Genomic DNA, 114995 nt, shown 5'->3' with positions numbered 1-114995 from the left:
GGAGCGGACTGTCGCCTTTTGGCAGTCTCCGATGCGGACTTACCCGCGGCCGATCTATTGGTCGTTCTCCGAACGCGTTGCCGAAATCTGAAAAATGTCAAAAAAGTAGCTTACCGGCCCAGCCAGTAAGGTGCGCAAGCCAGATGCAGCATCTGCGAAGCAGCTTTCGCGCTCTGTTTGTGAACTTGGTCACTGCTGCGACGAAAATATTCAAGTTATCGAACGAAATGTCTTGGTTGGCACTGCCTCATCGCTCTGTAACCATAGATTCAGATCGGAAAGGAGTTGCCATGAAGCGCTGGGTTTCCCTTCCTTACAAGCCGCGCAAATGATGTCGTCAGCGAGGAAGATCATCCATACTCGGGGGGCAAGTCGTGAACCAGTGCTACAAGCGCCCAGCATGGGGAGCCGGCCGTACCTGTACCGCGGCGCTGGCCGTGCTTGCACTCGGAGCGGGACCGAAGCCCGCACTCGCGGACGAAAGCGGCGTGAGCTTCTGGCTGCCAGGGCAATTTGGCAGCCTTGCGGCGGTGCCGACGGCACCGGGCTGGTCGCTGGGCGCCGTGTATTACCACCCCTCCGCGAGTGAAGGCGGGAGCAAGACTTTCCAACGCGGTGGCCGCATCACGGGCGGGGTGGATGCCCGGGCCGACCTGATATTCGTCGCGCCGACCTATACGTTCAAGGAACCGCTCCTTGGCGGGCAAGCATCGGCGTCCGTCGTTGGCGCATTCGGGCGTAGCCGGGTGGGCGTCAATACGACGCTCTCGGGGCCGGGCGGCGGGGTCATATCGGGCGCGCAAAGCGATTCGCGCACCGGCGTCAGTGACCTGTACCCGCTGGGCACACTGAAATGGAACCACGGCGTACATAACTTCATGGCGTACACCATGATGGGTATACCGGTCGGCGCCTACGACGCGAACCGGCTCGCCAACATTGGACTCGGGCACTGGTCGGTGGACGCGGGCGGCGGCTACACCTATTTCGACAAGAAGAACGAATTCTCCGCAGTGCTCGGCTTTACCTACAACTTCGAAAACCCTGACACTGACTACAAGAACGGGGTGGACTCTCACCTGGACTGGGCAGCGTCGCACTTCTTCTCCGAACATGTCCATGCCGGCGTCGTCGGCTATTTCTACAACCAGCTAGGCGGCGACAGCGGCACGGGTGCCCGGCTCGGCGACTTCAAGTCGCGTGTCGCCGGAGTCGGTCCTCAGGTCGGCTACTTCTTCAAAGTCGGCTCACAGGAATGGTATGTCACTCAAGGCGTACTGGGAATTCGCGGCCAGGAACCGGCCGGAGGGGTGGAATCTCTGGCTAAGCGTCGCCATTCCCCTTGGCCCTTCGAAGAAGTGAGGCGCGCGCAGCCGGCGCTGCCCCGGGCGGCGCGGCATTCCCCGATGGGTTGGCGCAGTGCGCGAGCAATCGGGCTATGCGGTCGTACGCAATGGCCACTTCATGGCGCCGCGCTGTTTGCTGCGCTGGGCGGCGCCGGGAAGTTCTTCTCCGCCTTTGCCGCCGGCAACCTTGAAGGCATCGTCGCCTGCTTCGATGACGACTTCGTATGGACGCTGCCCGCCGGCAGCCCGCCCCTGCCGAAATCAGCATGGCAGATCGTCAGCGAAGCCCATATGCAGCCCGGCGATATGCTGATCGAGAAGCGCCAGTACGGCGCCTTCTACGGCACTGGCCTGGACCAGCAGTTGCGCAGGCGGAACATCCGCACCATCGTGCTGGGCGGCATCGCGACCAATATCGGCGTGGAGTCGACGGCACGGGCGGCGCTGGACCGGGGCTACGCGCTGGTGTTTGCCGAGGACGGCATGACCGGCCTGACCGAGGCGTCGCACCGCTTTGCATGCGATACGATCTTCCAGATCCTTGGGCGGGTGCGGTCGTCTGACGAGATTGGGCGCGCGATCGAAGCGGGCGCGCGCGCATAGCGCAGCAAAGGCGGCCGCTCGCACTCACCCTGACTGGGAATTCGTTTCCAGCGTCACGCTGCCGCTCTCCAGCAGCGCTTCCGTCAGCATCGCCACCAGTGGCTCGATGACCGGCTGCATCGCCGGGCTCTCGCCAATTACGGAGACCTCGGCCATGGGCAGCGCGGGCCATTGCGCCGACGGCGACAGGATGCGCATGCCATGCTGCGCGAACGACTTGCCCAGCACGGTCACGCCAAGCCCGCCGAGCACGGCTGCCTGCACGCCGCTGAGGCTGCTCGCGGTGCAGGCGACCACCCACTCGCGCCGCGCGTCATTGAGGACGTCCGTCATGATCTCGCGGTAGGCGCACGGTGGCCGCATCATGACCAGCCGGGCCGGCCGGCGCGAATCGGGCCGATAGCCGGTGGCCGCGAGCCAGACCAGCGGCTCGCGCCAGATCACGCGGCCGCGCACTGCGGGGCCGCCTTTCCTTGCCTTGGCGATCACCACGTCGAGCGCGCCTGCCTCGTAGTCCGCCAGCAGATCCTGGCTGGCGCTTGTGGCCAGTTCGATCTGCACATCGGGATACTGCTCGCTGAAGCGGGACAGCAGGCGCGGCAGCTGCGTCTGCACCAGGTTCTCCGAAATGCCCAGCCGCATCAGTGCGGGCTTTGGCGGCTCCCGCAGCTCCCGCAGGAACGCGTCGTAGTGGCCCAGCAAACGCTTGGCCGCCGCCAGGGCCCGTTCGCCATCCCGCGTCAAGGTCAGGGAGCGGCTCGATCGCTCGAACACGCGCAGGTCAAGCACGTCCTCCAGCCGCAACACCTTCTGGCTGACCGCGGATTGCGAGCGGCCGATCAGGCCCGCCGCCGCGGTGAAGCTGCCGGATTCGGCGACTGCCACGAAGGCTCTGAGCAAATCGGGTTCGACGTCCTGCATGGCATGGCCCATCAATCAGGCAAACGAATAGATGCAAGAAAGATTATTCGTTTGTCTTCTCGGTTTCAACTGCCAATAATCGGTTCACCAATTCTTTTCTCAAGGAGCGTGATGTGATGTGCCGCACAGATTCCATTGCCATCGTCGAGAACTTCTGGCGCCAGGTCTGGCAAGGCAGGAACCCCGATGCGATCGACAGCCTTGTCGCCGAAGACTTCGCCATTACGTCCGGCGGTGTCGAGATCCGCTCGCGCCCGCAGTTCAAGCAATGGGTGGCGGCCTTCCTTGCGAGCATCGACGACTTCCGCTTCGAGGTGGTCGAGACCTTCCAGAATGCAAGCGGCGACCGGGTGGTGTCGCGCTGGATCGTGACCGGCAGGAACAACGGCTTCATGGGCTCGTCGCCGTGCCAGTCGCCGATCCGCATGACCGGCACCGCGGTGCTGCATGTGCGCGAGGATGGCCTGCTGCAGCACAACTGGGTCGAGCGCAGCGCGCTGGAAGTCCAGCGCAGCCTGGCCGGCGCGGCGCGTTGAGCAGCATGTCCCGCATCCCACGGCGCTACGGGCATTTCGTGTTCGGCGCGATCCAGTCGGGCATGAGCTGCGCCGTCGCCGCTGCCATCGCCAGCGCGCCCTTCTACGGGCGCGGCAGTTTCCTGTCGCACTGGCTGCATGCCTACGCCGTGTCGTGGGCCATCATGCTGCCCATCGTGCTGCTGGCCGCGCCTGCGATACGGCGCGCCGTCGATGCGCTGACGCACTAGTACAACATCCCGTAAATAGCTTTAATAATTATCGGGCTGAAAATACGGCTGCAGGAGCGTGACAACCAACTCGGCCATCTCGTCGAGCGAGCCTGCGCCTGGCAACGGTTCCCAACGCCCACTATGGCTGCGAAAGGCGGCACCATAGCGATTGCGGCCGAGCTCGGTCAGCCGAGCCACCACGGTCGGCTCCTCGTCGTCCAGACGTTTGATCAGCAGGTGACGCCCGTAGGCTTGTGTGATGATCTGCTCGTGGCCGAGCAGGCTGCGCAGTTGCTGCTGCAATTTGGCAGCGTAATGTTTGGTGGGTAAGGCTGGCATTTGGATCCTCGATTATGATGCGCCGGTTTGCAACGGATAGCCCCGGAAACTCCATTTGAACGGGTGGGCCACCTGATTGTGCGCGCGGACGAACTGCTCGGTGCGTTCGCGCAGGTGCGCGATGCTGGTGTGGCTCGCTTGGCGCAGCACCCGGCGCGTGTAGCAGGCAAACCAGAGCTCGATCTGATTGACCCAACTCGCGTGCAATGGCGTGAAGTGGAAGTGAAACCGCCCATCGTGCCGCGCGTTGAATGCCTGCCAGACGGCTTCGGCGCGATGCGTGTTCAGGTTATCCCAGACGACGTGCACCTGTTTGCCCGGGTACGCGCTTGCCACGCGCTCCATGAAGGCGACCAGATCGTCCTGGGTGCGCCGGTCGCGGCATTCTGCCAGCACCTGTCCGGTATGCACGTCTAGCGCAGCAATCAATGCCTGGGTGCCGTGACGAATATATTCAAACTCACGCCGACGCAGTCGTCCCGGCGCGGGTGCACGTCCCGGGTACTTACGCTCGATGGCCTGAATGCCGGTCTTCTCGTCGATACTGAGCACCACCGCGTTTCGAGGTGCCTTGCGATACAGCTTACAAATCCCGTTGACCTTCTCGCGAAAGGCCGGGTCGGGGCTGTGTAGCCATTGCTGGACCCGGTGCGGACGTACGTCGCCGGCCTGCAGAATGCGCTGCACCTGGCTGCGGCTGATCTGCCCGACGACGCCGCGCTCCACGGCGCGCGCCACAATCTCGTCCAGCGTGGGCGTGACCCGCCCCTCAGGTTCCTGCATTTCGCAAGCCAGCGAGATCAACTGTAGTCGCGCTTCATGGGTGATGCGTGGGGGACGGCCACTGCGCTCGCCCTCGCGAATGCCTTGGGCACCTCGCTGGGCAATGCGCTTGCGCCACAGGCAAACCGTTTGCACCGATACACCCAGTTCCCGCGCAATGACCGTATTGGAGTGGCCCTCGTGGGCCCACAACGCGATTCGCGCGCGCATCACGTCTCGCTGCGCAGCCGTCTTGCGCTCGATCAGCGATAGCAGTTCCTGTCTTTCTTTCTTCGCCAGCTTCACTGGCGTTGCATGGCGGCCTCGGCTCATCCCGTCATGATATCCGAGGCAATTAATTATTCAACCTATTTACGGGATGTTGTACTAGGCCGCGGCCGGCACGGGCATTCCGAAGGAATCCGCGCCCGGCCGGCCGCATCGTTCGCCCTTCCCTTCAGGCCAGGAAGAAATCACGCAACGCCGCCGCTACCGCGCCCGGGTCGTTTTCCGCGGGGAAATGACTGGCGCGCGGGATGCGCACCAGCCGGGTGTGCGGAATCTCGCGCGCAAAGCGTTCGGCATGCTCGATGCGCTGGAAGGGATCGTCCTCGCCCCAGACCAGCAGCTTGGGGATTGCCGACGCGCGCAAGGCCGGCACCAGTGCCTGTGTATGGCGATTGTCCGCCGCTCCGGCCAGCGCCATCCACGAGCGCGCCACGCGCGCATCCAGCCATGGCGCCAGGTACGCCTCCACCAGTTCAAGGGTTGCCGCACGATCCAGGCATCGCGTGATCGCCGTTCGCCGCGCCGAGAGGATTTCCTCGTGGGTGGTGGCGGCGACCACCGCCGGGTCGCGGAAGCGCGCCACGGCCGGCACCGGCCATGAGTCGTACATCACGGCATTGACCAGCGCCAGATGGCTGACTTCGATGCCACCGTGTACGAGCAGGTGCTGCGCGATCCCGCCGCCGATGTCGTGCGCGGCCAGCCTGACGGGGCCGGTGATCCCGGCCGCATGCGCAAACCGTTCCACCCAGGCCGCAAGTGCCGGGATCGATGCCGTATCGATGGTCAGCTCGCCGCCGGAGCGGCCGAGCCCGGGCAGGTCCACCGCCACGCAGTGCAGCCCGGCCGCCGCCAGTTCATCCAGCACCGGCTGCCACACGCGGCTCCAGAACGTGCCGTGCAGCAGCAGCACGGTGGGATGCGCAGGATCGCCGGCGTTCAGGTAACTGGTGGCCACGCCATCCACATCAATGGTCAGTCTTAGCATGTCATTGCCTCAAAGCCATAGGGTTGAAAGATATTGTGCTGTGCTTCTGCTATGGAAGACAGTCGGCCAGCCTCACGGCTGGCCTTGAGGTTGCATACGCTGCCGCACAGTTACCGCAGCGGCATGCCGCGCGTCTCGGGCGTCTTGCAGAACGTCAGCAGGGTGATGAAGGCGCCGCAGCCCACGTAGAGGAAGAACCAGCCCTCCTGCCCGCGCGACGACAGCCAGGTCAGCAGGTAAGGGGTCGTGCCACCGAGCAGCGCCACCACCAGGTTGTAGCCGGCGCCGATGCCCACCCCGCGCACTTGCGTATCGAACCACTCGGCCATGATCGATGGCGCGATCGACGCATAGAGCGCAAACGCCATCAGCCCGAAGCATTCGATCAGCAGCAGCGTCCAGAAGTCCGCGTTGAGCATCGACACGACCGGATACAGGAACAGCAGGTTGAGCAGCGCATAGACGAGCAACTGCGGGCGTCGGCCAAAGCGGTCCGACAGCGCACCGCACAGCGGCAGCGCCAGCATGAACAGCGCAATGCTGATGGTGCTCGCCTGGAATGCAACGTCGGGCGTGGCGCCGCCCTTGCGCATTGCGTAGACCGGCATGTAGCTGACAAAGAGATAGAAGCTGAACGCCGGCAGCACCGTGCTTCCCATCAGGCGCAGCATTGCGCCGCGGTGGTGCTGCCAGACCCAGCCCAGCGAGCGCCGGCGGATCTCTCCTGCGGCCTTCATCTTCGAGAACGCCTGCGTCTCGTTGACCCCGTGGCGAATCCAGAAGCCGAACACCGAGCCGCAGCCGCCGAGGAAGAACGGGATGCGCCAGCCGTAGTCGTGCAGGGCCTCGGGCGTCATGAACCGCGTCATCACCCAGGCCAGGCCCGAGGCCAGCAGCAGGCCCGCGGCAATGCTGCAGAACAGGAAGCTGCCGTAGAAGCCGCGCCTGGCCGCCGGCGCCGATTCCGTCAGGTAGGTGGTGGCCGCACCGTACTCGCCGCCGACCGACAGTCCCTGCACCATGCGCGCGACGGTCATCAGCACCGGCGCCCAGATGCCGATCTGCGCGTACGTCGGCAGGATCGAGATCGCGAACGACGAACCCGCCATCATCATGATGCACAACGTCAGCGCGCTGCGCCGGCCATAGCGGTCGGAAAACCCGCCGATCAGCCAGCCACCCAGCGGGCGCATGAAAAAGCCGATGGCGAACACCGCGAAGGTCGACAGCAGGGCGGCATTGCTGTCGTCGCCCGGAAAGAACTGCTTGCTGAAGTAGATGGCGAATACCGTGTAGATCGACCAGTCGAACCACTCGACCGTATTGCCGATGCTGCCGGCAAAGATGGTGCGCACCGCGCCGCTGCGCGCGGGCGCGGGATGGGCTTGCGCCAGGTCCTGCACCTGGCTGGTCTGGATTTCCATATTGTCTCCCCGGGCCCTGCTCGGTGGCGGCAGGGTCCTCTGTCTTTCGCGCGGCGGTTGCCGCGGGCTTTGTCGATGGCGCGCTTCGCGTGCAGTGGATCAGCGGATCAGCTTGTCGAGGTCGCGCTGGTCCAGGCCGTTCTCTTCGTAGTGGCGGCGTGCGGCGGCGACCTTGGTGAAGACGTCCTCATGGCCGATGATGTTGTCGCCGTCGAGGTAGATGTAACCCGCCACCGCGTGGAACCAGGTGATCATTTCCGGCACGTCGTCCGGCACCACCAGGGTATGGGTCTCGCCCGGGGGTTCCATGATGAACGAGCCTTCGGTGTACATCTCTTCGTGCTCGAGATAGAACCAGCGGCCCTTGAGCACCACCGCATGCACCGCGCCGAAATGCTTGTGGCACGACAGCACGCCGGACTTACGGACGCGCAGCAGATTGACGTAATATCCCTGCGTCACGCCGAAGCACAACGGCAGGAAGGCGACGCCATCGGCCTGGGGGATCCAGCGGATGTCATCGATGTCGCTGAGGTTGCCGAAGAAGATATCCGGGCGCGCGTCAGGCGGCAGCGGATTTACCGCCGCCTGCACGCCGCGGGGATTATGGAATTTGCGCGAATACACTTGCACAACGAGCTCCTTTGAGTGGGTACTGACCCTGGTCAGGCAGGGTTGAGCGCATTGTGTTGCGTGAAGAATCCGCGAACCAGCACCGCGGCGGAATAGCCGCTGTGCCAGGCAGGCACAGGTCGCCTTGCCGCCGGGCGCGGACAATGCCAATGATCGGAGGCCGGCGCGCCCGCGCACGGCCACCAGGGGCAACAAGACCGTGGACAAATATTCAGAGCTCGTCGCTTTCCTGCATTCGGCCCGCAGCCGCAGCTTCTCAGCGGCCGCGCGCAATCTCGACATCACGCCGTCAGCGGTCAGCAAGCTGGTCGCGCGGCTGGAGACGCGCCTAGGCGTGCGCCTGTTCGTGCGGCAGGGACGCACCGTCGCCCTGACCGAAGAAGGCCAGAGCTACCTGCCCAGCGCGGAGATGGTGGTGGAAGCGATGGCCAATGCGGATGCGCACGGCGAAGCGCTCGGCGAGGCGCTGAACGGCAAGGTGCGCGTGCACACCATGCTGACGTTCGCGCGGCACCAGATCGTGCCTTGGCTGCCCGCGTTCCTGAAGTCTTATCCGGGGCTGTCGGTGGAGTTCCATATCGCGCCACAGTATGAAGACGCCTTCGACAAGGGCGTGGACGTCGCCATCCACAGCGGCGCGCTGCCCAGTTCCTCACGCGTGGCCCGCAAGATCGCCGCGAGCCGCTGGATCGTGTGCGCGTCACCGGAATACCTGGCGCGGCATGGCAGGCCCCGGACGCCAGCCGACCTGCAGCAGCACACCTGCGTGGGCTTCAGTTTTGTCAGTGAGTGGAATGTGTGGCCGTTCCGCGCCGCGGACGGCACTACCTACGGCGTGCGGCCGGCCAGCGTGGTCGACACCACGCAAGGCGAGATCGCGCGCGACCTGGCGCTCGACGGTTTCGGGATCGTGCGGCTGGCCGAGTTCCATATCGGCGAGGACCTGCGCGCAGGCCGGCTGATGCCGGTGCTGGAGGCCTATCAGGACCCGGCCAAGGAACCGCTCTACCTGGTCTACCCCAACCGCAAGCATCTCAGCCCGCGCGTGAAGGTGTTCTGCGACTACCTCACCGAACGGCTGGCGACGCAGTCCTGGGCGCAGTAGCGCGCGGCGTCAGTCCGCGCGCGGCACCGGCCTCGCGTGCGGCGCCGCCACCGGCGACTGCAGGTCGAGCTTGGCGGACTGGTAGCCGCGCCGGAAATCCTGCACGTGCTTGTCCATCCAGGCCTGCGCGCCGTCCTCGTCGCCCGCGCGGATCGCGGCGACGATCGCCTTGTGTGCCTCCAGCAGCCGCTTGCCTGCCACCGGCACGCGCGTCATCACGGCGGCGAATGCGGGATAGAACAGCCGGCTGAGCGGTTCACGGGCCAATACCAGCGCGCGGTTGCCGCTCATCGCGGCGACGATGCCGTGGAACTCGATGTCGAGCTCCACCAGGCTCTCGCCGGCCTTCAGCGCCTGCTCGGTCCTGCGCAGGTTATCGTCGAGCCGCTCCAGCGCCTCGGGCGTCGCACGCGCGGCGGCCAGCCGCGCCATTGGCGGCTCCAGCACCGACATGGCCTGCCATAGCTCGTCGAAGACGATCTCGTGCAGCACCAGCGCGCGCTCCAGCTGCTTGCCGACCTCTGCGTCGGAGGGGCGCGTCACCACCATCTTCTTGGCGTGCTCGCGGCGCACCAGGTTGGCTTCCTCGAGCACGCGGATGCCCTCGCGCACCGTGGAGCGGTTCACGCCGAACATCTCGCACAGCCTGGCCTCGGTCGGCAGCGGGTCGCCTTCACGCAGCCGGCCGTCCAGGATGCGCTCGATCATGGCCTCGGCCAGCACCCGGTATGCCGGGATGGTGCGGATCTTCTCGAATTGGGCTTCCAACGCTATTCCTCGCTTGTGCCGGCGCAGGCACCGGCCTACGTCGCATTGTCTGACCATCAGACTATTCAATCACACCCACGGTGTCAAACCCTCTCGGGCGCTTGACAAGCAAAAAGTGGCTGCTATTCTGATTGTCAGACAAACCGACACACGTTCGGTTCACACCGCCCGCCGGCAATGCCGGCAAGGAGAGGAGACACAATGCAACGCAAACCACTCACCACGGCCGTGGCGTGGGCGCTGGCGCTCGCCCTGCCGCCTGCGCTGGCGCAAAAGCCCGCCAGTTCGCCGGGCACCTCGCCCGGCATCTCGGACAGCGAAGTCCGCATCGGCGTGCTGACCGACCTGTCCGGCATCTACTCCGACCTATCCGGCTCGGGTTCGGTGCTGGCCGCGAAGATGGCGATCGATGACTTCAAGGCCACCGGCAAGCCTGCCTTCGCGATACGGCTGGTCTCGGCCGACCACCAGAACAAGCCCGACGTCGCCTCGACCAAGGCGCGCTCGTGGTTCGACGAAGACAAGGTCGACATGATCGTCGACCTGCCCGCCTCGTCGGCGTCGCTGGCCGCGGTCAAGCTGGCGAAGGAGAAGCAGCGCCTGGTGATCGTGTCCAGCGGCGCCTCGACGCGCATCACCAACGAAGACTGCACCCCCACGGCCTTGCACTGGACCTACGACACCTACGCCCTGGCTACCGGGACCGCGAGCGCCGTGCTCAAGCGCGGCGGCGACAGCTGGTACTTCATCACCGCCGACTACGCCGGCGGGCGCGCGCTGGAGAAGGACGCGGCCGACGTGGTCACCGCCGGCGGCGGCAAGATTGTCGGGCGTTCGACGCACCCGTTCCCAGGCTCGGACTTCTCTTCCTACCTGCTGGCGGCGCAGGCCTCCAAGGCCAAGGTGATCGCGCTGGCCAATGCCGGCAACGACACCACCAACACCATCAAGCAGGCGGCGGACTTCGGCATCACCCGCAAGCAGACCATGGCAGCGACCCTGATGTTCATTACCGACGTGCACAGCCTGGGCCTGGACAAGGCCCAGGACATGTACCTGACCGAAGGCTTCTACTGGGACCTGGACGAGCAGACGCGGGCCTGGTCCAAGCGCTTCCATGCAGTGCAGAAGCGCATGCCGACGATGGCGCAGGCCGGGGTCTACTCCGCCGTGCTGCACTACCTGAAGTCGGTGCAGGCCGCGGGCAGCGACGACTCGATGACCGCGGTGAAGAAGATGCGCGAGCTGCCGGTCTCGGACATGTTCGCGCGCAACGGCAAACTGCGCGAGGACGGGCGCATGGTGCACGACATGTACCTGTTGCAGGTGAAGAAGCCCGCCGAGTCCAAATACCCGTGGGACTACTACCACGTCCGGCAGGTGATCCCGGGCGACCAGGCCTTCCTGCCGCTCGCCAAATCGACCTGCGCCAGCGTGCGCAAGGGGTAACGCCGTGGTAACGATCCTGCCAGCCTCGCCGCGCGCCGCCGCCCATGCGGACCCGGACATGCCTGGGTTCCGCCCGCGCAGCCAGACCGTGCCGCTCGACTGGGCGCGGCTGCGCCGCTACCTCGCCGGGCTCGGCCATGAACTGGACCTGGCGGAGATGCCCAGGCAGTTCGCCGGCGGCCTGGCCAACCTGAACTACCTGATCCGCCTCGACGGGCGCCAGTGCGTGCTGCGCCGCCCGCCGCCCGGTCCGCTGCCGCCCGGCGCCAACGACATGGCGCGCGAGCACCGCGTGCTCGGCAGCCGTCTCTGGCAGCGCTACCCGCAGGCGCCGCGCAGCCTGTTGTATTGCGTCGACCCGGACGTGCTGGGCGCGCACTTCCTGGTGATGGAGTACCGCCCCGGCCTGACCATCGGCGCCGAACTGCCGCCCTGGCTGGACAGCAGCGTCGCCGGCCCGCGCATCGCCCATACGCTGGTCGACCTGCTGGTACAACTGCACACCACCGACGCCGCCGAGGTCGGCCTGGACGATCTCGGCAAGCCCGACGGTTTCCTGTCCCGCGCGATCGAGGGCTGGACGCGCCGCGCCGAAGCCCTCAACGGCGCAGCCCCGCACCCCGCCGTGCGCGAACTGGCGCAGTGGCTGCGCGCGCATTGCCCGCCCGACGGCAAGCCCACGCTGCTGCACTGCGACTTCAAGCTCGACAACGTCGTGCTCGATCCCGAGACCCTGCGCCCGCGCGCCGTGCTGGACTGGGACATGGCCACCCGTGGCCACCCGCTGTTCGACCTGGCCACGCTGCTCAGCTACTGGACCGAGCCGGGCGACCCCGAGGCCGTGCGCGAACTGCGCCAGATGCCGACCACGTCGCCCGGGTTCCCGTCCCGCGCGCAGGTCGCCGAAGCCTATCGCCAGCGCACCGGCTGTGACCTGTCGGACCTGCCGTTCCATCGCGTGCTGGCGCTGTTCAAGCTCGGCGTGGTGTTCCTGCAACTGCATGCGCGCTATCTGGCAGGCGCCACCACCGAGTCCAGGTTCGCCAGCTTTGGCCGTATCGGCCGGTCGATCCTGGACTTCACGCATGACATCGCGCACGGACGCGCAAGCTAGGCGGACGACAGATCCGCAACCATGGAGACAAGCCAGATGGACTTCACCTTACCCGATTCGCTGCAAGCGCTGCGCGCGCGCACCGCGGCGTTTATCCGCGACGAAATCATCCCGCTCGAGGCCGATCCCGGACGCGGCGCGCACGGCCCCACCGAAGCGCTGCGCGTGGAACTCAATCACCGCGCACGGCGCGCCGGGTTGCTGGCGCCGCATGTGGCCGAGGAATGGGGCGGCCTGGGGCTGTCGCATCTCGGGCGCGCAGTAGTGTTCGAGGAAGCCGGCTATTCCTTGCTAGGCCCGCTGGCGCTGCATTGCGCGGCGCCGGACGAGGGCAACATGCACCTGCTGGAAGTGGTGGCCACCCCTGCACAGAAGGCGCGATGGCTGCGGCCGCTTGCCGCCGCGGAGATCCGCTCCTGCTTCTGCATGACCGAACCCCACCCCGGCGCCGGCTCCGATCCCGGGCTGCTGCAGACCACGGCCGAGCGCGACGGCGAAGGCTACGTGATCCGCGGCCACAAATGGCTGATCACCGGCGCGGACGGTGCCGGCTTCGCCATCGTGATGGCGACCGTGCCGGGAGAAGGCGGCGGGCCGACCATGTTCCTGACCGACATGCAGGTGCCCGGCATCCGCATCGGGCGCATCATCGACAGCATCGACCAGAGCTTCGCGGGCGGCCATGCCGAGGTGTTCTTCGAAGGCTGCCGCGTCGGCCCGGACCAGGTGCTCGGTGAAGTCGGCCAGGGATTGCGCTATGCGCAGGTGCGGCTCGCGCCCGCGCGGCTCACCCATTGCATGCGCTGGTTGGGCGCCGCGCGCCGCGCGCACGACATCGCCACCGCCCATGCGCGCGAGCGCCACGCGTTCGGCAAGCCGATCGGCGAGCACGAAGGCGTTGGTTTCATGCTGGCCGACAACGAGATCGACATCCACATGTGCCGGCTTTCGATCTGGCACACGGCCTGGCTGCTCGACCAGGGCCAGCACGGCAGGCATGAATCCAGCATGGCCAAGGTGTTCTGCTCGGAGGCAATCTTCCGCATCGCGGACCGCTGCGTGCAGGTGCTGGGCGGCCTGGGCGTGACGCGCGATACCGTGGTGGAGCAGATCTTCCGCGAGGCGCGCGCGTTCCGCATCTACGACGGTCCTTCCGAGGTCCATCGCTGGGCCATTGCACGGCGCGCGCTGCGCACGGAGACCGCACGATGAACGACTACGCAAACCTGTTCGACCTGCGCGACCAGGTCGCCGTGGTGACCGGCGGCGGGCGCGGCATCGGGCGCGCGATTGCCGAGGCGCTGGCGGCCCACGGCGCCCGCGTGGTGGTGTGCGGACGCACCGCGGGCACGCTGGATGCCGTGGCCGAGGCCATCCGCGGCCGCGGCGGCGAAGCCATGGCGGTGAGCGCCGACGTCGGTAGCGACGACGATATCCAGCGCCTGCGCGACACCGTGCTCGACCGCCACGGGCAGATCGACATCCTCGTCAACAACGCCGGCATCGATCCGCACTATGCCTCGATGGAGCACACCACCGACGAGGCATGGCGGCAGATCCTGGAGATCAACCTCACCGGCGTCTATCGCTGCTGCCGCCTGCTGGGCGAAGCGATGCTGCCGCGCCGCCAGGGCACCATCGTCAACATCAGCTCCATCGCCGGCCATATCGGCCTGAAGCGGCAGGTGCCCTACGCAGCCTCCAAGGGCGGTGTCGAGCAACTGACCAAGGCGCTGGCGCACGACTGGGCCGAGCATGGCATCCGCGTCAACGCTATCGCCTATGGCTTTGTGCAGACCGACCTGACCGCCGGCGTGGTGGCGCATCCGCATATCGGCGCGAAGCTGTTGTCGCGGATCCCGCTGGGCCGCTTCGGCAAGCTGGCGGACGTGCCCGGCGCCGCGGTGTTCCTGGCCTCGCCGGCCGCGGCCTACGTCACCGGCCACAGCCTGCTGGTGGACGGCGGCTGGACCGCCACCTGAACCAAACCACTGACAGCCATGACCACCGCCCTTGAAGGACTCAAGATCCTGGACCTGACCCGCCTGCTGCCCGGTGCCTTCTGCACGCAGCTGCTCGCCGACTACGGCGCCGACGTGCTCAAGATCGAGCAGCCGGGCCAGGGCGACTACAACCGGCAGTTCGCGCCGATCCACAAGCAGGAGTCGGGCTCGTTCCTGCTGCTCAACCGCAACAAGCGCAGCCTGACGCTGGACCTGAAATCGCCCGAGGGCAAGGAGGTGTTTCTGCGGCTGGCGAGCGAGGCCGACGTCGTGGTGGAAGGCTTCCGCCCTGGCGTGATGGAGCGCCTCGGCCTGCACTATGACGTGCTGGCGGCGGCCAACCCGCGCCTGATCTATTGCGCGATCTCCGGCTACGGCCAGGACGGTCCGCGCGCGCAGGCGTCCGGCCACGACCTCAACTACATGGCGCTGACCGGTGCCTTGCAGCTCTTCGGCACGCCGGCCACGGGGCCGATCGTGCCCGGGCTGTCGATCGCCGACGTCGGCGGCGGCTCGCTGATGGCGGCGGTCGGCATCCTGACCGCGCTGGCGGCGCGCGGTGCCAGCGGCCGCGGCCAGTTCGTCGATATCTCGATGGCCGACGGACTGGTGAGCTGGCTGTGCTACCACGCCGCCGACTACCTGTTCGGCGGCGTCGAGCCGCGCGGCGGCGAGCGGCCGTTCATCGGCCAGGCGCCCTGCTACAACGTGTACCGCTGCGCCGACGGCCGCCATTTGTCGCTGGGCATCATCGAGGCGCATTTCTGGCACCGCTTCTGCGACCTGATCGGGCGGCCGGACTTCAAGTCCATGCAGTGGCCGACGGGCGAGGACGCCCTGCTCCAGCAGGCGATCCTGACCGCGGTGTTCGGCGCCGAGCCATGCGATACATGGGTCGAGCGGCTGGCGCAGGCCGATATCCCGGCCAGCCCCGTCAATACGATGGCCGGGGCCTTTGACGATCCTCAGCTGCGGCACCGCGGCATGCTGCAGCACCTGGACCATCCGGTCGAGGGACGCATTCCGCAACTCGGCTTCCCGATCAAGTTCTCGGCCTCGCCCGGCACGTTCCGGCTGCCACCGCCGCTACTGGGCGAGCACAGCGAGTCGGTGCTCACCGGGCTTGGCTATTCTGCCGGCGAGATCGCGCGCCTACGCGATCTCGCCGTGATCTAGCGCCGTACCTGATAACAATTGCCGTGGCGCCATCGCAGCGCCCAGGAGACAGACATGCCCGACCCGATGAAGGCGTACGCCGACGCCTATCGCCGCTTCCGCTGGTGCCTGCCGGCGACATTCAACTTTGGCCGCGACGTCGTGGATGCGCACGCGCAGCGGCAGCCCGACAAGCTCGCCTTGCTGTGGTGCGACGACAGCGGCGCCGAGCGCCGCCTTACCTTCGGCGACATGCGCACCCTGTCCAACCGCTTCGCCAACCTGCTGGCCGGCGCGGGCGTGCGCCGCGGCGACCGCGTCATCGTGATGCTGCCGCGCATCCCGCATTGGCAGGTGGCGATGGTGGGATGCCTGAAGCTCGGCGCGGTGCCAATCCCTTGCATTGAGATGCTGACCGCCAAGGACGTCGGCTACCGCATCAGCCACGCCGGCGCCACGGCGGTGGTGGCGCACCGCGACAGCGTCGGCAAGTTCGATAGCATTGCCGGCATCGACACCCGCATTGCCGTGGGCGGCGCGCCCGGATGGCTGGACTTTGACGAAGCGCTGGCCGCCTGCGACGCCGATTTCGCTTGCGCCGACATGGCGCCGGACGAGCCGGCCATCCTCTACTACACCTCCGGCTCCACCGGCAATCCAAAGGGCGTGCTGCACGCATCGCGCGCGCTCTATAGCTGGCGCGTGGCCGCCAGCGACTGGCAGGGCCTGCGCGAAGACGACCTGATGTGGTGCACCGCCGATACCGGCTGGAGCAAGGCCGGCACCAGCATCCTGTTCGGGCCATGGTCGGCGGGCACTGCCGTGCTGTTCTACAACGGCCCGTTCGATCCCGCCACGCGGCTGGCGCTGATCGCGCGCCATGGCGTCACCGTGTTCTGCGGCGCCGCAACGGAGTTCCGCCACCTCGTCAATGCGCGCTTTGCGGACTACGACCTGGGCCGGCTGCGCCTGGCGGTCTCCGCGGGCGAGGCGGTCAACCCGGACGTGGTGCGCCGCTGGCGCGAGGGCACCGGCGTCGAACTGCGCGAGGGCTACGGCCAGACCGAGACGCTGATGACTGTGGTGAACCCGCCCGGCGCACCCGTGCGGCCGGGCGCGATGGGACTGCCGCTGCCGGGCTCGACGCTGGCGATACTGGACGAGCAAGGGCATCCCCTGCCGCCCGGCACCAGCGGCCAGCTGGCGCTGCGCCTGCCCAATCCGCAGGTGATGCTCGGCTACTGGAACGACCCGGACCTGACCGCGTCGACCCGCGTGCAGCACGAGGGCACCGAATACTTGCTGACCGGCGACCTGGCCCACGCCGATGCCGACGGCTACCTGTACTACGACGGCCGCAGCGACGACATCATCAGCTCGGCCGGCTACCGCATCGGCCCGATGGAAGTGGAAAACGCGCTGATCGAGCATCCCGCGGTGCTGGAATGCGCGGTGGTGGGCAGCCCCGACGTGGAGCGCGGCGAGATCGTCAAGGCCTTCGTCACGCTGCGGCCCGGCTTCGAGCCAGGCGATGCGCTGGTGCGCGCGCTGCAGGACCATGTCAAGCAGGTCACCGCGCCCTACAAGTACCCACGCGCCATTGCATTCGTCGAAGCGTTGCCGAAGACCGCCAGCGGCAAGCTGATGCGGCGCCTGCTGCGCGAGCGCGAATACGCCGCGCATGCCCCCGATGCATCGCCTCGCCAGCCAGCCTGAGCACCGGCGCCGCCACTCATTGACGCTTTATCGCTTCGGAATACTGATGCCAGCCGGAACCTATCGTTACCTGCCCCTCGAACGGGTGCACTTTGGGCGCCCCACCGCGCAAGTGCTGGCCGAAGAGGCCGACCAGCGCCGCGCCGCACGCATCTTCGTGGTGACCAGCCGCACCCTGAACCGCACCACCGATGCGGTCGGCCGCGCCATCGCCAGCGTGCGCGACAAGGTGGTCGGGCGCTTCGATGCATGCGTCGAGCATGTGCCACGCGACTCGGTGATCGCGCTGGCCAGTGCCATGCGCGAGGCCCGGCCCGACCTGGTCGTCACCATCGGCGGCGGCACCGCGATCGATTCGGTCAAGGTCGCGCTGGTGTGCTTGGCCGAGGACGTGAGGACGGCCGCGGCGCTGGATGCGCATCGCGTACGCGTCGATGCCGCCGGGCAGCGGATCGTGCCGCGCATCGCGCCGCCGCCCTGCCGGCAGATCGCCGTGCCGACCACGCTGTCGGCGGCCGAGTTCAGCGACCTGGCCGGGTGTACCGATACGGCCAGCGGCAGCAAGCACCACGTGACCGCGGAAGGCATCGGCCCCGCCAGCGTGATCCTGGATCCGGCCATGACGGTGCATACGCCGTCGCAGCTATGGCTGTCCACCGGTATCCGCGCGGTCGACCATGCCGTGGAATCGCTCTGTTCGATCGATGCGCAGCCGATGACGAACGCCACCTGCCTGCACGGGCTGGCCATGCTCGCCGGGGCCCTGCGCCGGCACCAGGCCGACCCGGCGGACCACGCCGCGCGGCTGGACTGCCAGCTTGGCGTGTGGCTGTGCGCGAGCGGCGTCAACCGCGTGCGCTATGGCGCCAGCCATGGCATCGGCCATGTGCTGGGCGGCGCGCTCGGCGTGCCGCACGGCATCACCTCTTGCCTGCTGCTGCCGGCGGTGATGCGCTACAACCTCGCGGTGACCGCGCCCGCGCAGCGGGCGATGGCGCGCGCGCTGGGGCAGGACGGCGCCGATGCGGCCGGGCTGATCGCCGCGCTGATCCGCGATCTCGGCTTGCCCACGCGGCTGCGTGAGCTGGAGATTTCGCCGTCGAGCTTCGAGGCGCTGGCGCACAAGGCGCTGGAGAACCAGTGGGTCCGCGCCAATCCGCGCCGCATCGACCGCGCGCAGCAGGTGATCGACATCCTGCAGGACGCCTGGTAACGCCTGCCCCGCCGCAGCCCCCTCAGCGCGAATGCACCTTGAACGCCTCGCCCCGCATCCCCGCGCGATCCACCGCGGCGATGCGGTTACGGCCGTTGTCCTTGGCGTGGTACAGCTGCGCGTCCGTGAGATTGATGAAGGCCGACGCCTCGTCGTGCTCGCCCGGCACGATGGTGCCGATGCCAAAGCTCGCCGTCACGCACTGGTTGTACGGCGAGCGCACGTGCGCGATCGCCTGGCCGGCGATCAGCGCGCGGCAGCGCTCGGCCGTGCGCACCGCGGTCTCGGCGTCGGTGTCGGGCAGCACCATGACGAATTCCTCGCCGCCGAAGCGGGCCAGGAACACCTCCGGCCCGGCGGCCTCCTGCAGCAGGCCGGCGATGCGCTTCAAGCATTCATCGCCTTGCAGGTGGCCGTAATAATCGTTGTAGGACTTGAAGAAGTCGATATCGACCAGGATCAGCGACAGCGGCTTGCCCGAAGCCTGGCCGGCCACCCACTCGCGCTCCATCGCGCGGTCGAACAGGCGGCGGTTGCCGATGCCGGTCAGGCTGTCGCGGAACGACAGGTCCTCCAGCTCCTTCTGCAGCCGCGCCAGTTCCTGCTCGGTGCGCTTGCGTTCGCTGATGTCGAACATAAAACCGATCAGCGAATCGACGCCGCCCTGCGCGTTGCGCACCACGTGCACCACGTCGCGCAGCCAGACGTAGCCGCCGTCGCGGGTCAGCGCGCGGTAGTCGGCCTCATGGTCGGTGCCGGCCTGCGACTGCGCCACGCAGAAATTGACCACCGCGTCGCGGTCGTCGGGGTGCATGCGCTCGGCCCAGTCGTTGACCGTCTTCCAGCTTGACGGCGCCCAGCCCAGCAACGCTTCGATCTGCGGGCCGATATAGGCGAACTCCATCGTGGCCCAGTCGATCTTCCAGGGGATGGCCTTGGTCGATTCCAGCAGCGTCCGGTACACGGCGCTGTCATCGTCGCCGAAGACGCGGTTGGGCGGGGCAAGGGATTCCGCGTGCCGCAGGAAGGCGGCCGGGAGGGTGATCTGCGACTGGTCGGGATGGGTCATGTGGCCTGCCTCGCGGTGGCTGGGTTGGCGCTTGCCTGTACAACGGCAGGTCGTGCCGAATCCTGAAGGGCCCAGGGTCGGACGGGGACGCATTGTAGCCCGCGGACCACACGGCTTTTGCCGCGGTGGCCTATTCAGTCGTCATGGTCTTCATGCCAGCGGCGCCATTCCCGCCGCTGTTCGCGCCATTCACGCTCGCGCCATTTCCGCTCGCGCCACTGTTGCTCGCGCCAGGCGCGACGCTCCCGCCAGTCGTCGTAGTAGCCGGGCGCCACTACCACGGGCTGGGGCGGTGCCACATAGACGGGCGCGGGTTCGTAGTAGACCGGCGGCGGCGCCACGGCATAGCCTGGCACGCCGATGCCGATGTCCACGTTCACACGGGCCTGGGCCGTGCCAGGGCCGATTGTTGCAACGCCTGCAAGGATGCAGGCGGCCAGGATCTTCTGCATGGTGATGTCCTCCTGGCGCGAATGTAGCGAGGCAGTGGCGCAGGAGGTGTTTGCAGAACGTTAGCCGGGTACCGGCTTGTAACAGGCGAGAGAGAGACTGCCAGAAGCCAACAGTTTCACTATTCCTTACAGTTCACGACACCAGAACGATTTATCCTCGCGGGGCAAAAGAACTTTCCCCACAACAAGGAGAATGCAATGAAATCCGCTCTGGCCCTACTGGTTGCCTGCAGCGCGCTGCTCGGCGGCTGCGTGGTCGCCCCCTATGACACCTATGGCGGCGGCCCGGGCTGTCCGCCGGGGCAGGCCAAGAAAGGCAACTGCCGCGTCGACGCCTACGGCAACGAATCCTTCTGCCCGCCGGGCCAGGCGAAGAAGGGACGCTGCTGATCGCGCCGGGCCGGCTGACGCTATTGCGCGGCCGGCCATAGCGGCCGGAAAATGGCATGCGGGCATGCCGCCCGCGGGAGAGTGCCATGCAGCTTCGGTCAATCGGCGGCCTGTGCGCGGCCGCGTTCGTGCTTGGCTCGCTCGGGGCCTGCGCAACCCTGCAACCCGAGCAGACTGCCCAGAAACTGATCGGCAGCCCCGAAAGTGCGGTGCGCGACACGTTCGGCAAACCCACCGAGACCTATCGCCTTGCCGACGGCACCACCCGCTGGATCTGGTCGCGACAGCCCTTCGGCCACGAGGTCTACGCCGCGGATTTCGACGCCAGCGGCAAGCTCACCCGCTATCGCCAGATGCTGACCGAAACCGAGATCTACCGCGCGCAGGTCAATGTCTGGACCAAGAAAGACATCCAGGAACGCTTCGGCCTGCCGCGAGAGCCGGTCCAGTACTACCCCCTGATGAAGCGCGAAGCATGGTCCTACCGGATGTACAAGGACGCTTACCAGACCGCGCACTTCAGCTGCTATTTCGATGACGCGGGCGTGCTGCGCCAGACCATGATCATCGTCGATCCGCTCGGCGGCGACGGGCGCAAAGCGCGCTGAGCGCGCGGTCCGCGCTCGCGCACAGCAGGAAGGCCGGTGCCATTGCCGGCAGCAGGGGCTCCACCGCCCCCGCGCCGTTTTGCGCGCAAAATGTTGGGGATGCGGCAAGCGCCGCCCACCCCTCCATGCGGAAAACGAACGTGACCACTGCGATCCTGCTCGAGAACATCCACCAGAGCGCCACCGCCCGACTCACCGAAGCCGGCCTGCAGGTCGAGCGCCGTACCGGCGCCCTGGCCGGCAGCGAGCTGCGCCAGGTGCTGGCCAGCCATGACCTGGTCGGCATCCGCTCGGCCACCCATCTGCGTGCCGACGATATCCGCAGCGCGCCCGAGCTGCTGTCGATCGGCTGCTTCTGCATCGGCACCTCGCAGGTCGACCTGGAAGCGGCCACCGCCGCCGGCATCCCCGTGTTCAATGCGCCCTTCTCCAACACCCGCTCGGTGGCCGAGCTGGTGGTGTCTGAAGCCGTGATGCTGCTGCGCCGGATCCCGGAGAAGAACACGCTTGCCCACGCCGGCAAATGGGCAAAGGGCGCCACCGGCGCGTTCGAGGCGCGCGGCAAGACCATCGCCATCATCGGCTACGGCAATATCGGCTCGCAGGTCGGCGTGCTGGCTGAATCAATGGGCATGCGCGTGGTCTACTACGACGTGCTGGCACGGCTGTCGCACGGTTCGGCGCGCGCGGCCGGTTCGCTGGAAGAAGCCGTGTCGCAGGCCGAGGTGGTCACGTTGCACGTGCCGGCCACCCCGCGCACGCGCAACATGATCGATGCGCACGTGCTGTCGGCATTCAAGCCGGGCGCGATCCTGATCAACGCCTCGCGCGGCACCGTGGTCGACATTGCCGCGCTCGCGGCCGCGCTGCGCGACAAGCGCCTGGGTGGCGCGGCCATCGATGTGTTCCCGGAAGAGCCCAAGACCAACAATGATCCCTTTGTCAGCGAGTTGCAGGACATGCCCAACGTCCTGCTGACCCCGCACGTGGGCGGCAGTACCGAAGAAGCGCAGGAGAATATCGGCACCGAGGTGGCGGCGAAGCTGGCGCACTTCCTGGCTACCGGCGGCACCATCGGCGCGGTGAACTTCCCCGAGGTCGATCCCGGCCCGCTGCACGCGCCGGCGCGGCTGCTCAACGTGCACGGCAACGCGCCGGGCGCGCTGGCGGCACTGAACACGCTGCTGGCGCAGGAAGGCGTCAATATTACCGGCCAGCACCTGCAGACGCGCGGCCACACCGGCTACGTGGTGACCGACCTGGACCGCGTGCCGTCCGACCAGCTGATGCATGCGCTGCGCACCCATGCGGGTTTTGCCCGTTCGCGGCTGATCCTGCGCCAGGGCGGCGCGGCATAAGGCGACAAGGACAGGGCTGGCAATCCGGGAATTCCGCGCTGCCGGGCCCGCGCCGGCCCCGTCAAACGCAATAGTCACAGAAGTGTCACAACCCTTCAGAAAGTTCTGATTGCGCCGCTATCATGAATGTGGCCCATGCCACCCGCCCCGGTCTCAGTCCAGGCGGATGTTGGAAGCGCGGATGGCCTCGGCCCAGTAGGCCTGCTCCACCTTGACCACATCGGCGAACGCCGCCGGCGAACTGCCCTTGAGCACAATGCCGAGGTCGACCATGCGCGCGCGCAGGTCGGCGTTGGTCAGCACCCGGTTGACATCGGCCGAGACCTTGTCGACGATGGCGCGCGGCGTTGCCGCCGGCGCGAACAGCCCGATCCAGCCCTGGCGCTCCAAACCCGTCACGCCCGCCTCCTGGAAGGTCGGCACGTCGGGCAGCAGCGGCGAGCGCCCCTGCCCCGCCACCGCAATCACCTTGAACTTGCCGCTGCGCGCATGCTGCCGCGCGGACACCGCGGCGACCATGCCGGCAGGCAGTTGCCCGCCGAGCAGGTCATTGAGCAGCGGGCCCTCGCCCTTGTAGGGCACGTGGGTCAGCGGCACCCTGGCGTTGCGGCCGAAGATTTCCATCTGCAGGTGGCCGCTGGAGCCCAGCCCGTAGGTGCCATAAGGCAGCGGCTTGCCCAGCTTCTGGATGTAGTCGGCCAGCTGCCTGGCGTTGGCGACGGGCAGGTCGGGCTGGACCACCAGCGCCAGGTGCGCGGTCGCCAGCTCAGAGATCGGCGCGAAGTCGCGCACCGCGTTGTAGCTGGCCTTGCTGTAAAGGATCGGTGCCTGCACCAGGCCGGTCAGCGCGAACAGCAGCGTGTAGCCGTCCGGCTCGGCCCTGGCCACCATGTCGGCGCCGATCATGCCGCCGGCGCCGGGCCGGTTGTCGACCACTACCGCCTTGCCCCAGGCCTTGGCCAGCCCGTCGGCGATGGTGCGCGCGACCACGTCGCCGGTACCGCCCGCGGCATACGGCATCACGATGCGCACCGTGCGAGTCGGGAACTCGCCGCCCTGTGCCCATGCCACCAGCCCGGTTCCCGCCAGCGCCGCGCCCGCGACGCCCAGACTCATTTGCTGCAGAACCCTGCGCCTGCCTTGCTCCATATCCTGTCTCCTGGTTTCCTAATACCCGGCAACGGCGGCGCTTCGCCGCCGCCCTGCCATGCGCCCCGGCCCCGGCGGCCTCTGCGTGCCTTGTCCGGGAGCGGGCCCGCGCCATGCCCGCGCGTGCGGGCCACTTTAGAAGCGGACGGCGCCAGTGTCGTCGGTCGAAGGGAGGAAAATCCGGCGCGCGCACGAATCGTCCAAACGAACTAGGACGCAACCCTGAGGCCAATGGAAGAATGCTTTGCACCCGATGCCGTTGCACCGGGATATGCCGGATACCGCACAGCACGGTACAACCAGCGCAGGAGACAGCCTTGCATCGATTTGCCCACCACCCCGGCGCCAGGCCGCAGCAGCGTGCCCCGGCGGTGCTCGCGTCCAAGCTCGCGCCGCCAGTGGCCCACCCCGTCATGCTGGATCGCCCTCACCTGGTGGCGCTTATGGCCGAAGCGCCGGCCGCGCGCGTGATCCTGCTGCGGGCCGCAGCGGGCTTTGGCAAGACCACGCTGATGCAGCAACACGCGGCCCATTGCGCGGCGCAGCATCGCGCCACGGTGTGGCTGCGGCTGGACGCGGCCGACAACGACCTGGAACGGCTGCTGGTCCACCTCGATGCCGGCCTGGCCGCGCTGCGTGGGAAACGCCGCGGCCGCGCCAACGGCGCTGACCCGGACGGCGCCAGCGGCCCGCGCCTGGCGCAGCGCATCCTCGAGCAGGTGGCCGGCGCGTCGCAGCCCTTCGCGATCCTGCTGGACGACCTCGAGACCATCCAGAGCGCGCCCGCGCTCGACTTCGTGCAGCAGCTGGTCGAGGTCATGCCGCCCGACGGCACGCTGGTTATCGGTTCGCGCGCGGCGGCGGAAATCGGGCTGGGCCGCCTGCGGGCCCGCGGCCACTTGCTGGAGATCCCGCCCGCCGCGCTGCGCTTTTCCGTCGACGAGGCCACCGTGCTGCTGCGCGGGCGCTGCGGCCTGCCGCTGCGCGACTGCGACATCGCCACGCTGCACCGCTGCACCGAGGGCTGGGCCACCGCTATCTACCTGGCCGCGCTGTCGCTGCAGCAGCGCAGCGACCACGCCGCCTTTATCGCGGCGTTCTCGGGCACGCACCTGGAACTGGCCGAGTTCCTGGCGGAGGACATTCTCGCGCGACAATCGGACGCGTGCCGCGCCTTCCTGCTGGAAACCAGCGTGCTGGGCCAGCTCAGCGCGCCGCTGTGCGATGCGCTGACCGGCCGCGGCGACGCGCGCGAGATGCTGGAGCAGCTCGAGCGCGCCAACCTGCTGCTGTTTCCCCTCTACGCCGAGCGCACCTGGTACCGCTACCACCGGCTCTTTGCCAGCTTCCTGCAGCACCGGCTGGCGCTGCAGGCGCCCGAACGCGCGCCGCAGTTGCACCAGGCTGCAGCGCGGTGGTACCTGGCACACGGCTATCCGATCCCGGCGGTGGACCACCTGCTGCAGGCCGGCCGCCACGACGAAGCGCTCACCGCCATCGCCAGCCAGTCGGTCACGCTGCTCGGCACCGGCCGCGTGCGCCTGCTGCTGCGCTGGTTCGACCAGGTACCGATAGCGGCGCTGGCCCGGCAGCCCGCGCTGGCGCTGACGCGGGCGTGGGCGCTGCTGCTGAACCGCCGCCACGCGGAGGCGATGGAGGCGATCGGGCCTTTCCTCGGGGAGGACCTGGATACCACGGGCCACCATGACGACGAGCGCGCACACCTGGCGGTGGAGGCCGAGACCATCCGCTGCGTACTGCTGGCCATGACCGACCAGGTAGAAGCCTGTCGCGATACCGCCGGCGCCCACCTGCACCGGCTCGCGCCGGAACAGCGCTTCCAGTACGGCATCCTCGCCAATTCGCTGGCCTACACGCTGATCTGCACGCACCGCTACGACGAAGCGCGCAGCGTGTTGTCCCGCGCGATGCAGCGCGTGCAGCAGCCGCTGCCGATGCGCTGCATCACCGACTGCCTGGAAGGCGTGATCGACCTGGTGCAAGGGCGCCTGGGCAATGCGCTGGCTCGCTTCCGTGCGGCGTCGGATGTAGGCTGGGCCGGCTGGAACGCATCGCCGGGGGAATTGGCCGGCGGCAAGCCCTCCAGCGATATCTTCTGGGCGCTGGCGCTGTACGAATGCGATGCCCTCGACGAAGCCGGCCGGCTGCTGGCCAATGCGCTGCCCTACGGCAAGTGCAACGGCCCGCCCGACTCCGTCATTGCCTGCCACGTGCTGACCGCTCGGCTGGCGCTGGCGCGCGGCGACCGCGGCCAGTGGTTGCAGCGTCTGGCCGAACTTGAGCAGCTTGGCCAGCAGGCCGATGCGGCGCGCGCGGTGTGCTCGGCGTGGCTTGAACGCGCGCGCGTGGCCACGCTCGACGGCCAGCTCGACGCCGCAGCGCAGGCGCTGCGCGCGGCGGACCTGTACGGCGACTGGGAAGCGCTCGACGCGGCTGGCCATGCCAACGATGTCGACCGGCCGTCGATCGCGCACTGCCGGCTGCAGATCGCGCGCGGCGACTGCGCGCAGGCGCTGGACGCGCTCGATGCCGCCATCGCCACCGCCCTCGCGCGCCAGCGCTGCTGGCGCCTGATCCGGCTGCGCATCCTGCGCGCCGCCGCGCTCGACGGCCTGGCGCGCCGCGACGCTGCACTGCAAGAAATCACCGAAGCCCTGCGACTGGCCAGCCACGAGGGCTTCCTGCGCACATTCCTGGATGAAGGCGAGCGCGTAGCCGGGCTGCTGCGCGCGTGGGCCGCGGCGCATCTGGCGCAGGCCGCCGCACTGGGCGTGGCCGCGCCCTTCGTCGCCACCCTGCTCGAGCGGGTGCCGGCAACACATCTGCCGGCGCAGCCTGCAGCGACGCCGGCGGCCTCCGCAGGCCAGCCCGACCCGCTGACCGGGCGCGAACTCGAAGTCCTGCACATGCTTTCGGCCGGCTACCGCAATCGGGTAATTGCACAGAAACTGTTCCTGTCCGAGCTGACCGTCAAGTCTCACCTGCGGCGCATCCACGCCAAGCTGGGCGCCCAGAGCCGCACTGAGGCCGTCGCCCTGGCACGCACACGCGGCCTGATACCGTAAGCGCCCCACGCCGCCTTCGCGAGTGCAGTCTTGACACCTTGATTCCCGCTACCTTTAATTGGGTAACACATCAGGTGCCTTGCCTGACCACGCTCGCCGATTACTTCAAGCCATGATGGAAACCGGGGAAGTCCACGATCCGCAGCGCAAGAAGGAAGAACTGCGCAGCTTCCTGTTCCTGACCGCCGTGATGGTGCCGGTGCTGTCGGTCATCATCGTGGCCGGCTATGGGTTCATTGTCTGGATGACCCAGCTGGTCAGCGGCCCGCCATCGCATTGAGCGCATTGATTCATTGAGCATTACCCGCCCGCGCGGGATTGCCAGATAAAAAAAAGCTGCAGCACAGACTGAAACGGCATAGAACCGGAGCTTGCACATGCCCGCTGCAAGACGTGCTATCCCCATCCAGCCCATCCAGCCGGTAGCGGCCGGCGACGAGTGGCATATTGCCGGCATCGTCGTGCATGCACTGCCCGCCAGCCTGGCGCGGGTGCGCACCGCGATCGAGGCCATCACCGGCGCCGAAGTCCACGCCGCCAGCGATACCGGCAAGCTGGTCGTGACCATCGAAGCCCCCACCTCCCGTGCCATCGCGGCACACCTGACCTACCTGCACCAGCTCGAGGGCGTGCTGTCCGCCGCGCTCGTCTATCAGCACAACGAAGACGCCGAGGCGATGAACGAGGAAATAAGCGATGAAACTCTCTCGTCGTGATTTCATCAAGCAGACCGCCGTGGCCGCGACCGCGTCGGTGGCCGGCGTGACGCTGCCGGCCGGAGCCGCCAATTTCGTCACCGACAGCGACATGACCAGGCTCAAGTGGTCCAAGGCCCCCTGCCGCTTCTGCGGCACCGGCTGCGGCGTCACGGTGGCGGTCAGGGACAACAAGGTTGTCGCCACCCAGGGCGATCCGCAGGCCGAGGTCAACAAGGGCCTGAACTGCGTCAAGGGCTACTTCCTGTCGAAGATCATGTACGGGCAGGACCGGCTGACCAAGCCGCTGCTGCGCATGAAGAACGGCAAGTACGACAAGAACGGCGAATTCGCCCCGGTTACGTGGGAGCGCGCCTTCGACGAGATGGAGCGCCAGTTCAAGCGCGTGCTGAAGGAAAAGGGCCCGACCGCGGTGGGCATGTTCGGCTCCGGCCAATGGACGGTGTGGGAAGGCTATGCCGCCTCCAAGCTCTACAAGGCGGGCTTCCGCTCCAACAACATCGATCCCAACGCGCGCCACTGCATGGCATCGGCGGTGGCGGGCTTCATGCGCACTTTCGGCATGGACGAGCCCATGGGCTGCTATGACGACTTCGAAGCCGCGGACGCCTTCGTGCTGTGGGGCGCCAACATGGCGGAGATGCACCCGATCCTGTGGACCCGCATCACCGACCGGCGCCTGAGCCACCCCAAGACGCGCGTGGCGGTGCTGTCCACCTTCACGCACCGCTCCTTCGACCTGGCCGACATCCCGGTCATCTTCACGCCGCAGACCGACCTGGCGATGATGAACTACATCGCCCACTACATCATCAAGAACAATAAGGTCAACAAGGACTTCGTCAACAAGCACACCGTGTTCAAGGAAGGCGTGACCGAGATCGGCTACGGCCTGCGCCCCGAGCACCCGCTGCAGAAGGCTGCCAAGAACGCTGCCGACCCGGGCGCAGCGAAGCCGATCACCTTCGACGACTTTGCGCGCTTTGTCGCCAAGTACGACGCCGACTACGTCAGCAAGCTGTCGGGCGTGCCCAAGGCCAAGCTCGACCAGCTGGCCGAGCTCTATGCCGACCCCAACGTCAAGGTGATGTCGCTGTGGACCATGGGCTTCAACCAGCATACGCGCGGCAGCTGGGCCAACAACATGGTCTACAACCTGCACCTGCTGACCGGCAAGATCGCCACGCCGGGCAACAGCCCGTTCTCGCTGACGGGGCAGCCGTCGGCATGCGGCACCGCACGAGAGGTGGGCACTTTCTCGCACCGGTTGCCGGCGGACATGGTGGTGACCAATCCCAAGCACCGCGCGGAGGCCGAGCGCATCTGGAAGCTGCCCGAGGGCACCATCCCCGACAAGCCGGGCTACCACGCCGTGCTGCAGAACCGCATGCTCAAGGACGGCAAGCTCAATGCCTACTGGGTGCAGGTCAACAACAACATGCAGGCCGCCGCCAACCTGATGGAAGAAGGCCTGCCGGGCTACCGCAATCCCCAGAACTTCGTGGTGGTGTCAGACGTTTATCCCACCGTGACCGCGCTGGCCGCCGACCTGATACTGCCCAGCGCGATGTGGGTCGAGAAGGAAGGCGCCTACGGCAACGCCGAGCGCCGCACCCAGTTCTGGCACCAGCTGGTCGATGCGCCGGGCGACGCGCGCTCCGACCTGTGGCAGCTGATGGAATTCTCCAAGCGCTTCAAGATCGAGGACGTCTGGCCCGCGGACCTGATCGCCAAGAAGCCCGAGTACCGCGGCAAGACCCTGTTCGACGTGCTCTACCGCAACGGCCAGGTCGACAAGTTCCCGCTCAAGGAAGTCAACGCCGAGTACCACAACGCCGAAGCCAAGGCCTTTGGCTTCTACGTGCAGAAGGGTCTCTTCGAAGAGTATGCGAGCTTCGGCCGCGGCCACGGCCATGACCTGGCGCCGTTCGACGCCTACCATGAGGCGCGCGGGCTGCGCTGGCCGGTGGTCAACGGCAAGGAAACCCGCTGGCGCTACCGCGAAGGCAGCGACCCCTACGTCAAGGCCGGCACCGGCTTCCAGTTCTACGGCAATCCCGACGGCAAGGCGGTGATCTTTGCCCTGCCCTACGAGCCGGCCGCCGAATCGCCGGACAAGGAATACCCATTCTGGCTGGCCACCGGCCGCGTGCTGGAGCACTGGCATTCCGGCTCGATGACGCGGCGCGTGCCCGAGCTGTACCGCGCCTTCCCCAACGCCGTGGTGTTCATGCATCCGGAGGACGCCAAGGCGATGGGACTGCGCCGCGGCGTGGAAGTGGAAGTGGTGTCGCGGCGCGGCCGCATGCGTTCGCGCGTGGAAACCCGCGGGCGCGACGCACCGCCGCGCGGGCTGGTGTTCGTGCCGTGGTTCGATGCCAGCCAGCTGATCAACAAGGTGACGCTGGACGCGACCTGCCCGATCTCGCTGCAAACCGACTTCAAGAAGTGCGCGGTCAAGATCGTCAAGGTCTAGCGCCGCCAATCCAGAGGGAGACGCCATGAAGCCGAGCCGATCCTGGACCCGCCTGCTGGCCCTGTGCACGCTGCTGCTGGCGGTGCTGGCGCTGCCGTCGGGCACGCCCGCACGCGCGCAGGGCCTGGTCGACGCGATGCGCGGCCCCACCGCCATCGGCAACGAGCCCAAGCCGCCGCTGCTCTACCCGACCGAGAACAAGGACATCCGCCGCACCCGCAACTACACCATGCAGCCGCCCACGATCCCGCACAAGATCGACGGCTACCAGGTGGACAAGGACTTCAACCGCTGCATGTTCTGCCACGCGCGCACACGCACCGAGGAGACCCAGGCGATCCCGGTCAGCATCACCCACTACATGGACCGCGACAACAATGTGCTGGCCGACGTGTCGCCGCGCCGCTACTTCTGCACGCAGTGCCACGTGCCGCAGGCCGAGGCCAAGCCGCTGGTGGGCAACTCCTTCGTCGACGTCGAGGAGTTGCTCAAGCGCAAGCCCGGCAAGCCCGGCGCGACGGGCGCGAAGGGCACGGCCAACTAGCCGCACCGGGGCCTGGCCAGGCACGTCAACAACCATAACAGCGGATGCGCGCCATGCTCGACCTGATCAAGCGCTACTGGCGAACCATCAACCGGCCCAGCGCCTATTTCAGCCTGGGCTTCCTGACGCTGGGCGGCTTTATCGCGGGCGTGGTGTTCTGGGGCGCGTTCAATACCGCGCTGGAGCTGACCAACACCGAGCAGTTCTGCACCGGCTGCCACGAGATGCGCGACAACGTCTACCAGGAACTGCAGGGCACCATCCACTTCACCAACCGCAGCGGCGTGCGCGCCAAGTGCTCGGACTGCCATGTGCCGCACAACTGGACCACCAAGATGGCACGCAAGATGCAGGCGTCCAAGGAGGTCTGGGCCAAGATCTTCGGCACCATCGACACCCGCGAGAAGTTCCAGGCGCACCGGCTGGAGCTGGCCCAGCACGAGTGGGCGCGCTTCAAGGCCAACGACTCGCTGGAATGCCGCAACTGCCACGACTACCAGTCGATGGACTTCACGCGACAGAGCCCGCGCGCGCAGGAGATGCACTCCACCTACCTGGCCAACAAGGAGAAGACATGCATCGACTGCCACAAGGGCATCGCGCACCGGCTTCCCGACATCTCGCAGGCCCAGGAGAAATGACGCGTGCCTGTCCGCTCGTCTGCCCTGCCATCCGAACTGCTGCCTGAATCCCCACTTTGCGCCACCGCCGGCGGCGACGTCGTACCGGTGCTGCATGGCAGCGGGCTGGGCCTGTCGCGCGCCGGGCGGCCGGTGCTGCGCGGCATCGACCTCGCACTCGGTCCCGGCGACCTGCTGCAGGTGCTGGGTCCCAACGGCAGCGGCAAGACCAGCCTGCTGCGCGTGCTGTGCGGGCTGGCCATGCCTGACGACGGCGCGCTGCACTGGCGCGGCCGCCCGGTGCGCGCCGGCGATCCGGCCTACCAGCAGGCATTGGCCTACGTGGGCCACACCAACGGTATCGACCCTGACCTGAGCCCGGCGGAGAACCTGCGCTTTGCCGCGCGGCTGGCGGGGGATGACGGGGCCGGTGCGGTCGCGCCCGCGCTGGCGGCACAGGGACTGGAGCGGGTCGCACACACCCCCGTGCGCGCGCTGTCGCAAGGGCAGCGCCGGCGGGTCGCGCTGGCGCGGCTGTCGCTGGCCCGGCGCGCGCTGTGGCTGCTCGACGAGCCCGTGGCCGCGCTCGACGCCGACGCCTGCGCGCATTTCGATGCCCAGCTCGATGCCCACCTGGCCGCCGGCGGCATCGCCGTGATCGCCACGCACCAGCTGCTGCCCGCGGGCGGCGCGGTGCTGCACCTCGGGGCGCCGGCATGATGCGCACGCTGGCCGCGATCGTCGCGCACGATGTCTCGCTGTCCTGGCGGCGGCGCGCCAGCCTGCTCGGCAGCGTGGTGTTCTACGTCATCGCCGCCAGCCTGTTCCCGCTGGCGATCGGACCCGAGCCGCAGCAGTTGCGGGCGCTGGCGCCGGGCATCCTGTGGGTGACGGCACTGCTGGCGTCGATGCTGTCGCTGTCGCGGCTGTTCGCGCAGGAGCATGCGGATGGCAGCCTGGACCAGTTGCTGCTGTCGCCGCACCCGCTGGCGCTGCTGGTGCTGGCCAAGATCGCCGCGCACTGGCTTGCCAGCGGCCTGCCGCTGCTGCTGCTGACGCCGTTGCTGGCGCAGCAGTACGGGCTGCCCGCAAGCGCCTCGCTGCTGCTGGCGGCCTCGCTGCTGGTCGGCACCCCAGCGCTGAGCCTGATCGGCGCGGTGGGCGCGGCGCTGACGCTGGGCGTGCGCGGCGGCGCGGTGCTGCTGTGCATCCTGGTGCTGCCGCTGTGCGTGCCGGTGCTGGTGTTCGGCGCCAGCGCGGCCGCCGCTGCCGACGCCGGGCTCGATGTGCTGCCGCAGTTTTCGCTGCTGGGCGCGTGCCTGGCGTTGTCCTTGTTCCTGTGCCCGCTGGCGACCGCCGCCGGGCTGCGCATTGCCATGGAGACGCCGGCATGAGCCAGCCGTTGCCATCCGTCCATCCCGCTGCCACGCCAGGGCCGCGCACGCGCGGCGGCTGGCTGGCCTATGCGGCGCCGGTCCGCTTCTATCCGCTCGCGGGTCGCATGGCGCCCTGGTTCTTTGCCGCGGCCGCGTTGTTTGCGGTGGCCGGGCTTTGGATCGGCTTTGCCGTTGCACCCACCGACGCGCAGCAGGGCGAGGTCTACCGGATCATCTTCATCCACGTGCCGGCAGCCTGGATGTCGATGTTCATCTACCTGGTGATGGCGGCGTATTGCGCGCTGGCGCTGGTGCTGCGCACGCGGCTGTCGTCGATGATGGCCTCGGCGCTGGCGCCCACCGGCGCGCTCTTCACCGCGCTGGCGCTATGGACCGGCGCGCTGTGGGGCCAGCCGACCTGGGGCACGTGGTGGGTCTGGGATGCGCGGCTCACGTCCGAGCTGATCCTGCTGTTCCTGTACCTGGGCTTTATCGCGCTGGAAGCGGCCATCGACGAGCCGCGCCGCGCCGAATGCGCCTGCGCGGTGCTGGCGCTGGTGGGCGTGGTCAATATCCCCGTGATCTATTTCTCGGTGCAGTGGTGGAACACGCTGCACCAGGGCGCCTCGGTCAGCCTGACCGCGGCGCCATCGATGGCGGCCACCATGCTGGCCGGCATGCTGCTGATGACGCTGGCCTGCTGGATGTACACCATCGCCGTGGCGCTGGTGCGCGTGCGCTGCATCCTGCGCGAGCGCGGCGAAGTGCTCCAGGCCGCGCCGGGGGCTTCGGGGGAGACATCATGACACTTTCATCGCTGCTGCCCTATGGGCACCACGGCATCTACATCGTCGGGGCCTTCGGCGTCAGTGCGCTGATGCTGGCACTCGAACTGGTGCTGCTGGCACGCCGCAGCCGCGCCGCACGCGCGCAAGCCCGCCGATGACGCCGCGCCAGCGCCGCTTCGGAATGCTTGCCGCGGCGCTCGCCTGCGGCGGCATCGCGGCCGCGCTGGTGCTCAACGCCTTTCGCTCCAACCTGGTGTTCTTCTTCAGCCCGAGCCAGGTCGCCGCGCACGAGGCGCCGGTGGCGCGCAGCTTCCGCCTGGGCGGGCTGGTGGCGCCCGGCTCAATCCGGCGCGAAGGCGACGGCATGACGGTGCGCTTCGTCGTCACCGACACCGCACGCCAGGTGCCGGTGCGCTACCGCGGCCTGCTGCCCGACCTGTTCCGCGAGGGCAAGGGCGTGGTGGCGCGTGGCAAGCTGGAGCCGGACGGCACCTTTGTCGCCAGCGAGGTGCTGGCCAAGCACGACGAGAACTACATGCCGCCGGAAGCGGCCGACGCGCTGAAGCAGGCTGAGCAGGTCAACCGCCGCATGGCGGAAGCCGCGCCGGCGCAGGGAGTCCGGCAATGATCGCCGAGCTCGGCCATTTCGCGCTGATCGTGGCCCTGCTGGTGGCGCTGGTGCAAGCGGCGGTGCCGCTGGCCGGCGCGGCGCGCGGCAACCTGGCTTGGATGGCGCTCGCGCGCCCCGCCGCACGCGTGCAATGCCTGCTGGTGGCGCTGGCCTTCGGCGCGCTGACCTGGGCCTTTGTCGGCAACGACTTCAGCGTGCGCTACGTGGCCGCCAATGCCAACAGTGCGCTGCCGCTGGCCTACCGGGTCGCCGCGGTCTGGGGCGGTCATGAAGGCTCGATGCTGCTGTGGACGCTGATGCTGGCGCTGTGGTCGCTGGCCGTGTCGCGGTTCAGCCGGCAGTTGCCGCTGGCCGTGGTGGCGCGCGTGCTGGCCGTGATGGGCGCGATCAGCGCGGGCTTCCTGCTGTTCCTGCTGTTCGCGTCCAATCCTTTCGTGCGGCTGCTGCCGCCCGCGATGGAGGGCCGCGACCTCAATCCGCTGCTGCAGGACCCGGGCATGGTGTTCCACCCGCCGCTGCTCTACATGGGCTACGTGGGCTTCTCGGTGACCTTCGCCTTTGCCGTGGCGGCGCTGCTGGCCGGGCGTGTCGATGCCGCGTGGGCGCGCTGGTCGCGCCCCTGGACCACGGTGGCGTGGGCCTTCCTGACGCTCGGCATCATGCTGGGCAGCGCCTGGGCCTACTACGAACTGGGTTGGGGCGGCTGGTGGTTCTGGGATCCGGTGGAGAACGCCTCGTTCATGCCATGGCTGGCCGGCACCGCGCTGATGCATTCGCTGGCGGTCACCGAGAAACGCGGCGCCTTCCGCGCCTGGACCGTGCTGCTCGCGATCTTCACCTTCTCGCTGAGCCTGCTCGGCACCTTCCTGGTCCGCTCCGGCGTGCTGACCTCGGTCCATGCGTTCGCGGTCGACCCGAAGCGCGGCGTGTTTATCCTCGCGCTGCTGGGGCTGGTCACCGGGCTGGCGCTGGCGCTGTATGCCTGGCGCGCGCCGAAGCTGGCCAGGCGGGCCGCGTTTGCCGCGGTCTCGCGCGAGTCGCTGCTGCTCGCCAACAACGTGCTGCTGGCGGTGGCCGCGGCCACGGTGCTGCTCGGCACGCTTTACCCGCTGCTGGTCGATGTGCTGGGGCTGGGCAAGATCTCGGTCGGCCCGGCCTACTTCGAGCAGGTGTTCGTGCCGCTGATGGCGCCCGCGGTTCTGCTGATGGGCGCGGCGCCGCTGGCGCGCTGGCGCCACGGCAGCCTGCCCGACATGGGGCGGCGCTTGCGCTGGGCGGCCGTGGCAAGCCTGGCAATCGGCCTGGGCCTGCTGCTGATGCTGCGCGATGCCTCGGCACTGACAGGGCTGGGACTGCTGCTGGCCGCGTGGAGCGTGCTCAGCGCCGTGGCCAGCCTGGCGGCGCGGCTGCGGCACCAGCAAGGACGGCGGCTGGCCGCGCTGCGGCAGCTGCCGCCGGGCTATGTCGGCATGCTGCTGGCGCATGCCGGCGTAGGCGTCTTTATCGCAGGGGTGACGCTGGTATCCGGCCAGGAAAGCCTGCGCGAGCTGCCGATGCGCGCAGGCGACAGCGTCAGCGTGGGCGGCTACGACTTCCGCTTCGCCGGCGTGAAGCAGGCCAGCGGCCCCAACTACGACGCCTTGCGCGGCGTGGTGGAGGCTTTGCGCGACGGCAGGCGGGTGGCGGTGCTCACGCCGGAGCGCCGCATCTACCGCAGCCAGGACATGCCCACCACCGAGGCCGCGATCGACAGCGGCCTGACGCGCGATCTCTATGTGGCGCTGGGCGAGAACGTCGACGGCACGGCGTGGGCCGTGCGCATCCACGTCAAGCCTTTTGTCGACTGGATCTGGGCCGGCTGCGTGCTGATGGCGCTGGGCGGCGTGCTGGCCGCGTGCGACAAGCGCTACCGGCTGCGCCGCCGCGCGGCCGCGGAACCGGCTGCCGCGCCCGATGCAGCGGCAGTGCCCGCGCTGGCCTCCGCACACGAGGAGACCCCTGCATGACGCGCTTCCTGCTGCCGCTCGCCGCGTTCCTGGCACTCGCCGTCGCACTGGCCGCCGGCCTGCGCCACGACCCGCGCGAGCTGCCGTCGCCGCTGGTCGGCAAGGCCGCGCCGACGTTCCAGCTGCCGCTGCTGGAACCCGAGGGCCGCACCCTGGCCTCCGCCGACATGCGTGGCAAGGTCTGGCTGCTGAATGTGTGGGCGTCGTGGTGCGCCGCCTGCCGCACCGAGCATCCGCTGCTGGTGGACTTTGCCGCGCGCTCGCCGGTGCCGCTCTACGGCCTGAACTACAAGGACCAATCCGCCGCGGCGCGCGACTGGCTGCAGCGCCTGGGCAATCCTTATACGGCATCGCTGGTCGATGCCGATGGCCGCGTGGGCATCGACTACGGCGTCTATGGCGTGCCCGAGACCTTCGTCATCGACCAGCAGGGCGTGGTGCGCTACCGCCAGGTCGGCCCGGTCACGCGCGAGGTGCTGGAGCGCAAGCTGATCCCGCTGATCGAACAGCTTGAGAAGCAGGGAGGCAACCATGCGTAGCGGCGCGCATGCATGGCTGGCCGTGCCGTTATGCTGCCTGTCGATGCTGGCAGCCGCGGCCACGCTGTCTGAAGCCGAACTCGATGCGCGCGTCCATGCGCTGTCAGCACAGCTGCGCTGCCTGGTGTGCCAGAACCAGACGCTGGCCGATTCCAACGCCGACCTGGCCGTCGACCTGCGCCGCCAGATCCGCGAGCAACTGCGCGCCGGCGCCAGCGACGCCGCGGTCAGGGACTACCTGGCGCAGCGTTATGGCGACTTCGTGCTGTACAAGCCGCCGCTGCGGCCAGTGACGTGGCTGCTGTGGTTCGGCCCGCTGCTGCTGCTGGCCGGCGTGGCCGTTGCCATCCTGCGCGCGCGTTCGCGCAGCCGCGCCCCGGACGACGCGCTCGACACCGGTGCGCGGCAACGGCTTGCGGACCTGTTGGGCGAGACCGCCGACCCGCCCGCCCGGAGCGGACCGCCATGACGACCTTCTGGCTGCTCGCCGCCGCCCTGATCGCCGCCACCATGGCCTGCCTGCTGTGGCCGCTGCTGCGCCGCCGCGCCGCGCCGGACCCCGGCCTGCCCGAGCGCGCGCTGCTGGTAGCGCTGTATCGCGACCAGTTGCGCGAACTGGATGCCGACCTGCGCAGCGGCACCCTCACCACCGCCCGGCACACCGAAGCGCGCGACGAACTGGGCCGCCGGCTGCTCGATGACACCGCCGGAACCGCCGCCGGCACGGCACGGGCCGCCGGCTCGCCGCTGCTCGCCGCCTTGCTGCTGGCATTGCTGCCCAGCGCCGCCATCCTGCTCTACCTGCACCTGGGCAACCCGGTCGCGCTCTGGCGCGCCGACGACCTCCCCGCCGCCGGCGGCAGCCAGCACCAGCTCAGCGGCGCGCAGGTCGAGGGCATGGTCACCCAGCTCGCGCAGCGCCTGCGCGAAGCGCCCGACGACGCCCAGGGCTGGGCCATGCTGGCACGCTCCTACAGCGTGCTGGAACGCCACGCCGACGCCGCCGCGGCCTACGCCCGTGCGATCGAACTGGCGCCGGAGGCCGCGCCGCTGCGCTCCGACTACGCCGACGTGCTGGCCAGCCTGAACGGCGGCTCGCTGGAAGGCCCGCCGATGGCGCAGATACGGCAGGCGCTGAAGCTGGATCCGGACGATCCCAAGGGGCTCGCGCTGGCAGCAAGCGCAGCGGTCGAACGTGGCGACAAGCAGGCGGCGATCGGCTACTGGGAGCACCTGCAGCGGCTGCTGCCGGCGGATTCGCAGACGGCGGCCAGGGTCGTGGCCAACCTCGCGGCCGTGCGCGGGGCGCCTGCACAAGCGGAGCCGGCAGCAAGGATCACTGGCCTGGTCACGCTGAGCGAAAAGGCCGGGCGCATGCCGCAACCCGGCGACACGCTGTTCGTCTATGCGCTGCCGGCCGACGGCTCGCGCATGCCGCTGGCGGTGATGCGCCGCCAGGCGCGCGACCTGCCGCTGTCGTTCACGCTCGACGACGCGATGGCAATGCGGCCGGACCACAGGTTGTCAGGGCAGCAGCAGGTCATGCTGGAAGCACGGATTTCCGCGACCGGCAGTGCCTTGCCGAAGGCAGGCGACCTGGTCGGGCGTACCGGACCGGTGGCGGTCGGCAGCGAGGGGATCAGGATTGCCATCGACGGTGCGATCGCACCGTAGCGGCTCAGGCGGGCAGCGAAGCCTTCAGGTTAGCCAGCATATCCGCCACCATCTCCTTCAACCCATACTCCGCTTTCCATCCCCAGTCCGCGCGCGCGACCGAATCGTCGATCGAATCCGGCCAGCCCTGCGCGATCGCCTGGCGATAGTCCGGTTCATAGCGGATCTCGAACCCCGGCACCTGCTCGCGGATGGCCGCGGCAATCTGCGCCGGCGTGAAGCTCATGCCGGCGATGTTGTAGCTGCCGCGCTCGCTCAGCTTGTCCGCCGGCGCCTCCATCAGTTCGATGGTGGCGCGGATGGCGTCGGGCATATACATCATCGGCAGCGCCTCGTCTTCCTTCAGGAAGCAGGTGTAAGGCTCGCCCTTCACCGCTGCATGGAAGATATCGACGGCATAATCGGTGGTGCCGCCGCCCGGCGGGGTCTTGTGCGAGATCAGGCCGGGATAGCGCACGCTGCGCACGTCCACGCCGTGGTTGGCGTGGTACCAGCGGCACCAGCCCTCGCCCGCCTGCTTGGAGATGCCGTAGACGGTGGTGGGCTCCATCACGGTCTTCTGCGGCGTGGCGTCGCGCGGCGTGGTCGGGCCGAAGGCGGCGATCGAGCTGGGCCAGAACACGCGCTCCAGGCCGGTCTGGCGCGCCAGCTCCAGCACGTTGAGCAGGCTGGTCATGTTGAGATTCCACGCCCACTGCGGCGCCTTCTCGCCGGTGGCGGACAAGGCCGCGGCGAGCAGGTAGACCTGCGTGATGCCATGGCGCTCGACCACGGAGGCCAGTTCACCGCGGTCCGTGGCGTTGATCATCTCGTGCGTCAGGTGCACGTGGCGGCCGGTGGGCACCACGTCGGAGGTGATGACGTTGGTGCGCCCGTAGCGCTCGGCCAGTGCCAGTGCCAGTTCCGATCCGATCTGCCCGTTCGCGCCGACGATCAGGATCTTCGGTTTGCCCTCGCTCATCGAATCAGCCCCAGTTCGCGGCCAGCCTGGCCGAAGGCGTCGAGCGCGGCTTGCAGCGCGGCTTCGTCATGCAGCGCGCTCATCTGCACGCGGATGCGGGCCTGGCCTTTTGGCACCACAGGATAGAAGAAGCCCACCACGTACACGCCGAGTTCCAGCAGACGTTGCGCGAGCTGCTGCGCCTTGTCGGCGTCGTAGACCATGATCGGGATGATGGGATGGTCGCCCGCCTTGACGTCGAAGCCCAGCTTGCCGAGCCCGGCGCGGAAGAACGCCGTGTTGCGCTCGAGCCGGTCGCGCAGCTCGGTGCTGCCTTCCAGGATATCGAGCACCGCGATCGATGCGCCCACGATGGCCGGCGCCACCGTATTGGAGAACAGGTAGGGCCGCGAGCGCTGGCGCAGCAGCGCCACCACTTCCGTGCGCGCGCTGGTGAAGCCGCCGGAGGCGCCGCCGAGCGCCTTGCCCAACGTGCCGGTGATGATGTCGATCTTGCCGAACACGCCACGCAGCTCATGCGTGCCGCGCCCGCGCGCGCCGAGGAAGCCCGTCGCATGGCATTCGTCGATGCCGAGCAGCGCGCCGTATTCATCGCAGATCGCGCGCATCTCGTCGAGCCGGGCAATGGTGCCGTCCATCGAGAACGCGCCGTCGGTAAAGACCAGCGTGAAGCGTGCGCCGTCCGCCTGCGCCTGCGCCAGCTGCACGCGCAGGTCGTCCAGGTCGTTATGCTGGTAGCGGTAGCGTCGTGCCTTGCTCAGGCGAATGCCGTCGATGATCGAGGCATGGTTGAGTGCGTCGCTGATGATCGCGTCGTCCGCGCCCAGCAGCGTCTCGAACAAACCGCCGTTGGCATCGAAGGCCGAGCCGTAGAGGATGGTGTCCTCGGTGCCGAGGAAGGCCGACAGCCGCCGCTCCAGCGTCTTGTGCAGGTCCTGCGTGCCGCAGATAAAGCGCACCGAGCTCAGGCCGTAGCCATGCGTGCGCAGCGCCTCGTGCGCGGCCTCGATCACCTGCGGGTGGGACGACAGGCCCAGGTAGTTGTTGGCGCACAAGTTGATGACCTCGCGGCCGTCGGCAGTGCGCACCCGGGCGCCCTGCGGCGTGGCGATCACGCGCTCCTGCTTGAACAGTCCCGCCTCGCGGATGGCGTCGAGTTCGGTGCGGATGGATGCATAGAATGCCTCGGCATTCGACATGGCTTGGCTCCCGTTGGTGGGCAATGGCGTGCAGGCGATATGCTACGATTCGATCGATAAATCGAACACGTTCTGTATATCGAACGTTTTGCGCAATATAACGAACATCCAACCATGACGCAAGCCCTTGTCCAGAGCTCGCCACCCCAGCAGCCCGAAGGCCCTCCCGCCGTCGGCCTGGCGCTGCAGGCACTGCGGCAGCAGCAGCGCCTGTCGCTCGACGAACTGTCGCGCCGCGCCGGGGTGTCCAAGTCGATGCTGTCGCAGATCGAACGCAACCTCGCCAACCCGACCGTGGCCGTGCTGTGGCGCCTGGCCAATGCGCTGGGCGTGAGCCTGACGGATTTCCTCGCGGGCGGCGCGGCCGAGCGGCCCGGCGGCGGCATCACCGTGGTCCAGCCCCACGCCACGCCCTCGCTGAAAAGTCCCGATACCCGCTGCGACCTGCGCATCCTCGGCCCGATCGACCTGGCCGGGCGCTTCGAGTGGTATGAGCTGACCATCCAGGCCGGCGGCGTGCTGGCCTCCGAGCCCCATGAGGCCGGCACGCAGGAACACCTGTCGGTGCTGAGCGGGTCGGTAACGGTGCGCGCCGGCGCCAACGAGAAGAAGCTGCGGCACGGCGAGACGGCGCGCTATGCGGCCGATGTCGCACATGCGATCTCCAATGGCGGCAAGACCACTGCCACCGCACTACTGGTTGTAGTGCATCCGGGCTGACGCGGGCAAGGGTTGCGACAGCCCGGCGGGCGTGTTCAGCGGGCGCCGAACCACCGTTTGACCCGCTCCCACAGCACGCCGAAGAACATCGCCACGGGATTGAGGCGTACCGCCTGGTTGCGCTCGGCATCGCTCAGCGTCGGGTCCATCCGGCGCGCCACCGACTTGCCGAAATCGGCAATCATGCGCCGCACGAAATCGCGCACCAGCCCCGATCGCGAGAACTGCGCCAGCGGCCCTTGCAGCGAATACTGCAGGTCGACCGCGACTTCGGTCTCGTGCGCGGAGAGCGCCTTCAGCTGGTAGGCGATATCGCCCGCGGCCTTGGAATTGCTGAGCGAGTCCTGGCCCGCGCCCTTCAGCACGCCGCGCTTGAGTGCGTCATCGCGCTGCAGGCGTGCGGCGCCCTCGAACTTCGCCGACATGGGGCCGAACTTGATGGCGATATGACCCTTGACCTTTTCCCCCGCCACTTCGGTCAGTACCGCGCCCGGCAGGCAGCCCGCCACGGCCGGCAGGTCGGCCATGAAGGCCCATACAGCGTCGAGCGCGTAGGGGACGGTGAAGCTGCCTTCGATGCGCGACCAGCCTTTGCGGTCGGCTGACCGTTCCGCCTCTGCGCCGGTGCTTGCGGTCAGGTGCGGCAGCGTGCCGAGCGCTTCGTCGGCAACGGCAAAACTGGTGAACGGCGCTTCGGCCGGCGCCGCGCCCGCGGCGTGCCGCGCAATCACGCCTGCTGCGTCGCGGCGCGCGTCCAGTACCGCGCGGATGGCAGCGACGATCCCCATATAGCCGGTGCAGCGGCACAGGTTGCCTGACAGCTCGTGGCGGATGGTGGCGTCATCGGCGTCAGGCAGGCGCAGCACGATATCGCGCGCGGTCGCCAGCATGCCCGGCGTGCAGAAGCCGCACTGCAGCGCGTGGTGCTGGTTGAACGCCGCGCGCAGGTCGGCCATCACGCCATCGTCCTGGTAGCCTTCGACGGTGACGATGTCGGCGCCCTGGCAGGCCGCCGCGAAGGTGATGCACGAGCGCACCGGCTTGTCGTCGAGCAGCACGGTGCAGGCGCCGCACACGCCATGCTCGCAGCCGAGGTGGGTGCCGGTCAGGCGGTGCGTGTCGCGCAGGAAGTCGCCCAGGTGCGTGCGGTCCGCGCACGCGCCGGAAACCTGGCGGCCGTTGACGGTGAATTCGATGGTCTGCACGGGCGCTCCTCAGTTCAGCATTTGCGTGACGCAGCGCATCACGACGGTACGGTAAAGCTTGCGGTCGATGGCGTCCTTGCCCGGCGCCGCCTGCGCCACGGCCTCGTCCACGGCGCTGGCCGTGAGCGCCGCGGCACCTTGCCCCGCGACCGCGCGCGTGAGCGCGGGCAGCACCACCGGCGCGCCGTCCAGCGCGCCGAGCACGATCCGTGCAAAGCGGCGGCTGGCGTCGAAGTACGCGGCGCAGCTGGCTTCGGCAAACTCGCCAGTCTTGCGGCATAGCTTCTGGTAGCCCCATCGGCTGTGCGCCGTGGCCGGCGGCACGTGCACCGCCGCAATCAGTTCGCCGTCCGCCAGCACGGTGGTGTAGGCACCGACCATAAAGGCTTCCATGGGCGCCTGGCGGGCACCGGAGGACGAAGCGATCTCGATGCGCGCACCCAGCGCCGTCATCACCACCACCCAGTCCGCGGCAGGGTCCGCATGGGCGAGGCTGCCGCCGACAGTGCCGCGGTTGCGGATCGCGCGATAGGCGATGCCGCCGGCCACGGCCTGCAGCATCGTGCCGCGCAGCGGCGCGAACACACCATCCTCGATCTGTGCATGGGTGACGCAGGCGCCGATGCGAATGCCGTCGGGCGTTGCGCTGACTTCGCGCAGCGCGGCCAGCCCGGACACATCAACCACCGTGTCGGGACGGGTCAGCCGCAGGTTCAGCATCGGGCCGAGCGACTGGCCTCCGCCCATGGTCTTGGCGACATCGGTGCCCGCGCCCAGGCGGGCCAGCGCCTCCGGCAGCGAGCCGGGCGCATGATAGGAAAAGGCGACGGCTTTCATCGGTCAGGCTGCCTTCATGTTTTGCGCGCCGGCTTCTGCCGCATCCAGCGCTTCAAGGATCTTTCTTGGCGTCAGCGGCGTTTCCTTCAGTTCGACGCCGAAGCCGCGCAAGGCGTCGTTCACCGCGTTGAAGATGGCCGCGGGCGGCGCGATGGCCCCACCCTCGCCCATGCCCTTGGCGCCGAACTCGGTATGCGGCGACGGCGTCTCGAAATGATGGATGCGAATCGCCGGGATCTCGGTCGGCCCGGGCAGCATGTAGTCCGCCAGCGTCGACGCCAGCGGCTGGCCGTTGCCGTCGTAGCGCATCTCTTCGAACATCGCGGTGCCGATGCCCTGCGCGACCCCGCCGTAGGTCTGGCCTTCGACCACCATCGGGTTGATCATGGTGCCGCAGTCCTCGACCACCACGTAGTCGAGGATCTCGACATGGCCCGAGTCGACATCGACCTCCACCGCGACGGCATGCGTGGCGTAGGTAAAGCTGCCGGTATCGACCGCCGGCTTGAAGCCCATGGTGACCTCCAGACCCTGCGCGTCGACGTCAGGCGGCAGCAGGTGTGGATTGATGTACCACGCGTTGGCAATGCGGACGATATCGACGCCGCCGGCATCGCCGGCCCGGACAGTGCCCGCTGCGAAGGCGACCGCCTCCACCGGCTGCCCCAGCATATGCGCGCCGATCTTCTGCAGGCGCGGCAGCAGTGCCTTGCAGGCGCGCGACACCGCGCCGCCCGACATCACCAGCGAGCGCGAGGCATAGGTGCCGGTCGAGAACGGCGTCAGCCCGGTATCGCCATGCACCAGCTTGATCCGCCCGATATCGATGCCCAGGATCTCGTGCGCAATCTGCGCGAACGTGGTCTCCATGCCCTGCCCGTGCGAATGCACGCCGACACGCACCTCCAGCCCGCCATCCGGCGTGATGCGCACCGTGGCCGAATCGTAGCCCGGGATCACCGGCGTGCCCCAGGCCGCGAACACCGAGGTGCCGTGCGCCGACTGCTCCGTGTAGGTGCCAAAGCCCACGCCGACATAGCGGCTGCCCTGCGGCCCCGCCCGCTGGCGCGCGCGGATTTCGGGCAGGCCGATCATTTCCATGGCCTTGCGCACGCTGGCCGGATAGTCGCCACCGTCGAAGTGCTTGTTGCTGACGTTGACGTAGGGCATGGCCTCGGGCGGCACCAGGTTCTCGCAGCGCACTTCCCATGGCTCGCGCTGCACCTCGCGCGCGATGGCGTCGATCATCAGTTCCATCGCAAAGCAGACGCCGGTGCGCGCCACGCCGCGATACGGTACGAAGCCCGGCTTGTTGGTGGCTACGCACGTGGTCTCGCAGCGATAGCCGTCAAAGGCATAGGGCCCGGGCAGGTTGCCGATCGCCTGCCCCGGCTCCAGCCCGATGGTGAACGGCCATACCGAATAGGCGCCACCGTCGATCACGATCTTTGCGTCCAGCGCCAGCAGGCGGCCGCGGGCATCGGCGTAGGCGGTCAGGTCGTAGTGGTGCTCGCGCGAATTGGCGCCGGCGGTCAGGTGCTCGCGCCGGTCCTCGATAAAGCGGAACGGCCGCTTGTAGGTCATGGCGAGCCAGGCGATGCACAGCTCTTCCTGCTGCAGCACGCACTTGTAGCCGAAAGCGCCGCCCACGTCGGGCGAGATCACGCGCACGCGCTCCTGCTCTAGCCCCAGGCAGTGGCCCAGGATGGTGCGGATCATATGCGGCACCTGCGTGGCGCTGTACACCACCAGCTGGTCGAACTGGTGGTCCCAGTAGGCGAGCACCGCCTTGCCTTCCATCGGCACCATGCACTGGCGGGCCAGGTCGATGCTGCGCCGGACCACGACCGAGGCCTCGTGCCGGCGCGCCTCGAAATTCTTGTCGGCGTTCAGCGTCAGGAAGGTGTTGTCGCGCCAGTGATCGTGCACACGCACCTCCTCCGACAGCTGGCGCGCCTGCGTCACGTCGGTCAGTGCGGTGAGCTCGTCGAACTCGACCGCGACCTGCTCGGCGATGTCTTCCGCCTCGGCGCGGGTCGGGGCGAACGCCATCGCCACCGGCTCGCCGACGAAGCGCACCTTGCCGCTGGCCAGCGGCGGCTGTGCGGATGGCTGATAGGAGGGGAACGCCGAGTCGGCGACGATATCGCTGGCGGCCGCCATGTCTTCGCGCACGATCACCGCCGCCGCGTGGCGTGCGGGCTTGGTCACCGACAACAGCCGGGCATGCGCCACCGGGCTGCGCAGGAACGCCACCTCCTGCAGGTCCGGCATGGCGATATCCGCCACGAAGCGTCCCTTGCCATGCAGGTGCCTGGCGTCCTCCTTGCGTGCCACGCGAGCGCCTACGCCCTGGCCGCGCACTGCGTCCGGATGATCCGGTTCCGTCGACGATGTCATTGTCCTGTCCGTCCCGATGATTCCGCCTGGTTACTCAGCATACTGACCAAAATGCTATGAAACTGCGCAAGAGGTTGTCAATTGTGGCTTTACCGCATCCTTGCTGGCCACGGTGGCCGGCGCTCATGCGCCCACCCCGATGGCAGCCAGCCCTTCAGCACGCGTGGTGACCGTTGCGTACTTCTGCGCCATGTCGAACAGGTTCGCTTCATGCGGGCCGATTGCGCGGTCGCCCACGCAATCGGACAACACCAGCGGCCGGAAGCCGTACTGCATGGCATCGACCACGCTGGCGCGCACGCAGCCGCTGGTCACGGCACCGGCCACCGCCAGCGTGCGCACGCCGCGCTGCGTGAGCCACGCCGCCAGCGACGTGCCAAAGAACGCCGACGGCACGGTCTTGCGCACCATCAGTTCGCCCGCCTGCGGCGCCAGTTCTTCGACGATGACGCTGTTATGCGCGCGCTCCTTCAGCGACAGCATCTTCGGCACCTTCATGGAGAAGATGTTGTGATCCGACCCATCGTCCGCAAAGACGATGCGGCTGTGCGCGATGGCCCAGCCCTCGCGCCGCGCCACCGCCAGCAGCGGCACGGTATTGGCGATGGCCTCGCGGATATTGCCGCCGCCGAACACGTCCGGGTCGGCAAAGCCGTTGACGAAATCCACCACCAGCAGCCCGAACGGGCCGTCCAGCTCCAGCTCGCTGCCGAAGCCCTGGCGCTGGTATGCGCCGATCTCCTTGTGCATGGCTACTTTTCCTCCGGGTAACAGAAGCCGTCGGTGACTTTGCCGCGGGTCACCACGTCCACGCCGTCAAGGCGCACAGTGCAGTGGCGCACGGGAATATCGATATGGCAGGCCGTGGTGCGGCTGCCGCCCGCTTCGTTGTTGGGACCCAGCGAGAACAGGAAGTTGCCTTCGAAGGCGCGCGCATCCATGCCGATGGTGGCTTCGCGGTCGTACAGCCCGAGCGTCGACCAGTGCGCGCGCGGCTGCAATCCCCAGCCGATATGCGAGATGGCATAGGCTTCGGGATCGTTGAACGAGGCCATGTACTCGCTCAGCAGCTCGGCATGCAGGCCGCCTTCGATGCGCGTGGCAAAGCCCTCCTCCACCGTCAGCCTGACCGGCTCGGTGACGTAGGTCTTCTGCGGCAGCAGGATGTCGCCGCGGTCCAGCACGATGGTGCCGCTGGCCGCGCCTTCGTTCGGCCAGGTCAGCGCGAAGCCGCTCGGCCAGTGGTCCCAGCGGCCGGGCTCGTCGACAAAGCCGTACTCGCTGATAGCGGGGAACTCGCCCAGCGGGCAGCGCAGGTCGGTGCCGGCCGGCGACACCACGTGCATTTCCTTCGCGGCCGCCAGCCGCCCGGCGGCGGCCTTGACGCGCTCGCGGTCGGCCTCGCACGGCACCATGCGCGCCAGCACCTCGGGTGGCTCGACGGCGAGCAGGATCTTCGTGCCGCCCTTCAGGATGCCGTGCTGCTCCGGTGAGAACAGCAGCGTCATCAGGTCAAGCACCAGGTCGCTTTCCCTGAGCGCGGCAATCGCTGCACGGTTGCCCGTGAGCGGAGTCGTGCCCAGGTAGGCCAGCGCGTCGCGGCTCAGCGCCTTCTCGCCATTGACCGGCGGCAGGTCGAGCCGGTTGACGATGGCGCCCATCGCCTGGGTCGCGATCAGCGCGGTGGACAGCGTCTGCGGGTGGGTGGCGGCGCTGGTCAGGATGGTGACGGTCTGTCCTGGCTCGAGCCGTGACAGCTTCAGCACCTTGCGCCAGGCCTCGATCATCTGGTGGTCACTTACCGGCATTTCGGCTCCTGGTTCGTTATCGCGTCAGCGTCGCGCCGAGGAAGTCCCCCAGCGCCGCGTAGAAGCCCGCTTCGTCATCCCACGGGATCATGTGGCCGGCGCCGGCCACGTGGCTGACCAGCACGCCGGGCAGCAGCGTGCGGATCTCTGCCACGTCTTCCGCGCGCACCACATCGCCACGCCCGGCGGTCATCAGCAGCGCCGGCACCGTGACCTTTGGCAGGTCCGCATGGATGTCGTCGCGATGGAAGTCCTCGAAACTGCGCACGACAGCATCCTCATTGCAGGTATGCAGCCATTCGGCGCGCAGGCGCAGTTGCTCGTCGGTCCAGGTCGGGCAGAAGCGGCGCATGCCTTCCAGGTCCGTGCCGTGCTGCGACAAGCGGATGGAATCGACGTACCAGGGCAATTGCGCGGGATACGGACGGCGCCCGGGTCCGGACACCGGAGGATCGACCATCACCAGCCGCGCCAGGCCTTCGGGCTGCCCCGCCGCGGCGCGCACGCCGATGCGGGCGCCCATCGAATGGCCGACCACACTGTAGCGGCGCAGGCCCAGCGCCTCGGCAAAGGCCACCACGTCGCGGGCCTGGGCATCGAGGCCGTAGTCCAGCTCCGCCCCGGCGGACGACAGGCCGCGGCCGCGTACGTCCAGGATGTAGGTATCGAACGAGGCGCCGAAGCGCTCGCCGACAAAGCCCCAGGTGATAGCCGGGCTGGTGATGCCCGGGACGATGATGACGGGATCGCGCCCGGCCCGTTCGCCGTCGCTGCGGCCATAGCGCAGGTAGTGCTGGCGAATGCCATTGGCATGGACATTGGCGCCATAGAGGAAGGTCGTCATCGCATGCTCTCAGTAAGCGCCCGACAGCAGTGCGCCGGCACCGGGCACCACCGGCTCCAGGTCCAGCGCCTTCAGCATCGCGTAGGTGGTGGCGATGGCCGCGGTGATGACCGGCTTGCCCGTCATCGCCTCGACCTTCGCCACCGCCGGCAGCGACGGCATCTGCACGCACGCCGACAGCACGATGGCATCGACCTCGGCAAGGTTCATCTGCGACACGATGCCAGGCAGCCGCGCCGGATCGTGTCGGCCGACGTCCAGGTTGTCCGGGATCTCGAGCGCGCGGTAATCCACCACTTCATAGCCCTCGTTGCGGATGTAGTCCACCACCAGCTCCGTCAACGGCTTCATGTACGGCGCGACCACGGCGATACGGCGGGCGCCGATCACGCGCAGCGCATCGACCAGCGCACCGGCACTGGTGATGACCGGCGCATCGCCGCCGTTCTCGACGGTATGGGCCTTGAGCCGCTGCTCCGACTTGCGGTGATAGCCGTGCCCCATCGCCATGATGGCCACCAGGCAGGCATAGCCGAGCACGTCGACGCGGGCGTCGCTCAGCTCCACCGCGCACCGGTCGGATTCGGCATCCATGGCGGCGAGCTCTTCCTTGACCACCTTCTTCATCCGCATGCGGCTGGAGTGGAAGGTGAAGCGCTCGGGACGGATCTGCTGGCGTGCGGTCAGCATGGCGGGGATTTCGGTTTCCATCGTCGTGTTCGAGCTGGGAACGATCTGGCCGATGCGAAAGACTTTTTGCATGAGGGTTCTCTGTTGTATGCGTTGCGCTGTTTACAGCTTGAGCAGGCGCCGCGCGTTGCCGTGGCAGACCAGCGCGCGCGTCGTGTCGTCCAGCGGCGCCTCTTCGATAAACTTCGCCGCCACTTCGGTGGATTCGTAGGGATAGTCGACCGAGAACATCACGGCCTCCGGTCCGAGTTCGGCAATGGCGCCGGCCAGCGTGCCGTGCGAGCAAACGCCCGAGGTGGTGATGACGATATTGGTGCCGATGTACTCGGAAGGCGCGCGCGCCAGCCGCACGCCGTGCGAATAGACCGCAAAGCGGCTGTCGAAGCGCCAGCGCTGGAACGGCAGCCCCTCGCCCATATGGCCGAGGATGAGCTTCAGGCGCGGGAAGCGGTCGAACACGCCGCCGAAGAGCAGCCGCAGCGCATGCGACGCGGTCTCCACGCCCCAGCCCCACGCCGCCCCCGTCAGCTCCGGGTGCCCGCCCAGCACCTGCGGCGGCACGAAGGCATCGGTAGGATGCAGGTACATGGGCACGTCCAGCGCCTGCATGCGTTCCCAGAAGACGTCGTAAGCAGGATCGTCGTAATAGCGCCCCTGGGTATGGCCGTTTACCAGCGAGCCCTTGAAACCCAGCTCGCGCACGGCGCGCTCCAGTTCACGCGCGGCCTGTTCCGGGTCATGCATCGGCAGCGCCGCGAAGCCGGCGTAGCGCGTGGGGTGGCGCGCAATCTGCGCGGCCAGGAAGTCATTGCTCTCGCGCGCCCGCGCCACGGCGCGCTGCGCGTCGGGCTCGCCCTGCACGCCCGGCCCGGTTTGCGACAGCACCGTGATGTCGATGCCGAAGCGGTCCATCTCGGCGAGGCGGCATTCGTCGAAGTCGGCCAGGCGGCGGCCCAGCTCGGCGAACACCGCCGGATCGAGATGCTGGGTGAATGCCCTGGAATAGGCCTGGAAACCCGGCGTCATGAAATGCTCTTCCAGTGCGATCTTCTTTACGTTGCTCATGCTGGTGGGGGCTCCTGATGGTGAAATCGCAAATGCTCAGTACACTGATTAGTTTCCGGATTCTAGTCATCAGCTTTTGAAAAGTCCAGACGCCGCGCGGAGGGTTAACACCTATAACGATGGCATTGGCTGCTCAGTACACTGCGCCCAGATGTTCAGTATGCTGACGATATTAAAAAGCCGTTTAAACAAGTGTTTGGGCCTGTCCGGAGTCTCCGCGACTGGCCCGCATTTTACTCAGCATACTGCGCTTCTCATCAGCATACTGACTGGTGCATCGGAAGCATGCGGTGCTGCACTCCGCGAGGGCTCGACAGGCCCTGGGGCGCGCCGCCGGCACCGCCGGGAAGAACAGACATACAGAGACAACAGCTTCACCAAAAGGACCCCCGCCATGACGATCAGCCTGACTCGCGCCGAGACAAGCGCCCCCGCCTCCGGCATGACTACCGAGGAGCGCAAGGTCATACTTGCCTCTTCCTTCGGTGCCCTGATGGAGTGGTACGACTTTTATATCTATGCCGCGCTGGCAGTGTATTTCGGCGCACTCTTCTTCCCCAAGGGCAACGAAACCGCCGCGTTCCTCGCCAGCCTGGCTACCTTCGGCGCCGGCTTCCTGATACGCCCGGTGGGCGCGTTGCTGTTCGGCCGCCTGGGCGACCTGATCGGGCGCAAGTACACCTTCCTGGTCACCATCCTGCTGATGGGGGTTGCCACCGTGGGCGTCGGCGTCTTGCCCACGTACGAGCAGATCGGCATCACGGCCACGGTACTGCTGGTATTGCTGCGGCTGCTGCAGGGCCTGGCGCTCGGCGGCGAGGTCGGCGGTGCGGTCACCTACGTGGCCGAGCACTCGCCGATGCACAAGCGCGGCCTGTATACCAGCTCGCTGCAGACCACCGCCACGCTGGGCCTGCTCGCCTCGCTGTTCGTGGTCTACCTGCTCAAGACCTTCCTGACCGAGGCTGAATTCCGGGACTGGGGCTGGCGCATTCCCTTCATCGTGTCGCTGGTGATGCTGGTGATTTCGGTCTACATCCGCGGCAAGCTGCACGAGTCGCCGGTCTTTGCCCGCATGAAGGCCAGCAATACCACCTCGAAGGCGCCGATCCGCGAGAGCTTCACCAACTGGACCAACCTCAAGTCAGTGCTGCTGCTGTTCGTGGTGGCGGCCGGCCTGGGCGCGATCTTCGGCACCGGCCACTTCTACACGATGTTCTTCCTCAACAAGACGCTGCATGTGCCGCTTGAAACCGTCCACATGCTGATCGCGATCGCGCTGGTGGTGGCCACGCCCTGCTACCTGCTGTTCGGCTGGCTGTCCGACCGCATCGGCCGCAAGTACATCATGATGGCCGCGTGCCTGCTGGCGGCGGTGTGCATCCAGCCGGTGTTCAAGGGCCTCACGCACTATGCCAATCCAGCGTTGGAGCAGTTCCAATCGCAAGGCGCCGTGCAGGTGACCGCCGGCGACTGCAAGGCGCGCCTGTTCGGCGAACCGGTGTCGGCCTGCGACAAGATCCGCGGCTACCTGACCGACCTGGGCGTGGGCTACACCTTCGCGCCGGCCAGCAATCCGGCGCAGGCGGAAGTGCGCATCGGCAACCGCACGCTGCAGGGTTTCGACCGCGCCGCCATCAAGAGCGCGCTGGTGGCGGCCGGCTGGCCGGAGCGGGCCGACCCCGCAAAGATGAACACGCCGATGGTGTTCGTGCTGCTGCTGGTGCCGATCCTGTTCCTGGCCATGGTGTACGGGCCAATGGCGGCCTTCATGGTGGAACTGTTCCCGGCCCGCGTGCGCTACACCTCGCTGTCGCTGCCCTTCCACCTCGGGGCGGGCTGGGTCGGCGGCATGCTGTCCTTCGTGGTCACGGCCATGAACGTGTCCAGCGGCGACGTGTACTTCGGCCTGTGGTACCCGGTGGTCATCGCCGGACTCGCCTTTGTCATCGGCATGCTGTTCGTGCCGGAGACGCGCGGCCGCGACCTGGCGACCTGAGCGGCGCCACCGGTGAACCTGGAGGGCGGAGCGATCCGCCCTTTTTCCCGGCCATCTATTCAGCATACTGAGTTTCTCAGCGAAACCGCGGTGCGGCGATGGCACCGCGGTACGCCGAACGCAACCATCGCAACCCATCCCTTTAGCGCAGACAACCTGGAGCTACCATGCCCACCTCTCGCATCCTCCGCACCCTCGCCGCGTCCTCCGCCCTGCTGGGCCTGGCCGCCGCCACGCCCGCGCTGGCCGACGCCAATGGCGTGAAGATCGGCGTCATTACCGATATGTCCGGCTCCTATGCCGACCTCTCCGGCAAGGGCTCGGTGCTAGCCGCGCAGATGGCGGTGGAAGAATTCGGCGGCAAGGCCCTCGGCAAACCCGTGACGGTCCTGTCCGCCGACCACCAGAACAAGGCGGATATCGCCTCGTCGCTGGCGCGCCGCTGGTTCGATACCGACGGTGTCGACATGGTGATCGACTTCCCCAACTCGTCGACCGCGCTGGCGGTGCAGGAGGTCGCGCGGCAGAAGCAAAAGATCGACATCGTCTCGACCGGCGGCGCCATGGCGCTGACCAACCAGAACTGCTCGCCCACCGGCTTCCACTGGGCATGGGACACCTACTCAGTGTCTTATCCGCTGGTACGGCGCCTGATCGAACAGGGGCGCAACAGCTGGTACTACATCACCGTCGACTACGCCTTCGGCCAGTCGCTGGAAGCGGACTTCCGCAAGGCCGTGGACGCCGGCGGCGGCAAGAACGTCGGCAGCACCCGGCATCCGCTCAATGCCAGCGACTTCAGCAGCCCGGTGGTCGCTGCGTCGGCTTCCAAGGCCAAGGTGGTGGTGCTGGCCAACGCGGGCAACGACATGATCAACGGTGTCAAGGCGGCCGGCGAGTTCGGCCTGATCAAGGCGGGCCAGACCGTGATCACGCCCTCCACCTTCATCACCGATCTCAAGAGCCTGGGCCTGACCGCTGCGCAGGGGCTGACCTATGTCGACCCGTTCCGGCTCGACCTCGATGGCAAGTCGAAGGACTTCGTCGAGCGCTACTACAAGCGCCACAAGGCCTATCCCACGCATGGCCAGATCGGCGTCTATTCCGGCGTGCTGCATTACCTGAAGGCGGTGGAAGCCGCAAAGACCGTAGAGGGCCCGGCCGTGGCGGAAAAGATGCGCGCGCTGCCCGTGTCCGATGCCTTCGTGCGCAACGGCAAGGTGCGCGCCGACGGCCGCATGGTGCACGACATGTACCTGGCCCAGGCCAAGACGCCGGCCGAGTCGAAGGGACCGTGGGACCTGGTCAGGTACATCGGCACGATCCCGGGCGACGAGGCCTTCCGTCCGCTGTCGGCCAGCGAATGCCCGCTGGTGAAGAAGTGAGCGCGCCATGCCTGACACCGACGTAATCCTGCAGACGCACGGCCTGACCAAGGCGTTCAAGGGCTTTACCGCCGTGAGCGATGTCAGCCTGTCCGTGCGGCGAGGCTCGATCCATGCGCTGATCGGCCCCAACGGCGCCGGCAAGACCACCTGCTTCAACCTGCTGACCAAGTTCCATGCGCCTTCGTCCGGCTCGATCCATTTCAACGGCACCGATATCACCGCGCTGCGGCCGGCCCAGATCGCCCGCATGGGGGTGATTCGCTCGTTCCAGATCTCGGCGGTATTTCCGCAGCTGACAGTGCTGGAGAACGTGCGCATCGCGCTGCAGCGCAGTCTCGGCACCGCCTGGCATTTCTGGCGCGGCAAGCGCTCCCTGTCGCGGCTGGACGCGCGGGCGATGGAGCTGCTGGATGCGGTCGGCCTGGCCGGCTTCGCGCACCTGGGCACGGCGGAGCTGGCCTACGGCCGCAAGCGCGCGCTGGAGCTTGCCACCACGCTGGCGACCGATCCGGAGCTGATGCTGCTGGACGAGCCCACGCAAGGGATGGGCCACGAAGACGTGGAGACCGTCACCGCCCTGATCAAGCGCGTTTCCGCCGGACGTACCGTGCTGATGGTGGAGCACAACATGAGCGTGGTGTCGTCCATCGTCGACCGCATCACCGTGCTGCAGCGCGGCGCGGTGCTGGCCGAGGGGACATATGACGAGATCTCGCGCAATCCGCAGGTAAGGGAAGCCTATATGGGAACCACCGAAGAACCGGAAGACCGCCCCGCAGCTGCGGCGGCGACAAGCATGGAGGCATCATGAGCGTGAGTACCTCCCCTGCCCTCGAACTGCGCGGCCTGCACGCCTGGTATGGCGAATCGCACATCCTTCATGGCGTAGACCTGACCGTCAACCCCGGTGAGGTGGTGACGCTGCTCGGCCGCAACGGCTCCGGCCGCACCACCACGCTGCGCGCCATCATGGGCCTGGTCGGCGCGCGCAAGGGGTCGGTGCGCGTGCATGACCAGGAAACCATCGGCATGAAGACGCACCGCATTGCGCCGCTCGGGCTGGGCTACTGCCCGGAAGAACGCGCCATCTTCGCCAGCCTGTCCTGCGAGGAGAACCTGCTGCTGCCGCCGCAGTTCGCCCGCACCCCGGGCGCCATGGGACTGCGCGAGCCGATGACGCTGGGCGAGATCTACGAGATGTTCCCCAACCTGCAGGAGCGGCGCAAGAGCCAGGGCACGCGCATGTCGGGCGGGGAGCAGCAGATGCTGGCGGTTGCGCGCATCCTGCGCACCGGCGCGAGCGTGCTGCTGCTCGACGAGATCTCGGAAGGCCTCGCGCCCGTGATCGTGCAGAAGCTGGCCAGGATGATCGCCATGCTGCGCGGCCGCGGCTACACCATCGTCATGGTGGAGCAGAACTTCCGCTTTGCCGCGCCGCTGGCGGACCGCTTCTTCGTGATGGAGCACGGCCGCATCGTGGAGGCATTTCCGGCCGCCGAGCTTGAACGCAAGATGCCAACGCTCAGCGCCTTGCTGGGCGTGTAAGGAGACATTGTCATGGAATTGTTTGGAGTGCCCCTGCCCGCGCTGCTGAGCCAGTTGCTGCTGGGGCTGGTCAACGGATCGTTCTACGCGATCCTGAGCCTGGGGCTGGCGGTGATCTTCGGGCTGCTCAACGTGATCAACTTCTCCCACGGCGCGCTGTTCATGCTCGGCGCGGTGCTGGCGTGGATGGGCCTGAACTACCTGGGGCTGAATTACTGGCTGATGCTGGTGCTGGCACCGGTGGTGGCCGGCGCGCTCGGCGTGGTGCTGGAGCGCACCATGCTGCGCCACCTCTACCGCTTCGACCACCTGTACGGGCTGCTGCTGACGCTGGGCATCTGCCTGCTGATCGAGGGCTTGCTGCGCTCCGTCTATGGCGTCTCCGGCCTGCCCTACCCGACGCCGGAAGCCTTGTCCGGCGTCAGCCAACTGGGCTTCATGGTGCTGCCCAACTATCGCGCCTGGGTCGTAGTGGCTTCGCTGTCGGTGTGCTTTGCCACCTGGTTCATGATCGAGAAGACCCGGCTGGGCGCCTACCTGCGCGCCGGCACGGAGAACCCGCGCATCGTCGAGGCCTTCGGCGTCAACGTGCCGCTGCTGGTGACGCTGACCTACGCCTTTGGCGTGGGCCTGGCGGCGCTGGCCGGCGTGCTGGCCGCGCCGGTGATGCAGGTGTCGCCGCTGATGGGACAGAACCTCATCATCACCGTGTTCGCCGTGGTGGTGATCGGCGGCATGGGATCGATCCTGGGCTCGATCTTCACCGGCCTGGGGCTGGGTGTCTTCGAGGGCATCACCAAGGTCTACTACCCCGAAGCCTCCGCGACGGTGGTCTTCGTTGCCATGGTGTGCGTGCTGCTGGTGCGCCCCGCCGGGCTCTTTGGAAAGGAGAAATGATGGCTAGCGGAAATATGGTAACCGGAAAGCGCGCAACGTACGCCTACGGGCTGCTGCTGGCAGCCCTGTTGCTGGCGCCCTGGCTGGGCGCTTACCCGGTGCTGGTGATGAAGCTGCTGTGCTTCGCGCTCTTTGCCTGCGCCTTCAACCTGCTGCTGGGCTATACCGGGCTGGTGTCGTTCGGCCATGCGGCCTTCTTCGGCGGCGCCGCCTATGCCTGCGGCTATGCGATGAAGTTCCTCCGGTTGACGCCGGAACTCGGCCTGCTGGCCGGCACGGCATTCGGCGCCCTGCTCGGCCTGGTCTTCGGCGCCCTGGCAATACGGCGGCAGGGCATCTACTTCGCCATGATCACGCTGGCGCTGGCGCAGATGTTCTACTTCTTCTGCCTGCAGTCACCAGCGACGGGCGGCGAAGACGGCCTGCAGGCAGTGCCGCGGGGCGACCTGTTCGGCATGCTGCCGCTGGGGTCGGACCACACCATGTACTACGTGGTGCTGGGGATCACTGCCGCGGCCTTCCTCGGCATCATGCGCATCGTCAATTCGCCCTTCGGGCAGATCCTGCGCGCGATCAAGGAGAACGAGCCGCGAGCGGTCTCGCTGGGCTATGACGCCGACCGCTTCAAGCTGCTGGCGTTCGTGCTGTCGTCAGCGCTGGCGGGGCTGGCGGGCGCGCTCAAGACCCTGGTGCTGGGCTTCGCCACGCTCACCGATGTGCACTGGATGATGTCCGGCACGGTCATCCTGATGACCCTGGTCGGTGGCATGGGCACGCTTTCGGGACCGATCGTCGGCGCGCTGGTCATCGTGGCGCTGGAAAACAAGCTGGGGGATGCGGGCAACGCGCTCGCGGCCATGACCGGGGTCGGCTGGTTCGATGCGCTCGGCGAGTCGGTCAGCATGGTGACCGGGCTGATTTTCGTGGTGTGCGTGCTGACCTTCCGCCGCGGCATCATGGGCGAGATCTTGGCGCGCTGGCAGGCGCGCCCCGCGCCGCAGACCGGAGGGCCGGCAGCCGGACGGGCACAACCGGGTGCCGCCAGTCCCGGACAGGGTTAACCAGAATACTTCCGCTCAAAAACATCAGTACACTGATCTTATATACTCAGCATACTGACAAATCCAATTCACGGAGACTGCCATGGCATGGATTGAAATCGATGCGGCGCAACAGTTGCAGAACGACGAGGTAATGCCGCTGACGCTCGGCGACCGCCAGCTCGCCGTCTATCGCAGCGACGACGAGTACTTCGTCACCGATAACGTCTGCACGCACCAGTACGCGCTGCTGTCCGACGGCTACCTGGAGGACGGCTGCATCGAATGCCCGCTGCACCAGGCGCGCTTCGACATCCGCTCCGGCAAGGCCATGTGCGCGCCGGCCACCAGCGACATCCGCACCTACCCGGTCAAGTTTGAAGACCGCCGGGTCTGGGTCGAGCTTTGAAGGAGCCGAGCATGTCACAGGACGCGCCCATCCTGATCGTCGGCGCCGGCCAGGCCGGTGCGATGGCCGCCGCCGAACTGCGCAGGCTGGGCCATGGCGGCCGCATCGTCATGGCCGGCGGCGAAGCCCATGCGCCGTACGAACGCCCGCCGCTGTCCAAGTCCGTGCTTGCGGACGGCGCGCAGGACGGCAAGATCGGCGTGCATCCGGCCGGTTTCTATGCCGGGCAGGACATCGAGCTGCGGCTCGGCACCACGGTCACCGCACTGGATCCCGCGCGCAGCGTGGCGCACTGCGCCGGCGGCGATGCGATCCGCTACGCCACCTGCCTGCTCGCGACCGGCGGCAACGCGCGCGTGCTGCCGGCGCTGCCGCCGGGCACGACGCACGTGCACTACCTGCGCACCCTCGACGATGCCACGCGCCTGCGCGACGCCATGCAACGGGCGGGCGAGGTCGTGGTGATCGGCGGCGGCTTCCTCGGCCTGGAGACGGCATCCACCGCGGCCGGGCTGGGTCTCAAGGTCACCCTGATCGAAAGCGCTGACCGGCTGCTCGGCCGCGCCGTTCCGCCCGAACTTGGCACCTGGCTGGCGCAGCGCGTGCATGCGCAAGGCGTCGGGCTGCGGCTCGACTGTGGCATCGCGGCCTTCATGCCGCAGGCCGATGGCGTGCTGCTGCGGCTGGCGGACGGCACGGCCCTGCACGCGCCGCTGGTGGTGGTCGCGATCGGCCTGACGCCGGAGGTGGCGCTTGGCGCCGCTGCCGGCCTGGCGCTGCACCCGGACAACGGCGGCATCCAGGTCGACGAACAGGGGCGCACCAGCGCGGCGGGCATCTTTGCCGCCGGCGACTGCTGCAGCCAGTATCAGCCGCAGTTCGGCAACCATATGCGGCTGGAATCCTGGCAAAGCGCCAACGAGCAGGCCCGCATCGCCGCTGCTGCCATGCTGGGCATGCCGGCCGAGCCCGCCGCCCTGCCCTGGTTCTGGACCGACCAGTTCGGCTGCAATGTGCAGATGCTCGGCGCGGCCCACGCTGCCACCCGCTACGCCTGGCGCGGCAGCGCCGGCAGCGATGCGCCCTCGCCCAAGTTCATGCTCCTCGGCACCCGGCACGGCCGGCTCTGCCACGCCATTGCCGTCAATGCCGGCGCCGACCTGCGCCCGTTGCGCGCGCTCTTCGGCCATGCCGTCGAAGGCCTGCTGCCGCGGCTGTGCGACGACACCCTGCCGCTGCGGCAGCTGGTGCGCGACATCGCGGCGCAGGCGGCCAGCCCCACCACACTCTGATAAGGACTTCCCCATGTACCAGACACAAGCGGTGATCCAGCACACGCTGGGCAAGAAGGACGCCGGCCTGGCCGAGTGCCGCTGGCCCGAAGACAGCCTGCACTACATCCCCGACTGGGTCTACACCAGCAAGGACGTGTATGACCTGGAGCTGCAGAAGATCTTCCGCGGACGCTCGTGGAACTATGTCGCGCTGGAGGCGGAGATCCCCAACGCCGGCGACTACAAGCGCTCCTATGTCGGCGCGACGCCGGTGGTGGTGTCGCGCGCCGAAGACGGCTCGGTCAACGTCTTCGAGAACCGCTGCGCGCATCGCGGCGCCGAGTTCTGTCGCCACAGCCAGGGCAATGCGAAGGAATTCGTCTGCCCGTATCACCAATGGTCCTATGACCTCAAGGGCAACCTGCAGGGCGTGCCGTTCAAGCGCGGCGTCAACCGCGCGGGCGGCATGCCCAAGGACTTTCGCAACGAGGACCATGGGCTGGTGAAGCTGAACGTGGCCACGCGCAACGGCGTGGTCTTCGCCTCGTACGCGGCGGATATGGAAAGCCTGGAAGACTACATGACGCGGGAGATCCTGAAGGACTTCGATATCGTCTTCAACGGCAAGCCGCTCAAGGTGCTCGGCTATTACAAGAACGAGCTGCCGTGCAACTGGAAGATGTACCACGAGAACCTCAAGGACCCGTACCACGCCACGCTGCTGCATTCCTTCCTGGTGGTGTTCGGGCTGCTGGTGGCCGGCAACGAGTCGGCCATGATCGCCGATCCCGTGCACGGGCGGCACGGCACCATGGCGTCGGCCAAGAAGGAAGACAAGTATGCGGCCGTCAGCGACGAGAACAAGAAGGAGATGCGCTCGTATCACGAAGGCATACGCCTGGAAGACGAACGCTTCCTCGAGTATGTGCGGGAGTTCGACTCGCCCTGGTCGGTGACGATGCAGACCATCTGGCCGAACCTGATCGTGCAGCGCGAGATGAATACGCTGGGCGTGCGCCAGATCGTGCCCAACGGCCCCGACAGCATGCTGATGCTGTGGACCATGTTCGGCTACGAGGACGATACCGAGGAGATGACGCAGCACCGCCTGCGCCAGGGCAACCTGATGGGCCCGGCCGGCTTCCTGGGGCTGGAGGACAACGAGGCGATGAAGTTCGTGCAGGAAGGCGTGCGGCGCTCCAGCAGCGACCGCAACGTGCTCAAGCTCGATCCCGGCCAGATCGGCACCTCCAGCTCCCTGATCTCCGAATCCGCCATCCGCGCGATGTACCAGTACTACCGCGGCGTGATGGGGCTCTGACGGAACAATAACGGGATTCCCGCAACATGAAACCGATGAACTACTCCCTCTATCGCGAGAGCGCCCTCGGCACCGCGCGCGCCATCGAACTGCGACTGGAGATCGACGCCTTCCACGCGGATTACTGCGCCGTGCTCGACGCCGGGCTGGTCGAGCAATGGCCGCGCTTCTTCACCGAGGATGCGCTCTACCGCATCACCGCGCGCGAGAACGCCGAACGCAACCTGCCGGTGGGGCTGGTCTACGCCGAAGGCATCGGCATGATGCGCGACCGCGCCTCGGCCATTGCCAATACCCAGATGTTCGCACCGCGCTACAACCTGCACCTGGTCACCAACACGCGTGTGAGTGAGGAAACGGCGGACGGCGATATCGTGGCGCAGGCCAACTTCATGCTGCTGCAGACGCTGGTGGAGGGCCCCACCACGATCCACCTGGCCGGCACCTACCACGACCGCTTCCGCCGCCAGGGTGGCAGGTTGCTGCTGCGCGAGCGGCAGGTGGTGTACGACACCACCATCATCGCCAACGACCTGGTCTACCCGGTCTGAGGGCATCGCCACGGCGGGCTTTGCGCCCGCCGCTGCCGGCTACACGCTGCGCAGCACGGTCCGGCTGTACTGGTTGTTGGCTTCCACCAGCGTCGCCAGCAGGTCCATGAAGACTTCGCGCTGGGCGGGTTTCAGCGGGGCCAGCATGCGCTCCTGGGCGCGCGCCATATCGGCACGCAGCGCGACGACCACGCTCTTGCCCTCCTTCGTCAGGTAGACATGGCGGGTGCGCCGGTCAGCCGGGTTCTCGCGGCGTTCCACCAGCCCGCGCTCCTCGATCCGGCGCACGACGTCGGCCGTCGTTGTCCGGTCCAGCCCGACCTCCTGCCCCAGCGAGGTCTGGTCCAGCCCCGGCAGCACCGACAGCACCGTCAGGATTGCGTACTGCACCGGCGTGATATTCGGAGACTTGCACTCCTCGAAGAACATCGCGACGTGGATCTGATGCAAGCGCCGCACAAGAAACCCGGGACGTGCCCACAGCAATTCTTTTGCGGGATCCGGTTCCGACACGGCATCCGCCGCACCCACACTGCCACTCGCATTGCGCTTTGCTCTCGCAGACATCGCTCTCACCATTTTGTATGCACACTGACAGTATATATGAGGGATGGGGAAGCGAGCCTGCTGCGGCGACGCCATTGCCGTGGATCTGAAACCGTTCAGCGTGCGCCCGCGGCGGTGAGAACCCGCTCGATTTCCGCATAGCCGCGCCGCCGTGCATGCTGCAACGGCGTCACGCCCTCGCCGTCGGTAAGGTTGACGTCGGCGCGGGCCTGGACGAGCAGGCGCACGATCTCGGTATGCGCCGGTCCGCCGTTGCCAAGGATGATGGCCTCGAGCAACGCCGTCCACCTGAGTCGGTTGACGTGATCCACATCCACGCCGGCCGCGATCAGCGTGCGCACGGTTTCGACATGGCCGCGCTCGGCGGCAGGGATCAGCGCGGTGCCGCCGTAGCGGTTGGTGCTGCGCAGGTCGGCGCCGCGCGCCAGCGTCAGGCGCAGGATCTCGTTATAGCCGCGCGCGCCGGCATAGAGGTAGGGGCTGTCGTGGATCGCATCCCTGGCGTTGACGTCGGCCCCGGCGCCGATCAGCACCTTTGCCGCCTCAACGTGATTGCCATGCGTGGCGAGCAACAATGGCGTGCGGCCCTGCTCGTCGCGCGCCTCGAGACTGGCACCGTTGCCGAGCAGGGCCGTAACGGCTGCGGCGTCGCCGCGCGCCGCGGCTTGGCGCAGTTGGGCATCGAACGGCACGCCGGCGGCTGCGCCGAGGGAAATCAGCAAGGTCATGACAAAGGCAAGACAGGTCGAGAGTTGCGCCGCGGGCATCGTCGGGGCTCCTTTGGGTTACGGTGGAGGTGCTGTGCGCGAGGCGTCAGCGCCCGCATTCTGGCAGCGCGCACGCGCCGACGGAAGTTAAGGATCCGAATGGCGGGCAGTGCAAAAGCAACTGGTCGCCCGGTACAAGCCCCCACACGAGCCATGGCCATGACGTTGTCATCTGGTTGGCCAATAATGCAGGTAGCGGCCATGGCGAGTCCTGCCAGATGTAACGGCCGCCGCCGCAAGGAACCGTGCGCCGCTGCTGCCGTCAAACCAGCTAGTCGTCGGACACCCGTGCTGCACTGCGGCAAGTTCTGCCGCAGTGCGCAACGGCACGCGTGGCATGTGCCACATGGTCGCCCCGGCCGGCTTCGCGCGCAGGCGCAGCAGGACTGCGGCGCCGCGCAATTTCCCCAGCAAACGCCCCCCCTCTAGCCAAGGAGACGAACGTGCTGAGCCCGCATGAACTTGCCACGCTGCTATTGTTGAGCGATGGCCCTGATTCCCTCGATTCCAGCGATTCCCGCCAGATCGATCCCGTCGACCTCAAGGCACTGGTCGAGAAGCAACTCGTACAACTGGAAGTCCTGCACGGCTGCCGACAGGAACCGCGCATTACCAGCCACGGCTACTCTATGCTGAAGGCGATGGGCCGCTGACACCGGCGCCCACAAGCCAGGCGGCAAAGCGCCGGCTGGCCGCAGCACCACGCGCCGCAAGGCGCACCCGCAATACCACGGAGCCAACGATGAAGGCGCGCCCAGCAGCTGGCGTTGACGGCACGGCGCACACCGACGCGGCGCGCCGCCGCTTCCTGTATGAGCTGGGCGGTGCGTTTGCCGCCGCCGGCATCGGGCCTGCCGTGGCCGCGCCGGTGGCGTGCCTGCTGACGCCCTCCGCCACCGAAGGCCCCTTCTATCTGGACGACGCCCTGGTACGCGCAGACATCCGCGACGGCCGGCCTGGCCAGCCGTTGCGGCTGCGCATCCGGGTGGTCGATGCCGACCGCGGCTGCGCGCCGGTGCCCGGTGCGCTGGTGAGCATCTGGCACTGCGATGCCGATGGCAGCTACAGCGGCGAGAGCCGCGGCAACCGGGAGGCGCGCTTCCTGCGCGGGGTGCAGCCAGCCGGCCAGGACGGCATGGCCACATTCACCACGATCTATCCCGGCTGGTACGCGCCGCGCGCCGTCCATATCCACTTCAAGGTATTGCTCGGTCAGTCGGAAGCGCTGACCAGCCAGCTGTACTTCAGCGATGCCCTGAACCGCGAGGTGCTGGGCACCCATCCGGCCTACCGTGCGCATGGCGTGCCGTCGCGCGCCACCACGCTGGACCCGATCGCCGGCAACCGCCCCAACCTGGTTCGCGTCAGCCGGCCGGCCGAACCGGGTGGCATGCTGGACGGCGAATTCACCATTGGGATCGCCCGCGGCTGATCGCGCTTTAGCGGTGCGTGCGGAGAAGTGTTGGCGGCAATCATGCGCGGCCTTCCGGAAGGCGTGGCGTGCGTCGCAATGACGGCACGGCGCCGCTCAAAGTGCGCCGCGCCACACCGCGCGGGTAATCCCTACATTGTGGTTCCCTGTGCCTTTCCTACCATGAAGGGAATCACGGACCACCTTGCGCCAACTGTTGGGTGCACCCCGTTCCTGGTCCGGCGTTTCAGCGTTTCAGCGTTCAGCGATTCATCGCATTTCCCGACTTTTCCGGTGTTCGCGTCAGTGGCGAGTTGGCTCGGCCCCAACGGCCTGCACTCGTGGGTAGTTACACATACACATCAATTGGAGATGGTCATGGCATCCAGGACGAGGAAAACTGGCGTTTCGCGCCGCGGCTTCCTTGGCGGCGCCGCGGGGGCGGCAGCGGGCGCGGCGGCAATGGGCTTTCCGGCGATCGTGAAGGCGCAGGGCCCGGTCACTATGCGCTGGCAGAGCACCTGGCCCACCAAGGACATTTTCCATGAGTTCGCCGGCGACTTCGTCACCAAGGTGAACAACATGTCGGGCGGCGAGCTGAAGATCGAACTGCTGCCTGCAGGCGCCGTGGTCAAGGCCTTCGACCTGATCGATGCGGTCAGCAAGGGTACGCTGGACGGCGGCCACGGCGTGATTGCCTACTGGTACGGCAAGAACTCGGCGCTGGCGCTGTGGGGCTCGGGCCCGGCGTGGGGCATGGATCCGAACATGCTGCTGGCCTGGCACAAGTACGGCGGCGGCAAGGAACTGCAGCAGGAGATCTACCGCAGCCTGAACCTGGACGTGGTGTCGTTCCTGTACGGGCCGATGCCGACGCAGCCGCTGGGCTGGTTCAAGAAGCCGATCACCAAGCCGGAAGATTTCAAGGGCCTGAAGTTCCGCACCGTGGGCCTGTCGATCGATATCTTCACCGGCCTGGGCGCCGCGGTGAATGCGCTGCCGGGCGCGGAGATCGTGCCGGCGATGGACCGCGGCCTGCTCGATGCGGCGGAGTTCAACAACGCCAGCTCGGACCGCGCGCTGGGCTTCCAGGACGTGTCCAAGGTCTGCATGCTGCGCAGCTTCCACCAGCCCTCGGAGCAGTTCGAGATCCTGTTCAACCGCAAGCGCTATGACGCGCTGCCGGCAAAGCTCAAGGCGCTGATCGCCAACGCCGTGGAGGCGGCCTCGGCCGATATGTCGATCAAGGCGATCGACCGCTATTCCAAGGACTACCAGGCGCTGCAGCAGCAGGGCGTGAAGTTCTATGCGACTCCGAACTCCGTGCTGCAGGCGCAGCTGAAGGTCTGGGACGAGATAGTGGCGCGCAAGGAAAAAGAGAACCCGATGTTCAAAAAGGTCAACGACTCGATGAAGGCCTTCGCGCAGCGCGCCACGCGCTGGCAGAACGACACCAACGTCGACTTCCGGGTGGCATCGAGCTACTACTTCTCCAAGCGCACCTGACCCGCGCCACCGGGGCCGCATCGTGCAGCGCCTGCTGCTGGGCATCGACTGGCTGAGCACCTTTGTCGGCCAGGCCGCCGCGTGGCTGATCATCGGGCTTACGCTGATGATCAGCTACGAGGTGTTCTCGCGCTACGCCCTGGGCGCGCCGCACGCCTGGGTGTTCGATGCCAGCAATATGCTGTACGGCACGATGTTCATGCTGGCCGGCGCCTACACGCTGGCCAAGCGCGGCCACGTGCGCGGCGACATCCTGTACGGCTTCCTGCCCCCGCGGATGCAGGCGAGCATCGACCTGGTGCTCTACCTGGTCTTCTTCTTCCCCGGCGTGATCGCGCTGGCCTGGGCCGGCATCGATTTCTTCGAGGTCTCGCTGGCGCAGAACGAACACTCCTCCATCGCCGCCGAAGGCCCGCCCATCTACCCGTTCAAGGCTGTCATTCCCGTGGCCGGCGCGCTGTTGCTGCTGCAGGGCGTGGCCGAGACCATCCGCTGCATCCTGTGCCTGAACAGCGGGCACTGGCCGCTGCGCGAGGGCGACGTCGAGGAAGTCGATGTCGACAAGCTCAAGGAGATGGTGCATGGCACGCCGACCGCCGAAATGGTGGAGGCGCCGCTCCCTGCCCCTCCTGACGACCAGCACGGAGCCGGGCGATGAGGAAGGAACTGTGGTTCGGCGTCTCGCTGATGGTGCTGATCGTCGGCATCGTGGCCTGGTTCATGCCGGCGCCGTCAGACTGGACCAACGGGCATCTTGGCCTGCTGATGCTGGCGCTGATCGTGGTGGCGATCATGCTGGGCTTCCCCACCGCGTTCACGCTGATGGGCATGGGCGTGCTGTTTTCCTGGCTGGCCTATCGCCACGCCAACCCCGAGATCGCGGTGCAGCAGACGCTGGACCTGATGGTGCAGCGGGCGTACGCCGTCATGACCAACGACGTGCTGATCTCGATCCCGCTGTTCGTGTTCATGGGCTACCTGGTCGAGCGCTCCAACCTGATCGAAAAGCTGTTCCGCAGCCTGCATCTGGCGCTGGCGTGGATTCCCGGCTCGCTCGCGGTCGCCACGCTGGTGACCTGCGCGATTTTTGCGACCGCCACCGGCATCGTCGGCGCGGTGGTCACGCTGATGGGGCTGCTGGCCTTCCCCGCGATGCTGCGTGCGGGCTATAACACGGCGCTGTCGGCGGGCGCGGTCACGGCGGGTGGTTGCCTGGGCATCCTGATCCCGCCGTCGGTGCTGCTGATCGTCTATGGCGCCACCGCGGGCGTGTCGGTGGTGCAGCTCTATGCGGGCGCGTTCTTCCCGGGGCTGATGCTGACCGGCCTCTATATCCTCTACATCCTGATCCTGGCCAAGCTCAAGCCCGCGCTTGCGCCGCCGCTGCCGGAAGCCGAACGCGTGGTGCCGCTCCCACCCCTGGCGCGCACGCTGGAAGCCGGCGGCGCCACGCATGCGCTGCCCGCGCTGGGCGCCGGCATGATGCGCACGCTCAAGGGGCCACGCAACGCAGACGTGCCGACCGGCGAGTTCGCGCGCCAGCTCGGCATCGTGTTGCTGCCGGCGCTGGCGGTGGCGGTGGTGATGGGCACGATCTACGAGGTGGTCACAGCGCCCGCCGCCAGCATCGCCGTGGAATCGCCGCTGTCGCTCGGCGGCGCCGAGGAAAGCAGCGCGGCGCTGGACGACCTGCAGGCGCCGCCGATGGAAGAAGCGCCGGCGCCGGCCGCCGGTGCGGTCCCTGCACCGGCCGCACCGGCTGCCCCCGCCGCAACGACGCCACCCGCCACGCCCGCGGCGCCGGACGCCGCGCAAGCCGGGACACAACCTGCCCCGCAGGCCGCCGCGGTCTCTGCGCCGCGCTGGTTCTGGATCACGCTGGCCGTGGTGGCTGCTGTGCTGTTGTACTTCTACTGGCGCTTCAGCTTCGCGCGGCTGGAAATCTTCAAGATGCTGCTGGCGTCGTTCTTCCCGCTGGCGCTGCTGATCCTAGCGGTGCTGGGCTCGATCGTGTTCGGGCTGGCCACGCCGACCGAAGCGGCGGCGGTGGGATCGCTGGGCGGCGCGCTGCTGGCGGCCGCGTACCGGCAGCTGAACTTCCGCGTGGTCAAGGAATCGGTGCTGCTGACGGCCAAGACCAGCGCCATGGTGTGCTGGCTGTTCGTGGGCTCGTCGATCTTCTCGGCCGCGTTCGCCTTGCTGGGCGGGCAGGCGCTGGTCGAGCAGTGGGTGCTGTCGCTGAACCTGTCGCCGGTGCAGTTCATGATCCTGGCGCAGGTGATCATCTTCCTGCTCGGCTGGCCGCTGGAATGGACCGAGATCATCATCATCTTCATGCCGATCTTTATCCCGCTGCTGGACAACTTCGGCATCGATCCGCTGTTCTTCGGCCTGCTGGTGGCGCTGAACCTGCAGACCGCGTTCCTGTCGCCGCCGGTGGCAATGGCCGCGTTCTACCTGAAGGGCGTGGCGCCGCCGCATGTCACGCTGAACCAGATCTTCCTGGGCATGCTGCCGTTCATGGGCATCCAGCTGATCGCGCTGGTGCTGCTGTACGTGTTCCCCGGCATCGGGCTGTGGCTGCCCACGGTGCTGTACCGCTGAGGCACGCAGCAGGCACGCTTATCCTGGGCGCCTATACTGGTTGGCGATGCCGACCGACAGCGCCCTCGCTACCCTCCCCCTCGATACCGCCTTCCGCTCCGACATCCCCGGGCGGCTGGACCGCCTGCCATGGTCGCGCTGGCACTGGCGCGTAGCCATCGCGCTGGGCGTCGCGTGGGTGCTCGACGGGCTGGAAGTCACGCTGGTGGGCTCGGTCGGCGCGGTGCTGGAGCGCCCGGACACGCTCGCGCTGACCGCGACGCAGGTGGGATGGACCGGCTCGCTCTACATCCTGGGCGCGGTGATCGGTGCGCTGGTGTTTGGCCGCATGGCCGACCGGCTCGGACGCAAGCGGCTGTTCCTGGCCACGCTCGCGGTCTATATGGTGGCAACGCTGGCCACCGCGTTCGCACCGGACTTTTACTTCTTTGCCGCGTGCCGCTTCCTGACCGGCCTGGGCATCGGCGGTGAGTACGCGGCGATCAATTCCGCCATCGACGAACTGATCCCCGCGCGCGTGCGCGGGCGCGTGAACCTGGCCATCAACGGCAGCTTCTGGCTGGGCGCGGCGCTGGGTGCGGGACTGAGCCTGGTGCTGCTCGATGCGCGCGTGCTGGGACCGGTATGGGGCTGGCGCGCGTGCTTTGCGCTGGGCGCGGTGCTTGCGGTCGCGATCGTGCTGGTGCGCAAGCACGTGCCGGAAAGCCCGCGCTGGCTCGCCACCCACGGCCGGCTGGAAGAGGCCGAGCGCGTGGTCGCCGCGATCGAGGCCGAGGTGCGCGCGCGCCACGGCACCCTGCCGCCAGTGGCGCCCGATTGCGTCGCGGTGGCCATGCGCAGGCGCGCCGCGCCCGGCGTGGGCGAAGTCATGCGCCTGCTGGTGCGGCGCTACCGCGTGCGCAGCACCATCACGCTGGCGCTGATGGTGTCGCAGGCGTTCTTCTACAATGCCATCTTCTTCACCTACGCGCTGGTGCTGGCGCGCTTCTATCATGTGCCCGAAGGGCGCGTGGCGCTGTACATCTTCCCCTTTGCGCTGGGCAATGCCGCGGGGCCGCTGCTGCTCGGGCCGCTATTCGACCGCGTCGGGCGGCGGCGCATGATTGCCGCGACCTACGTGCTGTCCGGCATCGGCCTGGCGCTGACGGGCTGGGCCTTTGTCGAAGGCTGGCTCGATGCACGCTCGCAGGCGCTGTGCTGGTCGGGCGTGTTCTTCCTCGCTTCAGCGGCGGCCAGCTCGGCCTACCTCACCGCCAGCGAAGTGTTCCCGCTGGAGATGCGCGCACTGGCGATCTCCGTCTTCTATGCAGTCGGCACCGGCACCGGCGGCTTTATCGCACCACTGCTGTTCGGCATGCTGATCGAGAGCGGCAGCCGCGAAGCGGTTGGGGTGGGCTACGGCATCGGCGCGGCACTGGTGATCGTGGCCGGGCTGCTGGCCTTGCGCTTCGGCATCGATGCCGAACGCCGTCCGCTGGAACAGATCGCACCGCCGCTCTCCGCCGACAACTGACCGGCATCATCGCCAATGTCGCAATCATTGCGACATTGGCGACATTTGCGCCATTCACAACACTCCGCAACATTGCGTAAGCCGGCAAGCACGCCGCAGAAGGCACGGCACATCGCTGCGTGCCGCCTGCAATCTTACTGCCGTGTTAAGCAGTGCTACAGCCTCCCCTTACACATTTTTACAGCAAGCGACGGGGCACTTGTCTAGCCTTAACTCACCTGCGGTGGCCTGAGTGCATCAGTCTTTGCGTCAGCGGGCTGCCATTTCTTGGCCAGGGCTTGTGTCCTGGCCATTGTTCAACGCTGCTCGCATAGAGGCGGGCAAATCCACGGACCGCAACGCGGTCCGACCGCAAAGTGCGCCGATACGGCATCCCGCCACATCGCGCGTGCTGCAGACAACAAGCTGAATTGGGGACATGCAAGCCGGGCATCGCGCGACTGCCCTAGCGCGAGGCCACCCGCTTGCTTGGAAAAAATCTCGTCCGGCGTGCGCAGCGCACAGCCGGCGGGGAAGCCTTTGATTTGCTAGCCGGAGAACAACACCATGGCCGACCAGCGCAACAACCCGCCACCCAGACAACACTTGCTGACGCCGGCGCCAGCCGCGCGCCAGTCCCAGGGCGAGGGACTGGTGGAACGCAAGCAGCCCGTGGCGGTGCCACTGTGGCACATCGTGCCGCGCATGGCCGGATACGGCGTGGTGCTGTTCATCGTGTGGGCAGTGCTCACGATCATGTTTCCAAATGTGTTCACGCGCTCGTCGGAACGCGCCGTGGTCAACAGTCCCGTGAGCCTGGTGACTTCGCCAGTCGAAGGCATCGTGATGCAGCAGAAGATCGCTGCCGGCCAGCCGTTCACCGCCAACCAGCCGCTGATGATGGTGCAGAACCCGAACATCGACCGCTCGCTGCTGGTCGAGCTGACCGGCAAGAAGCTCGACAACCAGCAGCGCTACGATTCCGCCAAGGCAAAGCTCGAAAGCAACCGCCGGCTGCTGGCCGCGACCGAGCAGGACCTGCAGCGCTACAACAGCGCCGCGCAACGCGAGCATGGGGCGCGCGTGCGCGCACTGGAAGCGCGCCTGGCATCGGCCAAGGCGCAGGAAGACCAGCAAGAGGAAGTGGTCAACCGCAACCAGAGCATGCAATGGGCTGGCGCGGTCAGCGAAGCTTATACCAACGCTTCGCGCTACCAGCTGTCGATGCTGACCAACGCCAAGGCCGCGGCCAAGGCCGAACTCGACAACGCCGTCGGCGAGAGCGAGGCGTCGCGCAAGAAGGTCTATACCTCTTCCACGGACAGCCCCAGCGCCGCGCTGTCGCAGCGGCGCCAGGTGTTGAACGCCGAGTCCGCGCAGCTGACCGCGGAACTGGAGCAGCTGGAAGCGTATGGCAAGTCGGTCGACCAGCTGCTCGCCACCGAGCAGGAACGCATCGACCGGCTTTCCAACCTCGAGATCCGCTCGACCGAGCCCGGCACCGTCGAAGACCTGATCGCGCAGCCCGGCATGCGCGTGGCGGCCGGCGCCACGCTGGCCCGCACCAGCAACTGCGCGCAAACGCGCGTGGTGGCGGTGTTCCCGCGCAGCCTCAGCGACAGCCTGCTGCCCGGTGCGCGGCTGAATGTACAGGTCGATGGCCTGCCCGCGGCGCTGCCGGCATCGGTGGCGGAGATCCTGCCGCGTGCGCCCGATGGCGACCAGGCCCGCTATTTCGTGCCGTTCCCGCCGATCGAGAAGAACGAGATCTACGTGATCGCCAAGCTCGACCGGCCGCTGGACAAGCTGCCGGGCAAGGCGAGCGCATCGGGCGTGGTGTCCGCCGCGAACGCGTCGAGCCCGCAGCAATCGTCGGGGCATTGCGGCATGGGTCGCTGGGCGCGCGTGACGCTGAACCAGAGCTGGCTGGGACAACTGCGCGCGTCGCTGTCGTGATGGCACGCGCAGGCACGGGAGACCCCCTGATGCGACGACCAATACCTGATAGCCCCTCCAGGATCGCGGCAAGCGTGCTGCTTGCCGGATTGCTTGCCGTGGCGCCACGCGCTGCTTCCGCGGCGCAGGCAGCAGCACCACCCGCGCAGCAAACCCTGCTGGCCGACGGCTGCAAGACGCTGGCCGAGCGCGTCAGCCGCGAACCCGGCAACGGTCCGCTGTTCCTCGGCAGCTACGAGCCCGCGCCGGGCGGCGAACCGCTGGCGCCGGCGCTGCGCAATGCCGCCTTCGTCTACGACAACGCCCTGGCCGGCATCGCGCTGGTGGCCTGCAAGCGCCCGGCCGAAGCGCGCCGCATCGCCGACGCCGTGCTGCAGGCCACGCGCCAGGACCGGCACTACCGCGACGCGCGCCTGCGCAACGCCTACCGCGCCGGTGCGTTGCCGCCAGGCCCGGCACCGCTGCCGGGCTGGTGGGACGATCCCAGCAAGCGCTGGTTCGAAGACGCCTACCAGGTCGGCACCGCCACCGGCAACGTGGCCTGGGCCGCACTGCTGCTGCTGGCTGTGCATGAGGCCACGCGCGACGCGCGCTACCTCGACGGCGCCGCCGCGCTGATGGGCTGGGTGCATGGCAGCATGCCGGACAATGGCGCCCCCGCGGGCTATATCGGCGGCTTCTTCGGCCACGAACCCAAGCAGACGCGGCAGGGCTGGAAGTCCACCGAGCACAACGTCGATACCTACGCGGCCTTCAGCTGGCTGGCCAGCCTGCGCAACGATCCGCGCTGGCGCGACGGCGCCGCGCGCTCGCGCGGCTTTGTCAACGCCATGTGGCAGCCACGCGAGGGCCGCTTCATCATCGGCACGCACGACGACGGCCGCGCGCCCAACGACGGCCCCTCCGCGCTGGATGCCGTGCTGTGGCCGCTGATCGCGATTCCCGATCCGCCGCAGGACTGGCGCCGCAACCTGGCCTGGGTCGACGCACGCCATCGCGCCGGCGCCGGCTACGGCTTCAAAGCCAGCCCCGACGGCATGTGGACCGAAGGCACCGGACAGGCCGCGCTGGTACTGCAGGCCGCCGGCCTCACGCCGCAGGCGCAGCCGCTGTGGCAGTTGCTGCTGTCGCAACGCGCGCCTTCCGGGATGCTCTACGCCACGCCGGAGGCGCGCATCAGCACCGGGCTGTCGATCGGGCCCACTTCGACCACGGAGGACTTCTACTACTTCCACCTGCCGCACCTGGGCGCCACCGCCTGGGCCGTGCTGGCCGCGGCGCGCTGGAACCCGTTCCGTCCGGGCGGTTGCCTGGAACCGTCCTGTCCGCCGCCGGCCGTCGCCGCCTCCACCTCAGCCGCGACCAACGCCACCAACAAGGAGTGACGATGTTCGCCCTCTTTCTCGAAAACCAGTCGCTGCTGGTCATCAATGGCGGCGTGCTGCTCGCGGTGGTATTGCTCGCGCTGATGTGCCGCCAGGACCGGCCCGCCGACCGCGTGCTGTTCGGCGGCGTCACCGCCTTGCTGCTGGTGGTCTACCTGACGTGGCGCGTCAGGGAAACGCTGCCGGACTGGCAGATGACCTTTACTAGCGTATGGGCGCATGTGTTCTTCGCGTTCGAATGCATGACGCTGGCCTATACGCTGCTGTCGATCGTGGTGCTCACGCGCAACAGCAACCACTCGCCGGATGCCGATGCGGGCGAAGCTGCGCTGCGCCGCGCGGGGCAGGTACCGCGCGTGGACATCTTCATCGCCACCTACAACGAAGGGCTGGAGATCCTGGAGAAGACCATCGTCTCCGCACTGGCGATCGACTATCCCGACTTCCGCGTCTGGGTGCTGGACGACACCCGCCGTGACTGGCTGCGCAAGTTCTGCGACAGCGTGGGCGCGTACTACGTGACGCGCCCGGACAACGCGCACGCCAAGGCCGGCAATCTCAACAACGGCCTGCGCCACAGCGCCGAGGCCGGCGGCGCGCCTTACATCCTGGTGCTCGATGCCGATTTCGCGCCCCACCGCAACATCCTGCTGCGCACCGTGGGGCTGTTCAACGACCCGCGCGTGGGCGTGGTGCAGACGCCCCAGTTCTACTACAACGCCGACCCGATCCAGTACAACCTGCGCGCCACCGAATGCTGGGTCGACGAGCAGCGCGCCTTCTTCGACGTGATGCAGCCGGCCAAGGACGCCTGGGGCGCGGCGTTCTGCATCGGCACCTCGTTCCTGGTGCGGCGCGACCTGGTCGAGCTGATCGGTGGCTTCCCCACCGGCACCGTGACCGAAGACATCCACCTGACCTACCGGCTGCTGCCGCACGGCTATATCACGCGCTGGCTCAACGAACGCCTGAGCGTAGGCTTGTCCGCCGAAGGCCTGCCCGAGTACATCAGCCAGCGCAGCCGCTGGGGGCTGGGCACGATCCAGGTGGCGCTGACCGCGGACGGGCCGCTGCGCGGACGCGGCTACACCCCGGTGCAGCGGCTGCACTATGTGCATGGCCTGCTGCACTGGCTCTCGCGGCCGTTCACGCTGATGTTGCTGGCCGGGCCACTGCTGTACTGGTATTTCGGGGTCTCGACGCTGTACAGCGAGCCGCTGCAGTTTCTCGCTTACGGCCTGCCGGCGCTGGTGGCGTACTGGGCCTACAGCATCTGGATCACCGGCCAGCGCGCGCTGCCTATCTTTACCGAGGTGACGCAGATCGTGGCGTCGCTGGCGGTGACCGCATCGCTGGTCAGCGCGATGTTCAAGCCGTTCGGGCGGCCGTTCAAGGTCACCAACAAGGGGCTGGACCGCTCGAAGCTGGTGATCCACGGCAAGTTCGCCGCGCTCTATGCCGGGATGCTGGCACTGTCGGCGCTGGGCCTGGGGCGCGCGCTGGTGGTCGACCCCGATGCGCCAGGACTGGCCTTCAACACGGTCTGGACCGGCGTGGCGCTGATGCTGTACCTGGCGTCGTTCCTGGTCTGCGTGGAGCTGCCGCGCCCGCGCAAGGAAGAGCGCTTCCCGCACCGCGCGGCGGCGCTGCTGCGCGTGGATGGGCGCGAGTACCGCGTCACCACCAAGGACCTCTCATGCAACGGCGTGGCCGTCACCACGCCGCTGGCGCCCGCCTTCCGCGCCGGCACCGAAGGCGCGTTGTGGCTCAGCCAGACCGGATGGATTCCTTGCCGCATCGTGCGCCGCGACGGCCAGTTGCTGGGCATCGCGCTGCATGCCGACATGGCGGCGCGCCACAGCCTGATCCGCCTGCTGTTCACCGATCCCGCGCACAACATCGCCCGGCAGGGCCGGCCGCAGCTGGCGATCTCGCGCTTTATGCGGCGCGCGCTGCTGGGCTGAATGCCACCTTCTTCTTCGACTCTCCGGGACCCTTCATGCGAAGCTTGCCACGCCGCCGTACCCTGACCCCGCCGCGCCTGCTGCTGCCCGGCGCACTCGTGCTCGCCCTGGCCGCCTGCACGCTGGAGCCGCAATACCAGCGGCCGGATGCGCCGATCCCTTCGGCCTGGCCGGAGGGCGCCGCTTATCGGACCCCTCAGGCCAATGCGGCGCGCGGCGCGGCGCAGCCAGGCCAGCCGGCGCAACCGGCGGGCCCTTCCGCCGCGGACCTGGGATGGCGTGACGTCTTCGTCGATCCGCAGCTGCGGCAGCTGATCGAGCTGGCGCTGGCCAACAACCGCGACCTGCGCATGGCGACGCTGGCCATCGACGAAGCGCGCGCGCTGTACCAGATCGAGCGCGCGGCGCAGTTCCCCACCGTGGAAGGCAATGCCGGCATGGTGTCGCAGCGGCTCTCGCCGCGGCTGCGCGCACCGGGCCAGTCGCAGCAGATCACCACGTACAACGCGGGCATCGGCTTCACCGCGTTTGAACTCGATTTCTTCGGCCGGGTGCGCAGCCTCAAGCATGCGGCGCTGGAGGAATACATGGCGACGGAAGAGGCGCGACGCAGCGCGCAGATCAGCCTGGTGGCGGAAGTGGCCAACGCCTACCTGACGCTGCAGGCTGACCGGGAACTGCTGCGGCTGTCGCAGGAAACGCTCAAGACCCAGCAGGACGCGGCCGAGATGGTGCGGCGCGGGCGGCAGGCCGGTGCCATGGCCCAGCTCGACCAGCATCGCGTGCAAACCCAGGTGCAGACCGCGCAGGTGGGCGTGGAGCAGTACACGCGGCAGGTGGCGCAGGACGAGAACGCGCTGACGCTGCTGGTCGGCGCCCAATTGCCGAAATCCGTGACAGATGCGGGTGCGGCAGCGAAGCCGGATCCGCTCGAACCACGCTCGCTGCTGAGCGAGTTTCCCGAAGGACTGCCGTCGAGCCTGCTGGAGCGGCGTCCTGACGTCCTTGACGCCGAGCACCGGCTCAAGGCCGCCAACGCCAATATCGGCGCTGCGCGCGCGGCGTTCTTCCCGCGCATCTCGCTGACCGGCGCGCTGGGCGTGGCCAGCACCAGCCTGGCGGGACTGTTCTCCGGCGGCATGGCGTGGCTGTTTGCACCGCAGCTCACCGTGCCGATCTTCGACGGCGGCCGCAACCGGGCCGGGCTGGATGCGGCCAATGTGCGCAAGGACATCAACGTGGCCAACTACGAGAAGACCATCCAGACCGCTTTCCGCGAAGTGGCCGACAGCATGGCGGCGCGCGCCACCTACGAGCGCCAGGTCAAGGCGCAGGAAGCACTGGTACGCGAAGGCAGCGAAACGCGGCGATTGTCTGAAATGCGCTTCAAGAATGGCGTGGACGACTACTTCGGCGTATTCGATGCGCAGCGCCAGCTCTACACCGCGCAGCAGGCGCTGGTCACGTACAAGCTGGCCGGGCTGACCAGCCGGGTGTCGCTGTACAAGGCGCTGGGCGGCGGCTGGCGCGAGGTGGCGGATGCGTCCGGTGGGCGCGCAAACCCCGCGCCAGCCGCGCGGCCCCAGGCGGCAGTGCGGCCCCAGGCCCCAGCACAGCCCCAAGCTGCGGCGCAGCCGCGAGCCGTAGCGCAGCCACAAGCCGTAGCGCAACCCCAGTCCGCAGCGCAGCCACAAGCCATAGCGCCGCCCCAGGTCGCCACGCAGCCCCAAGCCGCAGCGCAACCTCAGGCCGCTACGCAGCCCCAGGCCGCAGCGCCACCGGCAGCCGCGGCTCAGCCATCCCCCGTCGCGGCAACGCAGCAGTGAGCCAGGCGGCGGTGCGGCGGGATGCCTGGCTCAGAAGTACTTCAGCCAGCGCCAGTCGCGCCGCCGCGCCTTCAGCGCCGCGAACCAGCGCACCGCCGGCCATAGCAGGACGGCCAGCACGGCCGCCACCAGCCACAGCTGCCAGACGTGGTCGAAGCCGAACACCCTGGCCTGGTTCAGGCCCCAGTGGTGCGCGCAGGCCTGGTACAGCAGTTGCAGCACGTACAGGTGCAGCAGGTAGAAGAACATCGGCACGGCGCCGAACACCGCAAGCCGCCGCGCGAGCCAACCGCGCTCGGCACGCTCCAGCCAAACCAGCAGCAACAGCCCGACACCCAGTGTCAGCAGCAGGAACAGCAGCGACGGCGGGTACTTGGTGACATTGAGGAAGCTCATCGCGGTATGCAGCGCGTCGCTGCCCGGCATCCACTTCTGCTCCTGGCCGTAGCCGTTTAGTACGCGCAGCACGGCAAAGCCGGCCAGCGCCGCCACGGCGCAGCCGGCGAGGCGCCGTTGCCTTGCACCGGCAGGCATCGACGCGGCAAACCACGGCCCCGCCGCGTAGCCCAGCGCAATCACGCCGATCCACGGCAGCACCGGGTACGAGGTGCGCACCTTCAGCCCGTCGGCGATATCGATCCAGGTCCGGTCGTGCAGGATCGCCCAGGGTATATGCCACACGCTTTCCGGCGGGAAATGCAGCGGGCTCAGCAGGTTGTGCCCGGCCACCAGCGCGATGCCGGCAGCGATCAGCATCGGCCGCGGCAGCCACACCAGCGCCGCCAGCGCCATCATGCTCAGGCCGATGGCCCAGATCACCTGCAGGTAGACCACCTGCGGCGGGAAGGTCCAGGTCCAGGCAAAGCCGACCAGCGTCAGCTCCAGCACCACCAGGAACACGCCGCGCCGCAGCAGGAAGCCGCTGACCGCGCCGCGGTCATGGCCGGCCGCGCCGTAAAGCCAGGCCGAGACCCCGGCCAGCCAGATAAACACCGGCGCGCACAGGTGGGCGGCGAGACGGCTGAAGAAAAGCGCCGGGGTGGTCGCACTGGCATCCATGGGATCGGTGACCTGCACGTGCAGGAAGAACATATCCCGCACGTGGTCGAGCAGCATGATCAGGATGACCAGCCCGCGCAGTGCGTCGATGGACAGCAGCCGGCCGCCGGCCGGCCGCGCGACCGCGGCAAAAGGGGAGACTGCCGGGAGAGATGGAGGCGCGGCAGTGCGCGCGTGGCCCGGCAACATTGTCAGTAGCTCAGTTGCACGCCCAGGCGCACGGTGCGGCCCGCGCCCGGCGCGATCCACAGGTTGCTGTACGAGCTGGCGTAGTAGGTCTTGTCGAACAGGTTGCCCACGTTCAGCGACACGCGCAGCTTGCGGCTGTATTGCCAGTAGCCATGCAGGTCCACCGCCACGTACGCGGGCAGCGAGAACGAGTCCTGCACATCGCCCGGGCGTCGTCCGACGTAGCGCAGCCCGGCGCCGACGCCATACCGCTGCCCGATCGGCGTCGCGTCTTCATACACCGCCAGCAGGCTGCCGCTGGTGCGCGGCACGTTGGACAGCGGCGTACCCGGCGCGATGCGCGTGTCCTGCGTGATCTCCGCATCGGTCAGCGCAAAGCTGCCCGACACGCGCCAGTGCGTGCCGATCTGCCCCGCCACGTCCAGTTCCACGCCGCGGCTGCGCGCCTCGCCGGCGGCGATGAAATACGACGGGTCGGCGGGATTGGCGGCCAGCACGTTGCGCTTGCGGATCTCGAACACGGCCAGCGTGGCACCGGTGCGGCGGTCGTCGCTGTCGAACTTGATGCCGGCCTCCATGGCGCGGCCGCGTTCCGGGTCGAACGGCTGGCCGGCGGCGTCGACGCCGGCATTGGGCCGGAACGACTGGCTGGCATTGGCGAACAGCGACAGGTTCCGGCTGGCCAGGTAGCTCACGCCCACGCGCGGCGACACCGCGTTCTGGTGCCGCGTGGTGCGGGTGCCGCGCAGGTGGTCGTCCAGCGACTGGTCGAAGGCATCTAAGCGCGCGCCGGCCAGCACGCGCCAGCGCTCGCCCAGGCTGAGCTGGTCCTGCGCGTAGACGCCGACGTTGCGCTGGCGCTCGTGCGTGTCCATGTTCCAGGGCAGCGGCGGCGCCGGCTGGCCATAGACCGGATCGTAGATATCGATCGCGTACGGCGCGGCGGCGGTCGGGTTCTTGCGCAGCACCTGCATGGTGTTGCCGAAGCGGTAGGCGTCCACGCCCATCAGCAGTTCATGCCCGACCGGGCCGGTGGTGAACTTGCCCGTCACGCTTGCCTGCAGCGAGAGATCGTCCGACTGGAAGTCGCGGTAGCGCCGCGAGCGCGACAGCGTGCGGCCGTCCGCCGCCAGCGCAGCGGCCTCGGAGGAATGCCCGGTCAGCGCGCCACCGCGGTATGACAGGGCCAGCCGCCCCTTCCACCGATCCGAAAACTGGTGCTCCACGCTGAGCTGGTGCGACTGGCTGTTGAGCCGCATGTCGCCGTCGCCGGGCTCGCCCAGGAAGCGCGAGCGCGGGATGCGGCCCAGCTGCCCGTTGACGGCGACCACGCCACGGTCCATCGGCGTGGTGTAGCGCTGGAATTCCGCCGCGTACTGCAGGATGGTGTCGTTGCCCAGCGTCCAGCTGAACGACGGCGCCACCAGGTAGCGCTGGCTGTTGATGTAGTCGCGCGTGCTGCCCTGGTGGTCGGCCACGGCGATCAGCCTGCCGGCCACGTCCTCGCCCAGCGGGCCGGTCACGTCGGCCGCCAGCCGGTAGGCGTCGCGCGTGCCGACCTCGAATGAATAGGTCTGCGCGGGCCGGAACTGCGGCTGGCGCGTGACCACGTTGAAGGTGCCGCCGGGCTCGCCGGTGCCGTACAGCGAGGACGTGGGGCCTTTGAGCACTTCCACGCGCTCGATGGTGGCCGCATCCATCGGCGCCGTGTAGCCGCGGTTTGCGGCAAAGCCGTTGACCAGGTAGCCGGCGCCGGTGTTCTCGTTGCCGGTGAAGCCGCGCATGGCAAAGTTGTCCCACAGGCCGCCGAAGTTGTTCTGGCGCGCCACGCCGCTGACGTAGTCGAAGGTCTGGTCGAAGCGGGTCGCGCCGATATCGTCAAGCATCGCGCGCGGCACCACACGCACGGACTGCGGGATCTCGCGCAGCGGGGTGTCGGTGCGGGTAGCGCCCGACGCGTCGGGCGGGTTGTATGATGCGATGGCCGTGCCGACCACCGAGACCGCCGGCAGCGTAATATCGGAACCCTCCGCCGCGTCGGCGAGGCCGGAAATCGCCAGCATCAGCGCGGCGACTGGCCGCCGCGAACGCCCCGGCAATGGGTTCAGGCGCAATGCGCAGGCGGCGGGCAGGAAAGAGCCCGGCGCGCGGCAAGGCCGCTTGCGCCGGCCAAGGCTGGGCTGCGGTGGCAGCATAGGAACACCCCGGAAGGAACGAGTCACCGCGGCGGCAACCAGGTACGCTCGTTAATGATAATAAATTCTCATTAATATTTTAGGCATGGAACGCATGACCCGTCAACGCGGCGCTGTGATGGACGCGCTACGTGAAGCCGGCCGGCCCCTGAGCCCGGCCGAGATCCTGGCCGCGGCGCAGCGCCAGGTGCCGTCGCTGGGCCTGGCCACGGTCTACCGCAACCTGCGCGCGCTGCTGGACGACGCGCGCGTGCATGCCGTTGAACTGCCGGGCCAGCCGGACCGCTACGAGCTTGCGGACGAACCGGGCGCCGTCACGCACCGGCACTACTTCCAGTGTCTGTCGTGCGATCGCGTCTTCCCGCTGGAAGGCTGCCCCGGACACCTGGAAGAGATCACGCCACCGGGGTTCGTGGTCGAGCACCACGAGCTGACGCTGCTGGGCCGCTGCCCGGACTGTGCGGGCAAGGCCGGCAAACGGCGCAAGCCAGCGGCGCGCAATCACTGAGGCCTGATGCGGGGCAGGTCCGTGATCACCACGATCGCCCCAAACAACTGTACTGCGCCAACCGCCCCAACCTGTATATGGCGCCAGGGCGGCATCTGCCCCATGATGCCGCTGCACCGCGCACCAGACGCACGCCATCCCCACAGGACCCCGAATTGCCCCACGCCGCCGCCAACCGACGCTCGACCCTGATCGCCGTGCTCGCCCTGACCGCCTCGATGGCCTCGCTGTGCGTCGGCACCTCGTTCGCCAAGAGCCTGTTCACGGTGCTCGGCGCGCAAGGCACTACAGCGCTGCGGGTAGGCTTCTCCGCGCTGATCCTGCTGTGCGTCTGGCGACCGTGGCGCATCCCGCTGACGCTGGCCAATGCGCGCGCGATCGCGCTGTACGGGGCGGCGCTGGGCGCCACCAACCTGCTGTTCTACATGTCGCTGCGCACCATCCCGCTGGGGCTGGCGATCGCCATCGAATTCACTGGCCCGCTGGCGGTGGCGGTGCTGTCGTCGCGGCGCGCGATCGATTTCCTGTGGATTGCGTTCGCGGTAACGGGCCTGCTGCTGTTACTGCCGGTGGGCGAAGCTGCCGGCACGCTCGATCCGGTCGGCATCGGCTATGCGCTGGCAGCCGGCGTGGGCTGGGCGCTCTATATCGTGTTCGGGCAGATGGCGGGCAACGCCCACGGTGGCCAGGCGACGTCGCTGGGGCTGACCACGGCGGCACTGGTGGTGATGCCGTTCGGGTTGGCGCACGCGGGCACCGCGATGTTCAGCCCGACGCTGCTGCTGTTCGGGCTGGCGGTGGGCGTGCTGTCGAGTGCGATCCCCTATTCGCTGGAGATGGTGGCGCTCAAGCGCCTGCACCGGCGCACCTTCGGCATCCTGCTGAGCATGGAGCCGGCCATGGGCGCGCTGGCGGGGCTGGTGTTCCTGCACGAGCAGCTGAGCCCGGTGCAGTGGCTGGCGATCGCCAGCATCATCACGGCCTCGGTGGGCTGCACGCTGACGGCGCGCGGCAAGCGTGCCGCTCGCTGATGGGGCGCCCTTCCCTCAGCGCGCGCCGAACCAGTCTGCCGGCAGCGACTGCGCGCTGCGTGCGGGCGCGCGCAGCGCCAGCGAGACTTCGTGCAGGTAGCTATCCTCCGGATTGCGGCGGGTGCTGAAGCCGCAGTCACGCAGGATGGCGAGCATGCGGCGGTTTTCGCTGAGCACGTCGCCACGCATCGCGTGCAGGCCGGCGGCCCCGGCCAGGTCGCGCAGCTTGCCGATCAGGCGCCGGCCCAGCCCCTGGCCTTGCCAGGCGTCGGCGACCACCACGGCGAGTTCCGCGACCCGCCCGCTCACCACGTATTCCGCGCTGGCGACCACGGCCGGCTCGCCGTCGGCGCCGGGCGCCTCGATCACCAGCGCCACGCCATCCGGCCCCGGGCTGGCGAGGCCATCGACAATCTGGTCCACCACGCGCCCGCCGGTCAGGAAGCGGAAGTAGCGGCTTTCGCGCGACAGGCCGTCCACCAGCGCCCGTAGCGCCCCGCCATCCTGCACCTGGGTGCGGCGCAACGTGACGCGCACGCCCCGCTTTACCGTCCAGCTTTCCGCATCACCCGACCGGACTTCGCTCTTGCTTTCCATGCCGCCACCTGACTACATTGTTTGTAGTCAGAGTATACGCAATAGCCTGACTTTTGCAAATGAAGTCAGCATGCTATGCTGGGTTCACCATGAACATCACTGCGTCCGACCTCCGCCACTGCTCGATCGCCGCCACGCTTTCGCTGATCGGCGAAAAGTGGACGATCCTCATCCTGCGCGATGTCCTCTCCGGTGTAACGCGCTTCGACGACTTCCTCCGCCGGCTGGAATGCTCGCCCGCAGTGCTGTCCGCGCGACTCAAGACGCTGACGGAGGCCGGGTTGCTGCGCAAGGTCGGCTACCGCGAGCCTGGCGAACGCGAACGCTTCGAGTACCGCCCCACCCGTGCCACGGTCGAATTGCTGCCCGTGCTGATCGGGCTGATGCAGTGGGGCGACTGCAATATGGCGCACGGCGAAGGCCCGGTGCAGGTGCGCTCACGCGCCAGCGGCAAGCTGGTGCGCGCTGCGCTGGTCGACGAGGATGGGGCACTGGTGTTACCCCGCGACATGCAGATGATCCCCATGCGTCGCCTTGAAAAGGAAGGCCACGGCGACTAGGCCTCTGTCCCCGTGTGCTGCATCGCACCACACCAGCCCACTGCACTGCACCATGACTGTGCCGCGGGCCCGCAGGCCGCCCCACCTCAGCGCATTCGAGGCGTTCCCCAAGGCGCTTGAGCGCGCCACTCTCCCCTTTGCCATCACTTACAGGCCTGGCACACCCCTTGCGTAATGTGGACCGGGCCCGTCAACGGCGACCGGCCCACCCCACATAAGCAGCCGCTATCCCATGTAGCAGCTGTTCAGGACAACGGCGTCCCCTGAACCGGCCATGACCCGATCACACCGATCACTGGCCCGGTTTGCGGGACGCCACTTGTTTTTTTGGAGCAAGGGACGATGACCGGCAAAGCCACCCGCATCGAGCTGATGAGCTTGAGCACCCCGCAGATGCGCGCCTTCCACCTGACCTGGATGGCGTTCTTCGTCTGTTTCTTCGCGTGGTTTGCCTGCGCGCCGCTGATGCCCGTGCTCAAGGGCGAATTCGGCCTGACCCCGGGCCAGATCGCCAACATCAATATCGCCGCGGTGGCGGTGACCATCCTGGTGCGCCTGGTGATCGGCCCGATGTGCGACCGCTTCGGCCCGCGCAAGACCTACACCGGCCTGCTGGCGGTGGGCGCGCTGCCGGTGCTCGGCGTCGCCCTGGCGCAGAACTATGAGACCTTCCTGATCTTCCGCCTGCTGATCGGCGCGGTTGGTGCCAGCTTCGTGATCACGCAGTACCACACCTCGGTGATGTTCGCGCCCAACGTGGTCGGCACCGCCAACGCGGCCTCGGCCGGCTGGGGCAATGCCGGCGGCGGCGCCGCGCAGGCCATCATGCCGCTGCTGCTGGCCGCGGTGCTGATGCTGGGCGCCGACCACGCACTCGGCTGGCGCTTTGCGCTGGTGGTGCCGGGCGTGCTGATGCTGATCATGGCCGTCGTCTACTGGCGCTTCACGCAGGACTGCCCGGAAGGCAACTACTCGGACCTGCGCGCCCGCGGCATCGCCATCGCCGGCAAAGACGGCGGCAAGGGCGGCGGCTGGGCCAGCTTCCGCGCCGCCAGCGCCAACTATCGCGTGTGGCTGCTGTTCATCACCTACGGCGCCTGCTTCGGCGTTGAGATCTTCATCCACAACATCGCCGCCTCGTATTACGTGGACCGCTTCGGCCTGAGCCTGAAGGCCGCCGGCCTGGCTGCCGCGAGCTTCGGCCTGCTGGCGCTGTTTGCCCGCGCGCTGGGTGGCTGGCTGTCGGACAAGGCAGCGCGCCGTCGCGGCCTGGATGCACGTGCCACGCTGCTGTTCGTGCTGATCATGGGCGAAGGCCTGGGCCTGCTGTGGTTCGCGCAGGCCGGCAGCGTGACGCTGGCCGTGGTCGCGATGCTGCTGTTCGGCCTGTTCACCCACATGGCCTGCGGCGCGACCTACGCCCTGGTGCCCTTTATCGACCGCAAGGCGCTGGGCGGCGTGGCCGGGATCATCGGCGCGGGCGGCAACGTCGGCGCCGTCGCCGCGGGCTTCCTGCTCAAGGGCCTGGGCGACCTGCAGCACACGCTGACCGTGCTGGGCGTGCTGGCCACCATCGCCGCCCTGTGCGCCATCGCCATCCGCTTCAGCGCCGAGCACAAGGCCCAGGAGCAGGCGCTGTACGACAGCGCGCTGGCCAACTGAATCCCCTGCATCGCCCCCACAGCACAACAAGCAGCAAAGACTGACTACCGGACAAGGAAAGCATCATGAAACTGATCATCGTCGGCCACGGTATGGTGGGTCACAAGTTCCTGGAATGCCTGGCGGAAGCCGGCGCGCAGAACCTGGAAGTGACCGTCCTGTGCGAAGAACCGCATCCCGCCTACGATCGCGTGCACCTGTCCGAGTTCTTCGCCGGCAAGTCGGCCGAAGACCTGTCGCTGGTGCCCGCCGGCTTCTTCGAGCAGCACAACAACATGCTGCTGCGCCTGAATGCCCGCGCGGTTGAGATCGATCGCGCCGCGCGCACGGTCAAGGTGTCCACCGGTGAGACCCTGTCCTATGACAAGCTCATCCTGGCCACCGGCTCCTACCCCTTCGTGCCGCCGGTGCCGGGCAAGGACCGCAAGGACTGCTTCGTCTACCGCACCATCGAGGACCTGGAAGCGATGCGCGAATGCGGCGCGCGCTCCAAGACCGGCGTGGTCGTCGGCGGCGGCCTGCTGGGCCTGGAATGCGCCAAGGCGCTGCGCGACATGGACCTGCAGACGCACGTGGTCGAGTTTGCTCCGCGCCTGATGGCGGTGCAGGTCGATGAAGGCGGTGGCCGCATGCTCCGCCAGAAGATCCAGGGCCTGGGCGTGACCGCCCACACCGGCAAGAACACCGTTGAAATCGTCGACGGCGAAGACGGCACGCACCGCATGGTGTTTGCCGACGGCACGCACCTCGACGCCGACATGATCGTGTTCTCGGCCGGCATCCGCCCGCGCGACGAACTGGCGCGCGCCAGCGGCCTGGCGGTGGGCGAGCGCGGCGGCATCGCGGTGGACAACACCTGCCGCACCTCGGATCCGGACATCTACGCCATCGGCGAATGCGCGCTGTGGCAAGGCAAGATCTACGGCCTGGTGGCCCCGGGCTACGACATGGCTCGCGTGGCCGCACGCCACCTGCGCGGCGAAAGCGCCGAGTTCGGCGGCGCCGACATGAGCACCAAGCTCAAGCTGATGGGCGTGGACGTGGCCAGCATCGGCGATCCGCACGGCACCGTGCCGGGTGCGCGCTTCTACCAGTTCAGCGACGACCGCAAGGAGGTCTACAAGAAGCTGGTCGTGTCTGACTGCGGCAAGTACCTGCTGGGCGGCGTGCTGATCGGCGACGCCAGCGAGTACGGCACGCTGCTGCAGATGATGCTCAACAAGATCGAGCTGCCCGAGTCGCCGGAATTCCTGATCCTGCCCGACAGCAGCGGCAAGGCCAAGCCGGCGCTGGGCGCCGATGCCCTGCCCGACACCGCCCAGATCTGCTCGTGCAACAACGTCTCCAAGGGCGAGATCTGCGGCGCCGTGTGCGACGGCGCCACCAGCATCGGTGCGCTCAAGACCTGCACCAAGGCCGGCACCGCCTGCGGCGGCTGCGTGCCGCTGGTCACGCAGATCATGAAGGCCGAGATGAAGAAGCAGGGGATGGCGGTCAACAACCACATCTGCGAGCACTTCCCCTTCTCGCGCCAGGAGCTCTACCACCTGGTGCGCGTGGGCAAGTTCAAGACCTTTGACGCGCTGCTGGAAGCGCAAGGCAAGGGCATGGGCTGCGATATCTGCAAGCCGGCGGTGGGCAGCATCCTGGCCTCGTGCTGGAACGAGTTCGTGCTCAAGGAAGAGCACGCCAGCCTGCAGGACTCCAACGACTACTACCTGGCCAACATCCAGAAGGACGGCACCTACTCGGTGGTGCCGCGCATGCCGGGCGGCGAAGTCACGCCCGAAGGCCTGATCGCCGTGGGCCAGGTCGCCAAGAAGTACGGCCTGTACACCAAGATCACTGGTGGCCAGCGCGTGGACCTTTTTGGTGCACGCGCCGAGGAACTGCCCTTTATCTGGGAAGAACTGATCGCCGCCGGCTTTGAATCGGGCCATGCCTACGGCAAGGCGCTGCGCACGGTGAAGTCGTGCGTGGGCTCGACCTGGTGCCGCTATGGCGTGGGCGACTCGGTCGGCCTCGCCATCGAACTGGAGAACCGCTACAAGGGCCTGCGCGCGCCGCACAAGATCAAGTTCGGCGTATCCGGCTGCACCCGCGAATGCGCCGAGGCACAGGGCAAGGACGTGGGCGTGATCGCCACCGACAAGGGCTGGAACCTGTACGTCTGCGGTAACGGCGGCATGAAGCCGCGCCACGCCGAACTGCTGGCGAGCGACCTCGACCACGACACGCTGGTGCGCTACATCGACCGCTTCCTGATGTTCTATGTGCGCACCGCCGACCGCCTGCAGCGCACCAGCGTCTGGCGCGACAACCTGGAAGGCGGCCTGGACTACCTCAAGGCCGTGGTCCTGGACGACAAGCTGGGCATCGCCGCGGAGCTCGAATCCGAGATGCAGCACGTGGTCGACACCTATGAAGACGAGTGGAAGAAGGCCGTGACCGATCCGGAGACGCGCAAGCGCTTCCGCCACTTCGTCAACAGCGACCGCCGCGACGACAACCTCGTGTTTATCGAAGAGCGCGGCCAGATTCGTCCCGCCACGCCGGAGGAACGGAACTTGCAGCGCTCCCGGTTGGGCCACATTCCCGTGGTCGCCGTGCCCGCAAAAGCAGCCTGACCGCGCCCGAAATCAAGGAGAACGTGATGAGCCATTCCCACCATCCCGAAAGCTGGACCGCCGTCTGCACCGTACGCGATATCGTGCCCAATACTGGTGTGTGCGCACTGGTAGGCGACAGGCAGATCGCCGTGTTCCGCATCGGCCGCGGCGAAGAGGTCTACGCCATCGACAATTTCGATCCCAATTCGCAGGCCGCGGTACTGTCGCGCGGGCTGGTGGGCAACCTGGGCGACCGCCTGGTGGTGGCCTCGCCGATCTACAAGCACCACTTCGACCTGCGCACCGGCGAATGCCTGGAGGCGCCGGAGCACTCGGTCAATGCCTACGGCGCGCGCGTCTATGACGGCAAGGTATGGGTCGCCGCCAGCGTGGTGCTGTGCGAGGTCGAAGAAGAACTGGCCGCCTGATACCGCCCTTCCGCCCTCGATGTTCGCCCTACGCTCACCTTTTTGCCTTGGAGATGCCGGCATGACGCCATCCGCCAACCCGCAGTCCCGCCCGCGCCTGGTCGTTGTCGGCAACGGCATGGCTGGCATGCGCACCGTCGAGGAGCTGCTCAAGCTCGCCCCGGACCTGTACGACATCACGGTGTTCGGTGCCGAGCCACACGGCAACTACAACCGCATCCTGCTGTCGCCGGTGCTGGCCGGCGAGAAGACGGTGGCGGACATCATGCTGAACACGCGCGAGTGGTATGACGAGCATGGCATCGAGCTGCTCGCCGGTGATCCGGTAGTGGCGATCGACCGCCCGCGCCGCGTCGTGCGCTCGGCCTCGGGACGCGAGGTGCACTACGACCGCCTGTTGCTGGCCACCGGCTCCAAGCCCTTCATCCTGCCGGTGCCGGGCCATCAACTCGACGGCGTGATCGCGTTTCGCGATATCCAGGACGTGGAAACCATGCAGCACGCCGCGCGCAACCACCGCCATGCGGTGGTGATCGGCGGTGGCCTGCTCGGGCTGGAGGCCGCCAACGGGCTGCTGCGCCAGGGCATGGACGTGACCGTGGTGCACCTGCCCGACAGCCTGATGGAGCGCCAGCTAGACAAGCCCGCCGCCACGCTGCTCCAGAGCGCGCTCGAACGCAAGGGCCTGCGCTTCCTGCTGGGCGCGCAGACCGCGGAGATCCTCGGCACCGACCGCGTCACCGGCGTGCGCTTCAAGGACGGCAGCGAGATCCCCGCCGACCTGGTGGTGATGACCGCGGGCGTACGCCCCAATATCGAACTGGCCGCCGGCGCCGGCCTGCATTGCGAGCGCGCCATCGTCGTCGATGACACGCTGCAGACCTACGATCCGCGCATCTATGCCGTGGGCGAGTGCGTGCAGCACCGCCAGGCCACCTTCGGTCTGGTCGCGCCGATCTGGGACCAGGCCCGCGTGTGCGCCGCCCACCTCGCCGGCGCCGGCCATCGCCGCTACGTGCAGCAGGCCACCGCGACTAAACTGAAAGTGACCGGCGTGGACCTGTACTCGGCCGGCGACTTCATCGGCGGCGAAGGCAGCGAGGACCTGGTGCTGCGCGATGCGCGCCGCGGCGTCTACAAGCGCCTGGTGCTGCAGGACGGCTACCTGGTCGGCGCCGTGCTGTACGGCGACGTGCAGGACGGCCCCTGGTACTTCGACATGATCCAGCGCCGCACGCCGGTGGCTGCGCTGCGCCAGCGCCTGCTGTTCGGCCAGGCGCAGTGCGAAGCGCTCGCCGCATAAGCATCACCGTAAGCTATACAACGCCCCCGCACGGAGAACGCGTGAACCTGTCCGACATCCCGGTCGTTTCGGCTACCCCGACCATCACCACCGCCACCACCTGCCCGTATTGCGGCGTCGGCTGCGGCGTGCACGCCACCGTGCGTGCCGACGGCCAGGTCGAGATCGCGGGCGACGCGCAGCACCCGTCCAACTACGGCCGGCTGTGCGTCAAGGGCTCGGCGCTGGGCGAGACGGTGGACCTCGAAGGCCGCCTGCTCCACCCCAAGCTGCGCGACGCGGACGGCAGCCTGCAGCAAGTGTCGTGGGACCGTGCGCTCGACACCGTGGCACAAGGCTTCTCCGACATCATCCGTCGCCATGGGCCGGACTCGGTCGCGCTCTATGTCTCCGGACAGCTGCTGACCGAGGACTACTACGTCGCCAACAAGCTGATGAAGGGTTTCATCGGCAGCGCCAATATCGACACCAACTCGCGCCTGTGCATGTCGTCGGCCGTGGCCGGCCACAAGCGCGCCTTCGGCGAAGACCTGGTGCCGGGCAACTACGAAGACCTGGAACTGGCCGACCTGGTGGTGCTGGTGGGCTCCAACACCGCGTGGTGCCACCCGATCCTGTTCCAGCGCCTGTCCAAGGCCAAGGAAGCCCGCCCCGAGATGAAGATCGTGGCGATCGACCCGCGCCGCACCGCTACCTGCGAACTGGCCGACGTGCACCTGGCAATCCGCCCGGGCACCGACGTGTGGCTGTTCAATGGGCTGCTGAGCTACCTGGCGCGCGAAGGCCACACCAATGCGGCCTTCGTTGCCGCAAGCACCGCGGGTCTGGACGAGACCCTGCAGGCCGCAGATGCCGCCTGCGCCGATCCGGCTGCCGTGGCGCGCGCCTGCAAGCTCAACGTGCAGGACGTGCTGGCCTTCTACCAGCTGTTCGCGGATACGAATAAGGTCGTGACCGCCTTCTCGCAAGGCGTCAACCAGTCGTCGTCGGGCACTGACAAGGTCAACAGCATCATCAACTGCCACCTGCTGACCGGCCGCATCGGCGAGCCGGGCATGGGCCCGTTCTCGCTGACGGGACAGCCCAACGCGATGGGCGGGCGCGAGGTCGGTGGCCTGGCCAATATGCTGGCCGCGCACATGGAGCTGGCCAACCCACTGCACCGCGAGGTCGTACAAAGCTTCTGGCAGTCGCCGGTCGTCGCCGACCGTCCGGGCTTGAAGGCGGTGGAACTGTTCGAAGCCATCGAAGCCGGCCGCGTCAAGGCGGTATGGGTGATCGCCACCAACCCGGTGGTGAGCCTGCCCGACGCCGACCAGGTGCGCCGCGCACTGGCGAAGTGCGAACTGGTGGTCGCCAGCGACATCATCGAGCGCACCGACACCAATGCCGGCGCGCACGTGCTGCTGCCCGCGCTCGGCTGGGGCGAAAAAGATGGTACGGTCACAAACTCCGAACGGCGCATCTCGCGCCAGCGCGCCTTCCTGGCGGCGCCGGGCGAGGCGCGCGCCGACTGGCGCATCCTGTGCGACGTGGCGAGCCGGATGGGTTTCAGCGGCTTCGACTATGCAGCCGTGCATGAAATCTTCGACGAACACGCGCGCCTGAGCGCCTGGCGCAACGATGATGCGCCGCGCGTGTTCGATATCGGCGGGCTCGCCGGCATGGACAAGGAGCACTACGACACGCTGGAGCCGGTGCAATGGCCCGTGCCGGCCAATGCCACGACCGATTCGCGCCGCCTGTTCCGCGACGGCCGCTACGCCCACGCCGACGGCCTGGCCCGCTTTGTTGCCACGCCGCCGCGCGCGCCGGCCCATGCGCCGGACGACGATTTCCCGCTGATCCTCAACACCGGCCGCGTGCGCGACCAGTGGCACACCATGACGCGCACCGGCAAGTCGGCGCGGCTGGCCGACCACCTGCCCGAGCCCTTCGTCGACATGCACCCGCAGGACGCGCTGCTGTGCGGCGTCGGTGAAGGCAAGCTGGCGCGCGTCAGCACGCGCTGGGGCGCGATGGTGGCACGCGTGCACCACGGCGGCGGCATCCCGCGCGGCAGCGTGTTCGTGCCGATCCACTGGAACGGCCAGTTCAGCTCGGATGCGCGCGTCGGCGCGCTGGTCAACCCGGTGGTCGATCCCGTATCGGGCGAGCCCGAGTTCAAGCACACGCCGGTGCGCGTGGAGCCGTTCGGCGTGAACTGGCACGGCTTTGTGCTGAGCCGGAGCGAGCTACCGGCCGAGGCGCTGACCTACTGGACGCGCGTGCAGGGCCGCCAGTTCCAGCGCTACGAATTCGCCGGCCGCGAAGCCATCGCCGACCGCGCCACCTGGGCGCGCGCGCTGCTCGGCGTGACCGATCCGGACGCCGACTGGCTCGAGTACGAAGACCGCACCGCTGGCGTCTACCATGCCGGCTACGTTGTCAACGACCGGCTCGAAGCCTGCGTCTACGTGTCTACGCGACCCGAGCTGCCGTCCCGCGCGTGGCTCGCCGGCCTGTTCGGCCGCGAGCGACTCGAGGATACCGATCGCATCGGCCTGCTGCTTGGCCAGCCGATGGAGGAAGGCGCCGATACCGGCCCGACGGTGTGCTCGTGCTTCGGCGTGGGCCGCAACACTATCTGCGATGCGGTGCGCAAGCACGACCTGAAGACGCCGGCCGAGATCACCGCCTGCGTTAAAGCCGGCGGCAACTGCGGTTCGTGCGTGCCGGAGCTGAAGAAGCTGCTGGTGGAAATACGCGTCGCGGAAACTGCCTGAGCGCTGGCTGCGCGCTTCGGGGTAGCATAGCGGCCGGAACCGGCGGGCCAGTCCATGGCCCGGCCGGCCCGCACCGGAGCGCCCGCGTGACCACCTCACCGAACCTGCGTTTTTCCGTCTTTATCGCCGCCAGCCTCGACGGCTTCATCGCCCGCGCCGACGGCGATCTGGACTGGCTTCTCACGGCCACCACCTCCACCGACGATCACGGCTATGCCGCCTACATGCAGTCCATCGACACGCTGCTGCTGGGCCGGCACACCTACGAGAAGGTGCTGAGCTTCGATCCGTGGCCTTACGTGGGCAAGCGCGTCGTCGTAATAAGCAACACGCTCGATGACGCCGCCATCCCGCCCGCGCTTGCGGGTCAGGTCAGCCTGCAGCACGGCACCGTGCACGACGCCGCAGCGGCGCTGGCCGCAGCCGGCGCCAAGAGCGTCTATGTCGACGGGGGCAAGCTGATCCAGTCGTTCCTGGCTGAAGGGCTGATCGATACGCTGACCATCACGCGTATCCCGATGCTGATCGGCAGCGGTATTCCGCTGTTCGGCGATGCCGGGCACGATATCCGGCTGGAGCATCTGCGCACCACGACATACGAAAGCGGCTTCGTGCAGAGCACGTATCGCGTAGCGGCGCCGCTGGCCACGGCAACCCACTGCTGAATTCGATGACGATTCGGTCGGACTAAGCTGGACGCTGGAATTTAATCAACTTGCGTGCTGTTGGAGAGAGCGCCGGCGCTGAATTCCGCGCTCTAAAAAGCAAAAACCCCAGCCTGTTAGGGCTGGGGTTCTGCGGTATAAGAGCCTGGCGATGACCTACTTTCACACGGGTAATCCGCACTATCATCGGCGCGGAGTCGTTTCACGGACCTGTTCGGGATGGGAAGGGGTGGTTCCAACTCGCTATGGTCACCAGGCATAAGGGGTTGCAACGCTGGGGTTGAGGCCAACGCTGCGAATAGGGATGTAGTTGGGGTTGTGCGTCTTGTGTCAACTGTTTCGGCACAGTCGCGATCACACATACCAGATAAAACACACTGGTTATAGGATCAAGCCTTACGGGCAATTAGTACTGGTTAGCTTAACGCATTACTGCGCTTCCACACCCAGCCTATCAACGTCCTGGTCTCGAACGACCCTTCAAGGAGGTCAAGCCTCCAGGGAATCCTCATCTTCAGGCGAGTTTCCCGCTTAGATGCTTTCAGCGGTTATCTCTTCCGTACATAGCTACCCTGCGATGCCTCTGGCGAGACAACAGGTACACCAGCGGTACGTCCACTCCGGTCCTCTCGTACTAGGAGCAGCCCCCGTCAAGATTCCAACGCCCACGGCAGATAGGGACCAAACTGTCTCACGACGTTTTAAACCCAGCTCACGTACCTCTTTAAATGGCGAACAGCCATACCCTTGGGACCGGCTACAGCCCCAGGATGAGATGAGCCGACATCGAGGTGCCAAACACCGCCGTCGATATGAACTCTTGGGCGGTATCAGCCTGTTATCCCCAGAGTACCTTTTATCCGTTGAGCGATGGCCCTTCCATTCAGAACCACCGGATCACTATGTCCTGCTTTCGCACCTGCTCGACTTGTCGGTCTCGCAGTTAAGCACGCTTTTGCCATTGCACTTTAGGTACGATGTCCGACCGTACCAAGCGTACCTTCGAACTCCTCCGTTACACTTTGGGAGGAGACCGCCCCAGTCAAACTGCCTACCATGCACTGTCCCCGACCCGGATTCACGGGCCAAGGTTAGAACCTCAAACAAACCAGGGTGGTATTTCAAGGACGGCTCCACGTGAACTAGCGTCCACGCTTCAAAGCCTCCCACCTATCCTACACAGATCGGTTCAAAGTCCAATGCAAAGCTACAGTAAAGGTTCATGGGGTCTTTCCGTCTAGCCGCGGGGAGATTGCATCATCACAAACACTTCAACTTCGCTGAGTCTCGGGAGGAGACAGTGTGGCCATCGTTACGCCATTCGTGCAGGTCGGAACTTACCCGACAAGGAATTTCGCTACCTTAGGACCGTTATAGTTACGGCCGCCGTTTACCGGGACTTCAATCAAGAGCTTGCACCCCATCATTTAATCTTCCGGCACCGGGCAGGCGTCACACCCTATACGTCCACTTTCGTGTTTGCAGAGTGCTGTGTTTTTATTAAACAGTCGCAGCCACCATTTTATTGCAACCCCGTCACCCTTCTGGCGCAGGCCAGTCAAGCTACCAGGGCGTACCTTATCCCGAAGTTACGGTACCAATTTGCCGAGTTCCTTCTCCCGAGTTCTCTCAAGCGCCTTAGAATACTCATCTCGCCCACCTGTGTCGGTTTGCGGTACGGTCTCGTATGACTGAAGCTTAGAGGCTTTTCTTGGAACCACTTCCAATTGCTTCGCAGCACTAGGCCGCTCGCCCCACATCCTTGAATTCCGCGCCCGGATTTGCCTGAGCGCCTTCTCCAATGCAGGGACCGGGACTTCCAACACCCGGACAACCTTCCGCGATCCGTCCCCCCATCGCATCATACGACGGTGCAGGAATATTAACCTGCTTCCCATCAGCTACGCATCTCTGCCTCGCCTTAGGGGCCGACTCACCCTACGCCGATGAACGTTGCGTAGGAAACCTTGGGCTTACGGCGAGGGGGCCTTTCACCCCCTTTATCGCTACTCATGTCAGCATTCGCACTTCTGATACCTCCAGCATCCTTTACAAGACACCTTCACAGGCTTACAGAACGCTCTCCTACCACGCACTTGCGTGCGTCCGCAGCTTCGGTGACTGGCTTAGCCCCGTTACATCTTCCGCGCAGGACGACTCGATCAGTGAGCTATTACGCTTTCTTTAAAGGGTGGCTGCTTCTAAGCCAACCTCCTGACTGTTTTAGCCTTCCCACTTCGTTTCCCACTTAGCCAATCTTGGGGACCTTAGCTGGCGGTCTGGGTTGTTTCCCTCTTGACACCGGACGTTAGCACCCGATGTCTGTCTCCCGTGATTGCACTCTTCGGTATTCGGAGTTTGCTATGGCGGGGTAATCAGCAATAGACCCCCCAACCATGACAGTGCTCTACCCCCGAAGGTGAGACACGAGGCACTACCTAAATAGTTTTCGGAGAGAACCAGCTATTTCCAGATTTGTTTAGCCTTTCACCCCTATCCACAGCTCATCCCCTAACTTTTCAACGTTAGTGGGTTCGGTCCTCCAGTACGTGTTACCGCACCTTCAACCTGGCCATGGATAGATCATCTGGTTTCGGGTCTACACCCAGCGACTCAACGCCCTGTTCGGACTCGCTTTCGCTACGCCTTCCCTAATCGGTTAAGCTTGCCACTGAATGTAAGTCGCTGACCCATTATACAAAAGGTACGCCGTCACCCCCGAAAGGGCTCCGACTGTTTGTATGCATGCGGTTTCAGGATCTATTTCACTCCCCTCCCGGGGTTCTTTTCGCCTTTCCCTCACGGTACTGGTTCACTATCGGTCGATCACGAGTATTTAGCCTTGGAGGATGGTCCCCCCATCTTCAGACAGGATTTCACGTGTCCCGCCCTACTTGTCGTACACCTAGTTCCACAACGCTGTTTTCGCATACAGGGCTATCACCTGCTAGGGCCGGGCTTTCCATCCCGTTCTGCTAACAATGCTGCTAAAGAGTACAAGGCTGTTCCCATTTCGTTCGCCACTACTCTGGGAATCTCGGTTGATTTCTGTTCCTGCAGCTACTTAGATGTTTCAGTTCGCCGCGTTCGCTTCCCACACCTATGAATTCAGTGTGGGATGACCCATACGGGCCGGGTTTCCCCATTCGGACATCTCCGGATCAAAGCTTGTTTGCCAGCTCCCCGAAGCTTTTCGCAGGCTACCGCGTCCTTCATCGCCTGTGATCGCCAAGGCATCCACCACATGCACTTGTTCGCTTGACCCTATAACGAGTGTGTCTCGATCGCTCGAAGACCTCGCTACAGGATGAGTTCTCGCATTTGTGCCGTATTCCAAGTCATCTTTCGATCACTTAAATACATTTTGGTTGATACAATCACAACCCGGTATCGCGTTGGTACTGCAGCGTCTCATCAACGCTCGCGCGACACCTTTACTACATCCCATATTGTTAAAGAACAGCCGATCGTTAGATCGCTTGGCAATGCCAAATGCAAACGCTCAATGCTAAGCGCTTGCATTTGACAACCAATCCAAGGTACCAGGTGATGGTGGAGGATGACGGGATCGAACCGACGACCCCCTGCTTGCAAAGCAGGTGCTCTCCCAGCTGAGCTAATCCCCCGCATGGATAACTTGGTGGGTCTGGTAGGACTTGAACCTACGACCCCCGCCTTATCAAGACGGTGCTCTAACCACCTGAGCTACAGACCCTTGGCTGTAACAGCAAACAAACCGATAAGTGTGAACGCTAGGCTTGAGACACAAGCCTCTGGAAAGGAGGTGATCCAGCCGCACCTTCCGATACGGCTACCTTGTTACGACTTCACCCCAGTCATGAACCCTGCCGTGGTAATCGCCCTCCTTGCGGTTAGGCTAACTACTTCTGGCAAAACCCACTCCCATGGTGTGACGGGCGGTGTGTACAAGACCCGGGAACGTATTCACCGCGGCATGCTGATCCGCGATTACTAGCGATTCCAGCTTCACGTAGTCGAGTTGCAGACTACGATCCGGACTACGATGCGTTTTCTGGGATTGGCTCCCCCTCGCGGGTTGGCAACCCTCTGTACGCACCATTGTATGACGTGTGAAGCCCTACCCATAAGGGCCATGAGGACTTGACGTCATCCCCACCTTCCTCCGGTTTGTCACCGGCAGTCTCTCTAGAGTGCTCTTGCGTAGCAACTAAAGACAAGGGTTGCGCTCGTTGCGGGACTTAACCCAACATCTCACGACACGAGCTGACGACAGCCATGCAGCACCTGTGTCCACTTTCCCTTTCGGGCACCTAATGCATCTCTGCTTCGTTAGTGGCATGTCAAGGGTAGGTAAGGTTTTTCGCGTTGCATCGAATTAATCCACATCATCCACCGCTTGTGCGGGTCCCCGTCAATTCCTTTGAGTTTTAATCTTGCGACCGTACTCCCCAGGCGGTCAACTTCACGCGTTAGCTACGTTACTGAAGAAATGAATCCCCAACAACTAGTTGACATCGTTTAGGGCGTGGACTACCAGGGTATCTAATCCTGTTTGCTCCCCACGCTTTCGTGCATGAGCGTCAGTGACGTCCCAGGGGGCTGCCTTCGCCATCGGTATTCCTCCACATCTCTACGCATTTCACTGCTACACGTGGAATTCTACCCCCCTCTGACATACTCTAGCCTTGCAGTCACAAGCGCCATTCCCAAGTTAAGCTCGGGGATTTCACGCCTGTCTTACAAAACCGCCTGCGCACGCTTTACGCCCAGTAATTCCGATTAACGCTCGCACCCTACGTATTACCGCGGCTGCTGGCACGTAGTTAGCCGGTGCTTATTCTTCCGGTACCGTCATCGACCCGGGGTATTATCCCAGGCCATTTCTTTCCGGACAAAAGTGCTTTACAACCCGAAGGCCTTCTTCACACACGCGGCATTGCTGGATCAGGGTTGCCCCCATTGTCCAAAATTCCCCACTGCTGCCTCCCGTAGGAGTCTGGGCCGTGTCTCAGTCCCAGTGTGGCTGATCGTCCTCTCAGACCAGCTACTGATCGTCGCCTTGGTAGGCTCTTACCCCACCAACTAGCTAATCAGACATCGGCCGCTCCTGTAGCGCGAGGCCTTGCGGTCCCCCGCTTTCACCCTCAGGTCGTATGCGGTATTAGCTAATCTTTCGACTAGTTATCCCCCACTACAGGGCACGTTCCGATGTATTACTCACCCGTTCGCCACTCGCCACCAGGCCGAAGCCCGTGCTGCCGTTCGACTTGCATGTGTAAGGCATGCCGCCAGCGTTCAATCTGAGCCAGGATCAAACTCTTCAGTTCAATCTCTGTGTGGACCCTCGCGGGCCCTCGCTCTTTCGAGCGGTCGCTCACTCTCAGAAAACTGACTGACCAGATCCGAAGATCCAGTCACGTTTTGCTGTGCGAGCACTGATAACTTTTGAAGCAACACTGTCCGAAGACAGCGGCGTCCGCTACCCAGCGCCCACACTTATCGGTTGTTTGGTTGTTAAAGAACCCGGTCTTTCGACCTCGCCTCCGGCTTTGCCGTTTGCGTCGCTGCGTCAGCAGCAGAGAAAGAGATTATGCAGAGCTTTCTTCGTTTCGTCAACCGTTTCAGCAATCTTTTTTTGCTGCGGTCAGCGCTGCAAACCTCGCTGCGCCAACCTCCCGGCCGACCCCGCAACCCTTGCTGCGCCTGCTTTGCAGCGCTGCGTTGTGTTGCGAGGGGGCGAATATTAAGGGAGGCAGAGCGGGCTGGCAAGCGGTTTCTGAAAACTTCTTCGTGCCGCCATTGCAGGCCCCGTAAAATCAGCGGATGTCGGACATACCCACCTATCTGCCGTCGCGCCTGCCAGCCGACGGCGCACGCTTTCCCGACGCCCAGGCGCTGGCCGCCGCGCTGTCGCGTCCTATTGTCTTTGTCGACCTGGAAACCACCGGCGCCGACGCGCAGCGCGACCGCATCACTGAAATAGGAGTGGTCGAAGTGGGCCCGGACGGCATCGTCGAATGGGACACCCTGCTCGACCCCGGCATGTCGATCCCGCCGTTTATCCAGCGCATGACCGGTATCACCGACGAGATGGTGCTGGGACAACCCACCTTCGAATCACTCGCCGAATCGCTGGCCGAGCGCCTGCAAGGACGGCTGTTCGTCGCGCACAACGCGCGCTTCGACTATGGCTTCCTGAAGAACGCGTTCCGTCGCGCCGGCGTCACCTTCCGCGCCGATGTGCTGTGTACGGTACGGCTGTCGCGCTCGCTGTTCCCATCCGTGGAGCGCCACGGCCTCGACGCGCTGATCGCCCGCTTCGGCCTGACGCCCAAGGGACGCCACCGCGCGCTGGCCGATGCCGAGCTGCTATGGCAGTTCTGGCAGAAGATCCACGCTACCTATTCGGTCGAGCTGGTGGAATCCGCGGTGCGCACGCTGGTGCGGCGCGCCAGCCTGCCGGCCGGCCTGGAAGAAACCGCGCTGGAGGACGTGCCCGCCACGCCCGGCGTCTATCTCTTCTATGGCGACCAGGACGTGCCGCTCTATGTTGGCAAGAGCGTGCACCTGCGGCAGCGCATCGGTGCCCATTTCTCGGGCGACTATCGATACGGCAAGGACATGCGGCTGGCCCGGCTGGTACGCCGCGTCGAATGGCGCGAAACCGGCGGCGAGACCGGCGCGCTGCTGCTCGAAGCCCAACTGGTCAAAAGCCTGCAGCCCGTGCACAACCAGCTGCTGCGCCGCAATGCCCGGCTCTACGCCTGGGAGTTGCCGCAACAACTGCCCGTGCCGCGCCTGCGCTCGGACCGCGACACCAACTTCTGCCGCCATCGCGACCTCTTTGGCGTGTTCGGCAGCCGCGGCGCGGCCGAGGCGCGTTTGCGCGCGCTGGCGGAAGAGCATGGCCTGTGCATGGCCACGCTGTCGCTGGAAAAAACCACGCTCCGCGGCAGCCCCTGCTTTGCGCGCCAGGTCCACCGCTGCGCCGGCGCCTGCGTCGGCGCCGAACCCCTGGCGGGGCACCGCGCCCGGCTGGCCGCCGCGCTGGCCCCGATCGCGCTGATGCGCTGGCCCTTCGATGGTCCGGTCGCCTGGCGCGAGCAGCATGGCGAGCGCGCGTGGTGGCATGTGGTTGAGGACTGGTGCTACCTCGGCTGCGCCGGCACGCTGGAGGAAGCACAGGCGCTGGCCGGTGCGCCCGCACGATTCGACCTCGACACGTACCAGATTCTCGCGCCCCGCATGGCGCAATGGATGCCGCAGGCGGTGCCGATGGCCGTGGCGAAGGCCTTCGCGCTGACGGCACCCGAAGCCCCTGCCGAAGCGCCGCGCCCGCTGCGTGCCCCGCCCGGGCTGGCCGCGCGCAAGGCACCGTCCGCTGCCGGACAGCAAACCCTGGGTCTGTTCGCCGACTGAAGACTTCCTGCCCGGGCTCTGTTCGCCATCGCGCAAAACGTGCTTGCGACGCGGCCCTCGCCTCCGTTAGTCTCCACAGACCGGCTCTTGCGGCCGGCAGCGCCGACGCGGAGTGATCATGTCTGCCAACCCAGTTCGTCCCGCCGAGAAAGTCTGCGGCGCCGCCCGGCTGCGCGCATGCCTGGCCGCCATGTGGGCGATGGCCGCCACAGGCGCCTGCGCGGGCCTGGAAGCCAGCGCCATGCAGAACGTCTTCGATTCCTGGAAGAATGTTTCCATCGACGAAGCCAAACGCCAGTGGGGACCCCCGCAAGCGGTACAGGCCATGCCCTCCGGCACGGCCTACGTGTGGAACGACACCATCCCGGCCGCGCGGCCGCCGGGCACCGGCCCGCGCGATGCCGGCATGGAACGCACGCCGATGCCCGGGCATTGCCAGCGCAAGCTGGTGGCAGGCCCGGACGGCATCGTGATCGGCGGGGAATGGCGCGGCAATGCCTGCTGCGTCACCACCTTGGTCGGCCGTTGCGCCGGCCTGAAGTACCGCGGGCGCGACTGAGCGCGGCGGCCATCGCTCCGGTTGTCCTGACGCGCGCCGCTACTCACGTCGCCGGCCAGGCCCCCGTATCCTCCAGCACCGGCGAATACTCCCGCAACTGCCAGCGCAGCGGCAGCACGCCCGGGCGCCGCACCACATGCTCGACATGCAGCCGCACCAGCCGCTCGGCGCCGGCGAATGACGCCAGTTCGGCGCCGTCCCAGACCACTTCGGCGCGCCCGCCGACATGCAGCAGCGAGCCGTCGGCAAAATCCGGCACGACCAGCCCGGCACGCGGGTTGGCAAGCAGGTTGCCGACCGTATTGAAGTAGTTGTTGCCGTTGAAGTCCGGAAAGGTCAGCGTGCCGTCGTCGTCGACGCGGATAAAGCCCGCCTTGCCGCCACGGTGCGAGACATCCACGCCGCCGGTGTGCGCGCCCTCTGCTTCCGACGCCGTATGGCTGGTCGCGATAAACAGCGTGTCGGCGCCGCGCAGCCAGGCCGCGGCCTGATCATCCAGCGCGGCGCCTTGCCAGGCTGCCACGGCCGGCGCCGGCTCGGCAAAGCTCAGTTCGCGCAGCTGGATATAGCGCGGGCAGTTGCCGAAGCTCTGCTCGACCTCCACCGTCAACCCCGCCTCATCGCGCTCGACCACGATGCCGTTCATGCGGTTGCGCCGCCGCGTATGCAGCTCGATGCCGAGCAGGCCGATGCTCGCGCCCCGCGCCAGCGCCGACTGCGCCGGATCACCCGGCAGCGGCAGCGCGTCGATGCGCAAGTGCCTGGCGTCAGGCGTGTGCGCAAACCCCGGCCTGCCGGCCAGCACCGTCGCCCACGGCAGCCCGTCGGCGTCGACCGCGCCGAGCAGAAGGAAGGGCAACTGGGCAAAGAACGCCCGGTGCTGCTCCGGCATCTCGCCCCGGATCACACGGTTCGCGACCGCGGCCAGGCGCTCGCGCTTGCCCGCGCGTTCCTGCGCGGCCAGTTCGCCGGCGTGGAAAGGCAGGCCGGCATGCGGCCAGATCGGCAGGTCCATGATGCGCTCCTGGTTCGGCGCTGCTTCAGCGGTAACAACGACAGGCCGGACTCAGGCAGCCAGCCCGACCTTTGACGGCACCATCGGCACAAAGCCGGGCAAGGCCTCGATGCGGCGCAGCCATGCATTCAGCGCGGGGTACGGCGCCAGCGGCACGTTGCCCTCTTCGGCCCGGGCAATATAGCTGTAGGCGGCGACGTCGGCGATGGTGGCGTGGTTGGCAGCGAGGAACGGCTGTGCCGCCAGCACGGCTTCCATCACCGCGAACAGCCGCTGCGCCCGTGCGATGGCGTCATCCATCGCCACCGGCCGGCCGAACAGCACGCCCAGGCGCGCCGTCGCCGGCCCGAAGGCGATCTCGCCGGCCGCCACCGACAGCCATCGCTGCACGCGCGCCGCGCCCGCCGCGTCGCGCGGCAGCCAGCGGCCGTCGTCATAGCGCGTGGCCAGGTAGACCAGGATCGCATTGGAATCGGCCACCACCACGCCATCATCGTCCAGCACCGGCACCTGGCCGAACGGATTGAGCCTCAGGAACGGCTCGCCGCGCTGCTCGCCGCCGCGCAGGTCGACGTCCACCATCCGGTGAGGCAGCGCCAGCAGCGACAGGAACAGCTGCGCCCGATGGGCGTGGCCGGACAGCGGCGAGCGGTACAGCACCAGCGGGGTGGCCGGCGCGGCGGGGCGGTTGGTGGCTTGCATGGCATCTCCTCGACAGTCTGGGTTCGACGGTTGGTATATGGGGATTCTGGGCGCCGGCCACCTTGCAATAAAGGGGGCGTTTGATATTTGACTACTCCACAAATCGGAGTAATGTGGCGCCATGGACAAGCTACGCGCGATGCAGACCTTTGTGCGGATCGTCGACGAGGGCAGCCTGACCGCCGCCGCCGCGACGCTGCATACCTCGCTGCCAGCCGTGGTGCGCACGCTGGCCGCGCTGGAGTCGGAGTTGCAGGTGCGCCTGCTCAACCGCACCACGCGGCGCCTGTCGCTGACCAGCGAGGGGCGCAGCTACCTGGACAGCTGCCGGCGCATCCTGGCCACCATTGACGAGGTGGAGGCAGGCCTGAGCGCCAGCCATGTGGAACCCAGCGGCCAGCTCACGCTAACCGCGCCGGTGCTGTTCGGGCAGATGTACGTGGCGCCGGCGGTCACACGCTTCGTGCAGCGCTATCCGCGCGTGCGCTGCCGCATGGAATTCACCGACCGCGTGGTGAACCTGCTCGAAGAAGACCTGGACGTGGGTGTGCGCATCGGCCCGCTGGCGGATTCCACGCTGGTGGCGCAGAGCGTCGGCCGCATCCGGCGCGTGGTGGTGGCCACGCCCGCCTACCTGCGCAAGCACGGCGTGCCGCGCCGCCCGGAGAAACTGGCCGACGCCAATTGCGTGCGCTTTACCGGCAATGCCGCGGACTGGTGGACCTTCCAGGAAGACGGCCGCCCGTTCCACGTGCAGGTGTCGGGCAACCTCGAATTCAACCAGACCGCGCCCGCCGTGGCGGCGTGTGCCGAAGGCGCGGGCTTCGGCAACTTCCTGTCGTACCAGGTGGCCGAGCTGGTGCAGGCGCGCAAGCTGCGCATCGTGCTGGAAGCCTTCGAGCAGCCGGCGTGGCCGCTGTCGCTGATCTATCCGCATGCGCGGCTGCTGCCCGCGCGCACGCGGGCCTTTATCGAATGGATGCGGGATGACCTGGGCCCGCGCTTCGGCTGACTTTGCACGCTGCCGCCGCTCGCCCCATCGACAAGCACGCCGCCCTTACCCCCACTGACCATGCCCCTGACCAGCGCCCCGACTCCAACCAGCTTTGGCGCCCGCGTGCGGCGCCTGATCCATCGCCCCTCCGGCAATGCGCTGCGCGCCGCGGTGCTCGGCGTCAATGACGGACTGGTGTCCAGCTTCTGCCTGGTGATGGGGCTCGAAGGCGCCGCCGCCACGCGCGAGGCGGTCATCCTCGCCGGGTTGGCCGGCCTCACGGCGGGGGCGTGCTCGATGGCGCTGGGCGAATGGCTGTCGGTCACCAACAGCCGCGAGATGAACAGCAAGCGGCTGCGCGATATGGCGTACGAGATCGCGCACGATGCGGGCAAGGCGCGGCAGCGACTGGTGGCGGTGATCACGGCCAAGGGTGTACTGCCGGCCGATGCCGTGCGCGCCGCCGACGAGATTATGCGCAACCCGCAGGCGGCGCTCGACACGTTTGCGCGCGACGTGCTGGGTATCAACCCGCAGGAACGCGGCGGCAATCCCGTGCAGGCGGCGGTGATCTCTTTCGTGCTGTACAGCAGCGGTGCGCTGGTGCCATTGCTGCCATTCATGGTGACCGACGGGCCGTCGGCCCAGCTCGGCAGCATCGTTGCCTGCCTGGCCGGGCTCGGCCTGGTGGGCTGGGGCACGTCCTCGTTCAACGGGCGCCCCGGGTGGTTCTCGGCCGCGCGGCAGATCCTGATCGGCGGCATGGCGGCGTCCTTTACCTACGGACTCGGCACGGTGTTCGGCGCGCTCTGAGACGGCTTCCCTGTGATGGCGCTGACGCGGCGCCGAAGGCCCGCCCTGCCAAGCGCCACCGTGCAGCCCCCCACGCGGGGCGGGCTACCACCCGACAAAAGCCTTGACGCGTCGCAGCGGGCACCGGTATTTTTCAAAATCGAATCCGAATTCGAATACGGAAAAACCCTATGTCAACAACCCCCTCCGGCCTCTCGGCCTCCGCCTCCTTCCCCCGTATCGATACGCCTTCGATCCTGCAGCCGCCGCGCCAGCGCCGTGCGCGCGAGACCGAACAGGCCTTGCTGGGCGCGGGCCGTGAGCTGCTTGCAACGCGCGACTTTGCCGCGGTGTCTGTCGCCCAGATCGCCGCGTCCTGCCAGGTCTCGGTGGGCGCCTTCTACGGGCGCTTCCGCGACAAGATGGCCTATTTCGAGGCGCTGCGCACGCTGGTGATGGAAGAAACCTCTGCCTCGATCGACCGCTACCTGGCGCAGGAGCGCTGGGACGACGTTCCGACCGGCATACTGCTCGACAAGACCGCGCGCTTCATGGTGCTGGGCACGCTGGCCAATCGCGGCGTGATCCGCGCTTCGCTCCGGCATGCGTCGACCCGGCCCGAGGAATGGCTGCCCCACCGCCAGAACGGCGAGGCGATCGTCGAGCGCATGGTGCAGCTGCTAGTGCCGCGGCTGTCACTGCCCGCCGATATCGCCGAGTTGCGTGTGCGTTTTGCCATGCAGGCCGTCTTCAGCGTGCTGGTCAATGCGGTGCTCAATGACTCGGGCCCGCTGCATCTCGACGACGAACGGCTGGTGCCTGAACTCAGCCGGATGATGGCCGGCTACCTGGGTGTGTCGTCCGAGCCGCAAGCCTGAGCGCAATTCGCACTGCGTGCCGGGTCACCAGCACCGTGCAGCACCCTGCGGTAATGCAGCCCGGCCATGGCTGCTATGAATTCCGTACCGCTTGCTTGGCTGGCGCGGTGCGCATCCCTAGAATGCGTTCACACCGGGCCCGCGCCCGGCCAGGCCGACCTGGCACCCGGCGCGGCCTGGACCCTGATATCCGCACCTACGCGCACTAACGCGCACCAACGCGCATCAACGTTTACCGAGACCGATCATGGCCACGCTTTTCCTCGTCCGGCACGGACAAGCCTCGTTTGGCGCCGCCAACTACGATTGCCTGTCGCCAACCGGCCGCCAGCAGGCGCGCTGGCTGGGCGAGTACTTCAGCGAGCGCGGCGTGCACTTCTGCCGCGTGGTGGCCGGCTCGCTGGTGCGCCAGCAGGACACCGCCAGCGAGATCCTCGCCGCCATGGGACAGCCGCAGGCTGAGATCGCCACGCATCCGGGCCTGAACGAATACGACGGCGAGGCCTTGTACCGCTGCCACACTGGCGGCGCCGACCACCGCGCCCACCAGAACAGCGACTACAACGACTACTGGCGCACCTTCCGCGCGGCCTACCACGCGTGGACCCAGGACGGCCTCGCCGACATGCCCGAGAGCTGGGGAGACTTCGGCTCGCGCATTGCCGGCGCACTGGCGCACGCCTGTGAAGGCACGTCGCGCGAGGATGCCATCCTGGTGGTGAGTTCCGGCGGTGCGATCGGCCGCGCCACGGCAGACCTGCTCGGCGCCCCTTCGCAAGCAGCGATCGAGATGAACCTGCAGTTCCGCAATACCGCGTTCTGCGAGATCATCGTGGGCCGCGGCGTGCAGCGGCTGCTGAGCTTCAACAACGTGCCGCACCTGGATCGGGTGGAGCGACGCAGCGCGCTGACGTTCGCCTGAAGGAAATCCGCCAAGCGGTTCGCGCCCTGGCGACAAACAAAAGTAGGCCGCAGTGACGCGGCCTCATTGATCCGGCTGCTGGCGCGGGCACTTTGACATGCCCGCGCCGCCGGTCCTTCTCCCTTTTACTCCTTACTGCAACAAACCTTGCTGCCCGGCGTGCCGGCGCGGCACGCCCAGGCTTTACAGCCGCTCGACGATCGTCACGTTGGCCAGCCCGCCGCCTTCGCACATCGTCTGCAGGCCATAGCGCTTGCCATGCGTATGCAGCGCATGCACCAGCGTGGTCATCAGCTTGGCACCCGAGCCGCCCAGCGGATGGCCCAGCGCAATCGCGCCGCCATGCACGTTCAGGCGCGAAGGATCGGCGCCCGTCGCCTTCAGCCAGGCCAGCGGCACCGGGGCGAACGCTTCATTGACTTCGAACAGGTCGATATCGCCGATCTTCAGGCCCGCCTTCTTCAGCGCAATCTCGGTGGCCGGCAGCGGTGCTTCCAGCATGACCACCGGGTCATGGCCGATCACGGTCATATGGTGCACGCGTGCCAGCGGCTTGACGCCGAGCTTCTTCAGGCCGGCCTCGTTGACCACCATCAGGCCGGCGGCGCCGTCGCAGATCTGGCTGGCCGAGGCGGCGGTCACGCGGCCGCCTTCGGCAATCAGCTTGACGCTGCCGATGCTCTCCAGCGTGGCGTCATAGCGGATGCCCTCGTCGGACGTATGCATTTCACCGTTGCCGCCCTCGGCCGTGCGCACTTCCACCGGTACGATCTCGGCATTGAAGCGGCCCGCCTTGGTCGCGGCGGCTGCGCGCTGGTGGCTCAGCAGCGCATAGGCATCGATCTGCTCGCGCGACAGGTCATACTTGCGCGCGATCATCTCGGCGCCGGTGAACTGGCTGAACTGCACGCCCGGATAACGCGCCTCCACACCGGGGCTCTTGGGCACGCCAAACCCGTTCTTGGCCGGCAGCTGCGACGACAGGCCCATCGGCACGCGGGTCATGCTCTCGACGCCGGCGGCGATCACGATATCCATCGCACCCGACATCACCGCCTGCGCGGCAAAGTGCAGCGCCTGCTGCGACGAGCCGCACTGGCGGTCCACCGACGTACCCGGCACGCTCTCCGGCAGGCGCGAAGCCAGAATCGCATTGCGCGCCACGTTGCCGGCCTGCTCGCCTACCTGGCTCACGCAACCCATGATGACGTCGTCGACCAGCGCCGGGTCGGCGCCGGTGCGCTCGACCAGCGCATCGAGCACCTGCGCGGCCAGGTCGGCCGGATGCCAGCCCGACAGCTTGCCGCCCTTGCGGCCGCCGGCGGTGCGGACCGCCGCGACGATATATGCCTCTGCCATGTGATCTCCTTTATCGGTGCCGGCCGCCAGGGCCGGCCACTGCGTTATCCGGGGTGCCGGCAAGAGTGCCGGCCGTGTTGATCCGTATTCTTGCCCTGCACCGTCGCGGCAGCGTCGTCGGAAGCGACGAAGTCCGCCAGGCTGCTCAGCCGCGCGGCGCCAGAACAGCGAAGATGGCCGTGGCACGCAACAGGCAACGCTCGCCGCTGACCACCCGGCAGGTGCCATAACGCAGCCGCGAGCCCAGCTTGTCGAACTCCACGCGCGCCTCGACCCAGTCGCCCAGGCGCGCGGAATCGAGGTAGTCCAGGCTCAGGTTGACCGTGACCGCGCTCTTGGAGCGGCCGGTCTCCAGCGACATCATCATGCCGATGGCGGTATCGGCCAGTGTCGCCAGCATGCCTCCGTGCGGGATGCCGAGGTTGTTCAGGTGGCTCTCGTCGATCCGCACCGCCAGCGTGCGGCGCTCCGCATGCAGGTAGAGCTGGCCGAAATTGGCCATGTAGCCGCTCATCCGGCGCAGGGGCACAAAGCCCTCCGGCAGGTCCCCTGCGCCAGCGACCCCGGCCGGCTCGGCCAGGGCCTGGGTCATGGCCGCCTCGATCCCGGCTTCGGCCATGGCGTCAGGCAAAGTAGCGCGAAGCCACGCCGAGGTATTCCCGGCAATCGGCAACCATGCGCGTGATCAGTTCTTCGCAGCTAGGCACGTCGTCGATCAGGCCCACGCACTGACCGGCGCTGATGATGCCGCCATCGGTCTCGCCCGCCTTGAGCGCGGCCTTGCCGCGCACGCCGGCGACCAGGTGCTTGACGTCTTCGAACTGCGCACCGCCCGGGCGGCGTTCAATGCTCACCACCTCATCCGACACAGCGTTCTTCAGCACGCGCGCGGTGTTGTGCAGCGTGCGGAAGATCAGGTTGGTGTCGCGCTCGCTGGCCTGCACCAGTGCCTGCTTGACATTGTCGTGGATCGGCGCTTCGCGCGTGGCGCAGAAGCGCGTGCCCATATTGACGCCCTCGGCGCCCAGCACCAGCGCGGCGGCCATGCCGCGGCCGTCGGCGATGCCGCCCGAGGCGATCACCGGCACCGACAGCTTGCGCGCGGCCTGCGGGATCAGCACCATGCCGGGCACGTCGTCCTCGCCCGGATGGCCGGCGCACTCGAAGCCGTCGATCGACACCGCGTCCACGCCTAGGCGCTCGGCGGACAGCGCATGGCGGATCGCCACGCACTTGTGGATCACCTTGATGCCGGCGGCCTTGGCGCGCGCGATATGTTCCTTGGGGTTGTTGCCCGCCGTTTCCAGCACCTTGATGCCGCTCTCGATGATGACGTCGAGGTAGCGCGCGTACGGCGGCGGGTTGATCGACGGCAACAGGGTCAGGTTCACGCCGAACGGCTTGTCGGTCATCTCTCGGCAGCGGCGGATCTCGTCGGCCAGCGCCTCGGGGGTCGGCTGCGTCAGCGCTGTGAGGACGCCCAGCCCGCCAGCGTTGGAAACGGCGGAGGCCATTTCGGCGTAGCCGACCCATTGCATGCCACCCTGGATGATCGGGTAGCGGATGCCAAGCAGTTCGGTGATTCGTGTCTTCATGGTTGTCCTTTACTGTCTGCGCCGGCCGGTGCGCGCGAGGGCTGGCCCGCCGGCGATCGGGCCCAGTCTACGGCCAGCCGCGGCTGCCGGGCCTCGTCGGAAGCGACGATTGCGGGCGGCGCATTCTGCACTAGTGTTGGCTGGCCCCTTGCCGGCGCAAGGCACAGCCTGGCCCCTGCCGATGTGTCGCTCCTCGCCGGCCGCAGCATCCTCGCCCCCCTTCCCTTTGCCGGAGCCGCCATGACGCAAGCCACGCCTACGTTCGAAACCCTGCGCTACGCCGTCGAAGACGGTGTCGCCACCATCACGTTGCACCGCCCCGACCAGCTCAACGCCTTCACCGCGCAGATGATGCAGGACCTGATCGCGGCGTTCGATGCCACCGATGCCGACGACAACGTGCGCGCGGTGATCGTCACCGGTTCGGGCCGTGCCTTCTGCGCCGGCGCCGACCTCTCGGCCGGCGGCTCGACCTTCGATTTCGAGAAGCGCTACGGCGCCAGTCCCGACACCGCCCATCGCGACGGCGGCGGGCGCGTGTCGCTGCGCATCTTCCGCAGCCTCAAGCCGGTGATCGCCGCGGTCAATGGCGCCGCGGTCGGCGTAGGGGTGACCATGCAGCTGCCGATGGATATCCGGCTGGCCTCGACCGACGCCAAGTTCGGCTTTGTCTTTGCCCGCCGCGGCATCACGCCGGAAGCGGCGTCGTCGTGGTTCCTGTCGCGCGTGGTCGGCATTTCGACCGCGCTGGAATGGTGCTACACGGGCCGCGTCTTCTCCGCGCAGGAAGCGCTCGAGCGCGGCCTGGTGCGCTCGCTGCACGCGCCGGAGGACCTGCTGCCGGCCGCGCAGGCAATCGCCCGTGAAATCGCGGACAACGCCGCGCCGGTGTCGGTGGCGATCTCGCGCCAGCTGATCTGGCGCATGGCCGGTGCCAGCCACCCGATGGAAGCGCACAAGCTCGACAGCCGCGCGATCCAGTCACGCGGACGCTCGGCCGATGTGAAGGAAGGCGTCAGCGCCTTCCTTGAAAAACGTCCCGCCGCTTTCCCCGATACGGTGTCGCAAGACCTGCCGGACTTCTTCGACTGGCGCGGCGAACCGCCCTTCGCCTGAGTCGCACCTGCCCGCAACAATCTTCCGGAGTTCGCATGAAAGTCAGCCAAGCCGTCGCCAGCCGCAAGTCCGTCCGCGGCTTCCTGCCCAAACCCGTGCCGCCGGGTACCATCCGGCGCGTGCTCGACGCCGCCGCGCGCGCGCCCTCGGGCGGCAACCTGCAACCCTGGCATATCCACGTCATCGGCGGTGAGGCGCTGGAGGGGCTGCGGGGCATCATGCGCGAGCGCATCGCACAGGCACCCGCTGGCGAAGAACGCGAGTACGACGTCTACCCGCGCGAACTGGTCTCGCCCTACCGCGACCGCCGCTTCCAGGTGGGCGAGGCGCTGTACCACTACCTCGGCATCCCGCGCGAGGACAAGCCGCGGCGGCTGGCGCAGTTCGCCAATAACTTCACCTTCTTCGGCGCGCCGCTGGCACTGTTCTGCACCGTGGACCGCCGCATGGGCCCGCCGCAATGGTCGGACCTGGGCATGTACCTGCAGTCAGTGATGCTGCTGCTGCGCGAGGAAGGACTGGACAGTTGCGCGCAGGAATGCTGGGCGATGTACCCGCAGACCATCGGCGAGTTCCTGTCGCTGCCGGCCGAGCGGATGCTGTTCACCGGCATGGCGATCGGCTACGAGGATCCCGAAGCTCCCGCCAACCAGTTGCGTGCCGCACGTGCGCCGCTGGAAGAGTTCGCCGAGTTCATCGGCATCTGAGCCGCGAGCTCAGAGCAAGCCCAGCTGCCGCGCGATGGCCACCGCCTGCGTGCGGTTGCTGGCGTGCAGCTTGGCGCTGATATTGCGCAAGTGCGTACGCACCGTGGTCTCTGAAACGAACAGCCGTTCCGCCATCGCCACGTTGGAGAAACCTTCGGCAAGAAGCTGCAGCACCTTCAGTTCCTTGGGCGTCAGCGGCTCCACCAGCGCTGCCGGCGCGGGCCGGCCCGGCTTGCCGGTCTGCGCGTCAGCGCTGCGCTGGCCGCAGGCCTGCAGCAGCTTTGCCACGTAGGCGGCGGACAGGCTGGCTGACTGGCGCGCACACGCATCGGCCACCAGCCGGCACACGTCTTCGCCCTCGTCGGCAAAGATCCGGACAAAGCCCTCGGCGGCACCGAAGCGCAGCGCCTCGCCCATCACCACCAGCGCATGCGCGCCGTCGCCGATGCGCTGGCACGCCTGCGCCAGCAGGATGCGCAGCTTGAGCGCGCGGCGCATCAGCTGATTGACTGTGGCAGCAGCCAGTTCGCGCTCGATCGCCTCGCGCACCTGCGCGCCGGGCCGCGCATGCACGTCCAGCCGCAGCCGCCCGACGGCGATGTCCTCGACATCCTGGGCAAAGGAGCTGACCCCCGGGCGGGTGCGCCACAGCGCCGGATCCGCGGCGCGTTCGATTGCTTCCTGCGCGGCGTGGACATTGCCCTGGCGCAGCGCCAGCCGCGCGCGCTCCAGCATCGCCGCCATCACCAGCCGGGTCAGGCCGCGGTGGTGCCCCAGTGCCTCCAGTTGTGCCAGCCACTCATGGGCCTGGTCGGTTTCGCCGCGTTCGAAGGCGATGCGGGCCAGCACCGCGTGGCCGGTGATGATCTGGTCCGGCAGGCCAAGGTCGCGCGACAGCGGCAGGTAGACGTTGAGCAAGCGGCCGGCGCGCTCGGTGTCGCCGCTCTCGTACAGGCCTTCGGCCAGCAGGATGCCGGCCATGGCGTTGCCATTGGTCGGGCCGAAGCGGTTCGGCAGCATCGTGCGCGCGGCGATGCGAAAGCGCGCCAGCGCCTGCTGCAACCGGCCCTGGCGCAGGTCGATCAGCCCTTCGACCGACTCCGAGAAAATCTTGTTGAAGTTGCTGTCCGAGCCGCGCACCGCCTGGCGCGCGACCTGCAGCAGCCGCCGCGCCTCGGGATAGTCGCCGCTGACCGCGGCCAGGCGCGCCATCGAGGTGGCCAGGATCGCATCGGGGAAGGCGTAGCCCATCGGCAATGGCGGCAGCTCGTTGCGGGCAAAGGCGCGCGCGTCGTCGAAGCGGTCCATCATATTCAGCAGCATGTGCCGCAGCGCGCGGATATGCGCGAGCAGGTCGCCGGCCGCGCCCTCGGTCGGGATCGCCTGCAGCAGCGCGATGGCATCGGCCGGTCCGCGCGTGAAGGAGACCGCCCACACATGGGCAATCTGAAGCTTGGGCCAGCGCGCCAGTTCGTCCGCCGGCACCGCTTCCAGCCAGCGCGTCAGCAGCCGCATGCGGCCCTGCGCCAACAGCTCGTCGGCGGCGCCGTCGAGCAGCTGCAGTGCGTGCCACAGCGCGCCGGCCGCGAGCGCATGCTCGATGGCGGGCACCGGGCGGCCCTGCGACTCGTACCAGCGCGACGCGGCAAGATGCAGTTGCGGTACCACGTCGGGCATGGCCTGCGCGAGCTGGCCGCGCAGGAAACCGGAAAACAGGCTGTGATAGCGGTACCACTGCTCCGGCGCCGCGCCGGTGCCGCGTTCGCCATAGCGCTCGCTCTCCAGCGGCAGCAGGAACAGGTTGGCGCGCTCCAGCCACGCAAGGATGTCGTCGCTGCTGCCGGCGCCGCCCGAGGGCTGGCACACGGCATCGCACAGCGGCCCGCACAGCTGGTCCAGGATCGAGGTGCGCAGCAGGAAGTCGCGCACCGCCTCGGGCAGGTGCAGGAAGACGTCTTCGACCAGGTAATCGGCAATGGCCGCGTTCGAGCCGGAAAAGCCGGCGATAAAACCCTCCGGCTGGCTGCGCCGCTCCAGCGCCACCGACGCCAGCCACAAGGCCGTGGCCCAGCCTTCGGTGCGGCGATGCAGCGCGCTGATCGCGGCGGGTTCCAGCTTGAGCCCGCGCGCCTGGCGCAGGAAGGATTCAGTTTCGCTGGCGCTGAAACGCAGTTGCGCGGGCTCGATCTCAAGCAGCTCGCCGCGCGCGCGCAGCCGGCCCAGCCCGGATTCAGGAACCCAGCGCGTGCCGATCACCACGCGGCAGCCCGGCGGCAGGCTTTCCACCAGCTGCCAGACCAGGCCGGTCACGGCGGCATTCTGGATCGCTTCGAAATCGTCAAGGAACAGCGTGAAGGCGCCGCTGTAGCTGGCCAGGCGGTCGATCAGCGCCAGCGCCTGTTCGCCGGCATCCTGCGCCAGCGCGGGGCGCGCGGACCGGCCCGCCACGCTGCCGCCCAGCGCCTGCGCAATGGCGGCTTCGACCGAGCCGAGAAAGCGCGTGGCGTCGTTGTCCGAACGGTCCAGCGTAAGCCAGGCGGTACGCCCGCCCGCGGCCTCCAGCCGCGCGCGGCACTGGAGCATGGCGGTGGTCTTGCCGAAGCCCGCCGGCGCGCGCACCAGCACCAGCTTGACGAAGCCCGCGGCGCACACGGCGTCACAGATCCCCGCGCGCTCGACCTGGAACGGGGTCAGCAGCGGCGGACGCAGCTTGGCCGCCAGCGATGCGGCGCCGGCGCCGGTGGGGGACGGCGTGCGCCGCCCTGTCTCCTCGATACTTGCCATTGGCGTGTTGTTGTCTTGCGCGCATGGCCGCCGCCGCGGGCGGAGCAACACGCCTGCCCTTCTCTGCGGTGCAGGCCGGGGCGGGCGTGACTGGGATGGAACACGGAATTATGGCGTAAACAGTGGCGGTGCGATGGCCGGCGCGTTTCAGGCAGAGTACGGGCGACGCAGCAAAGGGAGATCCGGCGGCCGGCGCTGGCAGCACCGCGCCGCCGGCACTGGTGTCACACCAGCTTGTTGGCGTGCCCGGCCCAGTAGCGGTCGCGCAGCAGCCGCTTGAGCAGCTTGCCGGTCGGCAGGCGCGGCAGCTCGGCGGCGAAGTCCACCGAGCGTGGGCACTTGATCGAGGACAAACTAGCGCGGCAGAAGGCGATCAGCTCGGCGGCCAGTTCCGGCCCGGCCTGCGCCATGTCGATGGGCTGCACCACGGCCTTGACCTCTTCGCCGAAGTCTTCGTTGGGCACGCCGATCACGGCCACGTCCATCACCTTGGGGTGCGTCATCAGCAGGTTCTCGGCCTCCTGCGGATAGATGTTGACGCCGCCGGAGATGATCATGTTGGCCTTGCGGTCGGTCAGATACAGGTAGCCCTCCTCGTCCACGTAGCCGATATCGCCGATGGTGCTCCAGTCCGGATGCTGCGGGTGGCGCGACTCCGCGGTCTTGGCGTCGTCGTTGTGGTAGGCGAAGGCGCGGCCCTCGGCAAAGTAGATCGTGCCTGGCTCGCCCGGCGGCATCAGCTCGCCGTCCGGGCCGCAGATACACAGCTTGCCGATCATCGCCCGCCCCGCCGTGCCCTTGCGCTGCTGCCACTCCTGGGTGCTGACCACGGTCACGCCGTTGCCTTCGGTGCCGGCGTAGTACTCCCAGATCACCGGGCCCCACCAGTCGATCATCGCTTCCTTGACCTGCACCGGGCACGGCGCGGCCGCGTGGATCGCCACGCGCAGCGACGATACGTCGTACGCGAGCCGCTGCGCCTCGGACAGCTTGAGCATGCGCGAGAACATCGTCGGCACCAGCTGCGTATGCGTGATGCGGTGCTGCTGCACCAGCTGCAGGAACTGCTCCGCGTCGAAATGCTCCATCACCACCGAGGTGCCGCCCAGCGCCTGCACGGTCATGTTGTAGCGCAGCGGCGCGGCGTGATACAGCGGCGCGGGCGACAGGTAGCGCGTGTCGGCATCGAAGCCGTAGAGCCGCTGGCACAGCGCCGTCAGCGGCGTGGGATCGTCGATGCGCGGGCTTGCCGGCGCCGCGAACACGCCCTTGGGCCGGCCGGTGGTGCCGGAGGAATAGAGCATGTCGCCGCCGGTGGCCTCGTCTTCGATGCGCGTGGCCGGGCAGCGGCGCAACACCGTTTCATAGGCCTCGTAGCCTGGCACGGTGCCGTCCAGCATCAGCCTGCCGATCAGGTTAGGCGTCTGCCCGGCCAGCGCCGCGGCGGTTTCGGCCTGCGCCTGCGTGGTCACCAGCATCTTCGCGCCACTGTCGTTGACGATGTAGGCGGCATCGGCCACGTTCAGCCGCGTGCTCAGGCAGATGAAGACGATGCCGCTGCGTTGCGCACCCCAGCACAGCTCGAACAGCCGCGGATGGTTCTCCACCATGAAGGCGACGCGGTCGCCCGGCCGCAGCCCACGCGCGCGGAACAGCTGGGCGACCTGGTTGGAGCGCGCGTCGAGCTCGCGGTAGGTGACGACTGCGCCGCTGCTGCCCATGATGACGGCCGGCTTGTCTGGCGTGCGCTGCGCGTGGATGTGCGGATGCATGACGTTGAGCTCCTCGACAGGTGTCACGGTATAGGCGATTGCCAATCCCGCATTCTGGGAAGGCCCGGCGGTTCAACCATCGTCGGAAGCGACGAAGCGCCGCGGCCAAGGTTTGCCGCAGCGCCGCATAAAACGGGACTTTGCCCCGGCCGCGCGGCTTCGTCCGATGCGACGATGCGCCACCCGGCGGCTCGGCCGGATCATGCCCGGCAGACGACCGCAGTCACGTCTCATCCCCAATCCGAAGGAGCCACGGTGGATTTCCAGTTCAGCGAAGAACAGTCGATGCTGCGCGACACGATCGCGCGTTACCTGGCCGATCACTATGATTTCGAAGCGCGTCGCGCTGCCACGCAATCCGCCGCGGGCTGGCGCCCGGATTGCTGGCGCGCGTTCGCACGCGAACTCGGCATCCTCGGCGCGGCCTTCCCCGAGACGCTGGGCGGCCTGGGCGGCGGCGCGGCCGAGCACATGATCGTGATGGAGCAGTTCGGCCGCCACCTGGTGCTGGAGCCTTACCTGGGCACGGTGGTGCTGGGCGGCGGCGCGCTGGTGCACGGCAACCCCGAACTGGCGGCGCAGTGGGTGCCGGCCATCATCGGCGGCGAAGCGACCGCGGCCTGGGCCCACGCTGAACCCGCCAGCCGTTACTGCCGCCACGACGTGCAGGCGACTGCCACGCGCCAGGGCGACGGCTACAAGCTAAGCGGACGAAAGCATGCGGTGGTCGGCGCGCCGTTCGCCTCGCACCTGGTGGTCAGCGCCCGCACCGCCGGCACGCGCCGTGACCGCGACGGCATCAGCCTGTTCTGGATCGCGCGCGATACGCCGGGCGTGGGTCTGCGCGAGTACCCAACCTTCGACGGCCAGCGCGCCGCCGAGGTCTTGCTCGACGGCGTGCAGGTTCCAGCCAGCCAGCGCATCGGCGCCGAAGGTGAAGCGTTCGCATTGATCGAGCGCTTGTGCGACGAAGCCATGGTCGCGCTCGCCGCCGAAGCCAACGGCGCGATGGCGCGCATGCTGGCCGACACCATCGACTACGCGCGCCAGCGCAAGCAGTTCGGCGTCCCGATCGGTACCTTCCAGGTGCTGCAGCACCGCATGGCCGACATGTATATGCAGCTCGAGCAGTCAGTGGGG

General features: G+C 67.4%; 100 protein-coding genes, 2 tRNA genes and 3 rRNA genes (1 of these 105 running past the window's edge). 68 read left to right on the top strand and 37 right to left on the bottom strand.

The window, feature by feature from the left end; genetic code table 11:
* Positions 1–488 precede the first annotated feature (488 nt).
* Positions 489–1949 carry an isochorismatase family protein gene (locus ABNX08_RS23260; RefSeq protein ID WP_374063703.1) on the top strand — a complete coding sequence of 487 codons (1461 nt, stop codon included), beginning with the start codon at positions 489–491 and terminating at the stop codon, positions 1947–1949.
* A 24-nt stretch (positions 1950–1973) separates the two neighbouring features.
* Here the strand turns inward: ABNX08_RS23260 and ABNX08_RS23255 are convergent, their stop codons facing one another.
* Entirely contained in the window at positions 1974–2870 is an 897-nt protein-coding gene (locus ABNX08_RS23255) for a LysR substrate-binding domain-containing protein (RefSeq protein ID WP_041681976.1), read from the bottom strand.
* Positions 2871–2986: 116 nt separating this feature from the next.
* On the opposite strand from ABNX08_RS23255, the gene ABNX08_RS23250 reads away from it, so the two are divergent.
* Positions 2987–3406: an ester cyclase gene (locus ABNX08_RS23250; RefSeq protein WP_022538055.1), complete on the top strand. Its 420-nt coding sequence runs from the start codon at positions 2987–2989 to the stop codon at positions 3404–3406.
* 5 nt (positions 3407–3411) lie between these two features.
* The gene (locus ABNX08_RS23245) at positions 3412–3636 is read left to right on the top strand and encodes a DUF2798 domain-containing protein (protein ID WP_022538054.1); all 225 of its coding nucleotides are present in this window, start codon (positions 3412–3414) and stop codon (positions 3634–3636) included.
* Positions 3637–3657: 21 nt separating this feature from the next.
* Here ABNX08_RS23245 and ABNX08_RS23240 read toward each other — a convergent pair whose 3' ends face one another.
* From ABNX08_RS23240 to ABNX08_RS23220, 5 genes are all read right to left on the bottom strand, one after another.
* Positions 3658–3957 (bottom strand): hypothetical protein, encoded by a 300-nt coding sequence (locus ABNX08_RS23240; protein ID WP_022538053.1) that lies wholly within the window; start codon positions 3955–3957, stop codon positions 3658–3660.
* Between the two features lie 12 nt (positions 3958–3969).
* Complete coding sequence (locus ABNX08_RS23235) at positions 3970–5052, bottom strand: IS630 family transposase (protein ID WP_022538052.1); 1083 nt, start codon at positions 5050–5052, stop codon at positions 3970–3972.
* A gap of 124 nt (positions 5053–5176) precedes the next feature.
* Positions 5177–5995, bottom strand: a complete 819-nt coding sequence (locus tag ABNX08_RS23230; RefSeq protein WP_022538051.1) for an alpha/beta fold hydrolase — start codon at positions 5993–5995, stop codon at positions 5177–5179.
* A gap of 110 nt (positions 5996–6105) precedes the next feature.
* Positions 6106–7419, bottom strand: a complete 1314-nt coding sequence (locus tag ABNX08_RS23225; RefSeq protein WP_022538050.1) for an MFS transporter — start codon at positions 7417–7419, stop codon at positions 6106–6108.
* A 99-nt stretch (positions 7420–7518) separates the two neighbouring features.
* Positions 7519–8052 carry a 2,4'-dihydroxyacetophenone dioxygenase family protein gene (locus ABNX08_RS23220; RefSeq protein WP_022538049.1) on the bottom strand — a complete coding sequence of 178 codons (534 nt, stop codon included), beginning with the start codon at positions 8050–8052 and terminating at the stop codon, positions 7519–7521.
* 199 nt (positions 8053–8251) lie between these two features.
* Between ABNX08_RS23220 and ABNX08_RS23215 the strand changes: the two genes are divergently transcribed.
* Complete coding sequence (locus tag ABNX08_RS23215; protein WP_022538048.1) at positions 8252–9157, top strand: LysR family transcriptional regulator; 906 nt, start codon at positions 8252–8254, stop codon at positions 9155–9157.
* Between the two features lie 9 nt (positions 9158–9166).
* On the opposite strand, the gene ABNX08_RS23210 is transcribed toward ABNX08_RS23215, so the two are convergent.
* Positions 9167–9925, bottom strand: a complete 759-nt coding sequence (locus ABNX08_RS23210) for a FadR/GntR family transcriptional regulator (RefSeq protein WP_022538047.1) — start codon at positions 9923–9925, stop codon at positions 9167–9169.
* A gap of 201 nt (positions 9926–10126) precedes the next feature.
* On the opposite strand from ABNX08_RS23210, the gene ABNX08_RS23205 reads away from it, so the two are divergent.
* From ABNX08_RS23205 to ABNX08_RS23175, 7 genes are read left to right on the top strand one after another with little or no spacing between them, the layout of a single operon-like run.
* Complete coding sequence (locus tag ABNX08_RS23205; protein ID WP_022538046.1) at positions 10127–11374, top strand: ABC transporter substrate-binding protein; 1248 nt, start codon at positions 10127–10129, stop codon at positions 11372–11374.
* Positions 11375–11378: 4 nt separating this feature from the next.
* Positions 11379–12488: a phosphotransferase family protein gene (locus tag ABNX08_RS23200; protein WP_022538045.1), complete on the top strand. Its 1110-nt coding sequence runs from the start codon at positions 11379–11381 to the stop codon at positions 12486–12488.
* A 36-nt stretch (positions 12489–12524) separates the two neighbouring features.
* Positions 12525–13700, top strand: coding sequence for an acyl-CoA dehydrogenase family protein (locus ABNX08_RS23195; RefSeq protein WP_022538044.1), 1176 nt, complete (start codon positions 12525–12527; stop codon positions 13698–13700).
* Positions 13697–14470: an SDR family NAD(P)-dependent oxidoreductase gene (locus tag ABNX08_RS23190; protein WP_022538043.1), complete on the top strand. Its 774-nt coding sequence runs from the start codon at positions 13697–13699 to the stop codon at positions 14468–14470. The genes ABNX08_RS23195 and ABNX08_RS23190 overlap by 4 nt, the downstream gene beginning before the upstream one ends.
* Positions 14471–14488: 18 nt before the next feature.
* Complete coding sequence (locus tag ABNX08_RS23185; protein ID WP_022538042.1) at positions 14489–15667, top strand: CaiB/BaiF CoA-transferase family protein; 1179 nt, start codon at positions 14489–14491, stop codon at positions 15665–15667.
* A 54-nt stretch (positions 15668–15721) separates the two neighbouring features.
* Complete coding sequence (locus tag ABNX08_RS23180) at positions 15722–17362, top strand: acyl-CoA synthetase (RefSeq protein ID WP_022538041.1); 1641 nt, start codon at positions 15722–15724, stop codon at positions 17360–17362.
* A 46-nt stretch (positions 17363–17408) separates the two neighbouring features.
* Complete coding sequence (locus tag ABNX08_RS23175; RefSeq protein WP_022538040.1) at positions 17409–18575, top strand: iron-containing alcohol dehydrogenase; 1167 nt, start codon at positions 17409–17411, stop codon at positions 18573–18575.
* Positions 18576–18597: 22 nt separating this feature from the next.
* On the opposite strand, the gene ABNX08_RS23170 is transcribed toward ABNX08_RS23175, so the two are convergent.
* Complete coding sequence (locus ABNX08_RS23170) at positions 18598–19644, bottom strand: sensor domain-containing diguanylate cyclase (RefSeq protein WP_022538039.1); 1047 nt, start codon at positions 19642–19644, stop codon at positions 18598–18600.
* Positions 19645–19778: 134 nt separating this feature from the next.
* Positions 19779–20096: a hypothetical protein gene (locus ABNX08_RS23165; protein WP_022538038.1), complete on the bottom strand. Its 318-nt coding sequence runs from the start codon at positions 20094–20096 to the stop codon at positions 19779–19781.
* A 198-nt stretch (positions 20097–20294) separates the two neighbouring features.
* Between ABNX08_RS23165 and ABNX08_RS23160 the strand changes: the two genes are divergently transcribed.
* The 3 genes from ABNX08_RS23160 (at position 20295) to serA (ending at position 22452) form a co-directional block, all read left to right on the top strand.
* On the top strand, positions 20295–20486 hold the full coding sequence (locus tag ABNX08_RS23160; RefSeq protein ID WP_022538037.1) for a hypothetical protein: 192 nt from the start codon (positions 20295–20297) through the stop codon (positions 20484–20486).
* An 86-nt stretch (positions 20487–20572) separates the two neighbouring features.
* Positions 20573–21094 carry a hypothetical protein gene (locus ABNX08_RS23155; RefSeq protein ID WP_022538036.1) on the top strand — a complete coding sequence of 174 codons (522 nt, stop codon included), beginning with the start codon at positions 20573–20575 and terminating at the stop codon, positions 21092–21094.
* Between the two features lie 125 nt (positions 21095–21219).
* Positions 21220–22452, top strand: coding sequence for a phosphoglycerate dehydrogenase (gene serA / locus ABNX08_RS23150; protein WP_022538035.1), 1233 nt, complete (start codon positions 21220–21222; stop codon positions 22450–22452).
* A gap of 153 nt (positions 22453–22605) precedes the next feature.
* Here the strand turns inward: serA and ABNX08_RS23145 are convergent, their stop codons facing one another.
* Entirely contained in the window at positions 22606–23601 is a 996-nt protein-coding gene (locus ABNX08_RS23145; RefSeq protein ID WP_022538034.1) for a tripartite tricarboxylate transporter substrate binding protein, read from the bottom strand.
* A gap of 317 nt (positions 23602–23918) precedes the next feature.
* On the opposite strand from ABNX08_RS23145, the gene ABNX08_RS23140 reads away from it, so the two are divergent.
* The 15 genes from ABNX08_RS23140 to ccmI all read left to right on the top strand — a co-directional run bounded on the left by ABNX08_RS23140 (position 23919) and on the right by ccmI (position 38057).
* A complete protein-coding gene (locus tag ABNX08_RS23140) occupies positions 23919–26687 on the top strand; it encodes a LuxR C-terminal-related transcriptional regulator (RefSeq protein WP_022538033.1) in 2769 nt (922 codons plus the stop codon).
* Positions 26688–26802: 115 nt separating this feature from the next.
* Positions 26803–26967 (top strand): periplasmic nitrate reductase, NapE protein, encoded by a 165-nt coding sequence (gene napE / locus ABNX08_RS23135; protein ID WP_041681722.1) that lies wholly within the window; start codon positions 26803–26805, stop codon positions 26965–26967.
* A gap of 97 nt (positions 26968–27064) precedes the next feature.
* Complete coding sequence (locus ABNX08_RS23130) at positions 27065–27403, top strand: chaperone NapD (RefSeq protein WP_022538031.1); 339 nt, start codon at positions 27065–27067, stop codon at positions 27401–27403.
* A complete protein-coding gene (gene napA, locus ABNX08_RS23125; RefSeq protein WP_022538030.1) occupies positions 27384–29879 on the top strand; it encodes a periplasmic nitrate reductase subunit alpha in 2496 nt (831 codons plus the stop codon). The genes ABNX08_RS23130 and napA overlap by 20 nt, the downstream gene beginning before the upstream one ends.
* Positions 29880–29904: 25 nt before the next feature.
* Complete coding sequence (locus tag ABNX08_RS23120) at positions 29905–30423, top strand: nitrate reductase cytochrome c-type subunit (RefSeq protein ID WP_022538029.1); 519 nt, start codon at positions 29905–29907, stop codon at positions 30421–30423.
* A gap of 53 nt (positions 30424–30476) precedes the next feature.
* Complete coding sequence (locus ABNX08_RS23115; RefSeq protein WP_041681972.1) at positions 30477–31064, top strand: cytochrome c3 family protein; 588 nt, start codon at positions 30477–30479, stop codon at positions 31062–31064.
* A gap of 87 nt (positions 31065–31151) precedes the next feature.
* Positions 31152–31763: a cytochrome c biogenesis heme-transporting ATPase CcmA gene (gene ccmA / locus ABNX08_RS23110; protein WP_041681971.1), complete on the top strand. Its 612-nt coding sequence runs from the start codon at positions 31152–31154 to the stop codon at positions 31761–31763.
* Positions 31760–32437 carry a heme exporter protein CcmB gene (ccmB, locus tag ABNX08_RS23105; protein WP_022538026.1) on the top strand — a complete coding sequence of 226 codons (678 nt, stop codon included), beginning with the start codon at positions 31760–31762 and terminating at the stop codon, positions 32435–32437. The genes ccmA and ccmB overlap by 4 nt, the downstream gene beginning before the upstream one ends.
* Positions 32434–33225 (top strand): heme ABC transporter permease, encoded by a 792-nt coding sequence (locus tag ABNX08_RS23100; protein WP_022538025.1) that lies wholly within the window; start codon positions 32434–32436, stop codon positions 33223–33225. The genes ccmB and ABNX08_RS23100 overlap by 4 nt, the downstream gene beginning before the upstream one ends.
* Entirely contained in the window at positions 33222–33365 is a 144-nt protein-coding gene (ccmD, locus tag ABNX08_RS23095) for a heme exporter protein CcmD (RefSeq protein WP_022538024.1), read from the top strand. The genes ABNX08_RS23100 and ccmD overlap by 4 nt, the downstream gene beginning before the upstream one ends.
* Positions 33362–33835: a cytochrome c maturation protein CcmE gene (gene ccmE, locus ABNX08_RS23090; RefSeq protein ID WP_022538023.1), complete on the top strand. Its 474-nt coding sequence runs from the start codon at positions 33362–33364 to the stop codon at positions 33833–33835. Before ccmD ends, ccmE begins: the two co-directional genes overlap by 4 nt.
* Positions 33832–35844, top strand: coding sequence for a heme lyase CcmF/NrfE family subunit (locus tag ABNX08_RS23085; RefSeq protein WP_022538022.1), 2013 nt, complete (start codon positions 33832–33834; stop codon positions 35842–35844). Before ccmE ends, ABNX08_RS23085 begins: the two co-directional genes overlap by 4 nt.
* A complete protein-coding gene (locus ABNX08_RS23080; protein WP_022538021.1) occupies positions 35841–36383 on the top strand; it encodes a DsbE family thiol:disulfide interchange protein in 543 nt (180 codons plus the stop codon). The genes ABNX08_RS23085 and ABNX08_RS23080 overlap by 4 nt, the downstream gene beginning before the upstream one ends.
* The gene (locus tag ABNX08_RS23075) at positions 36376–36852 is read left to right on the top strand and encodes a cytochrome c-type biogenesis protein (protein ID WP_022538020.1); all 477 of its coding nucleotides are present in this window, start codon (positions 36376–36378) and stop codon (positions 36850–36852) included. The genes ABNX08_RS23080 and ABNX08_RS23075 overlap by 8 nt, the downstream gene beginning before the upstream one ends.
* Positions 36849–38057 carry a c-type cytochrome biogenesis protein CcmI gene (ccmI, locus tag ABNX08_RS23070; RefSeq protein WP_022538019.1) on the top strand — a complete coding sequence of 403 codons (1209 nt, stop codon included), beginning with the start codon at positions 36849–36851 and terminating at the stop codon, positions 38055–38057. Before ABNX08_RS23075 ends, ccmI begins: the two co-directional genes overlap by 4 nt.
* Positions 38058–38061: 4 nt before the next feature.
* Here ccmI and ABNX08_RS23065 read toward each other — a convergent pair whose 3' ends face one another.
* Together ABNX08_RS23065 and kbl are read right to left on the bottom strand one after the other, a co-directional pair.
* Complete coding sequence (locus ABNX08_RS23065; protein WP_022538018.1) at positions 38062–39018, bottom strand: L-threonine 3-dehydrogenase; 957 nt, start codon at positions 39016–39018, stop codon at positions 38062–38064.
* A complete protein-coding gene (gene kbl, locus ABNX08_RS23060) occupies positions 39015–40217 on the bottom strand; it encodes a glycine C-acetyltransferase (RefSeq protein ID WP_022538017.1) in 1203 nt (400 codons plus the stop codon). The genes ABNX08_RS23065 and kbl overlap by 4 nt, the downstream gene beginning before the upstream one ends.
* Positions 40218–40331: 114 nt before the next feature.
* Between kbl and ABNX08_RS23055 the strand changes: the two genes are divergently transcribed.
* The gene (locus tag ABNX08_RS23055) at positions 40332–40937 is read left to right on the top strand and encodes a helix-turn-helix domain-containing protein (RefSeq protein WP_022538016.1); all 606 of its coding nucleotides are present in this window, start codon (positions 40332–40334) and stop codon (positions 40935–40937) included.
* Between the two features lie 35 nt (positions 40938–40972).
* On the opposite strand, the gene ABNX08_RS23050 is transcribed toward ABNX08_RS23055, so the two are convergent.
* From ABNX08_RS23050 to ABNX08_RS23015, 8 genes are all read right to left on the bottom strand, one after another.
* Entirely contained in the window at positions 40973–42142 is a 1170-nt protein-coding gene (locus ABNX08_RS23050; RefSeq protein ID WP_022538015.1) for a 2Fe-2S iron-sulfur cluster-binding protein, read from the bottom strand.
* 9 nt (positions 42143–42151) lie between these two features.
* Positions 42152–42979 carry a xanthine dehydrogenase family protein subunit M gene (locus ABNX08_RS23045; RefSeq protein ID WP_022538014.1) on the bottom strand — a complete coding sequence of 276 codons (828 nt, stop codon included), beginning with the start codon at positions 42977–42979 and terminating at the stop codon, positions 42152–42154.
* A 3-nt stretch (positions 42980–42982) separates the two neighbouring features.
* Positions 42983–45379, bottom strand: coding sequence for a xanthine dehydrogenase family protein molybdopterin-binding subunit (locus ABNX08_RS23040; RefSeq protein WP_022538013.1), 2397 nt, complete (start codon positions 45377–45379; stop codon positions 42983–42985).
* A 123-nt stretch (positions 45380–45502) separates the two neighbouring features.
* A complete protein-coding gene (locus ABNX08_RS23035; protein WP_022538012.1) occupies positions 45503–46129 on the bottom strand; it encodes an N-carbamoylsarcosine amidohydrolase in 627 nt (208 codons plus the stop codon).
* A 2-nt stretch (positions 46130–46131) separates the two neighbouring features.
* Entirely contained in the window at positions 46132–47187 is a 1056-nt protein-coding gene (locus ABNX08_RS23030; protein WP_022538011.1) for a peptidase M29, read from the bottom strand.
* 16 nt (positions 47188–47203) lie between these two features.
* Complete coding sequence (locus ABNX08_RS23025) at positions 47204–48031, bottom strand: alpha/beta fold hydrolase (RefSeq protein WP_022538010.1); 828 nt, start codon at positions 48029–48031, stop codon at positions 47204–47206.
* Between the two features lie 9 nt (positions 48032–48040).
* Positions 48041–48793 carry an Asp/Glu racemase gene (locus tag ABNX08_RS23020; RefSeq protein ID WP_022538009.1) on the bottom strand — a complete coding sequence of 251 codons (753 nt, stop codon included), beginning with the start codon at positions 48791–48793 and terminating at the stop codon, positions 48041–48043.
* A gap of 30 nt (positions 48794–48823) precedes the next feature.
* Positions 48824–49786 (bottom strand): amidohydrolase family protein, encoded by a 963-nt coding sequence (locus tag ABNX08_RS23015; protein ID WP_022538008.1) that lies wholly within the window; start codon positions 49784–49786, stop codon positions 48824–48826.
* 394 nt (positions 49787–50180) lie between these two features.
* Here ABNX08_RS23015 and ABNX08_RS23010 point away from each other — a divergent pair, with 394 nt between their 5' ends.
* The 10 genes from ABNX08_RS23010 (at position 50181) to ABNX08_RS22965 (ending at position 60210) form a co-directional block, all read left to right on the top strand.
* On the top strand, positions 50181–51785 hold the full coding sequence (locus tag ABNX08_RS23010) for an MFS transporter (RefSeq protein WP_022538007.1): 1605 nt from the start codon (positions 50181–50183) through the stop codon (positions 51783–51785).
* Positions 51786–51952: 167 nt separating this feature from the next.
* Positions 51953–53170, top strand: coding sequence for an ABC transporter substrate-binding protein (locus ABNX08_RS23005; RefSeq protein ID WP_022538006.1), 1218 nt, complete (start codon positions 51953–51955; stop codon positions 53168–53170).
* A gap of 7 nt (positions 53171–53177) precedes the next feature.
* Positions 53178–53984, top strand: coding sequence for an ABC transporter ATP-binding protein (locus ABNX08_RS23000; RefSeq protein ID WP_022538005.1), 807 nt, complete (start codon positions 53178–53180; stop codon positions 53982–53984).
* Complete coding sequence (locus tag ABNX08_RS22995; RefSeq protein WP_022538004.1) at positions 53981–54718, top strand: ABC transporter ATP-binding protein; 738 nt, start codon at positions 53981–53983, stop codon at positions 54716–54718. Before ABNX08_RS23000 ends, ABNX08_RS22995 begins: the two co-directional genes overlap by 4 nt.
* A 12-nt stretch (positions 54719–54730) precedes the next feature.
* Positions 54731–55615: a branched-chain amino acid ABC transporter permease gene (locus ABNX08_RS22990; protein ID WP_022538003.1), complete on the top strand. Its 885-nt coding sequence runs from the start codon at positions 54731–54733 to the stop codon at positions 55613–55615.
* A 14-nt stretch (positions 55616–55629) separates the two neighbouring features.
* Positions 55630–56676, top strand: coding sequence for a branched-chain amino acid ABC transporter permease (locus ABNX08_RS22985; protein ID WP_041681721.1), 1047 nt, complete (start codon positions 55630–55632; stop codon positions 56674–56676).
* An 82-nt stretch (positions 56677–56758) separates the two neighbouring features.
* On the top strand, positions 56759–57064 hold the full coding sequence (locus ABNX08_RS22980) for a non-heme iron oxygenase ferredoxin subunit (RefSeq protein WP_022538001.1): 306 nt from the start codon (positions 56759–56761) through the stop codon (positions 57062–57064).
* 11 nt (positions 57065–57075) lie between these two features.
* Positions 57076–58356 carry an NAD(P)/FAD-dependent oxidoreductase gene (locus ABNX08_RS22975; protein ID WP_022538000.1) on the top strand — a complete coding sequence of 427 codons (1281 nt, stop codon included), beginning with the start codon at positions 57076–57078 and terminating at the stop codon, positions 58354–58356.
* A gap of 13 nt (positions 58357–58369) precedes the next feature.
* Positions 58370–59659 (top strand): aromatic ring-hydroxylating dioxygenase subunit alpha, encoded by a 1290-nt coding sequence (locus ABNX08_RS22970; RefSeq protein ID WP_022537999.1) that lies wholly within the window; start codon positions 58370–58372, stop codon positions 59657–59659.
* A 35-nt stretch (positions 59660–59694) separates the two neighbouring features.
* On the top strand, positions 59695–60210 hold the full coding sequence (locus tag ABNX08_RS22965) for an aromatic-ring-hydroxylating dioxygenase subunit beta (RefSeq protein WP_374063725.1): 516 nt from the start codon (positions 59695–59697) through the stop codon (positions 60208–60210).
* Positions 60211–60249: 39 nt separating this feature from the next.
* On the opposite strand, the gene ABNX08_RS22960 is transcribed toward ABNX08_RS22965, so the two are convergent.
* Both ABNX08_RS22960 and ABNX08_RS22955 read right to left on the bottom strand, forming a co-directional pair.
* Entirely contained in the window at positions 60250–60777 is a 528-nt protein-coding gene (locus ABNX08_RS22960; protein WP_051369949.1) for a MarR family transcriptional regulator, read from the bottom strand.
* 95 nt (positions 60778–60872) lie between these two features.
* Complete coding sequence (locus ABNX08_RS22955; RefSeq protein ID WP_022537996.1) at positions 60873–61544, bottom strand: ankyrin repeat domain-containing protein; 672 nt, start codon at positions 61542–61544, stop codon at positions 60873–60875.
* A 443-nt stretch (positions 61545–61987) separates the two neighbouring features.
* On the opposite strand from ABNX08_RS22955, the gene ABNX08_RS22950 reads away from it, so the two are divergent.
* The 10 genes from ABNX08_RS22950 to ABNX08_RS22905 all read left to right on the top strand — a co-directional run bounded on the left by ABNX08_RS22950 (position 61988) and on the right by ABNX08_RS22905 (position 75688).
* Complete coding sequence (locus ABNX08_RS22950) at positions 61988–62197, top strand: hypothetical protein (RefSeq protein WP_041681720.1); 210 nt, start codon at positions 61988–61990, stop codon at positions 62195–62197.
* An 89-nt stretch (positions 62198–62286) separates the two neighbouring features.
* Positions 62287–62976, top strand: coding sequence for an intradiol ring-cleavage dioxygenase (locus ABNX08_RS22945; RefSeq protein WP_022537994.1), 690 nt, complete (start codon positions 62287–62289; stop codon positions 62974–62976).
* A 357-nt stretch (positions 62977–63333) separates the two neighbouring features.
* The gene (locus ABNX08_RS22940; protein ID WP_041681719.1) at positions 63334–64461 is read left to right on the top strand and encodes a TRAP transporter substrate-binding protein; all 1128 of its coding nucleotides are present in this window, start codon (positions 63334–63336) and stop codon (positions 64459–64461) included.
* A gap of 22 nt (positions 64462–64483) precedes the next feature.
* Positions 64484–65119, top strand: coding sequence for a TRAP transporter small permease subunit (locus ABNX08_RS22935; protein WP_022537992.1), 636 nt, complete (start codon positions 64484–64486; stop codon positions 65117–65119).
* On the top strand, positions 65116–67065 hold the full coding sequence (locus tag ABNX08_RS22930; RefSeq protein WP_022537991.1) for a TRAP transporter large permease subunit: 1950 nt from the start codon (positions 65116–65118) through the stop codon (positions 67063–67065). The genes ABNX08_RS22935 and ABNX08_RS22930 overlap by 4 nt, the downstream gene beginning before the upstream one ends.
* Positions 67066–67111: 46 nt before the next feature.
* Positions 67112–68578 carry an MFS transporter gene (locus ABNX08_RS22925; protein ID WP_022537990.1) on the top strand — a complete coding sequence of 489 codons (1467 nt, stop codon included), beginning with the start codon at positions 67112–67114 and terminating at the stop codon, positions 68576–68578.
* Positions 68579–69124: 546 nt separating this feature from the next.
* The gene (locus ABNX08_RS22920) at positions 69125–70513 is read left to right on the top strand and encodes an HlyD family secretion protein (protein ID WP_022537989.1); all 1389 of its coding nucleotides are present in this window, start codon (positions 69125–69127) and stop codon (positions 70511–70513) included.
* A gap of 29 nt (positions 70514–70542) precedes the next feature.
* Positions 70543–71898, top strand: coding sequence for a hypothetical protein (locus ABNX08_RS22915; RefSeq protein WP_022537988.1), 1356 nt, complete (start codon positions 70543–70545; stop codon positions 71896–71898).
* A 2-nt stretch (positions 71899–71900) separates the two neighbouring features.
* On the top strand, positions 71901–73862 hold the full coding sequence (locus tag ABNX08_RS22910) for a glycosyltransferase (RefSeq protein WP_022537987.1): 1962 nt from the start codon (positions 71901–71903) through the stop codon (positions 73860–73862).
* 35 nt (positions 73863–73897) lie between these two features.
* Positions 73898–75688 (top strand): efflux transporter outer membrane subunit, encoded by a 1791-nt coding sequence (locus tag ABNX08_RS22905; protein WP_041681718.1) that lies wholly within the window; start codon positions 73898–73900, stop codon positions 75686–75688.
* A gap of 30 nt (positions 75689–75718) precedes the next feature.
* On the opposite strand, the gene ABNX08_RS22900 is transcribed toward ABNX08_RS22905, so the two are convergent.
* Positions 75719–76936, bottom strand: coding sequence for a DUF1624 domain-containing protein (locus ABNX08_RS22900; protein WP_022537985.1), 1218 nt, complete (start codon positions 76934–76936; stop codon positions 75719–75721).
* A 2-nt stretch (positions 76937–76938) separates the two neighbouring features.
* Complete coding sequence (locus ABNX08_RS22895) at positions 76939–79131, bottom strand: TonB-dependent siderophore receptor (protein WP_041681717.1); 2193 nt, start codon at positions 79129–79131, stop codon at positions 76939–76941.
* Positions 79132–79216: 85 nt separating this feature from the next.
* Here ABNX08_RS22895 and ABNX08_RS22890 point away from each other — a divergent pair, with 85 nt between their 5' ends.
* Together ABNX08_RS22890 and ABNX08_RS22885 are read left to right on the top strand one after the other, a co-directional pair.
* A complete protein-coding gene (locus ABNX08_RS22890) occupies positions 79217–79639 on the top strand; it encodes a transcriptional repressor (RefSeq protein ID WP_041681716.1) in 423 nt (140 codons plus the stop codon).
* A gap of 155 nt (positions 79640–79794) precedes the next feature.
* Positions 79795–80670 carry a DMT family transporter gene (locus ABNX08_RS22885; protein WP_022537982.1) on the top strand — a complete coding sequence of 292 codons (876 nt, stop codon included), beginning with the start codon at positions 79795–79797 and terminating at the stop codon, positions 80668–80670.
* 15 nt (positions 80671–80685) lie between these two features.
* Here the strand turns inward: ABNX08_RS22885 and ABNX08_RS22880 are convergent, their stop codons facing one another.
* Positions 80686–81267 carry a GNAT family N-acetyltransferase gene (locus ABNX08_RS22880; RefSeq protein WP_022537981.1) on the bottom strand — a complete coding sequence of 194 codons (582 nt, stop codon included), beginning with the start codon at positions 81265–81267 and terminating at the stop codon, positions 80686–80688.
* 89 nt (positions 81268–81356) lie between these two features.
* Between ABNX08_RS22880 and ABNX08_RS22875 the strand changes: the two genes are divergently transcribed.
* From ABNX08_RS22875 to ABNX08_RS22845, 7 genes are all read left to right on the top strand, one after another.
* A complete protein-coding gene (locus ABNX08_RS22875) occupies positions 81357–81827 on the top strand; it encodes a winged helix-turn-helix transcriptional regulator (RefSeq protein WP_041681715.1) in 471 nt (156 codons plus the stop codon).
* A 342-nt stretch (positions 81828–82169) separates the two neighbouring features.
* Positions 82170–83489, top strand: coding sequence for an MFS transporter (locus ABNX08_RS22870; protein ID WP_022537979.1), 1320 nt, complete (start codon positions 82170–82172; stop codon positions 83487–83489).
* 65 nt (positions 83490–83554) lie between these two features.
* On the top strand, positions 83555–86116 hold the full coding sequence (gene nirB / locus ABNX08_RS22865; protein WP_022537978.1) for a nitrite reductase large subunit NirB: 2562 nt from the start codon (positions 83555–83557) through the stop codon (positions 86114–86116).
* A 26-nt stretch (positions 86117–86142) separates the two neighbouring features.
* Complete coding sequence (nirD, locus tag ABNX08_RS22860) at positions 86143–86526, top strand: nitrite reductase small subunit NirD (RefSeq protein ID WP_022537977.1); 384 nt, start codon at positions 86143–86145, stop codon at positions 86524–86526.
* Positions 86527–86587: 61 nt separating this feature from the next.
* Complete coding sequence (locus tag ABNX08_RS22855; protein ID WP_022537976.1) at positions 86588–87829, top strand: NAD(P)/FAD-dependent oxidoreductase; 1242 nt, start codon at positions 86588–86590, stop codon at positions 87827–87829.
* A 41-nt stretch (positions 87830–87870) separates the two neighbouring features.
* On the top strand, positions 87871–90594 hold the full coding sequence (locus ABNX08_RS22850) for a nitrate reductase (protein ID WP_022537975.1): 2724 nt from the start codon (positions 87871–87873) through the stop codon (positions 90592–90594).
* A gap of 86 nt (positions 90595–90680) precedes the next feature.
* Positions 90681–91259 (top strand): dihydrofolate reductase family protein, encoded by a 579-nt coding sequence (locus ABNX08_RS22845; protein WP_022537974.1) that lies wholly within the window; start codon positions 90681–90683, stop codon positions 91257–91259.
* A gap of 143 nt (positions 91260–91402) precedes the next feature.
* Here the strand turns inward: ABNX08_RS22845 and rrf are convergent.
* From rrf to ABNX08_RS22820, 5 genes are all read right to left on the bottom strand, one after another.
* Positions 91403–91516 (bottom strand): 5S ribosomal RNA (gene rrf / locus ABNX08_RS22840).
* 128 nt (positions 91517–91644) lie between these two features.
* A 23S ribosomal RNA gene (locus ABNX08_RS22835) occupies positions 91645–94523 on the bottom strand.
* Between the two features lie 286 nt (positions 94524–94809).
* A tRNA-Ala gene (locus ABNX08_RS22830) sits at positions 94810–94885 on the bottom strand.
* Positions 94886–94897: 12 nt separating this feature from the next.
* Positions 94898–94974: transfer RNA gene (locus ABNX08_RS22825), tRNA-Ile, on the bottom strand.
* Between the two features lie 62 nt (positions 94975–95036).
* Positions 95037–96568: ribosomal RNA gene (locus ABNX08_RS22820) — 16S ribosomal RNA — on the bottom strand.
* Together the 16S, 23S and 5S rRNA genes with 2 tRNA genes alongside form the textbook arrangement of a ribosomal RNA operon.
* A gap of 496 nt (positions 96569–97064) precedes the next feature.
* Between ABNX08_RS22820 and ABNX08_RS22815 the strand changes: the two genes are divergently transcribed.
* On the top strand, positions 97065–98660 hold the full coding sequence (locus ABNX08_RS22815; RefSeq protein ID WP_022537973.1) for a 3'-5' exonuclease family protein: 1596 nt from the start codon (positions 97065–97067) through the stop codon (positions 98658–98660).
* Between the two features lie 118 nt (positions 98661–98778).
* Positions 98779–99219, top strand: a complete 441-nt coding sequence (locus tag ABNX08_RS22810) for a hypothetical protein (protein ID WP_022537972.1) — start codon at positions 98779–98781, stop codon at positions 99217–99219.
* Between the two features lie 43 nt (positions 99220–99262).
* On the opposite strand, the gene ABNX08_RS22805 is transcribed toward ABNX08_RS22810, so the two are convergent.
* Together ABNX08_RS22805 and ABNX08_RS22800 are read right to left on the bottom strand one after the other, a co-directional pair.
* Entirely contained in the window at positions 99263–100234 is a 972-nt protein-coding gene (locus ABNX08_RS22805) for a pyridoxamine 5'-phosphate oxidase family protein (protein WP_022537971.1), read from the bottom strand.
* Positions 100235–100285: 51 nt separating this feature from the next.
* Positions 100286–100936: a glutathione S-transferase gene (locus ABNX08_RS22800; RefSeq protein WP_349605225.1), complete on the bottom strand. Its 651-nt coding sequence runs from the start codon at positions 100934–100936 to the stop codon at positions 100286–100288.
* Between the two features lie 121 nt (positions 100937–101057).
* Here ABNX08_RS22800 and ABNX08_RS22795 point away from each other — a divergent pair, with 121 nt between their 5' ends.
* The 4 genes from ABNX08_RS22795 (at position 101058) to ABNX08_RS22780 (ending at position 104522) form a co-directional block, all read left to right on the top strand.
* Positions 101058–101948 carry a LysR family transcriptional regulator gene (locus tag ABNX08_RS22795; RefSeq protein ID WP_022537969.1) on the top strand — a complete coding sequence of 297 codons (891 nt, stop codon included), beginning with the start codon at positions 101058–101060 and terminating at the stop codon, positions 101946–101948.
* Positions 101949–102008: 60 nt separating this feature from the next.
* Complete coding sequence (locus ABNX08_RS22790) at positions 102009–102743, top strand: VIT1/CCC1 transporter family protein (RefSeq protein ID WP_022537968.1); 735 nt, start codon at positions 102009–102011, stop codon at positions 102741–102743.
* Between the two features lie 170 nt (positions 102744–102913).
* The gene (locus ABNX08_RS22785) at positions 102914–103600 is read left to right on the top strand and encodes a TetR/AcrR family transcriptional regulator (protein WP_022537967.1); all 687 of its coding nucleotides are present in this window, start codon (positions 102914–102916) and stop codon (positions 103598–103600) included.
* Between the two features lie 247 nt (positions 103601–103847).
* Positions 103848–104522, top strand: coding sequence for a histidine phosphatase family protein (locus ABNX08_RS22780; RefSeq protein WP_022537966.1), 675 nt, complete (start codon positions 103848–103850; stop codon positions 104520–104522).
* 183 nt (positions 104523–104705) lie between these two features.
* On the opposite strand, the gene ABNX08_RS22775 is transcribed toward ABNX08_RS22780, so the two are convergent.
* The 3 genes from ABNX08_RS22775 to ABNX08_RS22765 form a co-directional block, all read right to left on the bottom strand.
* A complete protein-coding gene (locus ABNX08_RS22775) occupies positions 104706–105881 on the bottom strand; it encodes an acetyl-CoA C-acetyltransferase (protein WP_022537965.1) in 1176 nt (391 codons plus the stop codon).
* Between the two features lie 145 nt (positions 105882–106026).
* Positions 106027–106500, bottom strand: a complete 474-nt coding sequence (locus ABNX08_RS22770) for a PaaI family thioesterase (RefSeq protein ID WP_022537964.1) — start codon at positions 106498–106500, stop codon at positions 106027–106029.
* A gap of 4 nt (positions 106501–106504) precedes the next feature.
* Positions 106505–107476, bottom strand: a complete 972-nt coding sequence (locus tag ABNX08_RS22765; RefSeq protein WP_022537963.1) for a nitronate monooxygenase family protein — start codon at positions 107474–107476, stop codon at positions 106505–106507.
* 240 nt (positions 107477–107716) lie between these two features.
* Between ABNX08_RS22765 and ABNX08_RS22760 the strand changes: the two genes are divergently transcribed.
* Both ABNX08_RS22760 and ABNX08_RS22755 read left to right on the top strand, forming a co-directional pair.
* Complete coding sequence (locus tag ABNX08_RS22760; RefSeq protein ID WP_022537962.1) at positions 107717–108592, top strand: crotonase/enoyl-CoA hydratase family protein; 876 nt, start codon at positions 107717–107719, stop codon at positions 108590–108592.
* A 35-nt stretch (positions 108593–108627) separates the two neighbouring features.
* The gene (locus ABNX08_RS22755) at positions 108628–109299 is read left to right on the top strand and encodes a nitroreductase (RefSeq protein ID WP_022537961.1); all 672 of its coding nucleotides are present in this window, start codon (positions 108628–108630) and stop codon (positions 109297–109299) included.
* Positions 109300–109308: 9 nt separating this feature from the next.
* Here the strand turns inward: ABNX08_RS22755 and ABNX08_RS22750 are convergent, their stop codons facing one another.
* Both ABNX08_RS22750 and ABNX08_RS22745 read right to left on the bottom strand, forming a co-directional pair.
* The gene (locus ABNX08_RS22750) at positions 109309–112083 is read right to left on the bottom strand and encodes a LuxR C-terminal-related transcriptional regulator (RefSeq protein ID WP_041681714.1); all 2775 of its coding nucleotides are present in this window, start codon (positions 112081–112083) and stop codon (positions 109309–109311) included.
* 224 nt (positions 112084–112307) lie between these two features.
* Positions 112308–113855: an AMP-binding protein gene (locus ABNX08_RS22745; RefSeq protein ID WP_022537959.1), complete on the bottom strand. Its 1548-nt coding sequence runs from the start codon at positions 113853–113855 to the stop codon at positions 112308–112310.
* A gap of 255 nt (positions 113856–114110) precedes the next feature.
* On the opposite strand from ABNX08_RS22745, the gene ABNX08_RS22740 reads away from it, so the two are divergent.
* Positions 114111–114995 carry the 5' portion of an acyl-CoA dehydrogenase family protein gene (locus tag ABNX08_RS22740; RefSeq protein WP_022537958.1) on the top strand. It continues 270 nt past the right edge of the window, so only the first 885 of its 1155 coding nucleotides appear in the window; the start codon lies at positions 114111–114113; its stop codon lies beyond the right edge, outside the window.

The organism is Cupriavidus sp. DF5525 (assembly GCF_040149425.2).
Classification (GTDB): domain Bacteria; phylum Pseudomonadota; class Gammaproteobacteria; order Burkholderiales; family Burkholderiaceae; genus Cupriavidus; species Cupriavidus pickettii_A.
The sequence above is the reverse complement of the archived record's forward strand: the minus strand, read 5'-3'. Positions and strand labels throughout refer to the sequence as shown.

Coding starts and splice junctions, on each gene's coding strand:
- ABNX08_RS23255 (WP_041681976.1), bottom strand. CDS start 2,870: ATGCAGGACGTCGAACCCGATTTGCTCAGAGCCTTCGTGGCAGTCGCC.
- ABNX08_RS23250 (WP_022538055.1), top strand. CDS start 2,987: ATGTGCCGCACAGATTCCATTGCCATCGTCGAGAACTTCTGGCGCCAG.
- ABNX08_RS23245 (WP_022538054.1), top strand. CDS start 3,412: ATGTCCCGCATCCCACGGCGCTACGGGCATTTCGTGTTCGGCGCGATC.
- ABNX08_RS23240 (WP_022538053.1), bottom strand. CDS start 3,957: ATGCCAGCCTTACCCACCAAACATTACGCTGCCAAATTGCAGCAGCAA.
- ABNX08_RS23235 (WP_022538052.1), bottom strand. CDS start 5,052: ATGAGCCGAGGCCGCCATGCAACGCCAGTGAAGCTGGCGAAGAAAGAA.
- ABNX08_RS23230 (WP_022538051.1), bottom strand. CDS start 5,995: ATGCTAAGACTGACCATTGATGTGGATGGCGTGGCCACCAGTTACCTG.
- ABNX08_RS23225 (WP_022538050.1), bottom strand. CDS start 7,419: ATGGAAATCCAGACCAGCCAGGTGCAGGACCTGGCGCAAGCCCATCCC.
- ABNX08_RS23205 (WP_022538046.1), top strand. CDS start 10,127: ATGCAACGCAAACCACTCACCACGGCCGTGGCGTGGGCGCTGGCGCTC.
- ABNX08_RS23195 (WP_022538044.1), top strand. CDS start 12,525: ATGGACTTCACCTTACCCGATTCGCTGCAAGCGCTGCGCGCGCGCACC.
- ABNX08_RS23190 (WP_022538043.1), top strand. CDS start 13,697: ATGAACGACTACGCAAACCTGTTCGACCTGCGCGACCAGGTCGCCGTG.
- ABNX08_RS23185 (WP_022538042.1), top strand. CDS start 14,489: ATGACCACCGCCCTTGAAGGACTCAAGATCCTGGACCTGACCCGCCTG.
- ABNX08_RS23180 (WP_022538041.1), top strand. CDS start 15,722: ATGCCCGACCCGATGAAGGCGTACGCCGACGCCTATCGCCGCTTCCGC.
- ABNX08_RS23175 (WP_022538040.1), top strand. CDS start 17,409: ATGCCAGCCGGAACCTATCGTTACCTGCCCCTCGAACGGGTGCACTTT.
- ABNX08_RS23170 (WP_022538039.1), bottom strand. CDS start 19,644: ATGACCCATCCCGACCAGTCGCAGATCACCCTCCCGGCCGCCTTCCTG.
- ABNX08_RS23165 (WP_022538038.1), bottom strand. CDS start 20,096: ATGCAGAAGATCCTGGCCGCCTGCATCCTTGCAGGCGTTGCAACAATC.
- ABNX08_RS23160 (WP_022538037.1), top strand. CDS start 20,295: ATGAAATCCGCTCTGGCCCTACTGGTTGCCTGCAGCGCGCTGCTCGGC.
- ABNX08_RS23155 (WP_022538036.1), top strand. CDS start 20,573: ATGCAGCTTCGGTCAATCGGCGGCCTGTGCGCGGCCGCGTTCGTGCTT.
- serA (WP_022538035.1), top strand. CDS start 21,220: ATGCGGAAAACGAACGTGACCACTGCGATCCTGCTCGAGAACATCCAC.
- ABNX08_RS23145 (WP_022538034.1), bottom strand. CDS start 23,601: ATGGAGCAAGGCAGGCGCAGGGTTCTGCAGCAAATGAGTCTGGGCGTC.
- napE (WP_041681722.1), top strand. CDS start 26,803: ATGGAAACCGGGGAAGTCCACGATCCGCAGCGCAAGAAGGAAGAACTG.
- ABNX08_RS23130 (WP_022538031.1), top strand. CDS start 27,065: ATGCCCGCTGCAAGACGTGCTATCCCCATCCAGCCCATCCAGCCGGTA.
- napA (WP_022538030.1), top strand. CDS start 27,384: ATGAAACTCTCTCGTCGTGATTTCATCAAGCAGACCGCCGTGGCCGCG.
- ABNX08_RS23120 (WP_022538029.1), top strand. CDS start 29,905: ATGAAGCCGAGCCGATCCTGGACCCGCCTGCTGGCCCTGTGCACGCTG.
- ABNX08_RS23115 (WP_041681972.1), top strand. CDS start 30,477: ATGCTCGACCTGATCAAGCGCTACTGGCGAACCATCAACCGGCCCAGC.
- ccmB (WP_022538026.1), top strand. CDS start 31,760: ATGATGCGCACGCTGGCCGCGATCGTCGCGCACGATGTCTCGCTGTCC.
- ABNX08_RS23100 (WP_022538025.1), top strand. CDS start 32,434: ATGAGCCAGCCGTTGCCATCCGTCCATCCCGCTGCCACGCCAGGGCCG.
- ccmD (WP_022538024.1), top strand. CDS start 33,222: ATGACACTTTCATCGCTGCTGCCCTATGGGCACCACGGCATCTACATC.
- ccmE (WP_022538023.1), top strand. CDS start 33,362: ATGACGCCGCGCCAGCGCCGCTTCGGAATGCTTGCCGCGGCGCTCGCC.
- ABNX08_RS23085 (WP_022538022.1), top strand. CDS start 33,832: ATGATCGCCGAGCTCGGCCATTTCGCGCTGATCGTGGCCCTGCTGGTG.
- ABNX08_RS23080 (WP_022538021.1), top strand. CDS start 35,841: ATGACGCGCTTCCTGCTGCCGCTCGCCGCGTTCCTGGCACTCGCCGTC.
- ABNX08_RS23075 (WP_022538020.1), top strand. CDS start 36,376: ATGCGTAGCGGCGCGCATGCATGGCTGGCCGTGCCGTTATGCTGCCTG.
- ccmI (WP_022538019.1), top strand. CDS start 36,849: ATGACGACCTTCTGGCTGCTCGCCGCCGCCCTGATCGCCGCCACCATG.
- ABNX08_RS23065 (WP_022538018.1), bottom strand. CDS start 39,018: ATGAGCGAGGGCAAACCGAAGATCCTGATCGTCGGCGCGAACGGGCAG.
- kbl (WP_022538017.1), bottom strand. CDS start 40,217: ATGTCGAATGCCGAGGCATTCTATGCATCCATCCGCACCGAACTCGAC.
- ABNX08_RS23055 (WP_022538016.1), top strand. CDS start 40,332: ATGACGCAAGCCCTTGTCCAGAGCTCGCCACCCCAGCAGCCCGAAGGC.
- ABNX08_RS23045 (WP_022538014.1), bottom strand. CDS start 42,979: ATGAAAGCCGTCGCCTTTTCCTATCATGCGCCCGGCTCGCTGCCGGAG.
- ABNX08_RS23040 (WP_022538013.1), bottom strand. CDS start 45,379: ATGACATCGTCGACGGAACCGGATCATCCGGACGCAGTGCGCGGCCAG.
- ABNX08_RS23035 (WP_022538012.1), bottom strand. CDS start 46,129: ATGCACAAGGAGATCGGCGCATACCAGCGCCAGGGCTTCGGCAGCGAG.
- ABNX08_RS23030 (WP_022538011.1), bottom strand. CDS start 47,187: ATGCCGGTAAGTGACCACCAGATGATCGAGGCCTGGCGCAAGGTGCTG.
- ABNX08_RS23025 (WP_022538010.1), bottom strand. CDS start 48,031: ATGACGACCTTCCTCTATGGCGCCAATGTCCATGCCAATGGCATTCGC.
- ABNX08_RS23020 (WP_022538009.1), bottom strand. CDS start 48,793: ATGCAAAAAGTCTTTCGCATCGGCCAGATCGTTCCCAGCTCGAACACG.
- ABNX08_RS23015 (WP_022538008.1), bottom strand. CDS start 49,786: ATGAGCAACGTAAAGAAGATCGCACTGGAAGAGCATTTCATGACGCCG.
- ABNX08_RS23010 (WP_022538007.1), top strand. CDS start 50,181: ATGACGATCAGCCTGACTCGCGCCGAGACAAGCGCCCCCGCCTCCGGC.
- ABNX08_RS23005 (WP_022538006.1), top strand. CDS start 51,953: ATGCCCACCTCTCGCATCCTCCGCACCCTCGCCGCGTCCTCCGCCCTG.
- ABNX08_RS23000 (WP_022538005.1), top strand. CDS start 53,178: ATGCCTGACACCGACGTAATCCTGCAGACGCACGGCCTGACCAAGGCG.
- ABNX08_RS22995 (WP_022538004.1), top strand. CDS start 53,981: ATGAGCGTGAGTACCTCCCCTGCCCTCGAACTGCGCGGCCTGCACGCC.
- ABNX08_RS22990 (WP_022538003.1), top strand. CDS start 54,731: ATGGAATTGTTTGGAGTGCCCCTGCCCGCGCTGCTGAGCCAGTTGCTG.
- ABNX08_RS22985 (WP_041681721.1), top strand. CDS start 55,630: ATGGTAACCGGAAAGCGCGCAACGTACGCCTACGGGCTGCTGCTGGCA.
- ABNX08_RS22980 (WP_022538001.1), top strand. CDS start 56,759: ATGGCATGGATTGAAATCGATGCGGCGCAACAGTTGCAGAACGACGAG.
- ABNX08_RS22975 (WP_022538000.1), top strand. CDS start 57,076: ATGTCACAGGACGCGCCCATCCTGATCGTCGGCGCCGGCCAGGCCGGT.
- ABNX08_RS22970 (WP_022537999.1), top strand. CDS start 58,370: ATGTACCAGACACAAGCGGTGATCCAGCACACGCTGGGCAAGAAGGAC.
- ABNX08_RS22965 (WP_374063725.1), top strand. CDS start 59,695: ATGAACTACTCCCTCTATCGCGAGAGCGCCCTCGGCACCGCGCGCGCC.
- ABNX08_RS22960 (WP_051369949.1), bottom strand. CDS start 60,777: ATGTCTGCGAGAGCAAAGCGCAATGCGAGTGGCAGTGTGGGTGCGGCG.
- ABNX08_RS22955 (WP_022537996.1), bottom strand. CDS start 61,544: ATGCCCGCGGCGCAACTCTCGACCTGTCTTGCCTTTGTCATGACCTTG.
- ABNX08_RS22945 (WP_022537994.1), top strand. CDS start 62,287: ATGAAGGCGCGCCCAGCAGCTGGCGTTGACGGCACGGCGCACACCGAC.
- ABNX08_RS22940 (WP_041681719.1), top strand. CDS start 63,334: ATGGCATCCAGGACGAGGAAAACTGGCGTTTCGCGCCGCGGCTTCCTT.
- ABNX08_RS22930 (WP_022537991.1), top strand. CDS start 65,116: ATGAGGAAGGAACTGTGGTTCGGCGTCTCGCTGATGGTGCTGATCGTC.
- ABNX08_RS22925 (WP_022537990.1), top strand. CDS start 67,112: ATGCCGACCGACAGCGCCCTCGCTACCCTCCCCCTCGATACCGCCTTC.
- ABNX08_RS22920 (WP_022537989.1), top strand. CDS start 69,125: ATGGCCGACCAGCGCAACAACCCGCCACCCAGACAACACTTGCTGACG.
- ABNX08_RS22915 (WP_022537988.1), top strand. CDS start 70,543: ATGCGACGACCAATACCTGATAGCCCCTCCAGGATCGCGGCAAGCGTG.
- ABNX08_RS22910 (WP_022537987.1), top strand. CDS start 71,901: ATGTTCGCCCTCTTTCTCGAAAACCAGTCGCTGCTGGTCATCAATGGC.
- ABNX08_RS22905 (WP_041681718.1), top strand. CDS start 73,898: ATGCGAAGCTTGCCACGCCGCCGTACCCTGACCCCGCCGCGCCTGCTG.
- ABNX08_RS22900 (WP_022537985.1), bottom strand. CDS start 76,936: ATGTTGCCGGGCCACGCGCGCACTGCCGCGCCTCCATCTCTCCCGGCA.
- ABNX08_RS22895 (WP_041681717.1), bottom strand. CDS start 79,131: ATGCTGCCACCGCAGCCCAGCCTTGGCCGGCGCAAGCGGCCTTGCCGC.
- ABNX08_RS22890 (WP_041681716.1), top strand. CDS start 79,217: ATGGAACGCATGACCCGTCAACGCGGCGCTGTGATGGACGCGCTACGT.
- ABNX08_RS22880 (WP_022537981.1), bottom strand. CDS start 81,267: ATGGAAAGCAAGAGCGAAGTCCGGTCGGGTGATGCGGAAAGCTGGACG.
- ABNX08_RS22875 (WP_041681715.1), top strand. CDS start 81,357: ATGAACATCACTGCGTCCGACCTCCGCCACTGCTCGATCGCCGCCACG.
- ABNX08_RS22870 (WP_022537979.1), top strand. CDS start 82,170: ATGACCGGCAAAGCCACCCGCATCGAGCTGATGAGCTTGAGCACCCCG.
- nirB (WP_022537978.1), top strand. CDS start 83,555: ATGAAACTGATCATCGTCGGCCACGGTATGGTGGGTCACAAGTTCCTG.
- nirD (WP_022537977.1), top strand. CDS start 86,143: ATGAGCCATTCCCACCATCCCGAAAGCTGGACCGCCGTCTGCACCGTA.
- ABNX08_RS22855 (WP_022537976.1), top strand. CDS start 86,588: ATGACGCCATCCGCCAACCCGCAGTCCCGCCCGCGCCTGGTCGTTGTC.
- ABNX08_RS22815 (WP_022537973.1), top strand. CDS start 97,065: ATGTCGGACATACCCACCTATCTGCCGTCGCGCCTGCCAGCCGACGGC.
- ABNX08_RS22810 (WP_022537972.1), top strand. CDS start 98,779: ATGTCTGCCAACCCAGTTCGTCCCGCCGAGAAAGTCTGCGGCGCCGCC.
- ABNX08_RS22805 (WP_022537971.1), bottom strand. CDS start 100,234: ATGGACCTGCCGATCTGGCCGCATGCCGGCCTGCCTTTCCACGCCGGC.
- ABNX08_RS22800 (WP_349605225.1), bottom strand. CDS start 100,936: ATGCAAGCCACCAACCGCCCCGCCGCGCCGGCCACCCCGCTGGTGCTG.
- ABNX08_RS22795 (WP_022537969.1), top strand. CDS start 101,058: ATGGACAAGCTACGCGCGATGCAGACCTTTGTGCGGATCGTCGACGAG.
- ABNX08_RS22790 (WP_022537968.1), top strand. CDS start 102,009: ATGCCCCTGACCAGCGCCCCGACTCCAACCAGCTTTGGCGCCCGCGTG.
- ABNX08_RS22785 (WP_022537967.1), top strand. CDS start 102,914: ATGTCAACAACCCCCTCCGGCCTCTCGGCCTCCGCCTCCTTCCCCCGT.
- ABNX08_RS22780 (WP_022537966.1), top strand. CDS start 103,848: ATGGCCACGCTTTTCCTCGTCCGGCACGGACAAGCCTCGTTTGGCGCC.
- ABNX08_RS22775 (WP_022537965.1), bottom strand. CDS start 105,881: ATGGCAGAGGCATATATCGTCGCGGCGGTCCGCACCGCCGGCGGCCGC.
- ABNX08_RS22770 (WP_022537964.1), bottom strand. CDS start 106,500: ATGGCCGAAGCCGGGATCGAGGCGGCCATGACCCAGGCCCTGGCCGAG.
- ABNX08_RS22765 (WP_022537963.1), bottom strand. CDS start 107,476: ATGAAGACACGAATCACCGAACTGCTTGGCATCCGCTACCCGATCATC.
- ABNX08_RS22760 (WP_022537962.1), top strand. CDS start 107,717: ATGACGCAAGCCACGCCTACGTTCGAAACCCTGCGCTACGCCGTCGAA.
- ABNX08_RS22755 (WP_022537961.1), top strand. CDS start 108,628: ATGAAAGTCAGCCAAGCCGTCGCCAGCCGCAAGTCCGTCCGCGGCTTC.
- ABNX08_RS22750 (WP_041681714.1), bottom strand. CDS start 112,083: ATGGCAAGTATCGAGGAGACAGGGCGGCGCACGCCGTCCCCCACCGGC.
- ABNX08_RS22745 (WP_022537959.1), bottom strand. CDS start 113,855: ATGCATCCGCACATCCACGCGCAGCGCACGCCAGACAAGCCGGCCGTC.